Below are 115,343 nucleotides of genomic sequence, written 5' to 3'. Positions count from 1 at the left end.
GATGTTCGTATTGTAGATATTAGCACGTATGATGAGCTCAATGTAAACATTAAAAGTATAGATAGTTATGACGAGCTTAAAGTAAACCTAAAAAGTATTGAAACTAATGATAATCTTGATATCAATATTGACGAAGTAGGCGGTCAAAGTATCTATTCTGGAAATGCAATTCCAGTAAAAATTGAACAATAATAAAAATGTTGTAACAATATTATAAATTGGGCTACTAATGCCATAGCTAACATCAACAAACCTTGAATAAAGAACTCGAACATAGTTTTGTGACTCAACTTGAGGAAAACCAAAACATTGTACATAAAATTTGTCGTTTATACACAAACGACAGCGATGCGCACAATGATTTGTTTCAGGAAATCACAATTCAGTTATGGCGTGCATTTCCTAAATTTAGAGGTGACTCTAAGTTTAGTACTTGGATGTATCGTGTTGCTCTAAATACAGCAATAACGCTTTATAGAAAAAGCAAGCGACGTGTTAAAACACAGGATTTTGAAGGGGTTAGTTTTAAAATTTCGGCAGAAGCTTATGACGATACCGTTGAGGAACAACTAAAGTTAATGTACTCAGCTGTAAAAGGATTAAATGATGTAGACAAAGCACTTGTCTTTCTCTATTTAGAGGATAAAAATTACCGCGAAATTTCAGAAACATTGGGTATTAGCGAAGTAAATGCGAGAGTTAAAATGAACCGCATTAAAGGAAAATTAAGAAAAATACTTAATCCGTAATACTATGGATGAATTAGAATTATTAAAAGCTAAATGGCAAGAACGCGAACAGGAGTTCCCTGCTGTGTCATACAAGGATATTTATAAAATGATCCTTAAAAAATCGTCTTCTATTGTGAAGTGGATTTTTGTAATAAGTATTGCCGAAATATTATTTTGGATTGTACTTGGATTATTAACGCCTGAAACAAATAAAGCACTTATACAAAACATAGGACTACAAAGTATTTTGAATGTAATTTATATTTTCCACTATGTTATTATTGCCGTATTCTTAGTACTATTTTATCTGAATTGGAAAAACATTCAAGTAACAGACACTGTAAAAACATTGATGCGCAATATTTTAAAAACTAGAAAAACCGTAAAGTATTTTGTAATTTATAATGTTGCAGGAACTGCATTAGTCCTCATTTTTGTAAACCTATACTTTTATGCTAATAAGGAAGAATTATACTCACTAATCTCTAAAGGGAATGAAGGCTATGCTGCTTTACCACCAGAGAATTTTTTCCCAGTATTATTTGTGTCATTTTTAGTAGTTGGCATAGTACTTATTGCTTTTATTTTAGTTCTATATCGTATTATATATGGGATTCTATTAAAACGACTTAAATACAATTACACAGAGCTTGAAAAAATGGAAGAGTAAGCATATAAATTTTTTAAATGCTATATATGTTTTGGAAAACATTCCTACACCTTGTAATAATTATTCTGTTAACCATTGTCACACAAGTTGGTGGAATTATCTACTTAATTACAATACTTTTTATAGGTAAAAAAAAATCTAAAAAACAAATTAAAAGGCTAAGTGTTTTTACAGCGCTATATTTAACTGCTACATTTTTAATTATCCCTAATATCGCACCCTTTTTTGGACGCGAAAAAATAAAGGAAACACAACATCTAAAAGCGCATTCTTTATTTTACAAACTGGCAAATAGAAATTACGTTAAACCAGCTTTAAATAAAAGTTTAAATGAAATTTCAATTGCTTTCGAAAAACAACAAAATGGAATACAGTTAGTCTATCTTGATGCAAATTTTCCGTTTATTGACAAATTTCCACTACTCCCACATTTAAGCCATAACGATGGTAAGAAAATAGATGTATCTCTAATATACGAAAAGCAAAATGGAGAGGGTACTAATATGAAAAAATCGATTAGTGGATATGGCGTTTTTGAAACACCAAAAAAAACAGAAACAAATCAAAATAATATTTGCAAGAGCAAAGGATATTGGCAATACGATTTTCCAAAATATCTAACTCTTGGTACAGTTAATAGTACTCTTAAACTTTCAGAAAAAGGAACTAGCAAACTAGCTAGAGAAATATTAAAACATAAAAATATTGGTAAGGTATTTATAGAACCACATTTAAAAAACAGACTGCGATTAACAAATAATAAAGTGAGATTTCACGGTTGCCAAGCTGTAAGACACGATGATCACATACATTTTCAATTGAACTAACTTAATGTTAATTCTAGTACCTCCACTCTCTTTCTTTATTCAACTCCTCTTCGCTTAAAATTTCTTCTTTAGGAATTACTTTTAAGAAAGATGGATGTTGCTCAATCGCCATTTCTAATTGCTCCACTAGGTCTGCAACTGTTACGTTGTCATAATCAATATCTAATGGCTTTTTAATTTCCATAGATTGAAGAATACCACGCTTTTTAATTCGGATACCTTTACGGTCAAATGATCTTCTAAAACCATCTATAACTATAGGCACAACAATAGGCTTATTTTTTTTAATTAAATGGGCTGTCCCTCTTCTAATAGGTTTCCAAGGCCTAGTGGTTCCTTGTGGGAATGTAATAACCCAACCATCTTTTAATGCAGTAGAAATACTACTAACATCGCTCATTTTTACTTGACGTTTAACATCTTTACCTTCAGACCTCCAAGTTCTTTCAATACTAACTGATCCTGCATAAGCTAATATTTTAGGCAATAAACCTGACTGCATAGTCTCTTTTGCTGCAACAAAGTATAGGTTAAGTTTTGGTCTCCATAAATACCCAATATTTTTAATACTGTCTTCACGACCACTTAAGCTAGCATTAAAAACGTGAAACATAGAAACAACATCAGCAAAATATGTTTGATGGTTTGACACAAAAAGCACATTTGTATCAGGGAGATCACGAATAATTTCGCTACCCTCTATCTCTAATGTATTGAACCCCTTAAAACGCCTGTGTGTTAATGCTCCAAGAATACGGATTAACCAAAGCTTAAGGAAAAGTATATGCCCAAATGGATTTTTTTTGAAAAGCCCCATAGTATTTCGTTAGTTTAACCTGTTTTAAAAGTGTGAGTTTTTTCACAGGGATGGCAAATGTACAAAATATTGTGCTTTAGAGTACTTGTTTAAGCAGCTCTCGAATTTCACCAAGCATCATTGCAGTAGCACCCCAAACTACATGACCATTCAACAAGTATGCAGGCACTTCAATATCAGTAGCATAGGAAGTAGTAATCCTTTTATTCACCATAACTGCATCATCTAAAAAATGTGAAAGTGGTACTTCAATTAATGCATCAACTTCCTCCTCTTGGGCTACAAATTGAGGAGTTTTTTGTGTAATACCTATAAAAGGTTGCACAAAAAAATCGCTTGGTGGAATATAAATTTCAGTCATTTTTTTCAACACTGTAACTGTATTTCTAGGTACGCCTACTTCTTCTTCGGTTTCACGCAAAGCCGTTTCTTTAGAAGAACCATCTTCTGGCTCAGCCTTACCTCCAGGGAAACCCACTTGAGCACTGTGTACCCCTTTATAAGTATTTCTTAAAATCAATATTAGATGTGTTACACCATCATTTGAAGGATAAAACAACGCCAGCACTGCTGCTTTTCGTGCTTCGTCTTTTTCGCGAGCCATTTTAGTCAATGCTTCTAATCGCTCAATGGGCGCCATTTTATAGTGCGCATTTTCGCCGGGTAAAGGCAAATTTGCTACTTTTACAATCTGTTTCTCAAATTCTTCAAATGTCATATTTTATTAAATTTTTAAGTCTGACACTGTGCCTTTTTATTATACTCACTAGTTGTGAAGATACAAAAAAGCACGAGCAAAATACATCTATTGATGCATTAGACAAAACGAAATCTCTTGCTTCGGAAATATTAAACAATGAAAAAATAGCAGATAGTTTAACAGTTGTTAATGCTGATAAAATTTCAGAAACACTTGAAGAATTCCCACCAATTACTAAAGATAATGTGGTGGAATTTCTAACTGAATATGGAAAAAATAATCCTGAAAAGAACGTTAGATTCAACACAAGTCTTGGGACTATTGAAGTAACACTATATGACGACACTCCATTACATAGAGCCAATTTTATTTATTTAGTAAAACAGAAATATTTTAACACTACGTTTTTCCATAGAGTCGTTCCTAATTTTATAATCCAGGCAGGTACTAGTGATAATAGAGATACGCAGATTGACAGAGCCCGAATAGGGAAGAATTATCGAATTCCAAATGAAATTAAAAAAGGTAGAATACACAAAAAAGGAACCTTATCTGGAGCAAAATATTATCGCGATAACGATGATAATATGACTGAACCTTTTGAGTTTTTTATATTCTTAGGGCCACAAAAATCTACTAGACATCTAAATGGAAATTATACCATTTTTGGTGAAGTAACAAAGGGTATGGATATTGTAGAGAAGATTGCAAACGTTGAACACGATGACCAGGACTGGCCATTAATTAATGTGACCCTAACGGCCGATATAATTAAATAATATGAAACACATACTTTCTATAGCCATATTTGCTACTTCATTAATAGGAAATGCGCAAGATTTTAAAACCGAATTCAGAAAAGACCTTTGTGATTGTTTTACTGAAAGCGGAGATGACGAAATGGGCATCGATGAATGTTTTGAACTTAATACCACAAAGTATGATGAGGCGTTTGAAAAATTGATTGATCCAGAGTCAGATGTATCTCCATATGAACAAGGTATTGCTATTGGACAAGATTTATTTTACGAATCGCAAGATTATTTAGTTGCTAACTGCGACGCATATTACAAGTATTTTAATGCGTTGAGAGAAGAGTCTTTTTTAGAAATGAAAGATGCTTTTGATCAAAATATACTTTCGAATTTGACTATTGAAATTTCAGAAGAACCTTCAGCAGATTTACTTTGGAGTCGAGGTAATATGTATTTTGCAATAGAATCATACGACCGCGCGCTTGAGGATTTTGAAAATGCTATAGCATTAGACCCAAGTTATGCACAAGCTAATTTTTCTAAAGGTTGGATTTTTGAAAGACAAGGAAAATACACCGAAGCTATTCAGCTTTACGAAGAAGCTTTAGAAGAAACTGGAATTAGAGAAATGAAAGTTTTTATTGCACTCGCAAAACGAAATGCAAAAGAAAGTAAAAAGTAGCCATTTAGTGCACTGACTATTTTACAATTTCTTTCTTATAAATATTAGGCAGTGATATATTAAATGTTACTGCTAAAATTCTAATCAATACAACTGTGCCACCTGATATAGCTACTATAGCTACGTTAGGTAGCTTTGTGTAAAGCAATACAAAATACACTGCTCCTCCTAAAATACAAGCTGTAGCGTAAACGTTTTTTCTAAATATTATTGGTATTTCGGTACAAAGTATATCTCTAATTACACCACCAAAACAAGCACTCATTGTTCCTAAAGCAATACATATAAGTGGTGGGAAGTCTGCTTCAATACCTTTTTCCACCCCTATTATAGTATATAAACCAATACCTATAGTATCAAATAAAAAGAGTGATTTACGTATATAATTAAGTCGTTCTCTAAAAATTACCGCTAATAATGTAGCGACACCAATTACATAAATATACGTTAAATCTCGCATCCAAACTATAGGTGCATCAATAAGTAAATCACGAAGAGTACCTCCTCCTAATGCGGTTACAATTGCTATAATAAATATACCAAATGGATCTAACTGCTTTTTCATAGCGGTTAATGCACCAGATATTGCAAATGCTAAGGTTCCTAAAATATCTATAATAAATGTTACGTCCATTATTGTTGGGTATAGAAATTATAATCTTTAACCACTTTATTTACAAAATCAATTGGCTTTTCATCAAAAGTAACATTCATCACGCCACTAACTTTAATAGCTAATTTTAAAATAATTTTATGTCTACTATTTCTTCTAGCGTCTTGAAATACGTTTTTAATTGTTTGCATTTCTGCATCACTAAATACTGTTACTTGTGGATATTTCGGAATATAATCTGATGGTATATCTTCTAATATAGTTCGCGAAAGTTGAATAGGGTCTTTTTCAGAAATTACTGTTGTTTGAGCTGCAATATCCCCTAGTCGTTGTCCTTTACCATTTAGCAATACCGTAAACAATGCTATTGCACCACTAGAAATAGAGATATCGATTATACGCATTACCCATCTAATAATGTAGTTTGAAAAATCTGGTGTACTACCATCTAGTTTTACTACGCGCATTTTTAAGGCCGCTTTGCCGGGAGAGCGTCCGTTCCAAGCTGCTTCCCAAACTAAATGATAAAAAAAGATAGGCAAACCAATAGTTGCACCAACTACAATTTGAAACTCATCAAACATATCTAATGCTGAAAAAATGTACGATACAATTAAGGCGTACGCTACTATAATCAACATATCTATAAGGAAAGCTCCTACACGAGAACCAACTCCTGCAACTTGTTGAGAAATATTGACATTTTGCGCCGTTTCTATTTGAAAATTGTCCATTTAATCTGTTTCTTTGAAGTAAAACACCTGCTATATGCGCGAGGCCGCTTTTGCGAAACAAAATAAAGATAAATGGTTAAAATTTGAAAGCGTTCTTCGTAATAATACTGTTATGCCTCCAGATGAGCTAAGCAACCTCTATATGGAAGTCACAGATCATCTAAGTTATGCGCAAACATTTTACCCTAACAGCAACACCCTTAAGTATTTAAACAGCCTATCAGTACTTGCTCACCAAAAAATTTATAAAACTAAACGTGAGTCGAGAAAGCGTTTTATTACGTTTTTCACTAAAGAATTTCCATACTTTTTTGCTCAATATCACAAACAACTACTAATTGCCTTTCTAACTTTCCTTCTTTTTTCGATTGTTGGAGCATATTCAGCAGCAACCGATGGCAATTTTGTTCGCTTAATTTTAGGCGATGGGTATGTGAACATGACAATGGAAAATATTGAGAATGGAGATCCAATGGCGGTTTATAAAAAAATGAAACAAACTACAATGTTTGTTGGGATTACACTCAATAATATTATGGTTGCTTTATATGCATTTATATATGGTATCTTTTTAGGTTTAGGGACAATGTTTATTATGATGCGAAATGCAGTAATGCTTGGTAGTTTTCAATATTTTTTCTTTGAAAATAACTTAGGATGGGAGTCTGTACGTACAATATGGATACATGGTACTATTGAAATATCGGTAATTATAATTGCTGGTTGCGCTGGGCTTGTTCTAGGAAACAGTATTTTATTTCCCGGAACATACACTAGGCTTCAGAGCTTTATTAGAGGGGTTAAAGATGGATTAAAAATAATGCTTAGTACCATACCATTTTTTATAGTTGCAGGGTTTTTAGAAAGCTATGTAACTAGACATACCGAAATGCCAGACTGGCTAGCAATACTTATTATTGGGTCATCATTAGCTCTTATATTGTGGTACTATATATTTTACCCAATTAAACTTAATAGAGCACATAAAAACTTATTAAAAACATTGTAGACTATATTATGAAAGAAACCATCACTTTTAAAAAAGAGCGAGAATTAGGAGAAATTCTAAGTGATACTTTTAAGTTTTTACGTCTTGAAGGAAAAGAACTTTTTGGCTATATATTTAGAATTGCTGGTCCTGCGCTATTAATTATGGTAATTGCAATGAGTGTGTACACTCGCACGATGGTTACAGGAATGGACAGCTTAGGTGTACTAGGAAGTACTTCTAATTTTTCAGGATCATTTTGGATTGCTGTATTATTTCTAATACTATCTGGATTAGCTTATTACGCATTACTTTATGGTGTAATAAATCATTATATAAAATCGTATATCAACAATAACGGAATTGTGGTTAAGGAAGATGTAACTCAAGGAGTGAAAAATGATTTTTGGAGCTTAGTGGGACTAAATTTAATTTCAGCAATAATTATTGGTATTGGACTAGCCTTTTGTGGTATTCCAGGTATTTATTTTTCAATAGTACTTATTTGCACCTACTCTATTTTCATTATGGATCGTATGGATATTTCCGACACTATTAACTACAGCTTCAAATTAATAAAAGGAGAATGGTGGATGACGTTTGCAACAATGTTTGTAGTAGGATTACTTTACTATGTAATGATTATAGTTTTTCAAATACCACAATACATTTATTTCTTTTTAAAAGCTTTCGTTAATTCTGAAACTATTTCAGCAGACCCATCTGCTATGTTTGATTGGGGTTATACTATTTTTAGTGCCATTGGCATGATTGGCCAGTACTTAGGTTATACTATGATGGCGATAGCTACGGTTTTTGTGTATTTCAACTTAAACGAAAAGAAAAACCTAACCGGAACTATTGAACAAATAGAAAATTTAGGAGATACAACAGACGATACATTAACAACTAGATTCTAAGAGTACTTCTGAAATTTTCAACACTCATACTCGCGCTTTTATATGCTATTTCGTGCTTTGTCACAAATGGACAAAATAAAGACACCCTTGAAATAAAAGAACAAGTTATCGTATACGATCAAACGAGGAATCGAGTACCACTTAGTCTAGATAAAAATAGTTTAGAAAATTTTAAAAGTGATGATGCTTACGATTATACTGAATACGATGAACAATCTAACTGGTGGACAGATTTTAAAAATTGGTTAAATAGATTGTGGAATGATTTCTGGCATTGGCTTGTGGGGGATTATGATCCCGGAAGTTTTTTAGGCTTTATTATTCGTGTTCTACCTTATTTACTCATTGCCGGAGTTATTATATTTTTAGTTTGGCTATTTATTAAATTGAATCCTGGAGCTAAAATATTAGGAAGCTCGAAGTCTGCTGAAGTCTTTTTTACTGAAGAAGAAGAAATCATCAAAACAAAAAACATAAAAGAACTAATTGAAAAAGCACTACTTAACAACGACAAGAGGTTAGCGGTACGTTACTACTACCTATTAGTTTTACAGGGATTAAGCGAAAAACAACTTATCGACTACGAATTTGACAAAACAAATTCAGATTATATAAGGGAATTAAAAAGTAGCGACCTTTCTTTAGGCTTTCAAAAAGCAACCACCCTTTACGATTATATTTGGTACGGTAACTTTGATGTCACCCAAGAAAATTTCGGCAAAGCCCAACACACTTTCAACGAACTTGAACGCTTAATATCTAAACATTCATGAGTCGCTTTCAAAAAATAGTGTTTGCTGGTTTCCTACTAGCTATTTCAGCTTTAGTCTATATGGAGGCAACAAAGCCTGTGCCCATAAGCTGGTATCCAAGTTACGTTGATAGTGCCACAGTACCTTTAGGAAGCAAAGTATTGTATAAGTTACTAGACGAAAAACTTGGACAACAAATAAAGAAAGTAACAAACCCCCCGTTTGAAAATGCGAATGACTCAACATTTAATGGAACTTATTTTTTCTTAAATAATGATATAAATTTTGATGAAGCAGAATTAGATAGGTTGTTAAATTGGGTTAATCGTGGTAATCAAATATTTATTTCTGCGAACTATGTTGGCCATTTATTAAAAGACACATTAAAACTTGAAACGCAAACCGTTTGGCTTTCAGATAAAGTAACTACGGAGCCCCTACTTAATCTATCAAACAATATATTAAAACTTGATAAAGAAGTACATATTGAGCGTAACTTAAGCATCCCTTATTTTGAAGAAATTGATACACTTTCGCAAGTTGCTTTAGGGATTGTTAGTGCATTTAATGAAGACAAAATAGAAGAACCTGAAATTAATTTTATCCAACAAAATTGGGGTGATGGAGAAATTATCATCCACTTACAACCTGAAATTTTCAGTAATTACTTTCTCCTTGAAAAAGATGAAAACATAGCTTATACCGAAGCAGTACTTTCCTATATAGACACTAAAAATACTATTTATTGGGACGCACATTACAAAACAGGAAAACCTTTTAATATATCGCCACTTCATTTATTATTAGCTAATAAATATTTTAAATGGGCATATTACTTACTGCTAATTGGTGTAATACTTTTTGTGCTTTTTGAAGGTAAACGTAAACAACGTAGCATTCCAATACTTAAGACAAATACCAATAGATCTTTTGAATATACTCGAACTATCTCAGGCATGTACTACGATAAAAAACAATACAATGAAATTGCCAAAAAACAAGTGAGTATGTTCATGGAATATGTTAGAACTAGACTGCGTGTTTCTACCACAATATTAGATACAAAGTTTGTAAACGAAGTTGCTGCACGAAGTGGAAATACCGTTGAAGATACTAAAAACGTATTAAAATTACTCACACAAATTGAACAAGAAAACATCGTGACAGAAGAGCAATTAAAGTCACTTTACCATACTATTTCAGAATTTAAAAAACACACGGATGGAAAATAATATTGAAGATACTAACGACGATGTACAATTTAACAATCGTATTCCTTTAGAAGAGCTTAAAAATGCTGTACAAGAAATTAAAACGCAATTAGCTAAAATTATTATTGGCCAAGAAGAGTTTATTGAACTTTTAATTGTGAGCTTACTTGCAAATGGCCATGTACTTATTGAAGGTGTTCCAGGAATAGCTAAAACAATTACTGCTAAATTATTTGCAAGAACATTGAAAACCGATTTTAGCCGAATCCAATTTACACCAGATTTAATGCCAAGTGATGTTTTAGGAACTTCAGTTCTAAACATGAAAACTTCAGAATTTGAATTTAAAAAAGGGCCTATTTTTTCTAACATTGTTTTAATTGATGAAATAAATAGAGCTCCCGCTAAAACTCAAGCAGCCCTTTTTGAAGTAATGGAAGAACGCCAAATTACAATGGATGGTGAACGGTATATTATGGAATATCCATTTATGGTTTTAGCCACTCAAAACCCTGTGGAGCAAGAAGGAACCTATGCATTACCTGAAGCACAATTAGACCGTTTTCTATTTAAAATAAAAGTTGATTACCCAAAACTAAAAGAAGAAGTAATAATTTTACAAAGCCATCATGCACGCAAAAACGCCATGCCAAAAGATGAAATTGAAGGTGTTTTAAATGCTGAAAGTCTAAAGAAATTTAGATTGCAAGTACAAGATATATTAATTGATGAAAAGCTATTTATGTACATCGCTCAAATTGTACATAACACCCGTAATCACCCACATCTTTATTTAGGAGCCTCACCAAGAGCTTCACTAGCAATAATGAATGCTGCCAAAGCTTTCGCAGCTCTTGAAGGAAGAGATTTTGTAACGCCAGATGACGTTAAGAAAGCCTTAGCGCCTGTATTAAGACACAGAATCATTCTCTCACCAGAGCGAGAGATGGAAGGAATGACACCAGAAGCTGTTATAGATATGATTGCTCAATCTGTAGAAATCCCAAGATAATTAATGATTAATTTCTTTAAATCCTTATACCTAACGCCACGTTTCTTTTATGTGCTAGCTGTACTTATAGCGCTATTTTTAGCTTCCTATTGGTATAATAGCATCTATGGAATATTGTGGATTATTGTATTCTTTTTAAGCATTCTGGTTTTAGTAGAAATGGTAATGCTCTTTACAACTAAAGGACTTATAGCAAACCGAATAGTTCCCGATAAATTTTCAAATAGTGATTTAAATCCGGTTATTATTCAGCTACAAAACAAACACCCTTTCAACATTCACGTGGCTTTGGTGGATGAGTTACCTGTTCAATTTCAAAAGCGCGATTTCTTTCAAGAACTGCAAATAAAAGGTAACGAGCGTGCTAATTTCACCTATGATGTTAGACCAGTTGATCGTGGTGAGTATCACTTCGGAAATTTAAATTGCTATACAACTACCTTCTTAAGGTTAGTTAGAAAGCGCTATACTTTTAATAATGAACAATTAGTAAAAGTATATCCATCATTTATCCAAATGAAAGCATACGATTTTCTAGCAATTGATAACCGAAGATCTCATCTTGGCTTGAAAAAAATTAGAAGAATAGGTCACACCATGGAATTTGAACAAATAAAAGAATATATTCCTGGAGATGATGTACGTACCGTAAACTGGAAAGCAACTGCAAAGCAAGGCCAATTAATGGTTAATCAATTTCAAGATGAAAAAATGCAACCAGTTTATAGTATTATTGATACTAGCCGTGTTATGAAAATGCCTTTTGAAGGTCTAAAACTTGTTGACTACGCTATCAATAGTGCTCTAGCATTTTCTAACATTGCACTAAAGAAAAAAGATAAAGTAGGACTAATAGATTTTTCAAATAAACTAGGTAATTTTTTACCAGCACAATCTAAGAAAACCTACCTAATGACTATAATGGAGGCGCTGTATAACGTGGACAGTAAATATCTAGATGCAGACTACGGAATTTTACAATCGCTTGTAAGACGTAAAATTACACAACGTAGCTTACTGCTACTGTACACTAATTTTGAACATATATCATCATTACAAAGACAACTTCCTTATTTACAAGTTATTGCTAAAAAACACGTGCTTGTGGTTATCTTTTTTGAAAATACGGAACTTAAAACCTTAGTTCAATCAAAAGCTGAAACTACAAGTGATATTATGGATCAAACTATTGCGCAACAATTTGAGTTTGATAAAAAAGTAATTTTACGTGAGTTACAACAACGAGGCATTCAAGCCATTTTAACTTCTCCAGAAGATTTAACGGTAAATACAATTAATAAGTATTTAGAAATTAAGGCGAGAGGGATTTTGTAATGAGTATTATTAGATTATAATATAAAATCTAATTTGAAGGTAAATTTAAACTTTAAAAAAAATTACTATCTTTATGATGACTCCCCGCTAATACTTCAATACCTTTATTATGAAAAATTTTAACTTTACCCCCCCATCAATCAATATGCCTAATCTTTATTGTCGTATTTAATTTTGCTCAATCACAGAACTTTGATTATTACTATTTAGAAATAAATGAGGGTAGTGAACTAGGTATTATTCAGAAAACAATAAATGATAATCAGACTATCACTCTAAATATGAGTAACAATAATTTTGCAACTAAATTAAATTCTAAAAATTTATTTGAGTTTAAACAATTATATCCAACTGCGGAGACACCAAGACTAAAAAGAGTATACTTGATTGCTTTAGAAAAAAACAGTCCTATAAATGACGTTAGACAAAGTGTAGAAGTAAATAAATTTAACCTAATAATTGAAGATAACCAAGATGTTTTACTGAATCAAAATTTTACTGCTATACCCGATGATTACATAGATATAATTACAGGAGGTAGAAGTACTAGTTTGGATTTAATTAAAGCTCCATTAGCTTGGACAGTAACTACTGGTGATCCAAATACTCTTGTTGGGGTTGTAGATACCAATATTAATAATAATCACGAAGATTTGGGTCAAATTCATGATAATATAATTATTAATCAAAATAATGTTAATCATGGGCTAGGAGTTACAAGTGCTATTAATGCAAATACAGGTAATAATTTAGGTATGGCTAGTCTCGGTTATGATTTAAGTGTAGTATTTGCAACCGCATTTAGTGATTCAAATTCAACAATTTCTAGAGCATCATTAATTAATGGGCTACTACAACTTTCCCAATACCCCGGTGTTCGAGTGATTAATTGTAGCTGGATTTTTTCAGAAAACAGTCCATTTAAGGAAGATCTTGATGAAGTTATAGCTGAAGTCGAAGATAATGGTGTTCTTGTTGTTGCGGGAGCTGGAAATTCTAATAGTAATACTTATTATTATCCTGCATCTTATGACTCTACAATATCCGTTACATCAGTCGGTTCTAGAGTACCCATTGGTGAAGATCATAATTTAACTGATCCATACGGTACTCCATTTTGGTGGAGTTCTTGGCAAGATTGTCACGCAGGTAGGCCTGAATATGGTCAAGGTGGTCACACTAGAAATGATAAAGTTGATGTAACTGCACCTGGTATTTTAACGTTAGCTGCTACAGAAGATTATGCCGTTTATCCAATGGGTTATTCTTTAAATGTTGGCACATCTGGAGCTACACCTTATGTTACCGCTCTAGCTGGTCTTTTATTTTCAATCAATCCTAATTTTACTCCAGCCGAAGTTAAAGATATTATAAAAGACACAGCAGATGATATTTATTATATTCCTTATAATCAACAATATCTTGGATTAATTGGCACTGGCAGAATTAATGCTTTTAGAGCAGTAAAAACAGCTGATTGTATCGTTAATCCCAAGCCAGGTCTAGATTTAGCAATGCAGAATTCAGAAATTGATTTACTAATGGAACCTGACATAGAAACTGATTTTGTTTGGAGAAGTAAAGATATATTTGTCAGAAATCAAGACGATGGAGATTTAATATCAGTTCATCAAAATCCTGAATATTCTGATAATTTGCCCAATTTTGTTTATGTTAGAATCACTAACAATAGTTGTATAACATCAGATGGTACTGATAATCTTAGACTTTATTGGGCTAAGGCCAATACAGAATTAACTTGGCCTCTTCATTGGACTGGAGATTTATACATAACCGATCCAGTTACTAATCAAGATATTCTAATGGGTAATGAAGTAGGAGTAATGACAATACCAATATTAGAACCTGGTGAATCTAAATTAATAAAATTTACATGGAATGATATGCCAAATCCAGATGATTATGAAAATATAAATCCTAATAAATGGCATTTTTGTTTTTTAGGTAGAATTGATACACATAATGATCCAATGACTTTTTCTGAAGGAACATCTATTACTGAAAATGTGATGAACAATAATAATATTGCTTGGAAAAATACAACAGTTGTTGACATAGCTTCAGATGTTACATCAGATATAAGTGGAGTAATTGGTGTTGGAAATTCAACAAGTTCATCAAAAAGTTCCTATTTAGAATTTGTAACAGATACTATTTCTGGAATAAAACCACTATACGAAGCAGCAGAGATTATAGTTCAAATGGACAATTCAATTCTAGATTCTTGGGAAAATGGAGGTTCATTAAGTGTCAATTTTTCAGAAGATAAGACTCCAAATAATAAAATAGTAAACAATCAAAAAGCAAATTTAAATAATATTATTTTACCACCGAATAGCTATAGCGCTATAAACATATCTTTCAATTTTTTAACAGATAAAAAAGATGAAACACAAAACTATACTTTCCACGTAATACAAAGAGACTCTAACAATGATGAAATTATTGGTGGTGAAACATATGTTATAAATAAGTATCCTCGGCCTAATTTTCAAGCTGAGGCGGGCAATAATAAAGAAATTGATAAAGATGAATCAGTTACTATAAGTGCTGCGCAAATAAATGAGGCTGCTCAGTATAATTGGTATGATCCTGAGGGTAATTTAATTTACACTGGAGAAAACTTAACAGTATCTCCAAATGTCACAAAAACTTATACTTTAGAAATAATTTCTGATAGTGATGGTTACAAAGACTATGATGAAGTTAAAATAAAAGTGAATCCATATAAAATAGAGAGTTTAGCTCCTAATCCCTCTAATTCAACTGTTTCAATAAATTACATTGCTGATGAAGCTACTTCTGCTTATATAATGGTTGTTGGTACTAACAATAATACTTCTAATAATTATATTATTGACCCGTCATTAACGACAATAAATCTAGATGTAACAAATTATGAAAACGGCATATATGCAATTGCTCTAGTTTGTGATGGTGAGATAGTTTCTTCAAAATACCTTTATAAAAATTAAAAAAATGAGAAAAATTTTCACAATACTTTTTTTATCGATTTGTTTTGTTACTAGCAGCCAAAACCCTCAACTAACAGAAAATGAATGGTTTCTGCAAAAACTTACAATTGATAATACAGATATAGTTACTCCAGAAGAGTTACAAAACACAACTCTTTTTATGGATAACACTGTAATAAACGTAGAAACCTCAATATGTCAAGAATATTTACAGGGATTAATTGATATGTACATTTCTGACGATCAATTTACATTAATGGATGATGGCGGCACTGTATTATTAGGGATTTGCGGAGGTGATAATTTCCAATTTGTTCAAGCACATAATTCGATATATTACAACACGAATGTTTCTCCTAGTTTAGCAAAAAATGATTTTAGTTATGCTATTTTTTCTGAAAATGACATTTTGTTTTTAGAAATAAATAATGGTGAAGGAAATAGTGCGACATATAGTAATGAAATATTATCTTTAAATTCTAATAGTATTTCAAAATCTAGTTTAACACCTAACCCCGCAGTAAATTCTATAACAATTAATAGCAATAATAACATATTAAATTACGGTATCTATACAATCACTGGCAAACTCATTTCATCAAAAAATATTGATACTACCAAAACATTCTCTATAAATATCGAGCAATTACCAGGTGGTTTCTATTTTTTAAAATTAATTACCAATAATCATCAAATTGAGACTTTAAAATTTTTGAAATACTAATATTATTTTTATTAATTAAAATTGCGCAAACTACTGAATTGTTTGCGCAATTTTTTTTAAACTAACATTTCAGCAATAAAATATAACAATTCAGTTATTCCCTTTTTCTGAAACTTTAAGTTCCTTGCATCTTTGCTTCAACAAATAATACGAACCACTAAATCCTATAATTATGAAAGCAATTATCCTATCAATCGCACTTAGTCTAACATTTATTATCACAAACGCCCAATCTGTAACTACTAAAGGTCAAGACATAACAGTAACAGTTCCTTCAAATTCAACACAAGGAAAGATAATACTTGGGTTACATACTGAAACAACCTTTATGAAAGCTGAAGCCATACAAGGCCAAGTAGGAGAAATTAAAGATGGAAAAGCAGTAGTTACATTTAAAAATGTACCATCAGGAGCCTACGCTATCACCATATTTCACGATAAAAATGATAATAAGATAATGGACTTTGCTGCTAACGGTATGCCTTTAGAGGACTATGGTGCTTCTAATAACGCAATGAGTTATGGGCCTCCTAACTGGTCTGCAGCAAAATTTAACGTTACTAATAAAGCTATTTCAATGGAAATACGATTATAAGACTACATACTATATTTTAAAAATCCCGCTTAAGTTAGTACATAACTTAAGCGGGATTTTACTATAAAGAAAAACTTTTTTGCTTTGCCTAACTATCATTAATAATTATATTTGCTTTAAATTTAAACAAAATGACTATTACCCAACTTAAGTATGTTCTTGCAGTCGCTGAAGCTAAAAACTTTACCAAAGCAGCACAAAAAACTTTTGTAACGCAGCCTACATTAAGTATGCAAATACAAAAATTAGAAGAAGAACTTGAAATAGTCATTTTTGACAGAAGTACAAAACCTATTGAGTTAACCCCTATTGGCCAAAAAATTGTAACTCAAGCCAAGAGTATTGTAAATGAATCAAACCGCATGCAAGATGTTGTAGACCAAGAAAAAGGGTTTATTGGCGGAGAATTTAAAATTGGTATTATTCCCACTGTGATGCCAACTTTACTACCTATGTTCTTAAAAAACTTCACGAACAAATACCCTAAAGTTCAACTAAAAATAGAAGAACTTACCACAGACGAAATTATCTCAAAATTAAAAAGAGGTCATTTAGATGCAGCAATAGCAGCAACACCTTTAGAGCAAGAAAAAATTAAAGAACGTGTAATTTATTACGAACCATTTGTAGCATATATACCAGAAGGACATAAACTATCAGAAAAAGAAAAAATTAATGTAGATGATTTAGATCTTGATGATTTATTGTTACTTGAAGATGGACATTGTTTTAGAGATGGAATTATCAACTTATGTAAATCAAATGCTGCCATTTCTGAAGATCACTTTCAATTACAAAGTGGAAGCTTTGAAACACTTATAAAATTATCTAATGAAGGATTAGGGATGACGCTTCTACCCTATTTACACACACTTGATATTCCTGAGAGACAGTTATCAAAATTAAGGTATTTTGAAGAGCCTTCTCCAGCTAGAGAGGTAAGTCTTATTTATAGTACAAATGAATTAAAACTTCAAATAATTAATGCTATGTACGATGTTATCGCTGGTGTGGTAAGAGGAGCTATTCGTTTTCAAGATGTAAAAATTGTGAGCCCTATTAAATAGCATATACATTTATACAAATAAAAAAAAGGCACCTTATTTAAAAGATGCCTTTTTTTTATGGATTTAAATAGATCAAACATTGATCTAATTGTGGATTAGTTTTAACGAGAGAATCTACCCAGATTTTTAATTCCTCAATCTCATAAGGTAATAATCTTGAAAGTGCTTTTTGAAGCTCTTTACAAAAAAGTGTAGTGTCAAAACTAACTTTTGATAAGACTGCTTTCGTGTAGTCAAACATTGCTCTAGCCATAGTGTAACTTAATTTAATGTTAATAGAGTAGTGTTTTCTGTATAGGCTGTATGTTTTTATTTATAGACGATTAAAGATAGTAAATATTTCAATACAAACGAATATTGATTCTAAATAATAAAAAAAGTTTTCAACAATACGCTAAAAGACAACTACTTAGCCCTCAATCGTACTGTCCATTCAAAATCAAAAACGGAAACTATATCTCCCTCTTGATCAGTTCCTGTAGACTTCATCCAGAAGGTTTGACCTTCTCCAGTTTCAACAGTCGCCTTAATAGCTTCCCTTATTAGATGACCATCATTACAAGTAAAATTAATACGGCCTCTAGCCTTTTTAGTGAAAGTTGCTTTATTGTTAGCTACTAACATAGAAATTGACTTTCCGCTTTCCTCAATACCACCAATAACCATTGAACCCGTACTTAACTCTGCAGCCATACCTTGTACAGCCCAAAAAAGAGATTTGAAAGGATTTTGATTAATCCACCTATGCTTTACTGATGTTACACAGGTTTTATCTGAAAGTTCTTTTACCCTAATACCTGTTAAATAAACAGAAGGTAATTTAAACATCGTATATAGGTTAATTTTAGCAGGAGTGGGCATCATATTATTCTAAGTTTCTAGCGAAGATAGCAAATATACCCCTAAATATTGTTCAATTTTTTAATGGAATAATTTTTATGCTAATTTTAATCAAACGCTACAAAAACACACAAACAACTATAAAACAGCACTTTAATAAATTACCAAATGTTAATATTGTGTTAATTTTAGTACTATGCGTAACATAATACCTTTTTAAAGACATATATTTGTATAAGAAATTAATAGGCTATGGAACAATCAACTACTGAAAATAATAAAAATATAGGCGCTTTAATGCATGGTAGTACCTTTTTAAAGTACTGCTTTCCATTCGCTAATTTTTTTGCTCCTTTACTATTATGGACACTACATAAAGAGAAGCCATTTTTAGATTATCATGGAAAACAAGTCATAAATTTTCAATTAAGCATTTTAGTTTATGCTTTTGGAATTGGTTTATTAAGCCTTCCATTTGTTGCCATTTTTGCTTCAGATTTTATTGGACTTATTGATACAATAGATAATAGTTCATATAATGACCATAATTATGCACTAGGAAATTTAGGAGGCTATATTACTTTACTATTTGTTTTTGGAATGTTATTTTTAGGACTGTTTCTATTTGAATTGTACTACGTAATAACAGCAACAATTAAAGCTTCAAAAGGAGAATATTTCAAATACCCTTTATGCATACCTTTTATACCAACTGAAACCAATACTAACCAACCCGAAATACTAACTGACGAAATAATTTCCGAAGAGAACATTTCAGAAGAAGACTTATAACTATGGACACACTAATCAACCTCATCCTAGCTGCAGCCCTTCAATTTACAGGAGTACAAGTAGCTAATTATGATCTAAAAATAGATCAACAAGAAATAACAAGTGAAGAGAATACATGCAAAGACAACTACTTGTGTGTAACCTTAAAAAACGAACAATTTTGTAAAGAAAAAATAACACAATGAATATTGAAAACACAAAAGCACAAATGCGTAAAGGTGTGCTAGAATATTGTATTCTCTCTATCCTAAAAGATGGTGAAGCATATACAAGTGATATTCTTGATAGCCTTAAAGACGCGAAACTTCTGGTTGTAGAGGGTACTATTTATCCATTACTTACCCGCTTAAAAAACTCGGGCCTTTTATCTTATAGATGGGAAGAGTCTACAAGTGGACCACCAAGAAAATACTATGATCTCACTGAAACTGGGAATCTATTTTTAACCGAATTATCAAGCACATGGAGCGACCTACAAATGGCCGTTTCTAAAGTAACCAATACAAAAGCCAAAAAATGAAAAAGACAGTCAATATTAATCTAGCAGGAACTTTTTTCCACATCGATGAAGATGCGTTTGGAAAATTATCACGCTATCTAGATGCTATCAAACGTTCTTTGAGCGACCCTCTAGGCGGTGATGAAATAATACGAGATATCGAAGCACGAATCTCTGAACTTTTCTCTGAAAAAATAGAAAGTAACTCACAAGTTGTTTCTATTAAAGAAGTAGATGAAGTTATAGCGGTAATGGGACAACCGGAAGACTATATTATGGGTGAAGAAACCTTCACTGATGAAGCCCCTAAAAGAGACTACACAACATCTGCAAGCCATAAACAGCTTTTTAGAGATATCGACAATAAGTTTGTTGCTGGTGTTTGTTCTGGACTTGGACACTATTTAAAAATAGATGCCATATGGGTTAGACTTGGATGGATTTTTCTAACATTTTTAACTAGTGGATTTGGAATTCTAGCATACATCCTTTTTTGGATACTTGTGCCAGGTGCTGAGTCTACAAGTGAGAAACTTAAAATGACGGGCGAACCAATCAATATATCTAATATTGAAAAAAAGTTTAAAGAGGGCTATCAGTCAGTATCAGACAGCATAAAAAATGCTGATTATGATAAATACATGGAAAAATCAAAGCGAAAATCAGCTAGTTTTTTCGAAAGTATTGGTAGTGTTATCGTTGCGATACTCAAAGTATTTTTAAAATTCTTTGGCCTCTTTATCATGCTTATTGGACTTGTATCTTTTGTAGGTTTAATTGTTGGAATATTTGCCTTCGGAACTATAGGAATATCTAACGGTGGCGGTGGCGCAGAGTTTATGCACTTCTTTGAAGGTACAAACACACCAATATGGCTTGCTTCTTTATTAATAGCAATAGTTGCAGGAATTCCATTAATAATATTATTTATTTTAGGATTAAAAATTGTAGCTCCAAATATTAAAACTATTGGTAGTCCCGCTAAAATAACACTATTCATTATCTGGATTGGAGCTATTATTGGCTTATCAATTTTCGGAATTAGACAAGCAAGCGAACGTGCTTACGAGGATAACACTTTAACCGAAATAAGCCTGCCCGTAGATAAATCGCAGCCTTTTAACTTAGCTATGAACTCTAACAAATTGTTTGAATACCAAGCGTATAGAAGTGGTGGTTCTGAAATAAAAAAAGATCAAAACGGTGACCGAGTTTTATATTCGTCAGATATTAGATTGATTGTTAGAAGTACTAACGAAAATGAAGCTAGTTTAGTAATTGAACGTTCTGCTGAAGGTAAAAATTACAATGCCGCAAAGGAACGCGCAGAAGCGATAAACTACAATTATTCATATAGTAACAACACACTTGTTTTAGATGGTTTTTTCCTATCAGATGTAACCAATCGTTTTTACGATCAAGAATTAGAAATAGTACTTTACTTACCTGTAAATACTACGTTAATTGCAGACAGCAATACAAGATCGTTTCATAAAAACGACTCAAGATATAGAGACATTCTTGATGTTGGTGATGAAGGAAAACAATTGTTAATTACAGCAAATGGAACACGTTGTCTAGACTGCGGAAATACTACAGAAACAAACAACAGTAACACCATTACTACTGATGACTTTATGGATGATGACAGTTATGAAGATAACAACATTCCTGCCGAAAACTGGGAAGATGACGTTAACCAAAGTCTTGATATTAAAACCAATAAAATTAAAGAAGTGAAAGTAATTGTAAACGATTCTTTGAAGACCAAAGAAACAACAATAACTGAGCAGTTTTAATAACCACTAAAATCAAAAATTATGAAAGCAATTAAATTATTATTCATTTGCGTTCTCACCTTTACGGCGGTTTCTTGCCAGTGGGATATTAACTTAAATAAAGTAAATGGAAACGGAAATGTGGTCACTGAAGAACGAGATAACATTCGTGATTTTGACCGTGTAAAAGGAAGTGCAGGATTACAAGTATTTCTTAAAGAAGGAAAAGAACAAAAAGTTGTTGTTGAAGCAGACGACAATTTAATGGCAGTAATTGAAACCTATGTGGAAGACGGAATGTTACGTATAGGCGTAGACGGGAATATAGGTAGAGCTTCATCTAAAAAAGTATTTGTTACATACACTACGTTAAATGAAGTTCGCGCTAGCAGTGGTTCTCACGTAATTGTTGAAGATGAGATTAAAAATGAAGATATAACACTCGATGCTAGTAGTGGTGCAATGTTAGAAGCTTCGGTTTTTTCTAAAAAATTATATTTAGAAGCTAGTAGTGGCGCTAATGTAGAAGTTACAGGGAAAACTAAAGAACTCCGTTCTAAAGCTTCTAGTGGTGGACATATTAATGCTGAAAACGTATTAAGTGCTGTGTGCAACGCAAGAGCATCAAGCGGTGGTCATATTCAAGTAAATGTAAAGGACAAACTTGAAGCTAAAGCTACAAGTGGTGGACAAATTGATTACTATGGTGATCCTTCAGTAAAATCTGAAAACAAAAATTATAGTGGAGATGTAAGAAAAATGTAGTTATATAACATTGTAGAAATTAGAAAATTCCTTGAAGTTTAATAGCTTCAAGGAATTTTCTAATTCAAGTCTAAACTCTAGATTTTAATAAATTTTAAAGTAGTACTCTTTTGATTAGTGGAAACTTTTATAAAATAAATCCCTTTTAAAAGGTTTCCAATATTTATTTGCTTTAAATTTTTATTTTCCTTTAAAACTTCAACCCCTTGCAAATTATAAATAACAACATCATCTATTTCATCAGTATCTAATTCAATATTAAGAACAGTGTTTGCAGGATTTGGATAAATTTTTAAAGCGGTTGACAAAAAAACATCGTTATTTAAGATGGTATTATTTCTATACCAAGCTAATTTGCTATCTGACTGAGATACAGAAACAATATCTATATCACCATCATTATCTAAATCCCCAGCAGCTACAGCTACAACTCCTTCCACATCAGTAGTAATAATTTGTTTAGTGTCAAAAGTACCTTCACCATCTAAATTTTCAAACCAAGATACATCTACAAGAGTATTCGCTGAACCTGTAATGATATCGATATCACCATCATTGTCTAAATCAGCTGTAAATGTTGACCAAATATCGATTACATCATTTGAAATAATATTTTTCCCACCAAAAGCACCTTGACCATCAAGATTTTCATACCAAGCTAGTTGATTATCTCCTATAGAGCCAGTGATAACATCAATATCGCCATCACCGTCAATATCTGCTGAATAAAGTGCATTTACAGCTTGACCTGCGCCAGCTATTGCAATAGGGCTACTAAAATTACCCAAGCCATCATTTCTATACCAAGATGCTATTTGCGGAGATACAGATGATGAAACACAATCTATATCACCATCATTATCAATATCCACAAGATTAAAATACCTTCCTACTGTATTCATATTTGCTATAACTTGCTTGGGGCCAAAGGTATTTGTGCCATTTATATTCTCGAACCAATAAATTTGCAACTCGTTCATAGCAGATGCTACAACATCCATAAAACCATCACCATTTATATCTGCCCCTTCCACCTTAAATGCGCCATCAAAATTAATTGCTATTATTTGCCGTGAACCAAAACTACCTAGTCCATCGGTATTTTCAAACCAATATACCCTATCCTGTGAACCACTTATTGCTAATGCATCTAGATCCCCATCACTATCTATATCTGCTAAACTTGAATAGATAGTTGAATTTGCAAAACCAATAAGGTTTTTATCACTGAATGATCCCTGATTACCTAAATTTTCATACCAGGAAACGGTATTATCCCAATTAGAAGAAACAATAACATCTTTAAAACCATCATTATTAATATCACCAATGTTCACACTACGTGGCCCATTAGATTCTGTAGATATGACAATCTGCTCACTAAATTGGCTAAATGAAGTAGAAAATGAAAGCAAAGAAAATACTAAAATTTTTTCTGAAATATATCTCATAATAAATTTATTTATTTTCCTTTAAAATCACCGTTTGTTCTATCGCCCCATCATTATATATTTTTTCAACCTTATACAGTCCTTGAGGTAGATCATCTATCATGGTGTCGCTATTTATTTGTAAAGAATCTTTAGTTGTAATTGTGACATTCGTGTTAATAATATTATCATTAAACTTTGTTACAGAACCACCAGTAGGAGACAAATTAAAATTATCATAGCATTTTTGGATATTAACATACCCTAACGAAGTTTCAACTTGTTTAATTTTTATTGCTGTATGATTAGGGTGTGTAATAGAATTATAAATGTTAGTATGAAAAAGCTGCGTGGACTAACTAATCGCGTGTTTGTATGTATGTATTTCATACTATTCTGTTATAGAAAGTGTTATAAATATACAAAAAAAATACACTTAACTTATTAGTTATGAAAAGGAAAAATTTAACAGATTTTAAAAATTGAATATCTTAGCACTCTTTTGTTAAACCAAAAAAATCCGTAGCCTTAAAAAGACTACGGATTTTTATATACTTAATAAAGCTATTAAGGACTACGCCTCTACTTCATTGTGTGATTCTATTGTCGCTAAATAACGTTCTGCATCTAAGGCTGCCATACAACCTGTACCTGCAGCAGTTACTGCCTGACGGTATTCTTTATCTTGTACATCACCACTTGCAAAAACACCAGGAAGGTTTGTTTTAGTTGACTTCCCTTTAGTTATTAAATAACCGGTATCATCCATATCTAGTTGCCCCTTAAAGATATCTGTATTTGGTTTGTGACCAATTGCAATAAATAATCCAGTAATAGCGATTTCTTCTTTATCACCAGTTACATTGTTTTTCATACGCAATCCTTCAACCACCATATCACCTAAAACCTCATCGACTTCTGTGTTGTAACGTAAATCAATATTAGGTGTAGAAGTAACTCTGTGTTGCATTGCTTTAGACGCTTTCATATAATCTTTACGCACAAGCATTGTCACTTTATTACAGATATTTGCAAGGTATGTTGCTTCTTCAGCAGCTGTATCTCCAGCACCTACAATAGCAACATCTTGGCCTTTGTAAAAGAAACCATCACAAACCGCACAAGCAGAAACTCCACCTCCACGTAATTTTTGTTCACTTGGTAATCCTAAATATTTAGCTGTAGCTCCTGTAGAAATAATAACAGTTTCGGCTTCAATATGTGTTTTATTATCAACTACCGCTTTGTGTATTCCACCAACTTCAGTACTAAACTCGACTGATGTAATCATCCCAATACGCACTTCTGTACCAAAACGCTCTGCTTGTTGTTGTAATTGAACCATCATTGAAGGACCATCGATACCTTCTGGGTAACCTGGAAAATTATCAACCTCCGTTGTAGTTGTTAATTGACCTCCTGGCTCCATACCAGTGTACATAATAGGTTTCAAATCTGCACGGGCAGCATAAATTGCAGCAGTATAGCCTGCTGGTCCACTCCCTATAATTAAACATTTAATTCTTTCTATAGTATCGCTCATAGCTTTGTATTATTCTATTTTTTGGTTGCTAAAAATAGTGATTTATATTCTTTTGTGTTTAAAAAAGTTATCAAGATTAATTACGAGTTAACTATTTAATAATGTATGGCTTTCGCCAAAATTTTAATCAACTAACAATTGTATAATTCATTAATATTTCGGCTCTGCCTTTTTTTAAAATCTATTGAATTTCAATGGTAATATCAGCCTCTTTAATAGCCTTAAAACCTCCTGCGACGTCAATTCCGTTATGTATGCCGCGACTCTTTAAAATGGAAGCCGCAATCACTGAACGGTATCCTCCTGCACAGTGAATGTAAAATGGTTTATCCTTGGGAAACTCATCAAGATGTTTGTTAATAAATTCTAATGAAGTATGTTTTGCCGAAGGGATATGACTAGTTTCAAACTCACCATCTTTTCTAACATCAAAAACAGGTGCTCCATTTTCAATTTGCTCTTTTAAAGTAACGGCACTTACAGATTCCATAGTGTCTATTTCGCGACCACTTTCTTGCCAAGCTTTAAGTCCGCCATCAAGAAAACCTAAGGTATTATCAAAACCTACTCTACTTAATCTAGTTACTGTTTCCTCTTCTCTACCCTCTGGAGTAACCAATAAAATAGGTTGCTTAGTGTCTTTTACTAAAGCGCCCACCCAGGGTGCAAACCCTCCATCTATACCAATAAATATAGCGCGAGGTATATGCGATTTGAAAAAATCTTTTTGTCCGCGTACATCTAGCACTAACGCTCCCGCATCTGTAGCTAAACGTTCAAAATTTTCTGGAGATAAAGCTCTTGTTCCAGTTTCAATTACTTGCTCTAAATCCTCGTAACCTTCTCTATTCATTTTAACATTTAATGGGAAGTACGCTGGAGGAGGCAAAAGTCCATCAGTTACTTCATCAATAAATTCTTGTTTAGTCATATCTGCTCTCAAAGCATAATTCATTTTCTTTTGATTCCCTAACGAGTCAACAGTTTCTTTCATCATGTTTTTTCCACAAGCTGAACCTGCACCGTGTGCTGGGTAAACTGTAACATCATCTGCTAAAGGCATTATTTTAGTTCGTAAGCTATCAAATAATAAACCTGCAAGATCCTCTTTAGTCATCGAGTCGCCTTTTTGTGATAAATCTGGTCTTCCAACATCGCCTAAGAAAAGAGTGTCTCCACTAAATATGGCGTGATCTTTTCCATTTTCATCAATTAGCAAATAAGTAGTACTCTCCATAGTATGTCCTGGAGTGTGTAATGCTTTTATAGTAATTTTTCCTACTTTGAAAGTTTCAGAATCTGTTGCTATATGTGCTTCAAATGAAGGTTTTGCCAATGGACCAAAAACAATTGGTGCTCCTGTTGCTTTAGATAGTTCTAAATGGCCACTTACAAAATCGGCATGAAAATGAGTTTCAAAAATATATTTTATTGTTGCTTTATCTCTTTCCGCTCTGTCTAAGTAAGGACCAGTTTCGCGCAAAGGGTCTATAACTACAGCCTCTCCGTCACTTTCAATATAATAAGCCCCTTGAGATAGACATCCAGTATATAATTGTTCAATATTCATTGTTTGTATATTTTATGCAAAGATAAACATTCGCCCTTTTTTATTAGTGTATTAAAGTAGCTCTAGTTAAAGTTTTTAAAAAGGTTTCCTACAGTTTAGAATAACTGTAAGAAATTGAATATTTTGCAGATTATAAAATTATAACACTAATGAAATACATAGTCGTAACACTACTAGCTGCACTTACATTATCTTGTAATTCGTCGCAAAAAACTACAAATTCTAATCAAACTGATTCAGAAAAATTTGCAAATACCATTACCTCAGCTGAGCTGTCTGAAATGTTATATTTCTACGCAAGTGATGAAATGGAGGGGCGTATGACGGGATCTGCCGGACAAAAGAAAGCGGTAGAATACATTAAAAACTATTACAAATCACTTGGTATTAAATCTCCTTTAGGGGGTGATAATTATTTCCAAACAGTTCCTGCTAGTTTTTTAGACAGACTTAAAACTCCAGCAGATTCAGAAAACGTTGTTGCATTTATTGAAGGAAGTGAATTTCCTGACGAGATTGTTGTTCTTTCTGCACATTTAGATCACGTAGGGATGGATGATGATGGAAATGTATTTAACGGAGCTGATGATGATGGTAGCGGAACTATTGCTATGTTAGAAATGGCAGAAGCTTTTCAAGCAGCTGTAAAAGCAGGGAAAGGACCTAAGCGTTCAATTCTTTTTCTACACGTAACTGGTGAGGAAATTGGATTATATGGCTCTCGTTATTACACTGAAAACCCTATTTTCCCATTAGCAAATACTGTTTGTAACTTAAATACAGATATGATAGGTCGTATTGACCCAGACAAAGCAGATACACCTAACTACATCTATTTAATAGGAAGTGATAAACTAAGTCAAGAACTACACGAAGTAAGTGAAGAAGTTGCTAAAAAATATAGTGATCTTGAATTAGACTATACCTATAATGACGAAAACGACCCTAACCGTTTTTACTACAGAAGTGATCACTATAACTTTGCAAAAAACAATGTGCCTATTATCTTTTACTTTAATGGTGTACACGCAGATTACCATAAAATTTCAGATACTCCAGACAAAATCGAATACGATTTAATGGAAAAAAGAACAAAGCTAATTTTCCAAACTGCTTGGGAAATAGCTAACCGTTCTAAAAGAATTACTGCAGACAAAGTTGCAGGACAGTAACATATAGTATTTAATAAAAAATATAAAATCCCAATTAGAATATCTAGTTGGGATTTTTTTTGTGCTTTTATTTTAAATATTGTTCTTTCTTTAAAATCGATGTGAATCAAATTTCTCCTTACTCATTTCTTTTTTTTCCTCTATCTCCAATTTCTATAAACGAAAAAAGAGCCTTTCAGTTAAGAAAGACTCTTTAAGGGTGGAAGACCGGGTTCGAACCGGCGACTTCTGGTACCACAAACCAGCGCTCTAACCAGCTGAGCTACAACCACCATGTAGCGCTCTTTCACAAGAGTTAGCAATGTTGCTAAAGCATTAAATACTTTAGCGGGTGCAAATATAAAACATTTGCTTTCTATGAACAACAGAAATATTAAAAAAATATCACTTTAAATCAAAAATTGAATCTACCGCGGCGTAACGTTCTACTGTAAAGCCTTCTGCACTTTCTGTACCAATTAATCTTCCTAAGTTTCTAGAGCGATATACCATACTATCAGTTGCATTTTTAGAGCTTATTGGTGTTAAAGGCTCTTCACTCTCAGCATCAAAAAACTGACTTTTATATGCGTAGATAGATTTCATTTTTATATCCTCAAATCCAGTAATATCAACAACAAAATCAGGAATACTATCTTTCCATTGAATATAATGATACACTAGTTTTGGTCGCCATTCGTGTTGATGATTTCCTTCGTGTATAGTTTCAATTCTACGTAAACCACTTAAAAAACAAGCATCACTTGCAAGATTACTTCCTTTTGGATGATCTATATGCCTATCATCAACAGCGTTACATAAAACAATTTCGGGTTTATACTTTCTAATAATTTTTATAACTTCTAATTGTGCTGCTGCATTGTTCACAAAAAAGCCATCTGCAAAAGCTAGATTATGTCGCATATGCACACCAAGTATTTTTGCTGCATTTGCAGACTCTTTATCTCTTATTTCTGCACTACCTCTCGTACCTAATTCACCTCTAGTTAAATCTAAAATACCCACTTTTTTACCATTGGCAATTTCTTTTGCGATGGTACCACCGCAACTCATTTCAACATCATCGGGATGTGCGCCTATAGCTAATATATCTAGTTTCATAATTGTAATTTAACAATGTATTAATCTCAAAGACCATTTAATATTGCTAAATTGAATAAAAATAACAAGACATGAAAATATTTCATGAAAAAATAATTACATTAATTTTTAGTCTTACATTATTTACAAATAGTTTCAGTCAAGAAGTCAAATCGGTTAGTTGTAACTCTAGTTCAAGCGAAGAGTTTTAATTAAAAGACCCATTTGTAGGGAATAATCAATTAGCCATTGACATATTAAACGAAAATGGTTTTAATATTCCACAGGACTATTTGTTTAATATTAGTGATGCAGGTGATTACATTGGAGAAGGTGAAATCATTTTACCGGATCTAATAAGTAGGTCTCAAAATCGTGTTGCAGAATCTGCAATAAGAGAAATCCCAATTAAAATATGGATTTACAGAATGGATAATGGTTCTGGAAACACTAGTGTGCAAGGGGCGTTTGATTTAATCGATGATGTAAATATTCTTTTTGAAGGAACAAATATTCAATTGTATCCATTATGCGATGTTACTTTTATTGATGATACAGAAATTGCCACAAATGGTGGGTCTCAAGAAGACTTTGAAGATTATACGCTAATTAATCGTTTATCAAACGCCTTAAATATGCATTTTGTTATAAGTCACAATGAAGGCTGGGGAGGTAAAGCAAATTTCCCTGATGACAATGGTGATGGTAATACACAAGAAGGAAATTCATATTCATTTGCTCTTAGATTAAATTCCGCTAATTCTTTAAATAGACCAAATATCGTTGCTCACTAAATTGGACATTGTTTTGGACTAATGCACACACAAGAATCACGCTGTAACCAACCAAATAATTCAGACTGCGGTAATTGTTATCAAGAATCGGTAAGCAGAACGAAAACACAAGGAGCATTCTGTTTAAGCCAAGTTGGAGATTTAAAATGTGAAACTAATGGAGATAGACTTTGTGACACTCTAGGTGATCCTGACCAGACAGGAGATGTTTCTGTTCAGGATTGTATTTACAATGCAGGAGGTACTGATGATTGGGGAGATAACTGGCTACCAGACACTAATAATATTATGAGCCAATCCACAGTTTCATGTTTACTAATTTTTTCTTTATCATAAATGGGCGTTATGCATTATTACGCAAATCTGCTTAACGCTAACCATCCCAATATTGATATAACTGGAGCATCATTCATATGTCCCAATGAAACTAATGTTTATCAAGCTACTGGTTCTAATCAAAATATTTCATCTTACTCTTGGAGTACAACTGGTAGCATAAGTATAGTAGGGAGTATTGGTGCAACAGGAAGTGGTAGTTTATCAAATATATCTGTTAAAGAAACTGGAATAGACGGAGGTAGTTTAATATTAGAAACTAATTGTGGTCATAAAACGACAGTGAAAACCATAGATGGTATAGATACACTTGAGATAAATAGTCCAAATATTGTTTGCCCTGGCACTCAATATAACTTTTCTGTTCCAAACTTTAGTGGAGCAAATTACGCCTGGACAGTTGATGGTGTTATTATAATTAAAGGACAAGGTACTTCAGTACTTGAAATTCAAATTGAAGCTACTACAACAAATGAAACATATATAGAATGCCTAATAGAAAACTATTGCTCAACTAATATAACAGCACAATCTTACGTACCACATTTAGAAAATTGTGTAGACAATAGCGGTAATTATGAACAAAGCCCAATAACACCTTTTAGTTTTTCTTTTAACCAACAAGAATTTTCTATTTTTCCAAATCCAACAAGCAGTAATTTTAAAATCTACTCTAAAGATTTATCTAAAGGTCAGAGATTTCAATATATTATCTATGATATTTTTGGTAATAAAATTAGTGAAGGAAACAGTTACAACAGCAATATTATAGAAACGAAAAATATTGGAACTGGAATATATTTTGTTTCTATATTTTTAATCGCGTTTTCACCATCATCCCTTGAAAACAATATACCAAATGATGTAGCAGAAATTTTAAATAAACTAAATATATTAGAGAATGGGCAACTTGAAAACCCTACTGGTTGGGGAAAATTAGGTATTAGCGAAGGTCTTTCTAATTTTTATCCAGAAGCAGTCTATGAAGTTAAATACCCTGAAAATTCTAACTGTTTCGGTGATTATACTAATTTAGAATTTTATAGAACAAGAGAAGAATCTCCATTAGAAAATGAAACTATTAAAGAAGAATTCTATTATCTAATAAAACAGTCAATTAACACTATAGACACATTACATATTAAAGTGGTGCAGAGTTATGTACCATTTACTATTAATACAAACATAAAATTAAATGGAAATGAAATCGAACCATTTTATTTGACAATTGATGATGTAGAATATAACGAACTTTATGTGAAAGTTTTAGAATAATGATTTAAAGTAAAAGTGATCATTATTATTACCTCTCAAATAAATTATTTGAGAGGTTTTTATTTTATCACTGAAAAAGCCTGAACTAAATCTGCTTTAATATCCTTCACTTCCTCAATTCCAATAGAAAAACGCAAAAGCCCATCACTAATCCCCTGCTTCTCTCGTTCCTCAGGAGTTAATAAAAAATGAGATGTTTCGGCAGGTGAAAGGATTGTAGACTCTACACCTGCTAAACTCATGGAATATTTTACTAGTTTAAGCTTTCTCATAAACCCCACAGCGTCTAAACCTTTCACTAATTCGAAGGATAACATTCCGCCATACCCTTTCATTTGCTTTTTAGCTAAGGCATAATCTGGATGACTTTTTAAGCCTGGGTAATACACCTTAGCAACTTGTGGATGATTTTCTAACCACTTTGCAATTTTCTTAGCATTTCGGCTTTGCTGTTGTACACGGAGTGCCATCGTTTTAATACTACGCTCTAAAAGCCAAACGGTGTAATCACTTAAATGTCCGCCTAAATTTATAGACGTCGCCCATATTTTATCAATCAGCTCTTGCGAAGATGCAATTGCTCCTGCGCTAATATCACTGTGTCCACCCATATATTTAGTGGCACTATGCATAATAATATCAATGCCAAAATCTGCCGGAGTTTGATTAATGGGACTCGCAAACGTATTGTCAATCATCGATAGACATTTGTGCTTTTTAGCCAACTCAGCAATCATTGCTAAATCGGTTAACTTCATTAATGGATTACTGGGCGTTTCGGTATAAATAAGTTTTGTGTTTTGTTTTATTGCAGACTCAAAATCTTCTCTTTTAAAACCTTTTGCGAAGGTGTATTCGATGCCAAATTTTGACAACTCCTTCACTATAAAATTATAGGTCCCGCCATAAAGTGTTTCAGGAAAAACGATGTGATCTCCTTTTTTTAGTAAAGCTAAAAGCGTGTGGCTAATTGCTGCCATTCCGCTACCAAAAATCATTCCTGCTTCGCATTTTTCTAATGCTGCTATTTTTTTACTTAAAGCCTCTTGGTTAGGCGAATTGAAACTACGTGGATAACGTTTAGCATCCATACCATCGTAGGAATATGAGGTAGCCATAAATAAGGGTGATATCGCACTTTTAAACTGCTCATCGTGCACTTCGCCTATGTGTGTGCAAATTGTATTTATCCCAATATTCTTAGTTTTCATGTAGCCTATTTTTAAGGCACTAAGGTACCGATATTTTAAAATGAAAAAAAGTAAAATTATGGTCAACACCTCCGCGTTCCTTTAGTATATTTAACCTTCAAAAAAAGAAGGCTTTTAATTTTCAACGAAACGCCTTACTATTACACGACTATGAAATTACTACTCCGAAATATTAAACAACTTTTACAAGTACGAGATAACTCCATTGATAAAGTTTCTGGTGCTGAAATGAAAAGCTTACCACTAATTGAAAATGCGTGGCTTTTATTAAAAGATGGGCTTATTACAGACTATGGACCAATGAGTAATATGCCAGATTATCAAGGTTTTAAAACTATTGATTGTACAGGAAAAATGGTGCTTCCATCTTGGTGTGATAGTCACACCCACTTAGTATATGCTGGGAATAGAGAACAGGAATTTGTAGACCGCATTAATGGATTAAGCTACCAAGAAATTGCTGAAAAAGGTGGCGGAATTGTCAATAGCGCAAAAACGTTACAACAAACTAGCGAACAGGATTTATATAGTCAATCTGCCATTCGTTTAGAAGAAATTTTAAAACAAGGAACAGGTGCTATCGAAATTAAAAGTGGTTACGGTTTAACAACAGAAGCCGAATTAAAAATACTCCGAGTTGCAAAAAAATTGGGCGAAAACTACCCTATAAAAATTAAGAAAACATTCTTAGGAGCTCACGCAATCCCTACCGAATTTAAAAATAATAAAGATGGATACCTCGATCTTGTATGTGGTGAAATGATGCAGAAAATTTCAGAAGAAAAACTAGCAGACTATGTAGATATTTTCTGTGAGGAAGGTTACTTTACCGTTGCTGATACCGAACGCGTTTTAGAAGCTGGAAAAAAGCACGGACTTAGTCCAAAAATACATGTTAATCAATTTAATGCTATTGGAGGAGTTGCTGCAGGAGTAAAACATAATGCATTAAGTGTAGATCATTTAGAAATTTTAAATGATGATGATATTTCAGTATTAAAAGGTAGTAATACTATGCCAGTAGCACTTCCCTCCTGCTCTTACTTTTTAAGTATCCCTTATACACCGGGACGAAAAATTATTGATGCAGGTTTACCACTCGCACTTGCAACAGATTACAATCCTGGTTCTACACCTAGCGGAAATATGAATTTTGTAGTTGCCACTGCGTGTATTAAAATAAGGTTAACACCAGAAGAAGCAATAAACGCCGCTACAATAAATGGAGCCTATGCAATGGGATTAAGTGCCTCACATGGAAGCATAACGAAAGGAAAAGTGGCAAATGTGTTGATTACTAAAAAGATTCCTAGCTACGGATTTTTACCCTATGCTTTTGGTAGCAATAATATAGATCAAGTAATACTTAAAGGGAAAACGCTAGAATGAACCACCTAATTACATACTCACAAAAAACCCTTGCAGAATATACTAATCTGCGTGATTTAGAGTTAAAATTTGGCGAAGTGGCAGCTACTTTAGAAGCTAACACTCTACTAAAAAACACAGTACAAAAATATGTCCTTATTGGAATTCCAGAGGACATTGGAGTTCGAGCAAATCACGGTATTTCAGGATCTTCAAATGCTTGGAAATCCTGCTTAAATGTTTTATGCAATATGCAGGAAAACAGTTTTACTAATGCTAAACAATTATTAATTTTAGGCGAAGTAGATTGCAGATTAGAAATGGAGGAAGCCTCCACTTTAGATTCGAAAACCACAGATTATTTAGAAAAATTAGGAGCGCTAGTTTCCCGTATAGATATTAAAGTAAGTGAAGTGGTCGAGGCTGTAGTTTCAGCAGGAAAAATTCCTATTATTATTGGTGGAGGGCATAATAATAGCTTCGGAAATTTGAAAGGTTTATCACTTGCTAAAGGCAAAAAAGTAAACGCCCTAAATTTTGATGCACATTCCGATTTTAGACCTTTGGAACATAGACATAGCGGAAATGGTTTTAGCTACGCAAAACAAGAAGGCTACTTAAATAATTATTTTATTTACGGATTACATAAACAGTACACCTCGCAACATCAAATAGATAGAATGTCCCAAAATAGGGTTCAATATTCTTGGTTTGATGAAACGCATATTTCAGAAATTAAAACTGAAGAGTGGATAACTAATGAAATTAATGATTTTATATGCATATCCTATTTCGGACTTGAAATAGACCTCGATGCTATTTCGGCTATGGGAAGTAGTGCATTGTCTCCCGTTGGTTTTAGCGTGATTGATTGTATTAAATTTATTAAGAAATATTCAGCTAATAAAAATTGTGGATACATACATTTATGCGAAGGTGCTCCTAACAGAGAAATTCATCCTAATCAAGTAGGGAAAGTACTTTCATATTTAATTACAAGTGTTTTGACTAAATAATTATGAAATTTTAATAGTTTATTAAAACAATGTTTAAATAATAGCAGTTAGTTTTGTTCCTTACATTTTCAATATGAAACAACTATTCATTTTTATAATATTCTCTATAGCTCTTGTAAGCTGCAATAACAATGCAAATACTCAAGAAATCACTAACAGAGGAGCCTACGGTATTAACAACACCGTAAAAAGTTTTAATATTACGCCTATTTCTCACGCTTCGATGATTCTGGAATGGGATGGCGAAATTATATATATCGATCCAGTGGGAGGAGCAGCTGCCTTTGAAAACCAACCTGAACCAGATTTAGTTATTATTACCGATATACACGGCGATCATTTGAGCATTGAAACTTTAGAAGCTGTAATGCAGCCCAACACATATCTAATGACACCTCAAGCTGTAGCTGACAAAATTCCAGAAAAATTAAGTCATAAAGCTAGAATATTAGCAAATGGTGAACGTACAAACTTAAGGTACTTAGAAGACTTTTCTTTTGAAGCAATACCAATGTATAACCTTCGTGAAGAAGCTTTAAAGTTTCACGCAAAAGGAAGAGGAAATGGGTACATTATTGAGAAAGACGAAAAACGTGTTTATATCTCTGGTGATACTGAAGACATCCCAGAAATGCGTTCTCTAAAAAATATTGACGTTGCTTTTGTTTGTATGAATTTACCATACACAATGACCGTTGAAAGTGCTGCTAGTGCAGTTTTAGATTTTAAACCTAAAACTGTTTACCCATACCATTACAGAGGTACTAATGGGAAAAGCGATGTTGCAAAGTTCAAAGCATTAGTTAACGATGGAAACTCTTCAATTGAAATTATCCAACTTGATTGGTATCCAACCAAGTAACTAAAAAAATACATACATTTTAAGTAAAGTGCATTCCAAAAGGTTTGCACTTTCTTAGTAAGGTATCAATTGATAATGAGACTTAAAAATTTCAATTATCTATAAACTAAGTAATTTTCAATAACAGTTATCGCTTTATTTTATACACAAGGACTCACTCGTTATTAATCCTAAAATATTCATAAAGAGTACCTTTAGTAACATCTCACGCTGTATTTTTATCGCACGTAACAAACCAACAACCAAATGATTAAATTTTCTACTATACGAATTACAACCCCTTTTTTCGCTTTAGCATTAGTTCTATTTATAAGCGCTTGTGCCTCTTATAATCCACAAACTGCTAATGATGCTAATCAAGTATCAATTAAGGATAATGCAGTACATACATTTTTTATTGCTGGAGGTGTTGGAAACAGACCAGTATCTGAATCTACCAAAAATCTAAATGTATTAAACTCTTATTTAAACAAAGCTGACAAGAACAGTACATTGCTATTTACGGGAGATTATATTTCCGATGCATTTGAAAATAAAAAGGAGAATATTGACATTATTACTTCCCAATTAGCAATAATTGAAAATTTCAAAGGAAAAACACGTTTTATACCAGGAGACAACGAGTGGGCTAGTTTTGATTCTAAAGAAATTGAATGGGTTGAAAACTTTATAAAAGATAAAGAATTAAAAGGTATTAAAGTTGAACCAAATAACGTGTGTCCAATTGAAGTTGACGAAATTAATGACGCGTTAAATATTATATATGTAGATTCTAATTGGTATATCACAAACTGGGATCGTGTGGAAGACATCAATCGTAAATGTACTGATATCGTTACAAGACGTCGTTTTGTTGAAGAACTTGAAGGAGAAATTAAAGATGCCCGTGGTAAAAATTTGATTATAGTTATGCATCACCCTGTATACACTAATGGAATGTTTGGGATGAATTATATGGGTGGTGTTTCACCTAAAAAAATATTTTTTGAACGCTACAAAGATTTAAGAGTTCAAGTTAGCTCACTTGTTCAAGAACTTGATCGTGTAACACTAGTATCTGGTCACGAAAAAAGTTTACAATATTTAAAAGGTGGAAATACACACCAGATTATTAGTGGCTCAATGGGTGGCGCAAGCGTTACAAAACGTAAAGAAGATAATATTACAACTATAGGGGGCGAACTTAAGTTTGAAGGTAAATATACGCACGGTAAAGAAGGTTTTGCAATACTGAAATATTACAAAGATGGCTCATCGCAAGTTACATTTGTTACTAGTGAAGGCGAAAAAACTTTTAAAGTAACCGAACCTCTACCCCAAAAACCAACCCTATTTACAACACCAACAAACGCTAATGGAACTAAAACAGTTCCTGTAGTTACAGATGAGAAAAAATTAAATAAATCAGGATTTTACAACTTTATTTGGGGAAGTAGATACAGAACATATTATGGTGAGCCAGTTACTGCTGACGTAGCTATTCTAAAAAACATCTATGGTGGACTTTCTGTTCAAAAAGCAGGTGGTGGTCACCAATCATATTCAGCTAGACTTGACGGACCTAATGGAAAAGAATACGCAATGAGAGGTTTAGAAAAAAATGCTTTGAAATTTCTTCGTTTCAAAGTAAAAGGAGTCTCTTACTCACAAGAAGAATACGAAGGAACCTTCGCTGAAACTGCTGTGTACGACTTTTTTACAACTACACATCCATATATGCAGTTAGTTATAAATCCATTAGCTAAAGCTGCTGGAGTAAATCACGGTAATACGTCACTTTATTACCTGCCTAAACAAGAAGGTTTTGAAATTTTAGGTGATGCTTATGGGGACCAATTATACTTTATAGAAGAGAGACCTAATGACGCACAAAAAGATTTTGAAGGTTATAACCGTATGAATCCAGGAAATGGAGAAATAGCACAATTTGAAAGCAGTACAGATGTATTTGAAAAATTAAAGGAAGATGAAAAATATGCTATTGACCAAAAAGCAATGATTCGTGCACGTATTTTTGATATGCTAATTGGAGATTGGGATCGCCACGAAGATCAATGGAGATGGGCACAATACGAAATTACTGAAGATGATATTAGATTTTTACCTGTTCCTAGAGATCGTGATGCAGCATTCTCAAAATTTGATGGTATTGCAATCCCTGCAATACAATTATTCTTACCAGATGTTAGATTTTGGCAATCTTATGACACTAAAATTAAAGATGTAAAATGGTTTAACGGAGAGGGTAATAACCTAGATCGTGCATTACTTAATAAATTTGACAGTAGCGAATGGGAAGCACAAGCAAAAGCTATTCAATCAATGATTACAGAAGATGCGATTACTGAAGCATTTAATCGCCTACCTAAGGAAGTACAAGACGAAGCAAGTGAAGATATCAAGGAAAAATTAAGAGGACGACTTGCTAATCTTGATAAAATTGCATCCAAATATGGAGAGTATTTAAACAAAACGGTTGCAATACACGGTACAAATAAAGATGACAAAATTGAAGTTACAAGAATGCCAGAAGGCAAAACAAGAGTAGTTTTAAAAAGAAATCTTAAAGACGAAAAAGACACCGTATTTTTTGATAGAACTTTTGATAAAAAAGAAACTAAAGAAATTTGGGTTTACGGTCTAGACGATGATGATCAATTTACTGTAAGTGGAAATGGTAGTAATAAAATTATGGTTCGCTTAATAGGTGGTTACGGCAAAGATAAATTTGATATTGAAACTAGCGGAAGCATTAAAGTGTACGATTGGAAACACGAAAAAACCAAATTTGAAGATAAAACACCAGCACACCAGTTTACAAATAAGTACGAAACTAATACTTTTCACTGGAGGCAGTTTAAGGAAAACAACAATATCCTTTTACCATCTGGAGGGTTTAGAACTGATGACGGGTTATATTTAGGTTTAAAAGACACTTATACAAACTATGGATTTAATGGTAATCCGTTTAGATATCAACACCAAATAACAGCAAATTACTTCTTCGATTTTGAAGCAGTTGAATTAAGCTACAAAGGTATTTTTGCAAATATTTTCCCTAAAATGAATTTAGAAGTTGGCGCCTATTTTACAAATGAAAGTTTCTCAAACAACTTTTTTGGCTTTGGAAATGAAACAACTTACGATGCTGACACAACCGAAAGAGAATTTAACAGAGCTAGAACTGGACAAAAAATGCTCAATGTTGGATTTGCTGGAAAATATTTAACCGTTCGCGGACTTTTCGAATCTTTTGAAGTTCAAGACGATTCTGAACGTTTTTTTACAACAGGAAATCCTGAGTTAAATGATGAAGTATTTGAAAATCAAAATTACCTAGGAGCAGAAGCTGTATTTGAATATAAAAACCAAGATGCAGAAGATTTTCCAACTAAAGCACGTTACCTTGGAGTAACAACAGGTTTTAAATCTAATATAGAAGATGGCGGTAATATATTCACTTATGTTTCAGCTAAGGTGGGATGGCAAGAAAAACTTATTCCTTCAGGGAATCTAGTTTTAGCAACAACTGCTGAGGTAAAAGCTAATTTTGGTAATTATGGATCAGACTTCTACTTCTACCACGCTCCCACTATTGGTGGAAACAACGGCTTAAGAGGATTTAGAAATGAGCGTTTTGCAGGAAACACCTATTTCTACCAAAGTAGTGATTTAAAAGCAAGACTAGCTAGAATTGTTACTGCAGCAGCACCTATTACAATAGGAGCTTATGGTGGATTTGACTACGGTCGTGTATGGGAAAAAGATGATAATTCAGATATTTGGCACAATAGTTTTGGTGGTGGAGTTTGGTTAAGCACCCTTAACTCACTGGCATTCAATGCAGGATATTTTGTTTCGGATGAAGAGGCACAAATTCAAATAGGATTTGGGTTCGGATTTTAAAATTTATACCGATTTATCTTGTGACATTTAAAGAAAGTATTAATTTTGCATTCAGAATTTTCGGGGTATAGCGTAGCCCGGTTATCGCGCCTCGTTTGGGACGAGGAGGTCGCAAGTTCGAATCTTGCTACCCCGACTTAATAAACCAGTCTTTTGTTAGACTGGTTTTTTTGTGCTTTATTTTTAAGGTTATTAGTATTTCGGTTTAAAATATTTTCCTTCCACAATTATTAGTAATGTGTTTATTTAAGCCCTTTTCCGTATCTTTAAAATTAAACTTTTAGTGATGAAAATTTTAATACTTTTAGCATTAGCTATCACTCTAGCAGCTTGTCCCGCTTCACAAAAAGATAATGATATTGCTTTAAAACCTGTTGAATCTAGACCATATTCAATAGTGAAAGTTGTAGATAATCTAAGCAACCCTTGGGGAATGACTTGGTTACCTGACGGCGCTATGTTAATTACAGAAAAAAGTGGTGAGCTTATACATTTTAAAGACGGAAAAAAAACATCTATTACAAATGTACCAGAGGTATATAACAGAGGTCAAGGTGGTTTATTAGATATTAAATTACACCCTAATTATATTAATAATGGCTGGATCTACATTACACACGCATCTACTTTGGGTGAGGGTGATGGTGGAAATACACGATTAATACGTTGTAAACTTTCTTCTGAAATGTCACTCACTACAATAGAGCAATTATATAAAGCGGAACCTAATACTACAAAAGGACAGCATTTTGGATCTAGAATTGAATTTGACAATGATGGGTATATTTATTTTTCAATTGGTGAACGCGGTGAACGTGATTTAAACCCACAAGATATTACAAGAGATGGAGGTAAAATTTACAGGCTTCACGACGACGGCCGTATTCCTGAAGACAATCCATTTGTTAATGAACCAAATGCTAAACAAGCAATTTACACTTTCGGTAATCGAAATCCCCAAGGTATGGTTAAACATCCATTAACCGGAAAAATATGGATTCACGAACACGGACCAAAAGGTGGCGATGAAGTAAATATTTTAAAAGAAGGTGGAAATTACGGATGGCCATTAATAAGTTATGGAGTAAATTACAGCGGAACCAAATTCACCAATAAAACAGAAATGGATGGTATGGAACAACCAGTATATTATTGGGTTCCTTCCATTGCACCTTGCGGGATGACTTTTGTAAGTGGAGATAAATATCCAGATTGGAAAAATAATTTACTAGTAGGCTCATTAAAATTTAATTATGTTGAGCTTCTAGAATTAGATGGAGAAAAAATAATCAATAGAAATAAGATTGCTGAAGATATAGGTCGAGTTAGAAACGTTAAACAAGCACCTGATGGTTATATTTATATAGCAGTTGAAGGCGACGGGATATACAAATTAGTTCCACAGAAATAAAAAATAAAATTAATTAATGAAATCACACTTCCTACTCCTACTCTTACTCATAATTTTCGGATTTAGTTCTTGTAATAATAAAACCGAAAAAACAAAAACTGTCGCAATTGGCTCACAAAAGGAAATTATGCAAACTCCTTTAGAAATGAGTATTGAAAGAGGAGCTGATGTATATAAAAATTTCTGCAATCAATGCCACCGCCCTAAAGGCAAAGGAATAGGACGTAGTTACCCACCATTAAAAGGATCAAATTGGTTAACAGAAAAAAGACTTGAAAGTATAAAAGCCGTAAAATATGGACTGAAAGGTGAAATAACTGTAAATGGAAAAATGTACGATAATATTATGCAACCTATGGGGTTAAGCAATGAAGAAGTTGCTGATGTAATGAACTATATAATGAATAGTTGGGGAAATACTCAAGAAAACATAGTAACTGTAGAAGAGGTTGCAAGTGTTGAAAAGTAATCCTCACTAGGCTTTTGCTACATAGTTAAAACTGTATTTTTGTAAAAAACTCATTATGCTAATTATTGGTATCGCAGGCGGAACCGGAAGTGGAAAAACAACAGTAGTAAATCAAATAATTGAACAATTACCTGTTGACGAAGTTTGTGTAATTTCACAAGACTCATATTATAAAGATACTAGTCATCTAAGTTATGAGGAGCGTGTTGCCATTAATTTTGATCACCCCATTTCGATTGATTTCGACTTGCTAGTTGAACACTTAAAACTCCTTAAAGAAGGAAAATCATTTGAACAACCTAGCTACTCTTTTGTTGAACATAATCGCACAAAAGAAACTACGACTACACATCCTAAAAAGGTAGTAATCGTAGAAGGTATTTTAATCCTGACTCACCCAGACATTCGTGAAATGTTTGACTTAACAGTGTACGTTCACGCAGACAGTGACGAACGATTAATACGTCGTTTAAAACGTGATATAGCAGAAAGAGGAAGAGATCTCGATGAAGTATTGAGTCGTTACCAAACAACATTAAAACCTATGCACCAGCAATTTATTGAGCCTACTAAGGAATTTGCTGATATTATAATTCCAACAAATAGGTACAATACCGTAGCGGTAGATGTTCTTAGAACAATTATAGCCAACAGATTATAATTTATGAAAATTTCAGAAGTCAAACAACAATGGTGGATTAAATGGCTGGGCAATAAATATGCGCTCATTCTCGTACTATTTGTCATTTGGATGTTTTTCTTCGATGCGAACAATTGGTTTTTTCATAACGAATTAAATGAAGACATTGAAGCTCTTGAAGAAAGTAAAGAGTTTCATAAAGCCGAAATATTAAAAGACAAAGCCTTCATAGAAAAAATGAAAGATAGTACTGAGATGGAAAAATTTGCTCGAGAAAAATACTATTTAAAGAAGGAAAATGAAGATATTTATATCATTGAAAACGAAGACAGTTTAAAGTAATACTTCGGGAAAATGTAAAACATTAAACCACATGATCAATACCCTATTTTCAGAATTTGACGCTGTTTCTGCTAAAGCCTGGAAACAACAAATACAAGTAGATTTAAAAGGTGCAGATTATAACGACACACTTATTTATAAAAGTCTAGAAGGAATTCACGTAAAACCATTTTACCACAACGACGAAACACCTATAGTAAAACCTATTACGGGTCACCCAACCGAATGGTTTATTGGACAAGAAGTATTTATTGACAATGAAGAAATTGCTTCATCAATCGCTATAGATTCACTTAAAAGAGGCGCTCAAACATTAGTTTTTAAAGCTGACAGTCCTTTTGATATTGACTTATTTTTTGGAAATATTGAAATTGAAAACAATTACTTTTACGCTAATTTTTCATTTTTAGACACTGACTTCACTAACAAATTACTCTATTATTTCGCAGAGAGAAATAGCACTTTATTTTGTAATGTTGACCCATTAGGTAAATTAGCTGCAACAGGTAATTGGTTTACAAATCAACATAAAGATCACGAAGCGCTAAATTCACTACTTAAAGAGCATCCCGAAAATCATATTATTAGTGTAGATACAACGCTACTTCAAAATAGTGGTGCCACAATGGTACAGCAATTAGCCTACAGCCTTTCGCAAGCAAATGAATATTTAAATCATTTCTTCGGAAATTATAAAGGTGGAAAAACAGTTCCATTTCATATAACATTTAAAGTAGCGCAAGGAAGTAATTACTTCTTTGAAATTGCGAAAATAAGAGCACTTCGATTATTATATGCAGCTTTAGCTAAAGAATACAGTGTAATAGAAAATTGCCATATTTTAGCAACGCCTTCTACAAGAAACAAAACACTTTACGATTATAATGTAAATATGCTCCGAAGTACAACTGAGTGTATGAGCGCCGCACTTGGTGGGGCAAATACAATTGTAAACACCCCTTATGACGCTTTGTATCACAAACGAAATGAGTTTGGCGATCGCATTTCAAGAAACCAATTATTAATCCTTAAAGCCGAAAGCTATTTTGGCGAAGTTTCAAATGCAGCAGATGGTAGTTATTACATTGAAAGTTTGACTAATGAAATGGCTGAAAAAGCATTAATTCTCTTTAAAGAATTAGAAACAAAAGGAGGTTTCTTAGAAGGACTAAAAGAAGGCACTATCTTGAAAAAAATTAAAGAAAGTGCTGCGAAAGAACAAGCCCTTTTTGATAATGGTAGTTTAGTATTATTAGGAACTAATAAACATATCAATAAACAGGATATGATGAAAGACTCTATAGAACTCTATCCGTTTCTTAAACAGAAATCAGGAAAAACACTCCTCGCTCCTATCGTAACAAAAAGATTATCTGAAAATATTGAACAAGAAAGACTGAGCCATGAATAGAAAAGATGTAACAAAATTATCGCTTCAGTCTTCAGAAAAAAATAGCTCTGAAGCAAAAAAGTCAACAGCAACATTTTTAACTGCCGAGGACATTTCGGTTAAAAAAAATTACACAAAAGCAGATGTTAAGGACTTAAATCATTTAGATTTTGTTGCAGGAATAGCACCACACTTACGTGGTCCATATTCTACAATGTATGTTAGACGTCCTTGGACTATTAGACAATATGCAGGATTTTCGACTGCTGAAGAAAGTAACGCATTTTACCGTCGTAATCTTGCGGCAGGACAAAAAGGGCTCTCTGTTGCTTTTGACCTTGCTACCCATCGTGGGTATGACAGTGATCACGAACGGGTGGTTGGAGATGTAGGAAAAGCAGGTGTTGCCATTGACAGTGTTGAGGACATGAAGATTTTATTTGATCAGATTCCGCTAGACAAAATGAGCGTTTCAATGACAATGAATGGAGCTGTTTTACCTATTATGGCATTTTACGTAGTTGCTGCAGAAGAGCAAGGAGTATCTCCTGAGCTTTTAGCAGGAACAATTCAAAATGACATTTTAAAGGAGTTTATGGTACGTAATACTTACATATACCCTCCTACTCCTTCTATGAAAATTATTAGTGACATATTTGAATATACATCTAAAAACATGCCTAAGTTTAATAGTATTTCGATTTCGGGATACCATATGCAAGAAGCAGGTGCAACTTGCGATATTGAACTAGCATATACACTTGCTGACGGATTAGAATATATTAGAAAAGGACTGGATGCAGGTATGGATATCGATACATTTGCTCCTCGCCTCTCTTTTTTCTGGGCAATAGGAATGAATCATTTTATGGAGATTGCAAAAATGCGAGCTGCTAGAATGTTATGGGCTAAAATGGTAAAACAGTTTAATCCAAAAAACAAAAAATCACTTGCGTTACGCACACATTGTCAAACTAGTGGATGGAGTTTAACAGAGCAAGATCCATTTAATAATGTTGCACGAACTTGTATAGAAGCATCGGCAGCTGCCTTTGGCGGAACACAGTCGCTACACACAAATGCATTAGATGAAGCCATTGCTTTACCTACAGATTTTTCTGCGAGAATAGCAAGAAACACACAAATATTTCTTCAAGAAGAAACACATATTACTAAAACCGTCGACCCATGGGGTGGTAGTTTTTATGTAGAGAATTTAACGAATGATATTGCTGAGAAAGCTTGGAAATTAATACAAGAAGTTGAAGAATTAGGAGGAATGACTAAAGCTATTGAAGCAGGAATTCCTAAACTACGCATTGAAGAAGCTGCTGCTAGAAAACAAGCTCGCATAGATAGCGGACAAGATATAATTGTTGGTGTAAATAAATTTCGCTTAAAAAAAGAAGACCCACTACAAATTTTAGATGTTGACAATCAAAAGGTTAGACAGTCTCAATTAAATAGATTAGCAACATTAAAGAAGAATAGAAATGATGCTGAAGTAAAAGTTAATTTAGAAAAATTGACCGCTGCCGCTAAAGAAGGTTCTGGAAATTTATTAGCTTTAGCAATAACTGCAGCAAGAGCAAGAGCAACACTTGGAGAAATTAGTGATGCACTTGAAGAAGCTTTTGGTAGATACAAAGCAACCATTAAATCATTTAGCGGCGTGTATAGTAAAGAAATTAAACAAGATCCATCATTTGCGAAAGCGAGAGAAATGGCAGACAAGTTTGCAAAACTTGACGGTCGTCGTCCGCGTATAATGATTGCAAAAATGGGGCAAGATGGTCACGATAGAGGTGCAAAAGTTGTTGCAACAGGTTATGCAGATGTTGGTTTTGATGTTGATATCGGCCCACTGTTCCAAACGCCTAAAGAAGCTGCAAAACAAGCTGTTGAAAATGATGTTCATATTTTAGGGATCTCATCTTTAGCTGCAGGACACAAAACACTTGTACCGCAAGTAATTGCTGAAATGAATGCCCTAGGCAGAGATGACATTATGGTAATTGTTGGCGGAGTTATTCCAGCGCAAGATTATCAATTTCTATTTGATGCTGGAGCAGTAGCAGTATATGGTCCAGGTACTCGCATTAGCGACGCTGCTATAGAAATGCTTGAAATACTTACAGACTCCATAGCTTAGAATACTATATTTAGAACTTTCGTTATGGGTGATTACATACTTAAAACTGAAAGATTAGGTTTACGACTTTGGAAAGCTAGTGATTATTTTCCCTTTGCGGAAATGTGCGCTGATCTAGAAGTAATGAAGCACTTCCCTAACGTATTAAAAAAAGAAGAAGCTTTTAGTTTAATTACTAGGTTTAACTTGCATTATGAGAAAGAAGGTTACACCTATTTCGCAGTTGATATTTTAGAAACAAAAAGTAATCTTCCTGTTTTTATAGGTTTTACAGGAATAATGAAGCAAACTTACGAAAGCCCTTTCACTCCCAATGTAGACATAGGTTGGCGACTAGCTATAAATGCTTGGGGAAATGGCTATGCAACTGAAGCAGCAAAAGCTTGTTTGGACTATGCGATTAAAAATTTAGAGATTAAAACCATCATCTCAGTAGCTTCTAATATAAATACTCCATCAATTAATGTAATGAAAAAGATTGGAATGCATTATTCTGGAGAATTTAATCACCCCAAACTTGTTGAATCATCAAATTTGAACCCTTGCATAGTTTACAGCTACAATAGTCCTAAAAAGCAGTAATAGAGCTGTTTCCGAAATTTTAAGTGTTTAAATTTCATGTACTATTAACAAAGTTTTCATATTTCGGAACAATAGCTAACATAAACCTTAATTATTGTTCACTCTCTGTTAACAAAAGGGGTTTCTAAATCGGTTAAATAATTGTAATTTTATCGCTTATATTTTCAATTTTCATGGGCAAAATTATTGCGATTGCAAACCAAAAAGGTGGCGTAGGTAAAACCACGACATCTGTAAATTTAGCAGCCTCTTTAGGGGTGTTAGAAAAAAAAGTACTATTAATTGATGCAGATCCACAAGCTAACGCCACATCAGGACTAGGTATTGATGTAGAAGCTGTTACAAATGGAACATATCAACTATTAGAACATTCAACCACGGCTAAAAATGCGATTTTACAAACATCTTCGCCTAATTTAGATATTATTCCAGCACATATTGACTTAGTTGCAATTGAAATTGAACTAGTTGATAAAGAGAATCGTGAATACATGCTTAAAGAAGTCATTAGAGGCTTAAAGGACTCGTACGACTATATATTAATAGATTGTGCTCCATCGTTAGGGTTACTAACTCTTAACGCGCTAACAGCGGCAGATTCTGTAATAATACCTATTCAGTGTGAATATTTCGCACTAGAAGGGCTTGGAAAATTACTGAACACTATAAAAAGTGTCCAGAAAATTCACAATCCAGAATTAGATATTGAAGGATTACTTTTAACAATGTATGATTCTCGTTTACGACTTTCAAATCAAGTGGTTGAAGAAGTTAAAAAACATTTTGATGCAATGGTATTTAAAACAATCATTCAACGAAATGTACGTTTAAGTGAAGCACCTAGTTACGGAGAAAGTATTATTAGCTATGATGCAAGCAGTAAAGGAGCAAATAATTACTTAAGTTTAGCTGAAGAATTAATTGCTAAAAATGAAGCTTAATATATTGGATTTCTAGTATTTAGAATTCAAATAAATGTTACCACGATTGTAAAATTACAAAATGGCAAAAGCAACTAAAAAACAAGCATTGGGTCGCGGTTTATCTGCACTATTAAAAGATCCTGCAAACGATATACAATCTGCACAAGATAAAAATGCAGACAAAGTAGTAGGTAGCATTGTAGAGCTAGACCTCACTAGTATTGAAATGAACCCGTACCAACCACGTACGAGTTTTAATGAAGAAGCCCTTAGAGAATTAGCATCATCCATCAAAGAACTTGGTGTTATTCAACCTATAACTGTTAGAAAATTAGAATTTAACAAATACCAACTTGTAAGTGGTGAGCGTCGTTATAGAGCATCATCATTAATTGGTTTAAAAACAATACCTGCATATATTCGTATCGCTAATGACCAAGAGTCGTTAGAAATGGCACTTGTTGAAAACATTCAAAGAGAAGATTTAGATCCTATTGAAATTGCATTATCCTACCAGCGTTTAATAGAAGAAATTGATTTAACGCAAGAGGAAATGAGTGATCGTGTTGGGAAAAACAGATCGACTATAGCAAACTACTTAAGACTTCTAAAATTAGACCCTATAGTACAAACAGGTATGCGGGATGGTTTTATTTCAATGGGTCACGGTAGAGCATTAATAAATGTAGAGGATACAGACGAGCAGCTTGATATTTACGAAAAAATATTGAGTGATAAACTTTCGGTTAGAGAAACCGAAAGCCTTGTAAGAGGTAAAAAATCTGCTTCAAATACGACTAAAAAGGCAAAACCAACTCTTCCTACTTACGCTAAAGAAGCTATAAGCGAACTATCTGAACAATTAAATAGTTCTGTTTCTGTAAAGATTAATCCTAAAGGAAAAGGACAATTTACAGTTCCATTTAAAAACAAAGAAGATTTTGAGAGAATAGTTAAACTTCTAAATGGTGAAAAATAATCTGCTCTATATCGTATTTTTAATTACTATTAGTTTATTCGCTCAAAAGGATTCGCTAGTAATTAATAGGGAAATAAAGGTAGTTATTAAAGATACTATTAAAGCTAACGCATATGACCCATTAGCCCCTTCTCGTGCAGCATTTTATTCAGCTGCATTACCTGGTTTAGGACAAGCTTACAACAAAAAATACTGGAAAATACCTGTTATTTATGCTGGTATGGCTGCTGGAGTTTATTTTTACATTAAAAATGACAAAGAGTACACCCGTTTTAGAAATGCTTACAAACGTAGACTCGCAGGCTTTACAGATGATGAGTTTTTTGGTGATGGAACAACAGCTTTAATATCGAACGATCGTTTAATCGATGCACAAAAAACTTCACAAACTAATAAGGATGTAAGTATTATCGTATCACTAGCCTTTTATCTACTAAATGTTATTGATGCAAATGTTGATGCGCATTTACGTCAATATGATGTTGACGACAACCTTTCCCTTTCCCCGCAATTCAATTTAGACGAAATTAATAGTCAAGCACAATATGGTCTTTCCTTTAAATATATAATAAAATGAAAATAGCACTTTTAGGATATGGTAAAATGGGGAAAACCATTGAAAATCTTGCCATAGAAGCTGGACATAAAATTGTTTATAAAAGCGGAACTACTTCTGAAATTGGAAAACTTGAAGATGCAGAAGTTGCAATAGAATTTTCTACACCAGAAGCTGCTGTTTCAAATATATTAAAATGTTTCGAATTACAGATTCCTGTAGTTTGCGGTACAACTGGGTGGTTAGAAAACTACAGTTCAGTCATAAACTCTTGTAAAGAATGTAACGGAAGTTTTATCTATGCGTCAAACTTTAGTGTAGGAGTAAATCTATTCTTTAGTATAAATGAGAAGTTGGCTAAATTAATGGCTCCTTGGAAAGAATATTCGGTTTCAATTGAGGAGATTCATCACACTGAAAAAAAAGATGCACCAAGTGGAACGGCCATCACTATCGCAGATTCTATTATTGCTCAATCTGATAATCTAGAACGATGGTCATTAGAAAGCAAAAAGGATCATAGTTTGCGTATTTCGGCTAAGCGAATTGCAGATGTCAAAGGAACGCACACAGTAACTTATGAGTCTGATGTTGATGAAATATCAATTACACATAAAGCAAAAAGCAGGATTGGTTTTGCTAAAGGAGCAATACTTGCTGCAGTATTTTTAAAAGATAAAAAAGGACTATTTACTATGCAGGACGTTTTAGATTTGTAATGCATTAATAGAAAATAAGAAAATAATATCCCGTATTAAAACGGAATTAAATAGAAGAATATGAGTTGGTCAGGATGGTTATTATTTATTGTCATCATACAAGTAATTCACTTTTTAGGTACTTGGAAATTATATGTAGCAGCAGGACGAAAAGCTTGGGAAGCAGCAATACCAATATACAATGCGGTAGTGTTAATGAAAATAATTAACAGACCTTGGTGGTGGACACTATTATTGTTTATTCCAATTGTAAACCTAATGATGTTCCCAATTGTTTGGGTAGAAACTATTCGAAGCTTTGGAAAACACAGCTCAAAAGACACTTGGCTTGTACTCTTAACTTTAGGACTTTATATTTTCTATATTAATTATACTGAGGATTTAACACATATAAAAGAACGTAGTTTAACACCTAGAACTGGTCTTGGAGAATGGGTTAGTTCTATATTATTTGCCGTAATCGCAGCAACTGTAATACACACCTATGTAATGCAGCCATTTACAATACCAACATCATCTTTAGAAAAAACATTACTAGTTGGTGATTTTCTATTCGTGAGTAAATTCCATTATGGCGCTAGAACCCCTATGACACCTATTGCATTACCAATGATGCACGATGCAATACCAACAACCAAAGTAAAAAGTTATGCTCCTAATCCACAACTTCCTTACTTTAGAATGCCTGGTTTTGAAGAAATAGAACGTAACGACATTGTTGTATTCAACTGGCCTATTGATGAGTTTCAAGATATTGGCCCACCTCCTTCCGGTTATATGTATAAGCCTATTGATAAGAAAAGTAATTACGTAAAACGTTGTGTAGGTATTCCTGGAGATTCTCTAGAAGTAAGAAACGGTTTCGTTTTTATTAACGGAAAACAGAACGAATTACCAGAACGTGGTAGGCTTCAATTTGCTTACAAAATACAATCTAAAAAAGTTCTTACTAAAGTTGATGCACAAGGAAGATTAGCAAATCAACCTAGTCAATTTTTCTCAGATCGTTATGGAGTAAGTGATATGTACCCTATTTCAGTAGATCAAGAAACTGGGGTCTACACATTTGTTGCACATTTAACTGATGAAGCCTACCAACAGATCAAAGATCATCCAGATGTAATATCAGTAACTTCTGCTAAATCTACCGCAGATGAGGTTGGGTCAGGAATTTTCCCTAATGATCCTCAATATGGCTTCAACAATGATTTCTTTGGACCAATATACATTCCTGAAGCAGGAAAAACTGTCGATATTACAGCTGAAAGCATACCTTTCTACAAACGCATTATTGAAGTTTACGAAGGAAGTGAAATAGGTATTGAAAATAAAATTACTCAAAACGGCACTCAAGTGTTGCTTAACGGAAATGTGCTTACGTCTTATACATTTAAAATGGACTACTACTGGATGATGGGTGATAACCGTAACAACTCTCAGGATGCACGTTCTTGGGGTTATGTACCATTTAATCATGTTGTTGGAAAACCTGTTTTTGTTTGGATGAGTTGGGATAGCAATGCTAAAGGATTAGATAAAATTAGATGGGAACGTTTATTCACAACTGTTTCTGGAAGTGGAAAACCAGTTTCTTATTTCATGTATTTCTTGATTGCTGTTGCTGGATATATTGTATTTAATACATTCAGAAAACGTAAAAAAGCAAAAGCGTAATTGAAAACTGTTTTATTATACCCAACATTTTTCCCCTCGATTGCTACAATGGTTGCAATTAGTCAGGCAGATGCTGTAGTATTTGAAGTTCAAGATAATTATCAAAAGCAAACCTATAGAAATAGAGCTTACATCTCGCACAGTGGTGGTAAAATGCTTTTAGGTGTCCCTATTATACATCTCAAGGATAACAAAAGAAAGAAGACTTCTGAAATTTGTGTTGAAAATGAAGTTCCTTGGTTATACAATCATTGGAAATCACTACAGACTGCTTATAGAACATCACCATTTTTTGAATATTACGAAGAAGACTTAGCTCCGCTTTTTAAAAAAGAGGTCACTTCCCTACTCGATTTTAATATGGAAATTATTGAAGTATTGTTAGATTTAATTGGGATAGATGTATCTATTTCAAAAACAACAGAGTTTCATAAAAACCCAGAACAATTAGACGGTCGTTTTTTAGCTGATGCAAAAAAAGAAAAAGATCATGGTTTTGAAACCTATCATCAAGTTTTTGAAAATGTAATTGGTTTTATCCCTAATCTTTCGGTGCTGGATTTATTGTTTAATGAAGGTCCAAATACAATCTCTTATTTAGAATCTCAGAAATTGGATTTAGAGTAAAACATTACCATCCTATGGTAGCTTTTATAGGATGATGATCTGAAAATGTCTGTTCAAATGTTTCGAAATCTACAACATCCAAACCTTCCGAAGTCATAATATAATCTATACGCATAGGATAAGAATCAAATCTGAAGGTAGTTCCAAGTCCGTTTCCTTGCTCTAAAAATGCATCTTTATTACCTTCTCGAAGTTTTCTGTATACATAAGAGAAAGCTGTGTTATTAAAATCACCTGCATAAATAAATGGATGCTTTGCTTTTTTACTGTGAGCTATAATACTATGTACTTGCTCCTCCTGTTTAGTAAACGCATTACCTAATCGCTCCAGCAACATTGCTTTATCAGCATCCTGTAATGAATTTACAGAAGGCTTTATACTCATAGATTTAAGATGAAGGTTATACAACCTCACAGTATCTCCTTTTACTACAACATCAACATAAAGTGTATTGTTTTGAGTTCCCGCAAAATCAAAAGCGCCTTTGTTAATTAAAGGGTACTTAGAATAGATTGCCTGACCCATTTTAAACTTATCTCTTCTGTAATGAATATACACATATGGGTAGCCTGGTAATTCGACATTAAAATCTCTGAAATATTCTTGAATACAAATCACATCAGCATCACTATTTATAATGCTTTCGGTAAATTTCTTAATATTCTCTTCGTTGTCCGTTCCTTGTTCATAGGCATTAAACAAACGAACATTATAACTCATTACTGAAAGTTTATTTGAATAATCATTCTCATTTTTAGGTGATGAAAATTCATAGATTGGATTGAAAAAAACAAAAGCCAATACTAATACAAATGCCGAAAGTAAGAACTGACGTTTAAGTTGAACTAGCCAATATAATCCAAATAAAAAGGTGAGCATTATCAAAGGAGAAACCGCTAAACTCAAAAGTGAAATATATGGAAATGTCTTTGGGGGAAAATAAGGCAACGCAAATGATAACACCAACAAAAAAGCGACTACGCTATTGATGAGAAATAATAATTTTCCAAAAAGACTCAATCCTTTCATAGATGTCTTTAATTAATCATTTCCTGATTTGAATAAAAAATCCTTCTCAGCTTTAGATAAGCTTTCATAACCACTTTTCCCTATTTTATCAAGTATAGCATCTACTTTTTTCTGATTATCTAATGTAGTTTCTGATTTTTTCTTCACCTCAGAAACATTGTTATTTTTATGAACTTTTCGAAAAGGAGTCTTTTTCTTTTTTGCTTTTTTAGTAGTAAAATACTCTAGAAAATTTTCAAACCAAGCACCAATGTCATTTCCTTTTAAAAGTTGAGTAGCGTATAAATAGCCAAACATCGCTCCTCCTAAATGTGCAATCAAACCACCAGCATTTCCTGAAGTTGGTAATTGAATTAAATCTAATACTACTAACACTGCGGCAATATGCCATAATTTAATATCCCAGATAAATAATCGCAATCTAGTATTAGGAGAGTATGCTGCTATAAAAACTACAATAGCACGTATTGCTGCTGAAGCTCCCAATAAATACCCTCTACTACCTGCAAATACTGGGAATAAATTATATGCTAAAACATACAATAACCCTCCACTAATTGCACCCAATAAGTAAATAGTGATAAATCGCTTTGTACTGAAAAGGTTTAACACAAATGGTCCAAACCAAAACAACCATAACATATTAAAAAACAAATGAAATGCGCCAAAATGAACAAATGCATACGTTATAAAAGACCAAGGCTGAAATATAAATTCGTTAAACCCATCAGGCAAAACAAACCAAGAAGCTAAATCATATTGTTGCATTCCAAAAAGGAATGATCCCAAATACGTACAGAAAAAAACTATCACATTGATAACTATAAGCTGTATTACAATCCCTGAAGACTTAAATTTATATGTAATATTGTTCCAATTCATTAGTCCCACCTAGTGTTATTTAAATCATTTTTCTTCCAGTAGTACGCCATAATAAAACCAAAAGCAGCTCCACCTATATGCGCCCAATTCGCAATATTTTGCCCAAAAACAGAAAAACCTGTTAGTCCTGAAAATAAATCTAATAGAATTAAACCTGGTACAAAATACTTAGCCTTTATAGGGATTGGTATAAACATCATCATCAATTCTACATTAGGATATAGCAAAGCAAAACCTACTAATAATCCATAAATAGCACCAGACGCTCCCACTGCAGGAGTGTTATACTCGCGGTAAACACTTTCAATAGTTTCTATAGGTATTGACTGTAAAATACTTGAGCGGTATTGTCCCGTTTGTAACATTTCAGTTATTTCAACAGGCGTCATTCCTGCTCCAGCTAATAAGTCTAAACCTTGTGAAACTTGAAAATAAGTAACTAAACTGTGTATTAAAGCTGCTCCTATACCTGCTGAAAAATAGAAAAATAGAAACTTTTTCTGTCCCCAACGTGCTTCTAAAGGTGGTCCAAAAAAATACAAGCCTAACATATTGAAAAGTATGTGCATAAAACTGTGTTGGTCATGCATAAACATATGCGTAACCGGCTGCCAATATTGAAAATTAGGATTCTCAAAATAGTACAACGACAGTAGTCTGTAGGCGGTATCGCCTAGCAACATAGAACCAGCATAAACGATAACGTTTATAATAATTAGTATTTTAACTGTTTCGGTTATTCTTCCCATAAATGGTATTTCTAAGTACTTTTAAATATAGTACTGTATTAGTTCAATTTACTATTAAGACGTACAATTAAAGTAATTATTACTACTGAAATTTTTTATCTAAATCTGTTGAATCTAAAGTAATAATCACTGGTTTATTTGATGGTGAGACACTTGGCTCTTTACATAAAAACAGTTGATTTACTAAATGCTCTTGTTCCTGCTTAGATAGTTTAGTTCCGGTTTTTATCGCCATACTTTTAGCCATAGACCTTACTAACATATCGTTTTGACTAAAGCCAGCATCTGGCACTTCAGCTAAAATATCCTGTATAATTTGCTCTAACACAATACCAGCTTGGCTCTCTACTAGTGCCACAGGAAGTCCTGTAATCTCAACACTATCATCCTTAAAAGAAGCAAAAACAAAACCTGTATGTTCTAATTGCTGTCGTACTTTTAAAAGCGCTTCAATATCTGGTTTAGAAAAATGCAACTCTAATGGAAATAATAATTGCTGACTTACCGCTTGATTTAATGTGATATTTTTTAACAACTCTTCATACAACACACGTTGATGCGCTAAATGTTGATGTATTACTAACATCCCACTTTTAATGGGACTAATAATGTATTTATTTTGAAGCTGAAATGTTATAGAACTAGTCTCTTGTGCATCATCATCAAACATTTTACTTGTCACCTCTTCTGTTTCGTAAGTAAATTGACCTGGGTTTAAATCACTTTTAGAAGAAAACTCATTGTCTTTCAAACCTACATAAAGCGAATCCCAATTTTCGGTTGCTTTTTCTTTTCTAAACGAAGTACCTGCTAATGATCTTCCACTAGACTTTGTCTCAGTCTTAAAAGGATTAAAATGTCTATCAACTTCTATGGTAGGTGCCACAGCTCTTTTACCTGCATATTCATAGGGAGTATCTAAACTAGATTCTCTATTAAAATCTAATACTGGCGCAATACTAAACTGTCCTAAACTATGTTTAACAGTAGCACGTAATAAGGCATAAAGCGCGTGCTCATCATCAAACTTAATTTCTGTCTTTGTGGGATGAATATTGATATCAATTGATTTAGGGTCCACCTCTAGCATTAAAAAATACCCTGGTTTACTTCCATCTTTCAATAATCCTTCAAAAGCTGATGACACTGCGTGATTTAAATAAGGGCTTTTTATAAAACGATTATTTACAAAGAAAAACTGTTCACCTTTTCCCTTTTTAGCAAAATCAGGTTTTATCACAAAACCATTGATTTTTAATATTTCGGTTTCCTCATCAACAGGAACTAACTTTTCATTGGTCTTGTTTCCAAAAATATTTACAATTCGTTGTCTTAAATTACTAACAGGTAAATTAAAAACCGAAGTACCATTATGCACCATACTAAATGCAATTTGTGGATGCGCTAATGCAACGCGATGAAACTCATCAATGATGTGACGTGTTTCCACTGGATCACTCTTTAAAAAGTTGCGTCGTGCTGGTATATTATAAAATAAGTTTTTAACCGAAATCGTCGTACCCGTTGGCACTACGGCTGCTTCCTGAGAAGTAACCTGACTGCCTTCAATACAAATATGGGTTCCTATTTCTGAAACATCTTGCTTGGTCTTTAATTCTACGTGAGCAATTGCAGCGATAGAAGCTAATGCTTCTCCACGAAAACCTTTAGTATGTAAATTAAACAGATCTTCAGCTACTTTTATTTTTGAGGTGGCGTGACGTTCAAAACTTAATCGCGCATCGGTTGTACTCATCCCGCAACCGTTATCAGTTACTTGAACAAGGGTTTTTCCTGCATCTTTAATTAAAAGTGTGATTGATGTTGCTCCCGCGTCAATTGCATTCTCTAGCAACTCCTTAACTACTGAGGCTGGTCGCTGAACAACTTCTCCCGCAGCAATTTGATTTGCAACGTGATCTGGTAAAAGTGAAATTACATCTGCCATTAGATTCCAAATATTGACAAATCGAAATCTATAAAGACTAAAAAGAGTAGAATTAAAACAGCAACAATTATTAACACAGTACTATTCCAGTCAACATTATTTCTATTTCTAGTTGATATGCGAGCATTTTGCCAATGTCCGGCATAGTCATTATCGTTATACGTATCTGCATACGCATCAAATTTAGTGGGATGTTTTTGATCCTCTGCTCCTTCCTTACCCTTATAGTAACGAGGTGTATAGTTGAACCGATTGTTCGATTTCAACTTTTTTATAACTGTGAATTTTATTGGGCCCATAGACTAGAGTATTCTCCTCAAAAATACGGATTTTACCATACTTTAAGGAATATTAGTAGCCCTTAGTTTTTAACAAAAAGTATTCCGCAAATAAAATGAATACAGTTGCCAAAATCGAAAATCAAGCATTTGTTTCTTTTAGCAAACTGAAACTTTAGCAAAGCAGAAATAATTAAAATTTAGCGTCAACTCTTAGTTGCGCCATTTTAATAGCTGCAATAGCTGCCTCAGTACCTTTGTTACCGTGCTTTCCACCACTGCGATCAATAGATTGTTGTCTGTTATTATCAGTAAGTACACAAAATATAACAGGAATATCGCCTTGAACATTTAAATCCTTAATTCCTTGTGCTACACCTTCGCACACATAATCAAAATGCTTTGTTTCTCCTTGTATAACGTTTCCTATTACAATAACAGCATCAAGCATATCATACGCTTGTGTCATTTTTTTTGCTCCGTAAATAAGCTCAAAACTTCCTGGAACATTCCAGCGTACAATGTTTTCTTTAATACCTCCGCAATCTAAAATTGCGTCAAATGCTCCTTGAAACATTCCGTTTGTGATTTCTGGATTCCATTCTGAAACAACAATCCCAAACCGAAAATTTTTCGCGTTTGGGATTGTTGTTTTATCATAGGCAGAAAGGTGATTACCAACTGTTGCCATAATTTTTTTTATTTTAAGTAGTATTCCACCCTTTAAAATTTCGGCTTTGCCTTGTTTTACAGAATAGTATACTAGTACTAGTTCATTGCTTCAGCCTGCGCTAAATAAACTTTAGCCTTAGCTGCTTGCTCAGAATCAGCGTAGTTTTCAACTAGATTGTTTAAGTGCTTTTTTGCTACATCAGCTTTTCCTAATTGTAAAGCAGTAATCCCTGCTTTTAACAGAAAACGTGGTGCAGTAAAATCGTTATTTTGCATTGTAGCTGCTGTTTCGTAATACCCTAAGGCTTTATCTGCTTGATCGATCTGTACAAACGCATCACCTATTGCCCCTTTAGCTATAGGGCCTAACATTGCATCATCGCTAGAAAACTCATCTAAATGACTAATTGCATTTTTATAATCATTAGTGTTTAAATAAGACATACCTGCGTAATATTGTGCAAGGTTAGCCGCTTTAGTACCACCATAGTTATCAATAATATCAAGGAAACCATATTTACCTTTACCACCATTTAAGGCCATATTGTAAATTGAATCACTAGCTGTTGTTGCTGCTGTTGCTTCGTCAAAGAACGTTTGCGCTTGGAACATTTCAGCCATAGCCTCATCTTCTTTAGGTGCTTGTACAAAGTTTACATACGCTAAGTATGCAAGTACTGCAAGTGCAATAACTCCAACAAGAGTTAAAATTATTTTTTGGTTTTTCTCAACCCAAGCTTCGGTTTTATTTGCTCCTTCATCTAGCGTGTTGAACACTTCAGCAGTAGCGCTGTCGTCTTCAAATTCTTCGATTTTCTCTACCTTAGTTTTTGGTTTACCGCCTCGTTTCTTGTAGGTTGCCATAGTTTTAATTTAATGTGGGGCAAAAATAAAATTTTTATCATAATATAAAAGGGAAAAGATTTCTTATTTTTCAATAATTTGCATCTTGAAAACTAAAAAAAAATAGTTTTCATTTTTTCTTCGGAAATTTTACACAATCACCTCATTTTAATGCAATTAGAACAACTCTCTTTATTAAATTACAAAAACTTTGAATCGGAAACTTTTAAGTTTGACCCAAAGATTAACTGTTTTGTAGGTCATAATGGCGTAGGAAAGACAAATGTGCTCGATGCAATCTATCATTTATCCTTCGGAAAAAGCTATTTCAACCCTATTACGGGGCAAAATATAAAACACGACACAGATTTTTTTGTAATTGATGGTATGTATGAAAAATTAGACCGTCCAGAAAAGATCATTGTAAGTGCAAAACGAGGTGCTAAAAAAATAATAAAGCGCAACGGAAAACCTTATGAAAAGTTTAGCGAGCACATAGGTTTCCTGCCTTTAGTAATTATTTCGCCTGCAGACAGGGACCTTATAACTGAAGGTAGTGATACAAGACGTAAATTTATTGACGGTGTAATTTCGCAAGGCGATTCAGATTATTTAAATCAACTTATTAATTATAATAAAGTGCTTTCTCAACGAAACGCTTTACTAAAATATTTTGCTGCGAATAACACACACAACCAAGATACTTTAGATATTTATGATGAACAATTAACACAATATGGCACTGCTATTTTTGAGAAGAGAAAAACATTTCTAGAAAGCTTTTTGCCTATTTTTTTAGAACGTCACAAATCAATTAGTGCTGGAGCTGAAGTTGTTAGTTTAGGTTACAAAAGCCAATTAGAAGATGCCACACTTCTTAGCTTATTAAAAAATAATATTAATAAGGATAAGCAATACCAATACACCAATTTTGGGATTCACAAAGACGATTTACTTTTTGAAATTGATGGTCACCCTATAAAGAAATTTGGAAGTCAAGGGCAACAAAAATCGTATCTCATTGCTTTAAAGTTAGCGCAGTTCGATTTTATTAAAAAGCAAAGTGGTGTAACTCCACTCCTGTTATTAGATGATATTTTTGACAAATTAGATGCCAAGCGTGTTGGTCAAATTATCGCTTTAGTTAATGACGAGAATTTTGGACAACTTTTTATAAGCGACACCCACGCAGATAGAACCGAGGCTGTTGTGAAAGAGATTCACCAGACGTATAAAATGTTTAAATTATAACACCATTATTCTTTAACAAATTGCTCTACAAGCTCTCCCTTTGCAGTTTCTGCTTTCAGAAAATAAACACCCGATTTTAAATTATGTACTGGTATTGTTGTTAGATCTTTTTCTTGGCGCAACACTACTTTACCTTGTACATTGAAAATCGTAATTTTTTCTATTACAGTATCTTTTGCATTAATATTAAGAAACCCATCTGTTGGATTAGGATATATTTTTAAGGTAGCTAGGGCTTGATCTTCTATATTTAAAATGGTGAAGTTCTCATACCAAGCAATTTTATCATCAATAAACGTAGAAGAAATAGGATCTATATCTCCATCATTATCTAAATCTGCAGCTGAAACTGTAGCAACACTACCATTTTCCAAATTAAAAATTTCTTGTTTATTACTAAAACTTCCTAGCCCATCAAGATTTTCATACCAATGAACCCTAGTATTAAAGTTTTTTCCAGCAGTTAGAACATCATTATCCCCATCATTGTCTAGATCTGCGACAAAAGTCCATCTAACTTCAAAGTCATTTGTTGCAATACTTTTTTTAGGACCAAATGCGCCTTGACCGTCCGTATTTTCATACCAAGCTACTTCATCATCTCCTGACGAAGGTGTTACAATATCAATATCCCCATCTCCATCTAGATCTGCTGAAAATAAAGATAGTACAGCTTGTCCTGATGGGGCTATTATATTAGGTGCACCAAAATTTCCTAGTCCATCTAGATTTTCATACCAAGTAAGCACTTCAGATCCAGATGAAGAAGCTACTACGTCTAAATCATTGTCATTATCAATATCCACTAAATTAAAGTAACGTCCGTGATTTGCTTGATTTGAAATTAATTGTTTTGTTGAAAATGTACCCGTATTACTATTATTTTCAAACCAATAGATGGCACTTTCACTACCTGCGGAAGCAACAATATCTATAAAACCATCACCATTTAGATCAGCACCAGCTACAGCAAAAGCACCAATAGTATTTGAGGAAACTATTTTTATAGGACTAAAATTACCAAGCCCATCAATATTTTCAAACCACACTACTAAATTTTGTGATCCCGATACAGCAAGCACATCTTGATCACCATCCCCATCTAAATCGGCAGAATTAACAAAACTAGTAAATTCTGCATCCCCAATAATATTAACTTCGCTAAAAGAACCTGTACCTCCCAAATTCTCAATCCAACCAACATTTCCATCAAATTGTGAACTATACAAAATATCAAAAAAACCATCTCCGTTTATATCAACAGGAATTATATTTCGAACTGCATTTGCCGCTGTTGTAATAGTTTGTTGGTCTCCAAATTGTGCTTGTAAAATAGTTGAAGAAAAGAGCACAATATAACTTGCTAAAAATTTTAAATGATTATTCATTTTCTTTAAATAATATTTCTTGTTCAACACTACCGTCTAAATAATTCTTATCAATTGCGTATAAGCCTGGAGCTAAATTACTTTTTAAGTGTTCGTTGTTTATTTCTAAAGAATCTTTCTCTTGTATAGATACATTATTATTAAAAACGCCGTCGTTAAACCTAACAACCCTACCAGAAGCTGGGCCTTTGTTATTATTATCATAACATTTTCTAATATTATAATATTCAAGTGTATTGTTAACTTGTTGTATACTTATTGCACTATGATTAGGATGAATAATATCGTCATAATTACTTTCATCAAAAGTATTAGAAGAAATAATACTGGTTGAATTAAAACTAAAACTAGTATCATAATAATCTGATGGTTGTGGATAATTTCCATCACACTCTATGAATTCATAATCAAAACCTGGCTGAAACAATGGGGGTACATCATCGTCAGGACCTGATAAATAATAGCCCCCTTTATAAGGTTCATAAAGTACTTCAAAGTCTGTACGCGCATTTATTAAACTTTGGTACTGTGGATCTTCTAAAGTTTCTAACATTCGTACAACTTGTCCATTTGTAAACTGCGCTCTGCAAACTGGTCGAGTATATGACATAATATTTTGTGCATCTTTTGGAAAAATCTCATATTCAGTTCCTTGACAATCTTCACCTCCAACCATATACAAACAGGTATTTTCATCTATATATGCGTATGGGTTGTATGAATCATTTTGGCATTCAACTAAATTATCCTCTTGAAATCTATAACAATACTCTTTTGAAAAGTCTGGCACAGCAGCAGTATCTACAATTTGATCTGCTCTTATACGTGCATTAAAGTCTGGATTTAGAGCACCATCAGGAAGAAACTCAATTCTTGTAACATGTTCGCAAACATCTGGAAACAATGGGTTATTATGTCCTAAATGCGTATGTGCCAACCCTAAATTATGACCTATTTCATGTGCTAAGCCAGCATTTAATAAATTATTATAATTTATTACTAATCTATTTTGACCCTTACTACCAATCCCTCCTCTTTCAAAAGCATATGGCACATAGATATTTATAGCATTTTCATTGTTATAATCACCATCATAGCCACCGTAATCACCAAAAATTGATGGGTCATATATAAAATTATTAAAACAATTTGCCAACTCGTTTAATTGCATCCAACCAAAGCCATGTGTTTGGTTACTATCCTGATAACAATTTACGTTTGCTGGTGGTGGACTATTAATTTCAGCAAAACCTGTGTACTTAAAAAAAATATTATATTGATTATATATAATATTTAAGTTCGCAACTGATTCTAAGACTAGATTTTCAGTTAAAGGAGCAAGACTTTCACCATTTGTATCATTTACTTGCCAATAAAACAAGTTTAATACTACTGGTTCAAAGCTGTCTATTGTCTCCTGATCAATAGCAAAGCTATAATTTTCAGGGTTTGTAATAGGCTCATCAATAGTACCACAATTAAATATTTCTTGACCCAATAAATTTGGATAAAAATTAGTGATAAAAATTAGTGATAAAAAAATACTTTTAAAATTAATAGCATTTGAGTTATTAATAAATGTTTTCATAATTTTACTGACTATTTATAAGATAAAGATAGCAACAATACTAATTCTACCCAAATTGAAAAACACATTATTCAACTTAATACTTGTCAGTTTACTAATACTAGCAACATCTTGCTCACAAAATAAAGAAGAAATGCTAAAAAATATCCCCGGTTATTGGGAAATTGAAAGTGTAAAAAACGAAGACGGAGCACTTAAAGAATTTAAAATTAGTACTACCATTGATTTTATAGAATTAAATGGCAATAAAGGGCTTAGAACAAAAGTAAATCCGCAGTTAGATGGAACTTTTAAAAACAATGGAACAACCGAAAATTTTAGCATTGATAAAAGTGGAGAAAAACTTGTTTTAAATTATGACAACACTCTTGACCAATGGAGTGAAGAGGTAATTGAAGTAACAAAAACGAGTTTAATTGTAACCAACGCAGCGGGTAAAGAATACCGTTATAAACGTTTTGAAAAATTTGATTTTAACCTAGAGTAGTTTATTGAAAGTAACTCACATTGATAATAGCATAATGGCAAAAAAAAGAAGAGCAGAAAACATCACTATTGGAGATGCCTTAAAACAGTACATAGGTAACGGTAAACTTGCTCAAGGACTAGACCAAGTAAATGTAAAAGATGCGTGGTTTAAAGTAATGGGCTCTGGAGTAGCTGGCTATACTACTAATGTTATTTTAGAAAGAGATGTTTTATTTGTAAGTCTTTCATCCTCTGTGTTACGTGAAGAGTTAAGCTATGGTAAATCTAAAATTGTAAAAATGATTAATGAAGAGTTAGGAAAGGCATTAGTTGATAAAGTAGTGCTTAGATAAAGATATATTTAATAGTCAAAATTATAACAGACTTAAATAGATAAAAAAAAGCCGCAACATTTATAGTTGCGGCTTTTCTATATTCTATAGTTTATGTTCTTAGAACATCTCTCTTCCTGCAAAATGGAAAGCTCCTTCAATAGCAGCATTCTCATCACTATCACTTCCGTGTACAGCATTTTCTCCAATAGAAGCAGCATATAATTTACGGATAGTACCTTCAGCAGCATCAGCTGGATTAGTAGCACCAATTAACGTACGGAAATCATCAACAGCATTTTCTTTTTCAAGAATAGCAGCTACAATAGGTCCACGTGTCATATACTCAACAAGCTCTCCGTAAAAAGGACGCTCACTGTGTACTGCGTAAAACTCTTGTGCATCTTGAGTAGTCATATGCGTTAATTTCATTGCTACGATTCTAAATCCTGAAGCATTGATTTTTTCTAAAATTGCACCTATGTGTCCTTTTTCAACACTATCAGGCTTTAACATTGTAAACGTTCTATCTGTTCTCATTTTTTTTAAAATTTGTGCAAAAATAATCGTTTTTAGTGGAACAACAAGTTTGTTTACAATTGTTTAATATACAAAGTGCATTAAACAATTGATTTACAACTACAACTATGAGGATTACGCTTACTAAAAAAGTAAAAATCTACCTTACTTTTTAATTATTTGCGACTTATCATTTAAGCCTTCAACTTTAATATCTGGGTTACCATATACATAGATAAAACTCTTTCCTTGTGCGTAAAGTTGTAGCTCCTTACTAGCATATACATATAAGTCTGCTTTACCACTAGCAATAATATTAGCGTACTCGCTTTCTAAATCTTCCGCTCTTACATCACTTGTTCCTGTAGCAGTAAGTTTCATTTTAGAAACATCACCTTTTAAACTTACATCAGATCGCTTATTGATTTCTAATTCAAGCTCTTGAACATTTAAATCGCCTTTTAGATATGCGTTTTCATTAAAAATCATTTTTTGAGTTCCACCCTTTAGTTTTAAATCACCTTTAGAATTATTATTTAATATAAAAACTCCTTCAGTAATACTCATATCTAAATCATAATCAACATTATCTAATGCTTTAAAAACCAAGTTTGACACATCAACTTTATTTAACGACTTTAGTTTCACATTATCACGTAGCGTAATTTCATCTAAATTTTTATACGTAATGTCAAGTTCCATTTTTTTGCTTGATTGAATAATTTGTGAAGGCACTACTTTTAAAATACCCTCAATAATTGAAATATCTAAAACCTCCACAAGGTTTCCATCTATTTTTAAATGGTATTCATTTGTCTCGCCTCTTTTTATAGTCACCTCAACATCACCGCGAATATCAAGTCCGTTAAAATCTTCAAGTGATTTATAAATATCTGTCACTTCTCTATTACCTTTTACTTTAGGCGTTTTTTGTGCCGCACAACTTGATAAAAGAATAACTGAAAGACAAAGTGTAATTATATGTTTCATAGTAAATTGGCTGATAATACTCAGCAGGTTATATTGTTTAATTTAGAACAAATGTATGCATTAGCAATAAATACTTATAGCAATTATAGCCAAATATTTATTAATACTAATCGTATTATTTCATTAACTAACAAGGTAATAAGGCCTTAAAATTTCGGCTAAAAGAGCTTCGGAAATATTATAGATTTGAAACCTTAGCCATTATAATTTACTATTAGAAATCGTATCTTTGTTACCTATGGAAAAGGCACTAAGCACAGAACTAAAGCAACTTTTAACTAAAGAACAACGTATTGTAATTATAGGGCATAAAAATCCTGATGGTGATGCTGTAGGATCAACACTTGGTCTTCACTTGTTTTTTGAAAAATTAGGGCTTAATAGCTCAGTAGTATTGCCCAACGATTTTCCAGATTTCCTAAAGTGGATGCCACAAGCTGATGCCGTATTAAATTTTGAAAAACAAAATCAGCAAGCAATTCGTAAACTTGAAGAAGCAACTTTAATCTTCACTTTAGATTTTAACTCTTTTGCTCGCGTAGGTGATGTACAATCATATTTAGAAAAGAGTGAAGCTACGTTTGTAATGATTGATCATCACCAACAACCAGATGATTATGCAACGGTTACTTACACTGACGCTACAATTGGTTCCACTTGCGAAATGGTCTTTAATGTTATTGAAGCACTTGATGGCTTAGAGCACATTTCAGCAGATATTGCTACCTTATTATACACAGGAATAATGACTGATACTGGAAGTTTTAGATTTCCATCAACTACAGCACGCACACATAGAGTTGTTGCTTCATTATTAGATTGCGGTGCAAACAATGCTGAAATACATCAGAACGTTTACGACACAAATTTTACATCAAGAATGAAGTTATTAGGTGTTGCACTTGATAACCTTGTTGTTCTTGAAGAATATAATACTGCCTATATAACTATCTCTCAAAAAGAACTTGATGACAATCATTTTAAAAAGGGAGATACAGAAGGATTTGTCAACTATGCTTTATCAGTTTCAGGCATAAAATTTGCATTAATTTTTATTGAAAACAAGCAAGAGAATATTGTAAAAATTAGCTTAAGAAGTGTGGGAGATTTTTCAGTTAACGAATTCTCTCGTGCATACTATAATGGTGGCGGGCATAATAATGCTGCCGGTGGCAGGAGCTTGCTTTCACTAGACGAAACTGTAAAACAATTTATTAGTATATTGCCAGAATATAAAGAAGCCCTTTCATAATGAATAAAGTAGCTGCACTATTTTTAATGTTTTCAATGTTCATTTTAGGTTGTACAACACCTGAAGCGAGAAAGCCTGTGAAACAGAATTCAGGTAGCTTTATTTCAGCATCTGCTGAACGCAACAAAAAGTTATTTGAAGAAGAAAAAGAAATTATTGAAGCTATAATTAAAGCAGATTCTAACGCTACTTATATTACTTCTGAAAGTGGATTTTGGTACAATTACCAAGTAAAAGATACAACAGCACTTAGTCAAAAACCTTCGCATGGAGATTTAATTACGTTTACTTATAACGTAAAAGATCTCGAAGGAAACACCATACTTTCAAAAGAAGAAAATGGACTCATTAATTACCGCGTAGATTTATCAAATCAAGAATTAATTTCAGGAATTAGAGATGGAATTAAATTATTAGAAGTGGGTGAAACAGCTACATTTCTATTTCCATCATATAAAGCATACGGATACTACGGTATCGAAAAAAAGTTAGGAACGAATGTTCCAATTGCAAGTACAGTAACCTTATTATCAATAACTCAAACAGAAGAAAATTAGATTATGAAAAAATTATCAATCTTATTATTACTAACTATCGCTTTTGCATCTTGTCAAAACAAATACCCAGATTTAGAGAATGGTGTTTATGCTGAAGTTGTAACGACTAAAGGAACATTTGTAGCTAAATTATTTAATGATGCTACACCTTTAACGGTATCTAACTTTGTTTCGTTAGCTGAAGGTACAAATGGAATGGTAGATGAAAAATACAAAGGAAAGCGTTTTTACGATAGTATTATTTTTCACCGTGTTATTAAAGATTTTATGATTCAAGGTGGTGATCCACTAGGAACAGGCTCTGGAAACCCAGGATATAAATTTCCTGATGAGTTTGTAGATTCATTAAAGCACGACAAAAAAGGTATGTTATCTATGGCTAACAGTGGCCCTGCTACTAACGGAAGTCAGTTTTTTGTAACGTTGAAAGAAACTCCTTGGTTGAACGGAAAGCATACTGTTTTTGGGGAAGTTGTAAAAGGAATGGAAGTTGTTGACGCTATTGGAGCTACTGAAACTTCTAAGCCTGGAGACAGGCCAGTAGAAACGATAATGATTGAAACAATCAACATTATCAATAAAGGAGGTCAAAAAGTACCATACTTTACTGAAGCAATGGAAAAGATTGAAACTGAGAAAAAAGTAAAGCAAGAGCGTATTGCTAAAGTTGGTAGTGATAACTTAAAAGCTTTAAATGCCCTTAAAAAAGATGCTGAAAAATTAGACTCTGGTATTATGATCCATTGGGATAAACGTAGCAAAGGGCAAAAACCTGCAGAAGGTTCAAGAATTTATATGAACTATGCTGGTTACTATGCAAAAGATGGAACGATGTTCGATACTAACCGTCTTGACGTTGCAGAACGTTTTGAAGCAGTAAATGAAGCACGTAAAGCTGCAAACCAATACATTCCTAGTGTATCAGACTACGGGAAAGATGCTCGATTAATCCCAGGATTTAGAGAAGCACTTTTACAAATGAGTGTTGGTGACAAAATTACAGCATTCATTCCTTCACACTTAGGATATGGTGAAAGAGGAAATGGATCTATAGGACCAAATGAAGATTTAATTTTCGAATTAGAACTTACAGGGATTGTAGGACAACAATAGTCTACTATCTCTTATATAACAAAAGCCAGCTAAATTTTAGCTGGCTTTTTTGTTTTGTGTAATAACTTTAAAAACAGTATTCATTATTTGCCCTATCATACTCAGTACTGTTATATATATTTATTAAAATAGGTAATAATTTATTTTTTTCCTTATTCCAATTTTGTTTAGAACGGAGTATTTGTTTTGTGCTTTTTTCAATTTCTGAAATATCAATTATTACATTATTATCTGTAGTCTTTATTTCTCTAATAGTTAAAGCCCCACATATAGGAATCTCAATAAACACTGAATTATTTTTTGGCACAGTTAAACAGAATATTCCATATGAATCTGTGATAACAGCTCGTTTTAAACCTACATAAGGAACCAAAATTCCGTCTTTTGGTATATCATACCCTTTAACAATTCCAGAAACTTTCCTGAATTCATTTTCGACTTCCATACTCTGTGAAAAAATAAGATTTGTCAAGAATACTATCAATATGATAATGTGTTTCACTTGGTTTTAATTTATTATAAATCTTAGAGAAATAAATCTAAAATTCTAACATAAAAAAAGGAGACCATAACGGTCTCCTTTTTAAGTAATTTATAACCTAGTGTTAGTTAGTCTAAATTAGGAATACGTAATACTTGTCCTGGATAAATTTTATCAGGGTGTTCTAGCATTGGCTTATTAGCTTCAAAGATTACAGGGTACTTCATAGCATCACCATAAACTTTCTTTGCAATTTTACTTAATGAATCTCCACTTACAACTGTGTGAAATACTGCAACTGGAACTTCTTCTTCTACAGTTATTTCATCAGAAACCTCAGCAATACCTGCTGTGTTACCCACAATTAAAATTGCTTTCTCAGCAGCTTCTTGAGTTTTAGCAGTACCATTAATAGTTGCTCTTTCTCCATCAATAGATACAAATAAATCTTCTATACCTAAATCTAAATCGTTAATATGGTTGATTAAGCGTTGTCCTGCTCTTTGGTCATTAGCTTTTGCTACTTCAGCAGCTTCCATTTTTGCTTCAGCAGCTTCTTCTTCAGTTGTTTTTCCGATTCCAAATACTTTTGCTCCGGCGTTTTTAATAAATGAAAATAATCCCATGTTTGTTTTTTGTTTTAATGTTAATGATTAAGTTATTGTGCCCTAAAGGTACATATTATTAAAACTATTTAAAATAGTTTCTAACTAGAATACAAGAACTATGCCTTAGGTATATTTTTTAGTATTTCTAAAACAAATACCCAATACTTTTGTGCACTTGAAATACTAGCTCGCTCATCTGGAGAGTGCGCGCCTTTAATTGTGGGTCCAAAACTAATCATATCCATTTTAGGGTAATTCTGTCCTAAAATTCCACATTCTAATCCTGCATGGCAAGCTGCTACGTGAGCTTTCTCACCATTCATTTTTTCATAAAGACCGCTTAATACTTCTAAAATAGCACTGTCCATTTTAGGTTCCCATCCAGGATATTCTCCAGAGAAAGAAACTTTAAAACCAGCTAATTCAAATTGCGATTGCAATGTATTTGCTAAATCTTCTTTAGATGACTCAACTGATGAGCGTGTTAAACAAGCGACTCTAATAGCACCATCAGCTACTGTTATTTTTGCAATATTATTAGATGTTTCCACTAAATCTTCAATAGATGGACTCATTCTATAAACACCATTGACAGCACTATAAATTGCTCTAATAAATGCTAACTGAGAATCCTTATCCATTACTTTAGGCTCTGGACGATCTCTCTTTTCTACTAAAATTTCAAGATCTGGCTCTAACTGGTGATATTCGTTAATTATTTCGTCTGCACATTTTTTAAGTTCTGAAGTAAAAGCACTTTCACGACCTTGAGGCAAAACTACAATCGCAACACTTTCTCTTGGAATTGCATTTCTAAGACTTCCTCCTTTTAATGATGCAATGTGCATTTCTCCACGTACTGCGTATAGAAGACGGTTCATCATTTTATTAGCATTCCCTAACCCTTTAATGATATCCATACCACTATGGCCACCTTGAAGACCTTTAACGGTAATTTGATAACCTAAATCTTCATCATCAACCGCTATTTCTTTGTATTCTCTAGTTGCAGTAATATCAATACCTCCTGCACAACCTACACCTATTTCATCGTCCTCTTCTGTATCAAGATTTAAAAGTATAGTACCTTCAAGCAGCCCACCTTTTAGCCCCATTGCACCAGTCATTCCTGTCTCTTCGTCAATTGTAAAAAGCGCTTCAATTGCTGGGTGTTCTATTTTATCACTTTCTAAAATAGCCATTATTGTGGCTACCCCTAACCCATTATCTGCTCCTAGAGTTGTTCCATTAGCCCTAACCCAGTCACCATCTACGTACATTTCAATTCCTTGTAAATCGAAATTAAAATCTGTATCGTTATTTTTTTGATGCACCATATCAAGGTGCGATTGCATGACTATTGTCTGTCTATCTTCAAAACCTTTTGTTGCAGGTTTTTTAATAATTACATTCCCAACACTATCCTTAATAGTCTCTAATTTTAATTTATTCCCAAAATCCATCATAAACGCAATTACACGCTCTTCCTTTTTAGAAGGTCTTGGTACAGCATTTAGGTCTGCAAATTTATTCCATAATTCTTTGGGTTCTAGGCTTCGAATACTCTCGTTCATAAAAGGTAGTGATTTATTGGTTGTTGTTTGTTGTTGTTTTTGTTGCCATTTAATAATTATAATGGCAAGTTTATTCCAAAGGCAAAGTTATCATCATTTGTTATCTTTACAGTACATTTAAAAAAACTATAACATTTTTTTATCTAACGTGAATTTTATCATTATAATATCTACTTGAAGTAACTAAAATGTTTAGAAAAAAATCTACCCTTCTTTTAGCATTATTATTTCCGTTACAAATTGTTTTAATGCAAGTGTTAAAACAATTCCCAGCATTTGTTGAGCGCTACTATAGTCAGGGTTTATATCCTCTCATAAGTAAAATTTCACGTATGCTCTTTGGTTGGGTTCCTTTTTCGGTGGGAGATTTTTTCTACTTAATAATTATAGTTTTAGCAATTAGATGGTGTTATAAAAATTTCAGAAAATTTAAAACCCAGGCTGTTGATTTAATTTTAGAAATTGTTGCTGCAACTTCTATAGTTTATTTTATGTTTCATTTTCTATGGGGATTCAATTATTACAGAGAACCGCTTCACACTACATTAAATATCAATGCAACATATACCACAGAACAACTAGTTTCAATTACTAAAAAACTGATTGCTAAGAGTCATAAAATGCATCGGGAATTAGGTTTTGCAGATAGCACAAAAATAGACCTACCTTATTCTCAAGCCGAAATGTTCAAAAGCACAAAAAATGGCTTTACTAATTTAAAAAAGGAATTCCCTTCATTAGAACTAAGTCCACAAAGTCTTAAAAAAAGTAATTGGAGTCTTGGTTTAACTTATATGGGCTATAGTGGATATCTAAATCCATTTTCTGGAGAAGCACAAGTAAATGCACTTATCAAAACGTACAAATTCCCTGTTGTAAGTAGCCACGAGCAAGCTCATCAATTAGGTTTTGCTAAAGAAAATGAAGCTAATTTTATTGCAACTTTAGCTTCTATCTATAACGATGACCCATACATTCAATATGCAGGTTATATTTTTGCATTGCGTTATTGCGTTAATGAAATTTCAAGAAGAGATTCAGATAAATATCAAGAATTACTCACCACTATTAATCCTGGGATATTAGAGAGTTATCGTGAAATGCGTGAATTCTGGAATAGCTATGATAACCCATTCGAAGAATTCTCAAAAGGGTTTTACAATTTATTCTTAAAAGCTAATAATCAACCTAAAGGGATTAAAACATATAGCTATATGGTTGCTTTAGTAGTTAACCATTTTGAAGACAAACCGCTCTAAGTTTCAGTAATCACCATCTTTCAAGTTCTTTTATTAAGAAATGTTTAACATGTTGATTAACTTTTTGCAGGAAGTGAATATGCTATCTTTAGGCATATTTTATTAAAAACCAACCCTCCAGAAATGACTGGATTCTTTCTATGAAAAAAATTAAACTACTGTTATTCGCTATTTCTATTGCGAGTACCGCCGTTGCTCAGGACTATTTTCCTAAAAATGATGGCGTAAAAGAAACAAACTCACATTATACAGCGTTTACAAATGCAACAATTCATGTAAACCCCACGCAAACCATTAATAATGGAGTATTACTAATTAAAGATGGTAAAATTGTATCAAGTGGGAAAAGTATAAATATTCCTGAAAACACCATCACTATTGATTTAGAAGGAAAGCATATTTACGCTTCCTTTATTGATAGCTATACTAATTTTGGTATTGAAAAACCTAAAAGAGCTCAAGGTGGTCGTCGCTCTCCACAATACAGTGCAACAAGAGAAGGTTTTTACTGGAACGACCATATAATGCCAGAAAAGAATGCCATCGACCATTTTAAGTACGACAAGAAAACCGCTGAAAAAATGCGTAAAGAAGGTTTTGGTGTTGTAAGTACTCATAGTATGGATGGTATTGCAAGAGGTACTGGAATGCTTGTAGCCCTTAACGATAACGACAAAGAGGCAACTCGCGTTATTGATGATGTTAATGGTCAATTCTATTCATTCTCTAAAAGTGTTACAAGTAGGCAATCATACCCAGGATCACTTATGGGATCTATGGCATTATTACGTCAAGTATATATAGATGCAGATTGGTACGATAAAGGAAATGTTCCTACAAAAGATCGGTCATTAGAAGCACTTATTAAAAATAGAGGTGAAATCTCCATTTTTGAGGCTGGTGATAAGACAAATAATTTAAGAGCAGATAAAATTGGAGATCAATTTGGAATCAATTACCTCATCGTAGGTGGTGGAGACGAATATGAAATGTTAGATCAAATTAAAGCTTCTAACGCAAACTATATTATTCCTATTAACTTCCCAGAAGCCTATGATGTAACTGATCCTTATATGGCTAATTACATTTCATTAGAAGATATGCGTGCTTGGAACCAAGCCCCAACTAATCCTAAAATGCTTCAAGACAAGGGAGTTCCTTTTTCTTTGACAACATTTAAACTTGACAAAACATCAGAGTTTACTACAAACCTACGCAAGGCAATTGCTTATGGGCTTTCTGAAACTAAAGCACTAGAGGCGCTTACAACAGCACCGGCTAGATTTCTTAATATTTCAGATAAAGTAGGTAGTCTTGATAAAGGAAAATATGCTAACTTTTTAATTACTTCAGGTCCTGTATTTGATAAAGAAACTGTGCTTTACGAAAATTGGGTTCAAGGTAGTAAACACATTGTAAATAGCAAAGATCAAACAGATATTGATGGTGATTACACTATTAATGCAGGAGGTAAAACGTACGAACTTAATATTTCGGGGAGCGCTTCAAAGCCAAAATCTAAAGTAACTATTGGTGAAACTGAATACAAGTCTAAATTAAATTATGCAGATAACTGGGTTACACTTTCGTTTACTGATGAAGAAACAAAGGAAACGTTCCGTACAACAGGAATCATCCCTAAAGCCGGAGGTTCTTTCTCAGGAAAAATCGTGATGCCTAATGGTGCAGAAAATAACTTTACAGCTGCTAAAAAAGTAGCAACTACTAGTGATGAGAAAGACGAGGATAAAGATAAATCTCCTTCTGTACTTCCCGTAAAGCCCCTTACCTACCCTAATGTAGGTTACGGAAATGTTACGCAACCACAGCAGCAAAATATGTTGTTTAAAAACGCAACCGTTTGGACTAGTGAAGCAGCGGGAGTTTTAGAAAATACCGACGTATTAGTTAAAAACGGAAAAATTTCAAAAATAGGTAAAAACTTAAGTGCAGGTGGTGCTATTGAAATTGACGCTACTGGAAAACACTTAACTGCAGGTGTTATTGATGAGCACTCTCACATTGCAGCATTATCCATAAACGAAGGAGGTCAAAACTCTTCTGCCGAAGTTACAATTGAAGATGTAGTAGACCCAGAAGATGTAAATATCTACCGTAACCTTGCTGGTGGTGTTACTTCTATCCAGATTCTACACGGATCTGCAAACCCTATTGGTGGCCGCTCTGCCATCATTAAACTTAAATGGGGAGAAGATGCAGATGGACTAATTTATGACAACAGTCCTAAGTTCATAAAGTTTGCTTTAGGTGAAAACGTAAAACAATCTAATTGGGAAAGTTACAGCCGTTTCCCTCAAACTAGAATGGGTGTTGAGCAACTATTTGTAAACTACTTTAATCGTGCAAAAGAATATGACGAAGCTAAAAAAAGTGGAAAACCATATAGAAAAGATGCAGAGCTAGAAACGTTAGCCGAAATTTTAAATGGGGAACGTTTTATCAGTTGCCATAGTTATGTGCAAAGCGAAATAAATATGCTAATGAAGGTTGCTGAAAAATTCAACTTTAGAGTAAACACATTCACACACATTCTTGAAGGATATAAAGTTGCAGACAAAATGGTGGAACACGGAGTAGGTGGAAGTACATTTAGCGACTGGTGGGCATACAAGTATGAAGTAAACGATGCTATCCCTTACAATGCTGCAATTATGGCTAGTCAAGGTGTTACAGTTGCAATAAATAGTGATGATGGCGAAATGTCACGTAGATTAAACCAAGAAGCTGGTAAAACTATTAAATACGGAGGGATGACTGAAGAAGAAGCTTGGAAAACAGTCACTATTAATCCAGCTAAACTTTTACATATTGATAACCGTGTAGGTTCAATAAAAGAAGGAAAAGATGCCGATTTAGTTTTATGGTCAGATCACCCAATGTCAGTTTACGCAAAAGCAGAAAAAACAATCATTGAAGGTAAAACTTATTTTGATTTAGCGACAGACAAACAAAAAAGACAGGCCATAAATAATGAGCGTAACGAGTTAATGACAATGATGCTTAATGAGAAAAACGGCGGAGGAAAAACAAAACCTCCAAGACAAAAGGAAAATAAATTATTCCATTGCGATACAGAACGTTAATCAATAAGATAACATTAAAAAACAAACGATATGAAATTATCACATACAATATATAGTTTACTGTTGCTAGTATCATTTACAATGGTTGCACAGCAAACACCTGCTCCGAAACAACAGGGTAAAATCACCATTAAAAATGCCACTGCCCATGTAGGTAATGGTACGGTTATTAATAACGCTACCATTGTAATTAACAACGGAAAAATAGAATCTATTGGACAAATGGACGCTACTGCCGGAATTGTTATTGACGCAACAGGTAAACACGTATATCCTGGTTTTATAGCACCAGCAAAATCATTAGGATTAATTGAAGTTGAAGCCGTAAGAGCGAGTGACGACCAAGACGAAATAGGCGATATGCTTCCTAATATTAGAAGTTTAATCGCCTACAATGCAGAAAGTAAAGTCGTTGAATCTATGCGTCCTAATGGGGTTTTAATTGGACAAATTGCACCACAAGGAGGAACTATTTCAGGAACCTCATCAATTGTTCAGTTTGATGCTTGGAACTGGGAAGATGCGGCTATTAAAGTTGATGATGGTATTCATTTACATTGGCCAAATACTTTTAGAAGAGGTAGATGGTGGGCTGGAGAACCACGTGGTTTTCAACCTAACAAAAAGTACACTGAAAATGTAAGCGATATTACATCATACATTGCAACTGCTAAAGCTTTTGGTTCAGGTAAAAACCTAGCCACTAATGAAGCTATGAAAGCAATGCAAGGTGTTTTTAACGGTTCTAAAAAAGTATATGTTTATGCTGATGGTGAAAAAGAAATTACCGATGCTATCACACAATTAAAAGAATCTGGAATTAAAGAAATAGTATTAGTTGGTGGTTATGAAGCATATAAGGTTACTCCTTTTTTAAAGAGAAACAACATTATGGTTTTAGTACAACACACGCACAACCTACCTAACAAACACGATGACGATTACGACCTACCTTACAAACTTCCAAAACTCCTTGTAGATGCTGGTTTAACTGTTGCATTACAAAACAGTGACGCTTCAAACTTCCAAACTAGAAATTTACCTTTCTATGCTGGGCAACTAGTAGGACAAGGAATGGACAAAGAAGTAGCTTTACAATTGATCACTGGTAACAGTGCCAAAATCCTTGGGATTGACAATATGTATGGAACTTTAGAAGCAGGTAAAAGTGCTACACTTTTTATTAGTGAAGGGGATGCACTTGATATGCGTGGAAACATCCTTTCGAAAGCTTTTATTGACGGTAGAGACGTTTCATTAGAAACACATCAAACCGAATTATGGAAACGATATATGGATAAATACGAAGGAGATAAAAAATAGTCTATCAACTATTTCAGCAACCAAAAAAAAGCCTCTAATTTCAATAATTAGAGGCTTTTTAATATTATAAATTATAGATTATTTAGCGCCTTCTGGCTTTGCAAAAACACTATCGTCTATTATTGTTTCTGTCAATGTAACTTTCTTGAAAACAAGATCGTTACGCTTATCTTTTGGCTCGTTATTCTCTACATTGTACCACGTTAAAGTTTCAGGTAACTGAAGTCCGTTTACATTTTGCCACTCACCATATTTAATATAACTAAACTTATCACTCTTTGTTTTAGATGCTCCTGTTGCAGTATATGCTAACCAAGACATTTGATTTGTCTTAGGATCAGAAAAAAGTATATAATCATCTGTTGAAGAATACCCCACTCCATCGTTAAAACTAATTTTAGTAGCATTGTACATTTTACCTTCTAATTCTTTTTGTGGCATATCTGTATATACAATTCCGTCATCAGATAACACGAAAGGCATAGAATAGAAATAGAACATTAAGTTATTATAAAATGCTGCATTCCCTTTATAACTTCCTTCCTCATTTTCTAATACCCAAATAGTTTCACCATCGCTTCCAATAGTCCAATTATCAGTTTCAATTTTAGATTTTCTATTTTTTAAAGAAACCGTATGAACTTCCTCTCCTCCTTTACCGTCAAATGCAAAACAGATATTATTCATAGTGTTCCATTTCTCTAGTCCACCGTGTGCATTCATTACTGCTAAAACACTTGCAGGATATTCTCTTTTCTCTACCGCTTCAACTTCAGTTTTTGATATTGTTAAGTTTTCTGAAGTAGTTTTTGTGTCATTTTTACAAGAGACAAAGGCAATTGCTAAACCTAATACTAGTAGTTGTTTTTTCATGTTATCTAATTTGATTTGTTTGTAAATATAAAAAGCTCTCGATGTAGTCGAAAGCTTTTTAGATACCTTAAAGTTTTATGAAAATATTATTGCTTCACTATTCTTTTTACTACTTCGTTATTTCCTGCTTTTATCTTCACAAAATAAATACCGTTAGTTAAAGCCGAAATATTTAATGAAATGTCATCTCCATTTTCTAAAACCGAATCAATAAACATTTGTTTTCCTTCTATCGTAAAAAGTTCAATCGATGTAAAAGTAGAATTTGATATATTAGAAATAGTTACAAGTCCTGTAGTTGGGTTAGGATAGATTGTTATATCTAAAAAAGTATTATCTCCTAAGCCCAACTCTTCTTCTACAATAACATCAAAACTCTCACAAATAAAACAGCCAGTAATTAAATCCTGAAATTGAACATAAACTGTTTGCGGATTGCTTGTATTATTAAAAGCTGTTGGGTTTACTATAGGGTTTGTATTGTTAAAACAATCAGCTTCAGTTAGAAAATAAGTAAAATCAAAACCTGCTGGGTTTTGCCCACCTAACATTAAAGATTCGTTTGAAGTCAAATCGAATGTAGCAAAATCATCTGTATCAAAAACAATAAGATTTTCTGGAGTGTTTACCACTTCTGGAGCTAAATTTACAATTAAATTAAATGACGAAATTGTAAAACAACCTGTAGTTAAACTTCCTAAACGTACCCAAATCACAGCTGAAGGACTCGTATAGTTTATTGGAATTGTAATTTCGTTTTCGTCAGCCGTAGCATCGTTTAAAGTTTCAAAATACGTTACTATTACATCTGGTTGCCCGTTTAAAATTTCTGAATCTTTATTAGTCAAGTTAAAAATAGCTAAACCATCTCCATCCATATCACAAACTAGATAATCAGATATAGGATTAATTACGGGAATAGGTTCAAATATCACTTGTGTATCAGTAAATGACGTAGCATTAACATCAGTTATTGCTAAAGTATATTCTCCCGCAACAGTAACTGCTAAAGTTCCAGTTGTAGCTCCATTAATTAAAAGTCCATCTCTAAACCATTGATATTGGATTGCATTGGCACAAGTAGCACTTAATACTATTTCATCACCTTCACACCCCACATAAGTAGGATCTAACATAACATTATCACAAAGTGCCGAATTAGGCACTATAGATACATTTACATCTAAAAAATCTGGAATTGAATTTAAATTTACATCATCATCTAATGGATTTCCATTTAAATTATAATCTTCTTCAGCAGTTACTATTCCGTCACCATCATCATCATTGTCTAAATAATTTTCAATAGCATCATTATCAGTATCTATATACACATATACGCTTGGCAAAATTCCAGCACCAGTACCTGTAGTCTCTATTAATGTACTTACCATATCACCGTCATCATCTGCATCTAAATAATTGGGAATACCATCATTATCAGTGTCGTCATTATTTAAAATTCCGTCACCATTTAAATCTTCTTGAGAGTTTGTTACACCATCATCATCACTATCATCTAACAAACATGTTACTACTTGTAATGTAACATCAGAAGTTTCAAAAAGACCATTTGTATTTTCAACACGAGCATAGAGTGTTTGAGGATTAATAGTATTTAAATATAAATTAGATACAATTGGATTTGTATTATTATTGGCATCTAGAAAAGTTTCAAAAAACGAAACAGTAACATCGTTTTGATTTCCTATTACATCATTTACTATTAAAGACAAATCAAATAAACCAAAACCATCTCCATCATCATCACAAATAGTAAAGTTTACATTATTTGCTATTACTTCATTTCCATCAAAAAAACCAAATCTCCAAGCTTCATTATAAGCCTCCCAAGGAGAATCACTTGTGTTTCTTCCAGGAGCTGCAATACCTTGAGTACCGTCCTCGTTCATAATTCCAAGCAATGCATTACCATTATTCCAGGGAAAACAAACTGGCTTATCTTTTACATAAACATCTATATTATTAGTTGTTTCATACAATACTATTTGTGTTGTTGTAGCAATATCATTACAAGTAAAATGATTAATTTCATAAAAGTTAACTACAAACCTTCTGTTTGGCGCTGTACCATAATAGGCGTAATTTATTTCACTAATTGTTGAAATACTTGGGTCCAAATCGTGATAAACACCGTAAATAGCATTTTTTATTTCAAGATCTATACTTGGAATATCTTCACTAAAAGTCCAAATACAATAAGAGTTTGCCTCACTAGCATTAAAGTTTATAACCCCATTTCCACCTATAATTAGTTGGCTATATAAGTTTCCATAGAACTCAAAATCAAAACCAATTGGAAGCACACCAGAATATCCATCATCTATATTAATATCTGAATTTGTTTGAACATAAGAGTGAGGCGGGGTAAAACCAATTGATTGTACCGTATAATCTTGTGCGTTTAATACACCTGTAAAGAATATTAAAACAAGTAATAATTTTTTCATGAGACTTTTTTTTATCAATATAGCGCTATTAAACTTTATAAAACAATTCGGTTTATATTCATATCATTCTAGACAAACACAACTATCATAAATATATAACAGCTATCTCTTTAAAAAACTACTTGCCACTCTCAAGTTATCCTTTTGAATAGCAACAAAATACATTCCTTTATCTAATGCTGAAATGTTAATACGTTGCATATTGTTATTACCCTCTAAACGTATTATCACTCGCCCCTGAACATCACTAATTATTATTTCGGCAGAAGCCAAATCGTTAGAATTAAGTGTTATAAAATCCTGAGCAGGATTAGGGAATAACTTTAAAGAATCTAATTTAGTGGTCTCAAATCCCAAAATTCCATCACTTGAAATTTCGAAATTGTAACAAGTTCCACAAGGTGCATTAAATGGCTCCATACGCACATAAATATCTTGCGGATTGACTGTGTTTTCGTAAGCTGATGGATTTGGCAATGGGTTGGTTTGCGCATCACAATCTGCCGCACTTAAATAATACGTAAAAACAAAATCAACTGCAAATTGACCACCAAGCATCTCAGTTTCATTTTCAGTTAAGTCAAAAATAGCTTGCCCGTTTGTATCTCCTTCATCAATAAAAATATTTTCTGGTAATGAAGCTGCAACTGCATATTGTACTACTTCAATATCCATTGTAGTAATATCAAAATTATTACTACCCTGTACTCTAATAAATATTTGTTGAGGATTTGAGCTATTCGTATAATTTTCAGGATTCATTATAAATCCACCATTGCCCAAAGCGTCACCACTCGTTAAATGGTAGGAAACAGTTACATTATCTTGTCCATTTATTATTTCAGCCTCTCTACTTGTGAGATCAAACACTTCAATTTCATCACCAGGATTAGTATCATCACATAAAATAATAGGCGACGGAGTATTAGCTACAACTTGTCCGTAACTTATACTTGAGCAAAACAAAAACACTAATAACGCTAACTTTTTCATAACTTAAATTTTCATAAAAATACAAGAAAAAGATGGAGCAGTTATTATAAAAAGATATAGCAGAATCAATGTGCTTAATCAACTGTCGCAAAAAAATATCCTAATACCCTATTTTCAGTTTAAAGAGTACTCGCTAAGTTAGTATCTTTGCGCTATGCACAAGCACATTTCAAGCGTTCAAAATTCGCAAATAAAATACGTAATAAAGTTATCAAGCACTGCAAGAGAGCGCAAAAAAACTGGCCTCTTTATTATTGAAGGGCTTCGAGAAATTACACTGGCACTCACTGGAAACTACGAAATTGAAACGCTTTTTTATTGTTCGGAAATTTTAAACATCGAAGATCGCGAATCACTTTCTGAAAAGTTGAGCGCTACTACTCAATGGATTGAAGTTACCTCTGAAGTTTATGGCAAAATAGCTTATCGGGCAACAACAGAAGGAATAGTTGCTATTGCTAAAACAAAAGAACTTAGTCTAAATGCCTTGAAAATTTCGGCTAAAAACCCATTAATTTTAGTAGCAGAAGCTCCTGAAAAACCTGGGAATATTGGCGCACTTTTACGCACTGCTGATGCAGCTAATGTTGATGCGTTTATTATTGCAAACCCTAAAACCGATGTTTTTAATGCTAACATTATTAGAAGTAGTGTTGGCTGTGTTTTTACAATCCCAATTGCAACAGGAACTACAGAAGAAGTTATTGCATTTTTAAAAGAAAACAACATCGCTTTTTACAGTGCCATTTTACAAGAATCAGTTTCATATCACACCTGCGACTACACGCCACCAAGCGCCATTGTTGTTGGTACAGAAGCAACAGGACTTAGTGATATTTGGCGAAAAGAATCTACAAAAAACATTAGTATCCCAATGCAAGGAGCAATAGATTCAATGAATGTATCAGTTGCAGCAGGTATAGTAATATTTGAAGCTAAAAGGCAACGCGGTTTTTAATGATATCTATTACATTTCAGTAAACTTCTAAAAGCGAAACTCGTACCTTTGTTTTATATGAGACACTACGCTGAAAATCCTCCTAAAAAAGACTCAAAAAGTAAACCCAAAGTTACGATGCTTACGGCTTTTAAAACTATAATTTGGCCTAGGCGAAATCTTGTTTTTATTGGTTTATTACTAATTGTATTAAGCAGACTTGCGAGTTTAGTTTTACCTTGGAAGTCTAAAGAGTTACTTGACCAAATTATTCCAAATAAGGATACCGCTGCCCTTTTCAATCTATTATGGTTAGTAGGCTTTGCGATATTGGTTCAAGCTATAACTTCGTTTTTATTAACTAGAATATTAAGTGTTCAAGCACAGTATTTAATCTCCGAACTACGTGCTCAAGTTCAGAAAAAAGTACTCTCCTTACCTATTAGTTTTTTTGACAACACAAAATCTGGAGCGCTTGTTTCAAGAATAATGAGAGATGTGGAAGGAGTTCGAAATTTAATTGGAACTGGTTTAGTGCAATTAGTTGGCGGTACAATTACCGCAGTAATATCGTTGGTTTTATTGATAAACATCAACCCTTTAATGACCTTATTTGTATTACTTCCAGTCGCGATATTTGGATTTGTTGCGTTGAAAGCATTTAAATACATACGCCCTATTTTTAGAGATCGCGGAAAAATTAGCGCTGAAGTTCAAGGACGTTTAACCGAAACTTTAGCTGGTGTTAGAGTTATTAAAGGATTTAATGCTGAAGCACAAGAAAATAAAATTTTTGAAGAAGGCGTTGATAGATTATTTCAGAATGTAAAAAAGAGCTTGACTGCTACTGCAGCAATGACGAGTTCAAGTACCTTTCTATTAGGTATAGCTTCTTTAGGTATTATGGGAATTGGTGGTTATTTTATGATAGAAGGCGAAATGACTACGGGAGATTTCTTATCATTCACGCTATTATTAGGTTTTATGATTGCCCCTATTGTACAAATGAGTAATATAGGAAGTCAATTGACCGAAGCCCTTGCTGGTTTAGACAGAACCGAAGAGTTAATGAATATGACTACAGAGGAAGAACTCTTAGATCGTACCAACACACTTACAACTATAAAGGGACATTTAGAATTTAATAACGTTTCTTTTTCATATGAAGAAGGAAAGCAAGTTTTACACGATATCAACTTTGAGCTAAAAGCAGGATCCGTAGTTGCACTTGTAGGAAGTTCAGGGTCTGGAAAATCTACAATTGCAGGATTAGCGGCATCATTTTTAAGTCCTAAAAAAGGACAAGTTTTAATTGATGGTCAGGATTTATCGACTATCAAATTAAGTAGTTACCGTCAGTTTTTAGGTGTGGTGTTACAAGACGAATTTTTATTTGAAGGAACAATTAGAGAGAATATATTATTCCCAAGACCAAATGCTTCGGAAACCGAATTACAAAGTGCCGTTAAAGCAGGTTATGTAAACGAATTTACAGATAGGTTTGAAGATGGCTTAGACACCTTGATTGGTGAGCGTGGTGTTAAACTTTCAGGAGGGCAACGTCAACGAATATCTATCGCTAGAGCAATTTTAGCAAACCCAAGAATTATTATTCTTGACGAAGCAACATCTAATTTAGATACTGAAAGTGAAGCATTGATACAAAAATCACTAAACGAATTAGTTAAAGACAGAACTACCATTGTAATTGCACACAGACTAAGTACCATAAAAAAAGCTGATCAAATATTAGTGATTGAAAATGGTAAAATTGCAGAACGTGGAAATCACGACGATTTGATCAAAAAAGAAGGAAGATATTTTGATCTATATACCTATCAAGCGAAAATTTAAACCATAATGTTAAAATTTTCTAAAAATTAATTTGATAAATTATTAGTTATTTTTAAATAGAATTGTAACTTTAATCTATGACAGAAGCAGCAATAGAAGAAGAAAATAAAGCTATCGCAAAAGAGTATAAAAACCTTTTGAAGATAAGCTATCGTATTCTATCAGATGATGATAAAAAATTAATTCGTTCTGCATTCGATGTTGCAGTAGACGCCCACAAAGAACAACGCCGTAAAAGTGGTGAAGCGTACATATTTCACCCAATCGCAGTCGCTAAAATTGTAGCTTCTGAAATTGGCCTTGATGCCACTTCCATTGCTGCAGCGTTACTTCATGATGTTGTTGAAGATACTAGTTATACTCTTGCAGACATTGAGCAAATGTTTGGCGAAACTGTTGCTCGTATTGTTGATGGATTAACAAAAATATCTAACATGCCTTATGAAGGCGATGTATCACTACAAGCTGAAAATTTCAGAAAAATGCTCCTCACACTTAATGAGGACATTAGAGTAATTATTATAAAAATTGCAGACAGACTCCATAATATGCAAACAATGGAATCCATGCCTGCTCACAAACAAGTAAAGATTGCTAGTGAAACCCTATACATCTACGCGCCCATGGCACATAGAATAGGACTCTATAATATTAAAACCGAACTTGAAGACTTAAGCTTAAAATATACAGAACCTGAAATTTACAATGATATTCATAGTAAAATAAAGGAAAGTAAAGAGGAACAAGATGCATATATCAAAGCCTTTTCTAAAACTATTGAAGACTCCCTAAATTCTGAAAAGTTAAACTACGAAATTAAAGGACGACCTAAATCGATTTATTCTATTCGCAGAAAAATGAATGCGCAAAATGTGACTTTTGATGAAGTCTACGATAAATTTGCTGTTCGAATTATTTACAAAAGTGATAAAGAAAATGAGAAATTTCTTGCTTGGAAAATTTACTCAATCGTTACAGATCACTTTAGACCAAACCCAGTTAGATTACGTGACTGGATATCATCACCAAAATCCACAGGATACGAAGCATTACACATTACTGTAATGGGACCTAAAGGCAAATGGGTTGAAGTACAAATACGTAGTGAACGAATGAACGAAATTGCAGAGAAAGGGTTCGCTGCACACTATAAATACAAAAACAAAGATTCTGACGATGGTGGTCTTGATGTTTGGTTAAATAAACTTCAAGAAACACTAGAAAATCAAGATATAAGTGCCATTGATTTTGTAGAAGAATTTAAACTCAATCTTTATGCAAAAGAAATTTTTGTCTTTACTCCTAAAGGGGATTTATATTCATTACCAAAAGGAGCATCAGCTTTAGACTTTGCATTTCATGTGCATACTGAAGTTGGAATGCACACTCGAGGCACAAAAGTTAATGGGAAATTAGTTCCTCTAAGTCACAGACTAAATAGTGGAGATCAAGTTGAAATATTAACTTCTAATAATGCCAAGCCTACAAATAACTGGTTAGATTATGCACAAACTGGAAGAGCTAGATCAAAAATTAAATCTTCTTTAAAAGAAGAACGCAAGGAAATTGCTAATGATGGAAAGGAAATCCTCAAAAGAAAATTAAAATCGCAAAAAATTAATTTTGATGATAAAACCATTCACGAACTTATCGTTTATTTCAAACTTAAAACGAGTTTAGATTTATTCTATCGTGTTGGTTCTGGTATAATTGACAACAAGCAACTGAAAGAGTTTGCTACTTCTAGAAGTAATGCATTTGTTTCTTTTTTCAAAAACAAGATGCGCAAGCCATCGAATCCTGAAGAAGTAAACAAAGATGAAATAACTGAAAAATATGACCAATTAGTTTTCGGGAAAGATGAGCAAAAGCTAGATTATAAAATGGCAATTTGTTGTAATCCTATTCCTGGAGATGATGTTTTTGGATTCTTAACCGTTAACGACGGTATTAAAGTACATAAACAAAATTGTCCTAATGCAGTACAATTGCACGGTAATTACAACTACCGCATTATGCCAGCAAAGTGGGTTGATAGTACTCAACGCGACTTTAAAGCAGAGCTTATAATTACAGGAATCGACACTATAGGGTTAGTAAACGAGGTTACTAGAGAAATTTCGAGTAATCTCAACATCAATATGAGAGGTGTTCACTTCGACAGTAATGACGGTGTATTTACGGGAAAAATAGTGGTTGTTGTTAAAAACAAAAACATTCTTGATAACTTGGTTCAAAACATTAAGAAAATAAACGGAATTGATAAAGTTTCACGCGTCTAATTTGAGTATTTTTGAAGCTTAAATTTGAGTCTTTTTTCTGAAATATCACAGAATAGAAAATTGTTATATTTCAGAAAAATTTAAACTTAAGATGGCGTTTCAATAACTATGAACACAAAAACTGCAGCTAGTAATCAGGCTATTGTTAAAAATGTTTTTACAACATTTTTAGAAGAGAAAGGACACCGTAAAACACCTGAACGATACGCTATACTTCAAGAAATCTACGATCAACACGAACATTTTGATATTGAATCTCTCTATATCAACATGAAAAATAAAAACTACCGTGTTAGTCGTGCAACACTCTATAACACTATTGAGTTATTACTAGAGTGTGCACTTGTGCGCAAACATCAATTTGGTCAAAATCAAGCACATTACGAGAAATCGTATTTTGATAAACAACACGACCACGTTATCCTTAACGATGGCGAAGTAATTGAATTTTGTGATCCAAGAATTCAACAAATAAAAAAAACAATAGAAGAAGTTTTTGATATAGAAATCACAAAACATTCGCTCTATTTCTACGGAAATAAAAAAACAACAAAAACAACTACAGAAGAAAAACAATAACGTTATGGCAGTAGACTTACTACTTGGATTACAATGGGGTGATGAAGGAAAAGGAAAAATCGTGGATGTACTTACCGCAGATTATGATATAATTGCGCGTTTTCAAGGTGGACCAAATGCAGGTCACACTTTAGAATTTGATGGTATTAAACACGTTCTAAGAACTATTCCTTCTGGAATATTTCATGAAAAAGCAATGAATGTTATTGGTAACGGTGTTGTAATAGACCCAGTTGTTTTTGTAAAAGAACTTGAAGGTCTAGATCAATTTGATATTGATTATAAAGCTAAACTTATCATTTCTAGAAAAGCTCACTTAATTTTACCAACTCACAGATTACTTGATGCAGCGAGTGAAGCTTCTAAAGGGAAAGCTAAAATAGGCTCTACGCTTAAAGGTATTGGGCCAACTTATATGGACAAAACTGGACGTAATGGAATTCGTGTAGGTGATCTTGAACTAGCTGACTGGAAATCAAAATACAGAGCATTAGCGGACAAACATGAAGCGATGATTGAATTTTACAATGTAGATATTCAATACGATCTTGATGAAATGGAAGATGAATTTTTTGCTGCTGTTAAAACATTAAAAACACTAACATTTATTGATAGTGAAGAATATTTAAACCAAGCAATGAAAGCAGGAAAAACAATTCTTGCTGAAGGAGCTCAAGGTTCATTATTAGATATCGATTTTGGAACTTATCCATTTGTAACATCATCTAACACTACAGCCGCTGGAGCTTGTACAGGATTAGGGATAGCCCCTAACAAAGTAAAAGATGTTTACGGTATATTTAAAGCATACACAACTCGTGTTGGTTCTGGTCCCTTCCCTACTGAATTGTTTGATGAAGTAGGTGCTGAAATGGCAAAAATAGGAAGAGAATTTGGTGCTGTAACTGGTCGCCCTCGTCGTTGTGGATGGTTAGATTTAGTAGCCTTAAAATATACTTGCGAAGTAAATGGTGTTACACAATTAATGATGATGAAAGGCGATGTGCTTTCTGGTTTCGAAAACTTAAAAGTTTGTACTGCTTACAAATACAAAGGCGAAACTATTAAGCATTTACCTTACAACATAGAACCAGAAAATGTAGAACCAATCTATTCAACTTTCGATTGCTGGAAAGAAGACTTAACTAAAATGACTAGTCCAGATCAGTTTCCAAAAGCATTGAATGAATACATCGCATTTTTAGAAACAGAACTAGAAATTCCTATTAAAGTTGTGTCTGTTGGACCAGATAGAACTCAAACTATACATAGATAGATTCAAGAAAACACTTCTTATAAACATATCATATTCCCCTTTTCGAAGGGGATTTTGAAATTTATTAGAAAAAGCTGCGTCTTTCAAAAAACGAATATTTCGGCTAAAAAATTATAACCGAAATATTCAAAACTAGAACATTAGCTATTTGAAAAAGCACCATTACATATTACTTCTTTTCTTAGTTCTTTTTCAGAACTTGTCCATGGCACAAGAAGAAAAAGAGAAAGGAAAAATTGATATCCAATCTGGATATTTAGAAAAAAGACCTGAACTTCCCGAGGCTGTTATTTACACAAAAGATCAAGACGGCCAAGTGTATATTGTACACGAAGGAATTGAAATGTGGTGCAACCAAGCATTTGTTTACCTAAAAGATAATTTTGTAAAAGCTTATGGCGAAGTAAAAATTATACAAGCGGATACTATTACAATGAAAAGTAATTATGCCGAGTATAATGGAAATACTCAGTTTGCTTTTGCTAGTGGCGAAGTAGTTTTTAAAGAACCAAAAACTACACTAAAAACAGACACTTTATATTTTGACCGCATAAAGCAACAAGCTTTTTACCGAAGCGGAGGTACCGTAATTGATACTGCTAGCACACTAACTAGTCGCATAGGAAGGTATTATGCTAAATCAAAAAAGTATCAATTTATTAGCAACGTAAAAATTGTCAACCCAAAATACACCGTAAATTCTCCGCAACTTGATTTCTACTCAGAGTCTGGTGCTGCTTACCTTTATGGAGAATCTACAATAGTAAGTGACGCAAGTACCGTTTATTGTGAACGTGGTTATTATGACACCCGAGGAGATACTGGCTATTTTGTAAAAAACTCTAAAATAGATTACGAAAATAGAACCCTCTATGGAGACAGTATTTATTTTGACCGAAATAAAGGTTTTGCCTCAGCGACCAACAATATTAAAGTATTAGACACCATAAACAAAAGCTTAATTAGAGGTCATTATGCTGAAGTTTTTAGAAAAAAAGATTCTGTATATATTACAAAAAGAGCTGTAGCTGTAACACTAAGAGACAATGACTCAATTTATGTTCACGCAGATACATTGCAAGTAACAGGAAAACCAGAAAACAGAATTTTAAAAGGCTTCTATAAAGCAAGGATTTTTAAAAAAGGACTCGAAGGAGAAGAATCGTTAAGTGGAAAAGCAGATTCCATTTTTGTTAATCAGAAAAAGGGAATCACTAAATTATTAAGAAACCCAATATTATGGAATGGTGAGAGCCAAATGACAGGAGATACCATTCACCTAATCAATAACCTAAAAACCGAAAAACTAGATTCATTAAAGGTTTTTAAAAATGCCTTTAATATTCAAAAGGATTCTATAGGTTATAACCAAGTAAAAGGTGAAATACTCATTGGACTTTTTACTAACAACGAGCTAGACACTATTTACATCAACAAAAATGCAGAAGTGATGTATTACGCTCGTAACGATAAAAAAGAACTTATCGGAATTAACAATACCGTATCTAGTTCTATTGAAATGTACGTTGACAAACAAACGATAAATGGAATTAAATTTGTAAAAAAAGGAAAAGGAAAAATATATCCACTCTCTAAACTCCCCGAAGAAGCACGTATTTTATCAGGTTTCAATTGGCGTGGTGAAGAAAGGTTACTTACAAAAGCAGATTTATTTAGAGGAAAACCAACTCCAATTTTACCGAAAATTAAAGGTATTCCACTTCCTATAGATGAAGGCGAATTTTTTGAAGAACAAACAGAAGAAGAACTTGATCTCCCTGAATCTTCAAAACTTAGCCCTAAAGATTTTACAAATAGACCTGAAGATGAAGCTCCGGAAAAAGGTATAAAAAAAGCTGAATCTGATGGTATTAAGGAAAATGAAGATTAATTAATAGCTACATTGAAAGAAGCATTCTATAAACATCAAGCACAAACAACTCCGCATCCGTTGGGTGTAGAGATCTCGCATGCAAAAGGTTCATATATTTATGACACAGGTGGAAATGCGCATTTAGATTTTGTTGCAGGAGTTTCGGCTTGTAGCTTAGGTCATTCTCACCCTCGTGTCGTCGACGCAATAAAACAACAAGCAGACAAGTACCTTCATGTAATGGTTTATGGAGAATATATACAAAAACCTGCTGTAGAATTAACCCAACTATTAGCAGCCCATACTCCTGCTCCACTAGAAACTACATATCTAGTAAATAGTGGCACAGAGGCTATTGAAGGCGCACTAAAATTAGCGAGAAGAGTAACTGGCAGAGCCGAAATATTATACGCTCACAAAGCCTACCACGGAAACACCATGGGTGCTTTAAGTGTCATGGGATTTGAAGAACGAAAAGAAATTTTCAAACCACTTATTCCTGAATGCAGACCAATACACTTCAATCTTGATTCGTCCATAAACGAAATCTCTAAAAAAACAGCAGCTGTCATTCTTGAAACCATTCAAGGAGGCGCTGGGTTTATTGAACCTTCAGAAAATTTTTTAGCTAAAATTAAAAGCAGATGCCAAGAAATGGGTGCCTTATTAATTTTAGATGAAATTCAACCTGGTTTTGGAAGAACCGGAAAACTTTGGGGATTTGAGAACTACAATGTAGTACCAGATATTCTTGTAATGGGAAAAGGTATGGGTGGTGGAGTACCAATAGGAGCATTTATGGCTTCAAGAGAACATATGACTTCATTACAAGATAATCCAAAATTAGGTCACATCACAACCTTTGGCGGAAATCCATTAATTGCGGCAGCTGCATTAGCTACACTACAAGAAATTACAGAAACTTCCTTAATAGAAGATACTCTCAAAAAAGAAATACTTTTTAGATCTTTACTAATACATCCAGCAATAAAAGAAATAAGAGGTCGTGGATTAATGCTCGCAATAATTCTTGAATCTGGTGATATCGCTACAGAGTTAATCCTTCGGTGTAAAGAACTAAATTTAATTTTATTTTGGCTTTTATTTGAACCAAAAGCAGTTCGCATTACACCACCACTTACTATTTCAGAAGAAGAGATAAAACAAGGTTGTACTATAATACTTACAGAACTAAACAAGCTCAATTCTTAACAAAATAACACAAACACCTGTTTAACAGTTGTTTAAAACCGCTTCTTTCTGTTGATAAGACGTTAACAATAATAACCACTTTTCAACATTTCACTCTCTTTCATTATTATCTTTAAATTAATCGAACCGTTAAATAGCTGCGTATGAAATTGCCACCTCCTAACGAGCACAATAATATATCACTTACCCGTTTTGAATCTATGTTGAAGACGAATAATGTGCTTTTCTTTGACTCAGAAGAGTTTGAAGAAATTATCCATTATTATCTTGAAAATGGTAAAATGGCGCTTGCAAAAAAAGCAACTAAACTAGGTCTCGAACAACACCCTACTTCAATTAATCTAAAATTGTTTCAAGTTGAAATGTTCATTTTTGAAAATGAGCTAGATATTGCTGACCAATTATTAGATCAATTATACCTTATAGAGCAATCTAATGAGGAAATTTATATCCAAAAAGCAAACATTCTTTCTCGCCGTGATATGCATAGAGAAGCGATTGTTCTTTTAGAAAAAGCTTTTAAATTTACAATGGATGAGGCAGATGTCCTTTCTTTAATAGGAATGGAATATTTGTTTCTTGAAGATTATGAAAATGCAAAAGTGAATTTCATGCGATGTCTTGAAGAAGACGAAACAGACTACTCTGCGCTTTATAATATAATTTATTGTTTCGAATACCTTGAAGAAACAAATGAAGCTATTGATTACCTTAATATTTTTTTAGACAAAAATCCTTATTCTGAAGTTGCTTGGCATCAATTAGGGAAACAATATATGCTTATTAAAGAACACAAAAAAGCGCTTGCTGCTTATGAGTTTGCTATCATTAGTGACGATAGATTTATAGGAGCATACCTTGAAAAAGGAAAGGTTTTAGAAAAACTGAAACGTTACGAGGAAGCTATAGAGTGCTACAGCATAACCCTTGGACTAGATGACCCTACCTCTTTTGCATTATTACGAATGGGCAAGTGTTATGAAAAACTAGGTAATGAAGTTTTAGCGTTAGAATACTTTACTAAATGTGTAGAAGAAGATGGTTTACTAGACAAAGGCTGGATAGCAATTACAGATTTCTACTATAGGAAAAAAGATTTTGAAAAAGCCCTTTATTTTATTGACAAGGCAATCAATATTGACAGTGAGAATGTTCAATATTGGAAACGTTATGCTAAAATAAATAGAAAACTAAAGTGGTTTGAAGAAGCTGAAGTTGGTTTTAGAAAAACATTAGAACTTGGAAATTACGAACTTGAAACATGGTTAACACGTTGCGACATTTTAATTAAATTAGGGGAATACGAAGCAGCAATTAATAATGTAAATCAGGCTGCAGAATTTTATCCTGAGAGCGCTGAAATTGAGTTTAGACTAGCTGGCCTTCACTACTATAGAGCTGAAGCTACAGACGGTGCATTTCATTTAAAAAACGCCCTCGATATTGAGTCGGAATTCTTGATTATTATAGAAGAGATTTTTCCTGAAATTCTTAAACTAGAATCGGTCAAAGAAATTATTAAAAACCACAAAAAAGCTTCGCTATAAATTGTATTTTTGATTGCATAACACACTAACCATGCCTTCACGTACATTTTTACAATCCCTTATAATTACTGCAAAAGGACTCGCCATGGGAGCTGCAGATGTTGTTCCCGGAGTTAGCGGCGGAACTATTGCTTTCATTTCAGGAATCTACGAAGAGTTAATTGAAACCATTCATAAATTAGACCTTGGGTTTTTCAAAATTTGGAAAAAAGGTGGATTTAAAGCTGCTTGGTCTGCCTATAACTTAGGCTTTTTACTAGCATTATTTTCTGGTGTAGCAATAAGCATTTTATCACTAGCTAAAATAATAACATATCTTCTTAAAACCCAACCTATTTTTGTTTGGTCTTTTTTCTTTGGACTTGTAATAGCTAGTATAGTTTATGTAGGAAGGCAAATAACAAAATTTGATTTAAAAGTAATATTAGCGATAATTATTGCTGGTTCACTTTCATTTTATATCACATTAGCAGAACCTATAACAGCTACAGATAGTACTTGGTTTCTATTTCTTGCTGGTTTTATTGCTATTATTGCTATGATATTACCAGGATTAAGTGGTGCTTTTATATTATTACTTTTAGGCGCATACACTTCTGTCATTGGTACTATCACACAATTTGGGGATGGAATTACAAAGTTAGATTGGGAGCTTTTTAGTACAGCTTTCTTAAAATTACTAACGTTTGCAATTGGTGCAATTGTAGGATTAAAAGTGTTTTCTGGTGTATTAAACTGGATGTTTAAAAATCATAAAAATCTAACCCTCGCAGTACTTACCGGTTTTATGATTGGAGCTTTAAACAAAATATGGCCTTGGAAAGAAGTCCTAAGCTACCGAACTAATCATAATGGAGAATCAGTTCCATTTCTAGATAGAAGCATCCTACCTTCCACTTATGATGGTGATCCACAAATAATATATGCAATACTATTTATGATATTAGGGTTCGGATTAATATTTTTATTAGAATTTTTCGCAAAAACTAAAACAGCTACGGAATAGCATGCAACCAACAGAAACCTTTACAGATAAGCTTTGGCTCATTTTAAAAGGGCTCTTTATGGGTGCTGCTAACAAAGTACCTGGAGTATCAGGAGGAGTTGTTGCCTTTGTTGGGGGATTTTATGAAGAATTTATCTACTCACTTCAGAAGATAAACAAAAAGGCTTTTGCGCTATTAATTAATGGGCGTTTTAAAAGTTTCTATAAGTATGTAAATGGTAGATTTTTAAGTCTTCTAATTTTAGGAATGATAGTTAGTTATTTTAGTGTTTCTAAAATTCTCGACTATTTAATTGTGCATTATGAACTGTTTGTTTGGAGTACTTTTTTTGGTATGATAATAGGTTCCATCTACTATATTGCAAAGGACTTTGGTGATTGGAATCGTAAATACATAGGTTATTTATTGTGCGGTATCGCTGCAGGAATAGCAATCAGTTTTTTAGAACCTGCAAGAGAAAATGACAACCTCTTTTTTGTATTTATATGTGGTATCATAGGAGTTTCCGGAATGACATTACCAGGGCTTTCTGGCTCTTTTATATTAATCCTATTAGGGAATTATGTTTTACTATTAGTCGACTCAGTAAACGCTTTATTTGATACTTTTTCAGAAATAATTGTAGCTGACTTCTCTTTTATAAATGATCCATTAAGAGTACGTTTACTTAAAGTACTTACTGTTTTTTCTCTTGGTTCATTAACTGGATTAATTTCCCTCTCACACTTACTAGCTTATGTTTTAAAAAAATATAAAAAAGCAACTTATGCTGTAATTATTGGTTTCATTGCAGGCTCATTGGGTGTAGTTTGGCCTTGGAAAACAAAGGTTTTTAGCACTAATTCTATAGGGGAAATTTTAACCGATGTTAATGGTCGAAAAATAATTGCAGATTATAATAGATTTATTCCTTCGGAATTTACAACAAATACACTGATTGCCATTTTATTTATTATTTTTGGTGTCCTAATAGTATTCAGTTTAGACTGGTATCATAAAATTAAAAAGAAAACGAATGGCTAAATACGGCCTTATTGGTACTAACATCAATTACTCCTTCTCAAAAACATTCTTCAGTATTAAGTTTGATTTAGAAAAGCTAGAGAACACCTATGAAAATTTTGACATAGATAATGTCTCTAAATTTGCTGATATTATTAAAAACAATTCTAATCTAAAAGGATTAAACGTAACTATTCCTTTTAAAGAAAAAATTATCCCATTTTTAGATAAAGTGGATAAAGAAGCTAAAGCAATTGGAGCTGTTAATACTATAAAATTCTCAAAAGATGGACGACTTGTAGGCTACAATACAGACCATTATGGTTTTGCAAAAGCATTAGCAGAATTTCCTCCAATAAATGACAAAACAGCTTTAATTTTAGGTAATGGCGGGGCTTCTAAAGCAATTAAATATGTTTTAGATGCTATGGGGTTCGATTACAAAATTGTATCTCGAACACCTTCAGAATCCACAATTACATATACTGATTTAACGAAGGAAATTATTGAGAATCATAAACTAATTATCAATACAACCCCTTTAGGTGTAAGCCCTAATACCTGGGAATGCCCAGATATACCTTATCAACACATAACCAAAAAACATTTTCTCTTTGATCTAATATACAACCCTAGAGAAACTGAATTTCTAAAACGAGGTTTTGGTAAAGGTGCTACAATTGCAAACGGAATGAAAATGCTTGAATATCAGGCTAAAAAATCTTGGAGTATTTGGAGGTCTTAAGGACGTTTTTATCTTCAAAAACAATCGCTTCCCTTTGTATTCTTAACCGTTGTTAGTATCTTGACGAACTTAAATTAATAAGAACTTTAACATTGAAATAAATGTCTGACGAGAACAAGAATATCGAAGAGCAAGAAGAAAATATTTTAAACCCTCAAAATGAGGAAGTTTTTAAAAACGAAGAAACTGAGAAAACTCCTGCTGCTGAGAATATAGTTGAAGAAGCTACCAAAGCTACTGAAGAAGAAAATGAGGATGATAATGGTACTGATGAAGAAGAAGTAACATCGTCTGACGAAGAAGAGCAAGAAGAAGGAGTTACGTCAAATGAAAAAGTTGACTATACTACCCTAAATAAAACACAATTAATTGAAGCACTATCAAATTTAATTGAATCATCTCCAGTTCAAAAAATTAAGGATGATGTAGAGGAAATTAAAAATGAATTCAATTCAATTTTCCAAGAAGAATTAGCAGCGCAAAAAGAAACTTTTATTGCAGAAGGCGGAAATGTTATTGATTTTTACTACGAATCTAAAGATAAAAAAGAGTTTAACACAGTTTACAACGCGTACAGAGACAAAAAGAATGCTTATTACAAGAAATTAAAAAATGATCTTGAAGCAAACTTAGCAAATAGAACAAACTTAATAGAAGAACTTAAAGCGTTATTGGACAATGAAAAAAGTGTTCATAACAATTATAAAGATTTAAAGAATATTCAAGACAGGTGGAAAGAAGCTGGACCTATTCCTAGAGACAAATACAACACAGTATGGAATAACTACCACCACCACATAGAAACATATTACGATGCTTTACATAGAGATCGTGAATTTAGAGATTTAGATTTTCAGAAAAATTTAGAGAAAAAACAAAAATTAATAAAACGCACAGAAGAGCTTGCTGAAGAAAGTAATGTTGAAAAAGCTTTTAAAGAATTACAACTTATCCATAGAAAATGGAAAGAAGAAATAGGGCCTGTTGCAAGAGAATTTAGAGATGAAGTCTGGGATAAGTTTAGTGCTGCAACTAAAATAATTCACGATAAAAAACAAGAAGCTGAAGCTGCTTTAGAAGAAAAGTTCAACGAAAACTTTTCTATTAAAAAAGAACTTATTGGTTTAATAGATAAAGTTAAAGAAGAAACTAAAGATAGTCACGGAGCTTGGCAAAAAGCAATGGATCAAGTTCAAGAAATACGTGATGTATTTTTTAGCGCAGGACGCGTTCCAAAGGAGAAGAATAAAGAAATTTGGGCTAGTTTTAAAGAAACAACTAAAAATTTCAATCAAGCAAAAAATGATTTCTATAAAAGTCAAAAAAATCAACAATTTGAAAATTTAGAAAAAAAGAAGGCTTTAATTGAAATTGCAGAAGCGAACAAGGACAGTGAAGATTTCGAAAATGCTACGAACCTATTTAAAAAAATCCAAAGCGATTGGAAAAATATAGGGCACGTTCCAAGAAAAGATAGTGACAAAATTTGGAAGCAATTTAAAGCTGCTTGTAATCATTACTTTGACCGCCTATCTTCCATTAAAGAAGACGCTCAAAAAGGGGAAATGGAAAATTTCGAAAAGAAAGAAGCCTTCCTTAAAGTATTAGACAATCTTGAACTAAGTGGAGATCATAAAGAAGATATTTCTACTATAAAATCTAAAATCACAGAATGGAAAACACTTGGTCGTGTTCCATTCAAAAAGAAAAATATTGAACAACAGTTTAATAAAAAACTTGATGAGTTATTTGGCAAATTAGATCTTGGGAAGAAAGAAACTGAACTTATTAAGTTTGAAAACAAATTGAACGCCATGGCTTCCATGAATGATTCAAGACAATTACAAAATGAAGAATTTTTCATTCGTAAAAAAATTGATGAAACTCGTGCAGAAATAAATCAACTTGAAAACAATTTAGGATTCTTTCAACATGTACCAGATGATAACCCTATGGTAAAAGATGTTTACAAAAACATCGAAAGACATAAAGAACAATTGAGCTTATGGCAAGAGAAACTAAATAAAATTAAAACGCTTAAAAGACAACAAGCTAAAGCCGAAGAAGAATAAAAATGAAACCGTGTTTACTTTGTAATAAAACGGATACTATTTTATTTTATAAACATAAAGACCGCACGTTTAGCAAATGCTTAACCTGCGGTTCTGTGTTTTTAGACCCTTTATTACTCCCTTCTATAAAAGATGAGCAAAATCGCTACCTACTGCATGAAAACCATGTAGAAGACCAGGGATATATTCTGTTCGTAACCCCATTAATTGAAGAAATAACGTCGAAAATAGTTAGAAATACAACCGGATTAGATTTTGGATCTGGCCCCACTCCTATTATTGCTTTATTACTAAGTGAACTAGGTTATGAAATCAAAAAATACGATCCGTTTTTCTGCAACAAACCCGAAGTTTTTAATCTGAAATATGACTTTATTGTAAGTTGCGAAGTTATTGAACACTTACACTCTCCATTAAAAGAATTTAAAAAACTCTATGCTTCTCTTAAGCCTGGAGCTATTTTATTCTGCATGACAGATCTTTTACCTTCAAAATCTAAATTTGGAAATTGGTATTATAAAAATGATTTCACACATGTCATATTTTATTCTCAAGAAAACTTAGAGTGGATAAAAGATACTTGTGGATTTAAGTCACTGGAAATAACTAATAGAGTTATCAAACTTATAAAATAGTAAAAATTAACCTAGCGTTTAACGCTTAATTAATGGCCTAATCAAATCCTCTAACCCATTTAGTTTTATTTCATACATTTCCTGTAGAAGATTGCCTAAAGCACCTTGAGGAAATCCCTTTTGCTTAAACCATACGTAATATGGTTCAGGAATATTGACAAGGTAACTACCCTTATACTTACCAAAAGGCATCTTATAATTTGCTAGTCTTTTTAAATGTTCCTTTGGATCTGGAAATGCATTTGTAGTATTTTTATTTCCAGTCATCGTAAAGTTTTAGTTGTTCTTCAATGTAATTTTCCCAATAAATTTCTGCGATCTCTATTCTAGAATGATTTGTTTCGCGATCAAATCTATCTTGCATTTTCACTCGTTCTTCTTCATTAGTCTTATAAGTATTCCGTGCAACTTCTTTAAAGTTGTTATCTCTAGTAATTGCATAAAATTTTGCTCTTAACTTACGAGCAAATAATTCGGAAATATCAAAGTGAGTTTGCTCGTGGGCTAAAATTGCAGCGTTCACTTTATCTTTATTATACCAAGAATTATAAGGGTAAAAATAACTTTTTACATCATAATCAACTTTAGTTTTTCCCTCTATAGTTCGTATCCCAAAGGACAATGAAATTCCTGAATTTGTACTAGCAACAAAGTTCCCTACGTTTTCAGGGTTACCTTTAAACATTTCCCAAGTTAACTTTTCGTCTTCGCGCCATGGTATTTTTTCATCTTCAACTACTGGAGTTGAAATGGTTGTAATAAATATAATGAGTATGAGAAATAATTTCATATAATAGTAACGTAGTAACCTCTTATTTATTGAGTACTTTTTTAAAGCAAACGCTGTCTACTACATCTGTATATTGACCGTAATTTTCAATTTGACAATACCCTCTTTTAATATATAAGCTTACAGCTTCAACTTGTCGCACGCCAGTTTCGAGAATACACGAAGTATAATTTAATGATTGCGCCCAAGTTTCTAATGCTTGTAAAATTTCAGAAGCAATACCATTTCCGCGAAAATTTGACTTAGTGAACATTCGCTTAATTTCCATTGTGGTTGCATCATATTCTTTAATGGCACCACAGCCAACTGCGATACTACCTTCATAGGCAATTATAACATGCTTGATAGAATTTAATTGATTAAACTGGTCATAAAACTCGTGATCGTCACCGTCTGTTATAGCTAAAAAAGAATCTAATTCCTTTACTAAGTTTACAAAATCTGGATTTGACGTGTCTGTTTTTATTAAATCAATCATCCCCAATTAAATGTTACAACTTTCTCGACATCTGGATGTAAGCTATAATGAACAGGGCAAGTGTTTGCTGTATGTTCAAGTATTTTTTGAGTTTTTAAATCTATTCCACTTGGCAAAGTAAAAATCACTTCAATTTTTGAAATTCTACGTGGGCTAACTGCCATTGTTTTAGTCACATCTGCTGTAGTTCCATCAATAGAAATATTCTCTAAAGTATTAGCTTTAATCCCCATCATAGTTAGCATGCAGTTTGCTAAACCAGTTGCTACGGTATCTGTAGGCGAAAAAGCTTCACCTTTACCATTATTATCAACAGGAGCGTCTGTGGTGAAAGAATTTCCAGATTTTAAGTGTGTATTATTACATCTTAAATTTCCTAAATATGTAACTTGAGATGTATTCATAAATACAAGCTTTAATTTATCTAATTACTTCAAATTGTAAATCCTCTTTGTACTTGATTATGTAAAAAGCATTATTTACATAACCAGACATAAATTTTTTAGAATATCTAAATTTATTTTCAATGTATTCAGTTTCAAAATCTGAATCTGATGCTTGATAAATATCTTTACTTGATGCTAAACGCAATAAAATATCGTAAGTGATGTCAAAACCTCTAACTGCATATTTATTGGGAAGAACGCCATATTTATTTTTATAACTTATCAAAAATGGTTCGCGATCTTTATAATTGTAGTTCTTATTTACTGACGGAAATGTGAAGTTAAGTTTTGCTAAATGCATATTTGAAACATCGTGATAATCATATGCTTCATTTTTATCTAAACTAAAAAGACGTAATTTATGTTCTATTGGTAAACCGTTTAAAACTCCCACCACATTACTTACTAAAATGGGATCACTAGATTCTAATATTACCCAATTCTCCTTGTTTACAACAATTTGATCTAAGATATCTTGTACGTATAAAAAACCTTCTTTTCTAGGTTTAGCCATTTTAGCACCTGGAAGTGCTGCCATTAATTTAGCTTTTTGAGCAGCATGATTTCCGTCTGTAATAACAATAATATTTTTTCCAGTAGATTGTTCTTTCAAATATTCAATCATTGCATCTTCTAACATTGAATCATCTGGTAATGTTTGAAACAAATTTCTTGAAATTTTAACTTCTTTATTACTTAATGGAGAAAAAACAGGAACACTACCTCCTTTTAATAATCCTGCAGCTTTCTCAACTTGCTTTTGACCTAAAGGCCCGATTACAGCATCAAAATTTTCAAAATCATTTTGTCTTAAAATTTGTTCAACTTTAGCACTGCTATATTCTGTATCGTGAACATCAAGTATTATTGATATTCCTTTGTCTTTAGCAAACTCTGTTGCCATTAAAACTCCACTGTAGAAATCTAAAGACAATGCCATAAGTTTGTCTTTTTTAATTACATCGCTAGATGTATTAGATGTGTCTGTAACTGCTTTGTTTAACCTAAAAGGTAACAATACAGCAACTCGTTTTGTTGATGGATTAACAATACTGTTTTCAAGGTTTACAACTTCAGTACTATCTGCTACGACTGCTGTTGCAGTTTTAGGAATTTTCAAAATCATCCCTTCCTTTAATCCTTCACTTGCATAAGGATTTAATGCTACAATTTCTTCTTCCGTTAAACCTGTTTTTACTTTCAGTCTAAAAAAACCTTCTTTAGGTTGAACCTCGTAAAACATAAATCCCTCTTCTGTCACTGCGGTTTCCATAACTGTTTCCGCAGGCACATTAATGATTGCTCCTTTAGTCAAACCTGGCCCTAATTGTGGATTAATTTTTTCTAAATCGGCAATAGTTATACCGTACATTCTTGCAATACCATAGCGAGTCTCTTTAGGCTGTACGGTGTGGCTAGTTAATTTGCCAAGATCAGTTGTTACAGGAGTTGGACCAATTTTCGGAACAATTACAGGTTTATCGTTTTCTGAGGTTACCACTTGGATAACTCTTGGCTTTGCATAAACAGGAATTTGTATACGTTCTCCTTTTTTTAATTCACGAGCGTATAATTCTTTATTATAACGTTTAATTTCTTCAACTGAAACCTCATATTTTTTAGCAATACCAAATAACGTTTCTTTACGTCTAACTTTATGCTTTTTAAAATCAATAGGATCTGAAGATATCCCTAATACCTTTGCAGATTTAGGTAAAACTAACACCGTATTTTCAGCTGGTTTATCTGATACATTAGGATTTAACTTTACAATATCTGCTTTTGTTAGGCCGTATTGTTCTGCTATTTTCCATATAGATTCGTTTTTCTGAACTACATGTGTACGATAATCATTTTGAGAAATAGCATCGCTATTCATTAAAATCATTGCCGCAAATACGAGATAAACTACATATTTCATATCTATTGTTTTCTTTAATACTTCGGAAATTTTAAATCTAGAAAATTTCCGAAGTATTTATTAGTTTCTATTGGTTTGCAAAGTATGCTTTGCAATAATTATTCCCACTCAATTGTTGCTGGCGGCTTACTACTTATATCATACACTACTCTATTAACGCCTTTAACACGGTTTATTATATGGTTACTTGTTTCCTGTAAAAATTCGTAAGGCAAGTTTACCCAGTCAGCAGTCATACCATCTGTACTTTCTACCGCTCTTAAAGCTACCACCTTTTCATATGTACGTTCATCTCCCATAACCCCAACGCTATTTACTGGTAATAAAATTGCTCCTGCTTGCCATACTTTATCATACAAATCCCACTTACGTAGTCCTTCTATAAATATAGCATCTACTTCTTGAAGAATCTGTACTTTTTCAGCAGTGATATCTCCTAGTATTCTTATTGCTAAACCTGGTCCAGGAAATGGATGACGACCTAATAATAATGGATCAATTCCCATTTGCTTTCCTACACGACGTACTTCATCTTTAAATAACATACGTAGTGGCTCCACAATTTTCAACTTCATAAAATCTGGAAGTCCACCTACATTGTGATGCGATTTAATTGTTACTGATGGTCCATTAACACTTACACTTTCAATTACATCTGGGTAAATTGTACCTTGTGCTAAATATGTTACATCTGTAATTGACGTTGCTTCATCATCAAAAACTTCAATAAAAGCATTACCTATTGCTTTACGTTTTTCTTCAGGATCAGACAGTCCTTTAAGCGCATCCAAAAAGCGTGCCGATGAATCAACACCTTTAACATTTAGGCCCATTCCTTTGTACTGTTCTAAAACACTACTAAATTCGTCTTTACGTAATAAACCGTTGTTTACAAATATGCAATACAGATTTTTCCCTATTGCCTTATGTAATAAAATTGCAGCTACGGTAGAGTCAACTCCACCACTCAATCCTAATACTACTTTATCATCTCCTATTTTTTTCTGTAATTCAGCAACTGTAGTATCTACAAATGCTGCTGGCGTCCAACTTTGTTCAACACCTGCCATATGTACTAGAAAGTTTTCTAATAATTGTTTTCCATCAGTTGTATGATACACTTCTGGATGAAACTGTATAGCATATGTTTGTTCCCCATCAATTCTGTACGCAGCGTTTGAAACATCTGGAGTACTTGCTAGTCTTACACCTCCTGTTGGAAGTGCTGCAATTGTATCACTATGGCTCATCCACACTTGAGTATCTTGAGCGATATTAGCGAATAGCGCTTCACCATCTTTAATCATAGCTAACTTAGCACGACCATATTCACGTATATTAGACGGAGCAACTTCTCCACCAAAATTATGTGCCATATACTGTGCACCATAGCAGACACCTAACAAAGGAAGTTTTCCTTTAATATTAGATAAATCTGGTGCTGGAGCATCATCTGCTCTCACAGAAGACGGACTACCCGAAAGGATTACGGCTTTAAATGAAGATAAATCTTCTGGAACTTTATTGTATGGGTGGATCTCGCAGTAGATATTTAACTCGCGTACACGTCTAGCAATTAGCTGTGTATATTGTGATCCAAAATCTAGAATTAGGACGTTGTTTTGCATAGGCAAAAATAGGCTAAAAATTATTTTTGAATAAGCTACTCTCAATAAAAATATAGCGAAGTAATTAACAGTATTTCAACTATTATTTTTTGAAAGAATTCAAAGCCGAAATTTTAACTATTAATTATAATGCTATTGCGGTGAACTCAGGTAAAAGTGGATCTAGCTCGCGCTTTAAAGTAGTTAACAAAACATCTCCAAATAATAAATAGAATTCAGAAAAATTAGCTTGGCGTTCTTGAAGTGAATTATTAGGAAAAATTTCACTTTGTATTTCTATAAGTCTTGTTAGTTGATCTTGATATTTTCTTTTTTGTGCTTTCAGTAATCGTTTTTCTAAATGTGCTAATCCATTAGTTTGCTTTTTTTCTTGCGCAGCGACAGCTCCTAAAAATGAAGCATCTGTTTTTTTAGCAATTTCATACAAGTCTTTAAATTGAGATGCCAACAGTTTCTTTTGCTCAGAAAAATCTATCGAAATATCTGAAAGTGACTTAGTAAAATACGTTTTTAAGTCGTTCTGTTTTTTAAACAACTCTTTAATAGTCAAATCTAGTTTTTCAATTTTTTGATTATTTCGTTCCTCATAAATTAAAGCTGAATTTCTAAGTAACAACATAGGAAAAGGTACAGCTACACATTTAAAATAATCTTTCAACTGTAACCAGTATGCTAATTCGCCACCTCCACCTGTATAACATAAATTAGGCAATATCACCTCTTGATATAAAGGACGTAATAATGCATTGGGTGAAAAACGCTCTGGATGCTTTTCTAACGTTTCTAATATTTCGGTTTCGGTTAATGAAATGTTAGTATCATTTACGTGAAAGACATCCTCTTTTTTAATAATGCGCTCGCGGATTCCTTCTATTATATAAAAGAGGTTTACCTCTCTTGGATGTACTTGCTCATTATAGCCAGCATCGATTAATCGCTTAGTGGTGGTTGTAATTTCTTTATGACTTATTTGGTCTAAAAGCTCCTTTTTAACAAATGGAGCAAACAACGTTTTTAAACCAACATCGTTACCATCCACTATCACTAAACCATCTTCTTTAAAAAGTTCATTCCCAAGAAAACGAGTAGCATCAGCAAGGTTTGAATGTTTTACATATGCTTCTTCAAAAAGTGTTACTAACTTTTTAGCATTATCAGTTTTTCCTAATTTATGTTTAAAAATTGACAAAACTTGATCGATTCCTTCTGTAGAAAACTCACCAACAGCCCCACCATCTTCTCTATTCCATTGAATTTTATTTCCTTTAAAATTGAAATAATTAATTTCATCAAAATCGTGATCCTCAGTTGCCATCCAATACACTGGAATAAAAGTATATTCAGGATGTGCTTTTTTTAATTGTTTAGCTAAATTAATTACTGATACTATTTTGAAAAGGAAATATAAGGGACCCGTAAATAAATTAAGTTGATGCCCTGTTGTAACAGTAAATGTTTTATCCGTTTTTAATGCTAAAATATTACTTTGTGTAGCTTCTGAAATATTAAAACCATCATATTGTTGTTGTAATTGCTTCGCTAAAACTTGGCGTGTATCAAGAGTGAAACTAGCACTTTTCTCTTTTAATTGAGCTTTAAAATTTTCAAGTTTTGGGAACCTATTGTAAAAAGGCTTTAACGATTGCGCTTCTGCGAGGTAATCGCACATTGTTTGAGAAAAATAGCCTGTGTCCTTATAAGGAATCGTAGTTTTTACCATAAGTCGTTCTGGTGGTTTATTCAAAAATACATACTTAATAATAATTGATAATTGCTAAGACACAATTTTATCAAAACTTTAAGTCGGTTTTATTTATTTAAAATTTCCGAAGCCATCATTTTTCTACTATAATTTCCTATTTATTATTTTATCTTTATCATAAAAATACACACGAGCTATGTTAAAAAAAATCTCATTATTGCTACTTTTAATAAGTATTACAGCCACGGCACAATTACAATCTCCTGCCGAATTTTTAGGCTATGAAGTTGGAACTCAATTTACACGACACGCTACGGTTGTTGATTATTTTGAGCACGTTGCCAAAAATAGCAAGATGGTTACTTTTACGGAATACGGTAAAACAAACGAGCGAAGACCTTTAACATATGCTGTAGTTTCAAGCCCTTCAAATATTTCGAACATTGATAATATTAGAACTGCAAATTTAGCAAGCACAGGTATTATTGAAGGTTCTGGAAACGCAGATAAAGCAATAGTTTGGCTTAGTTATAATGTACACGGTAATGAGGCTTCAAGTACTGAAGCAGCAATGACTACGATCTATGAACTTGTAACTAAAAGGCAATCTTGGCTAGAAAACACCGTGGTAATTATTGATCCTTGTGTAAATCCTGATGGTCGCGATAGATATGCAAACTGGTACAACCAAGTTAAATCAACCCCTTTTAACGCTAACCAAGTAGCTGCTGAACATAATGAACCCTGGCCAGGAGGAAGACCAAATCACTATCTATTTGATTTAAATAGAGATTGGGCTTGGGCTACACAAGTTGAAACTCAACAAAGACTTAAAGTTTACAATACCTGGATGCCACACATTCATGTTGATTTCCATGAACAAGGTATTAATGAACCATATTATTTTGCTCCAGCAGCTGAACCATTCCACGAAATTATCACGCCTTTCCAACGTAGTTTTCAAACTGAAATAGGAAAAAATCACGCACGGTATTTTGATAAAGAAGGTTGGTTATTTTTTACAAGAGAACGTTTCGACTTACTTTACCCAAGTTATGGTGATACCTACCCTACTTTTATGGGAGCGATTGGGATGACTTATGAACAAGCTGGTCACGGTCGTGCAGGTTTAGGAATCAACACAGATGAAGGTTACGAGTTAACCCTTGTAGATCGTGTTGCGCACCATACAACAACTGGACTTTCTACAGTTGAAATGGGGTCAAAAAACGCATCACAACTAATTAGTGAGTTTAAAAAATTCTTTAAAAATGACAACCTAAAATACAAGAGTTATGTATTAAAAGGACACCCTGATAAAATTGCTGCTGTAAGCCAATTATTAGACAAACACGAAATTAAATATGGCTATTCTTCTAACGGAAATATTAATGGGTATAATTATAATGAAGCAAAAAAAGGGTCACTAAATGGTGCAGGAGCTTTAGTTGTAAGTACTAACCAGCCTAAAGGTAAAATGGTTAAAGTATTGTTTGAACCTGAAGCAGTACTAACAGAGCCACTTACTTATGATATTACTGCTTGGAGTATTCCTTATGCTTATGGACTTGATGCAATTGCTTCAGAAAATAGCGTGCAAGCCAACGGAAAAACCCCTGTAACAATTATTAACAATACAAACGTAAATGCTGCTGGTTACATTTTAGAGTGGAATAGCATGGCAGATGCAGCTTTCTTATCAGACCTTTTACAAAACAATATCAATGTTAGGTTTAGTGAAAAAGCACTTCGTTTTGCAGGAAAGGATTTCGACCGCGGAAGTTTAGTTATTACAAAAAGTGATAACCGCACTAATCCAGATTTCAACACAACACTAAATCAAATTGCAAACAAACATAACCGTTCGTTATTTGCTTCAAGTACAAGTTTTGGAGATACCCGAACAGATTTAGGATCACCAGATGTTAAAATGATAAATGCTCCTAAAATAGCTATGCTTAGAGGTAATGGAGTTTCGTCATTAAGTTATGGTGCAACGTGGCATTTCTTTGAAACGCAATTAAAGTACCCTGTTACTCATATTGACACAGACAACTTTAACACAAAAACATTAGCGCAATTTAATGTACTTGTCATGCCAGAAGGATGGTATAATAAATTGCTAAGTGAAAGCAATATGACTGGATTAAAACAATGGATTCGTAACGGAGGAAAAGTCATCGCTTTAGGCCGTGCTTCAGCTAACTTTGCAGATAAAGATGGTTTTGGTTTAAAGAAAAACAAAGCAGATGACGCTGATAACAATGAAGATGAAACTACTGGAAACTTAACACCGTACGACCAAAGAGAACGCTCAAATGTAAAAGACCTTATTACTGGTAGTATATACAAAGTGAAATTAGATCCATCACACCCAATGGCCTTTGGGTATGGTGACACCTACTACAGTTTAAAACAAGGTGCTGCTTCATATAAGTTTTTAGACAATGGATATAATGTTGGTTATATTGATGGAGATGCAATAAGTGTTTCTGGTTTTTCAGGAGATGATGCTAAAATGAAATTGAAAAATTCAATGATTTTTGGAGAAGCGAGAATGGGGGCTGGTAGTGTAGTTTATTTGGTGGATGATGTATTATTTAGATCATTCTGGGAAAACGGAAAGCTGTTTTTCGCGAACGCTTTATTCTTTGTAAACAACAATAAATTTACACTATAATTCAACAATAATTATTTAAAAAATGCCGCTCAATTTGAGCGGCATTTTTTTTTGTTTAAGATGTTATGGCTTAATTTCAACCATATACCTAATCTTTAATTTCATCAATTAATACTTCTGCTCTCGCTATAATTCTAGTATATTTCTTATACCCCAAGATACTAACAGCAATAACTAAAACTAAGGTGACAGAAATAGTTCCAAGTAAATAAGCATCCATTCTCTCGAAAAAATCACCATTATCAAAAACTCCTGAGAATACTGGCAATGCAGTTACAAAAGCTATAACAGTAAACGGAATAGATAATTTCTGAACCAGTATTAATTGCTTTTTTTCTTTCGCAAATGCTTTTGCAATCTCTCCTACACCTTTGTTATAATCAATAACACCTTTAGTTCTCTGTAAAGTAGTTAACACAAATAGTGGCATTGCTATTAATAAAAATAACAATACTCCTCCTCCTACATATTCATACCAAATATCAAATTTATGAAAGTTCAATAATATCACTATCGCCATAATAAAACAAACAATCGCTCCAGCTCCTTCATAACGCTGTACACAACTAAACTTACTTTTATATTTCTCCTTTGTAATTTCCATAACTTGGCTTTTATTAATTAATTCTAAGGTATCAACTCGTTGAGACAATTCGCTCCATTGGTTTTTTATTTCATCTAAATCCATAACCATTCTTTTACATTAATTGCTTTAACTTTTCTCTAATTCGCCCCATCCGTGTACCTACATTATTTTCAGTATACCCCATAATTTCTCCTATTTGCTTGTAACTATTTCCTTCAAGAAACAATAAAGTAACTCCTCTATCAATAACATTTAAACGCTTAATTGCCTTGTACAAAGCGTCAATATTTTCTTGCACTTGAGTACTATTATCATCAATTACATCAGGTATCTCAATAGGAGTAATTGTAGAGACAGCGCGTTTTTTCTTATTCAAACTAGCTATGGCAGTATTCATTCCTACGCGGTACATCCAGGTTGTTATTTTGGCTTCACCTTTAAAACTGGAATAAGATTTCCATAGTTGAAATACTATTTCCTGAAACAAGTCCTGCTCATCTTCAAGAGTATTAGTGTATAACTTACTAACCTTATAGATTAAAGCTTTGTGTTGTACTATTAAATCTGCAAATTCTTCTTTCAAAATGGATGGTGGTCTTTTACAAACTATTAGTGTAGTATATATTAAAAATAGCACATAAATAACTAGTTAAAAAAATCACAAAAACAAATTTATCTTATAACCCTAGTAATGATAGCACCTTAGAATACTATTTGTTTTTTTGCTCAATCCACTTACTCAAGTATTTTGTAGCTTGTAGTGATTGATGTAGTAGAATTTGACCAATAAAATTCTCTTGTCTGTGGCCACCTAAGTTATCAAATACTAATGTGATTTTAGTTGTCAATTCTTCAGAAATTTTCTTGGTTGAAAATTTATTCTTTAAAACTTTAAAACCCGATTGCTGACCATCTAGCCAATCACTTTTTTCTGAATAGAGTATTACAGACAAGTTTACAATCTCATCAACAGAATTTCCTATATTACTAGCTTTATCTAAATCTGTGTACATTCCTTCAGCACCAACAGAAGTAGTAACTGCAGGAGTACCATAAATTAATGAATCTAATAATTTACCTTTTAACCCAGCTCCAAAACGCAAAGGAGCTAAACAAACTTTAGCTTTTATAAAAGCAGAAGCTACATCTGGAGCCCAACCTTTTATTAAGAATCCTTCTTTTTCGTTATGCAACTCACTAATTTGTTGCGGTGCATAATTACCATAAACAGAAAGTGTAGCTTTTGGGAGTTGCTCACGAATTTTAGGCCAAATATCTTTTTTTAAAAATAAAACGCTATCGACGTTGGGTGCATGAAAAAAGTTTCCAATCGTCATAAAACCTTCGCGTTCGCTAAAAGATGGAAGATTCAAATCTAATACCTGCTCATCAACCATAAACGGAACATAGCACAATAGTTCTTCTGAAATATTAAAGGTATTTACAAGAAGTTCCACTTCAACTTCAGAAATTATTAGTGAAATATCACAACGCAAAATACTAGCTATTTCACGTTTTGCGGTTTCTGAAAACAGATTTACATTAGCTAAATTTCCTTCCTTTTTAAATGCATCTTGCCGAGCTTTTCTTAAAAAATGTAAGTCTTCCGTATCAAGAATTCTCATCGCTTTTGGGCATTGTTCTGCTACTCGCCAACCAAATTGTTCTTCCGTAATAAAACGGTCAAACAACACAATATCTGGATGGAATGAAGCTATATAATCATCAAAAGAAGAATCGTTAAGCTGTAATATTTCCGAAGTAATTCCTTTTGAATATAAATCTGCACTATGTGTTGAAACACTCGCAGTACTTCCAAATTCAATTAAAAAACCTTTATTTAAAAAGACATCAATTAATTGTAACATACGCTGTCCTGCAGCTGTAGTAGATGGCTCAGGGAATGTATGACCTATAATTAAAAGCTTTTTTTGCACTAAGATTGTATTTTTTTAAATTTTATAAATCTTCTATATTAACAGACACCGTTTTGATAGTTGAAGGCTTATCTTTTGAGGTAATTGTCATAGCTGCAAAAATTTTATTTTCAAATAGTTCAATTTGAGGAAAACCACTCGCTCGCTCTGCACTAGTATTAGAGAGAGTAATAACTTCACCTTTCGAACCATTACTATTAACTTTCATAAGCTGTATTAACGTTTCATCATCTACTTGTTCCATCCAACTTACAACAGCTTCATTTTTACTGAGCATAACCACATCTACTCTACCTAAAGTTAAATTTGTATCAATTCGAATAGGTAGTCCAAAAGTTTCACCACCATCTTCTGAAAAAATTAACTGAACTTTATTCTTTTCATTTACTCCAGTAAACCAAGCTACCGCAAGACTTTCTTCAAATGCAGAGACCGTTGGACCATTTACTGGGCAGCCAGAAATTTTCCAATTATCCTTATAAATTGATTGTGGCTGCGTCCAAACACCATTAATATTTCTGCTAATAGAAATATCCCTTATTTCATCCTCACTACGATCGCGATAAACTACCACTGGACCGCTGCTTAATGTTGCCATACTTGTTCCGCAACAGTCACAAACTCGTGAGTCAACCTCATGTTCATTAGATATTATCCCCTTTGCAGAAATATGTGCAGTTCTCAAAGTCATTGCACCATCTGTACTGTGTCCTTCATTGTGATGTCCTCCACCAGCAGTATTACGACCATCTAGCCAACTTACAAAAAAACCACCTTTTTCATCTGAAGATGTCGACACAAATCCATGTTCACTTTTAGTTCCATCAGTATGTAATAGAATATTTTTCTTCCATTTTTTTAAAGAGTCATCATAAACATTTACTTTAATATCATAAGTATACGTATCTGCTGCAGATTTTTGCAAATAGGTAGTTAGAATATTTTTATTACTTTCAGTAATTGTAGGGAAATCTGCCCAATTATTAAACCAATCTTTTCCTTTTGAAACTATAAATGGGGAATTCCACATCTTACCATCAAATGCGGCAAATTCAAGATGAGCAACCTCTTCCATTTTGAACACCCAAGACATAAATAACTTAGAATCAGAACTAAACAAACGTGGAGTAGCACTATTTTCCTTTATAGGATTAACTAAAGGGTAAACAACTTGAACAATATCGTTAACTGCATTTGTAGAGATTTCGGTTTGTTTTTCTTTACACGAAACACTTGCTATCAATATAAACAGGACAAGGGATAGAATGTTTTTCAAAAGGTATATTTTAATATAAAAATACTAAAATAGCATGGCATTAGTAGCTCAGTTCTATAAAAGCTTTAGAATTTGTAATTTTAACAAATGGAAACTTATGAATTTTTTTTGACCAAATGCACATGTTACCAATTGTACAAAAAAGTATGTTTGGAGTTAAATCATATTACTTGGGTCAAAAAATTATTCTCGCTGTAAGTACAAGTGAAAAATGGCCAGAGGATAAAGGTATTTGGGTTGTTGCACCATTGGAGCATCAGGATAAACTATTACCTCTTTTGAAAGAATACAAAGCTATTAAAAGGATTGGTACAAAAAAATGGTTTCTGATTCCTGAAGATAGTGACACTTTTGAAATAGATGCATCTACTATTGCAGAATTAATAAATAAAAATAGTCCTTGGATAGGAACCATTCCTAAACCTAAAAAGAAAAATATCAAGAGTCGTAAATAAAATAAAAAATCCCAAGTTGTTTTTAAAACTACTTGGGATTTTTATATTAAACAAAGATTTTAAAAATCTAATTACTTCACTACTTCAGCATATAAATCAAAATCTTCTGCTGCTGTAATCTTCACATTAAAGAACTCACCAGTTCTCAAATATCCATCTTCAGCATTGATAAGAACTTCATTATCTACGTCTGGGCTATCGAATTCAGTTCTACCAACATAGTAAGTTCCTTCCTTACGATCAATAATCACATTAAATTCTTTTCCTATTTTTTGTTGGTTTAATTCCCATGATATCTGAGATTGAATTTCCATAATTTCATTAGCACGTTCCATTTTCACTTCTTCTGGAACATCATCTTCTAAATTGAAAGCGTGTGTATTTTCTTCATGAGAATAGGTAAAACAGCCCAAACGTTCAAAGCGCATTTCGCGAACCCATTCACGTAGTGTTTCAAAATCCTCTTGTGTTTCACCAGGATATCCAACAATTAATGTTGTTCTAATTGCCATATCTGGGACAGCTGCTCTAAAGTCTTGCAATAACTTTGTAGTTTTTGCCTTAGTAGTACCACGGCGCATTGACTTTAATATAGGATCTGCAATATGCTGTAAAGGAATATCAATATAATTACATATTTTAGGCTCCTTGTTCATTAAATCTAAAACATCCATTGGGAAACCTGTTGGAAAAGCATAATGAAGGCGAATCCACTCGATGCCCTCAACCTTAATTAGTTTCTCTAATAATTCAGCTAGGTTACGCTTTTTATACAAATCAAGGCCGTAATATGTTAAATCTTGAGCTATAAGAATTAACTCCTTAACACCATTTAAAGCTAACTTTTCAGCTTCTATAACAAGATCTTCCATTGGTGTTGATTTGTGTTTTCCCCTCATAATTGGGATTGCACAAAAAGAACAAGGTCGATCACAACCTTCCGCAATTTTTAAATATGCATAGTTTTTAGGTGTAGTTGTAAGACGCTCACCAATAAGTTCGTGCTTATAATCTGCTCCTAAAGCTTTTAAAAGACCTGGTAATTCAGTTGTTCCAAAATACTGGTCAACATCAGGAATTTCTTTTTGAAGATCCGGCTTATATCTTTCAGAAAGACATCCTGTAACAAAAACCTTATCCACTAAACCTTCTTGTTTTTTTTGAACAAACTCAAGTATAGTATTTACACTTTCTTCTTTCGCATTTGCAATAAAACCACAGGTATTTATAACGACTACGTTACCTTCTTCCTCGTGAACAACTTCTTTATTATTAGCACGAAGTTGCCCCATCAACACTTCACTATCATAAACATTCTTTGAACATCCAAGAGTAACAACGTTGATTTTATTTTTTTTAAGTGTTTTGGTACGCATATTTAGAATTATCGGTATTAAATTGGGATTGGGGACTTAGAAAAAGTAATGCTCTAAGTTATTATTTAAAGAAAGAATCAACAAATTCAAATTTGTTGAACACTTGTAAATCGTCGATACCTTCACCAACGCCTATATATTTCACTGGAATTTGAAATTGATCACTAATTCCAATAACGACACCACCTTTTGCAGTACCATCTAATTTTGTAACAGCTAACGAAGTTACTTCAGTAGCAGCGGTGAATTGTTTTGCTTGTTCAAATGCGTTTTGACCTGTTGAACCATCTAGTACTAACAGTACATCGTGGGGCGCATCAGTTATCACTTTCTGCATAACACGTTTTACTTTGGTTAGTTCATTCATTAAGTTTACTTTGTTATGTAATCTTCCTGCTGTATCAATAATAATAACATCAGCGTTTTGATTTAAACCACTTTGAAGAGTATCAAAAGCAACACTTGCGGGATCGCTACCCATTTCTTGTTTTACTATAGGAACTCCTGTGCGATCAGCCCAAACTTGAAGTTGATCTATTGCTGCTGCTCTAAAAGTATCAGCTGCACCAAGAACTACATTTAGTCCTTGACTTTTAAATTGATGTGCTAATTTACCAATAGTTGTAGTTTTACCTACACCATTAACACCAACAACCATAATTACATGAGGACCTGTAGTATGCTTAGGAACAACAAAATCGGTTGCATTACCTGAATCTATTTCGCTAAGTAAGCCTGCAATTTCTTCACGAAGAATTTTATTCAACTCTCCTGTCCCTACATATTTATCTTGTGCAACACGTGCTTCAATACGGTCTATAATTTTTAACGTTGTCGTAACGCCAACGTCACTAGATACAAGAATTTCTTCTAGATTATCTAGCACACTATCATCTACTTTACTCTTCCCTGCAACTGCTTTGTTCAGTTTATCAAAGAAGGTTGTTTTAGATTTTTCAAGACCTTTATCTAAGGTCTCTTTTTTTTCTTTATTGAATATTTTTTTGAAGAAGCTCATATTATTTTTTCGGAAATACGCCGGAATATTTTAATTATATAAAAATACGAAAAGCCACTCTCGTAAAAAAGTGGCTTTCATTGTTATGTATATAACGCTCGTTATTTTTTGTTCATCCAGTCGTTTACTTCATCAGGAGACATGATTGCCTCTGTGAAAATATACGCTCCTGTTTTAGGCGACTTTACCATTTTAATAGCTTTTGTAAGACGCTTAGACCCTGTTTGTAACGATGCTACTGATTTCTTTGCCATTGTAAATTTATTTACAATTCCCTAAAATAGGAAATTAGTTTAATTACTTAATCTCTTTGTGAACCGTCATTCTTTTCAAAACAGAATTAAATTTCTTCAATTCCATACGGTCTGGTGTATTCTTTTTATTCTTCGTAGTTATGTAACGAGAAGTTCCTGGTTGTCCAGACTCTTTGTGCTCTGTACATTCTAATATAACCTGTACTCTATTTCCTTTTCTAGCCATTGTAATTGACGTTAATCGTTAATTATTTGTTTAAAAACCCTTTAAGACGAGCTTCTTTCACTACCGCTTCAATACCTTTTTTATTGATATTTTTTAAAGCAGAAGTTGAAACTTTAAGAGTTATCCACTTATCCTCTTCAGGTAAATAGAAACGCTTTTTCTTTAAGTTTACA

At 33.1% G+C, this 115,343-nt stretch carries 110 protein-coding genes and 2 tRNA genes (2 of these 112 cut by a window edge); 67 read left to right on the top strand and 45 right to left on the bottom strand.

The genetic code is table 11. The features are described from left to right. The 4 genes from GBH57_RS05805 to GBH57_RS05790 all read left to right on the top strand — a co-directional run. Positions 1 to 192: the final stretch of a hypothetical protein gene (locus GBH57_RS05805; RefSeq protein ID WP_151673136.1), read on the top strand. 204 nt of this gene lie to the left of the window's left edge; only the last 192 of its 396 coding nucleotides appear in the window; the start codon falls outside the window, past its left edge; the stop codon is at positions 190 to 192. A 62-nt stretch (positions 193 to 254) separates the two neighbouring features. Next, complete coding sequence (locus GBH57_RS05800) at positions 255 to 749, top strand: RNA polymerase sigma factor (RefSeq protein WP_151673135.1); 495 nt, start codon at positions 255 to 257, stop codon at positions 747 to 749. Between the two features lie 4 nt (positions 750 to 753). Further along, a complete protein-coding gene (locus GBH57_RS05795; RefSeq protein ID WP_151673134.1) occupies positions 754 to 1,401 on the top strand; it encodes a DUF8845 family protein in 648 nt (215 codons plus the stop codon). 26 nt (positions 1,402 to 1,427) lie between these two features. After that, complete coding sequence (locus GBH57_RS05790) at positions 1,428 to 2,228, top strand: hypothetical protein (protein WP_151673133.1); 801 nt, start codon at positions 1,428 to 1,430, stop codon at positions 2,226 to 2,228. A 13-nt stretch (positions 2,229 to 2,241) separates the two neighbouring features. On the opposite strand, the gene GBH57_RS05785 is transcribed toward GBH57_RS05790, so the two are convergent. Both GBH57_RS05785 and GBH57_RS05780 read right to left on the bottom strand, forming a co-directional pair. Continuing rightward, positions 2,242 to 3,045 (bottom strand): lysophospholipid acyltransferase family protein, encoded by an 804-nt coding sequence (locus GBH57_RS05785; RefSeq protein ID WP_151673132.1) that lies wholly within the window; start codon positions 3,043 to 3,045, stop codon positions 2,242 to 2,244. Between the two features lie 76 nt (positions 3,046 to 3,121). Next, positions 3,122 to 3,763: an NUDIX hydrolase gene (locus GBH57_RS05780; RefSeq protein ID WP_151673131.1), complete on the bottom strand. Its 642-nt coding sequence runs from the start codon at positions 3,761 to 3,763 to the stop codon at positions 3,122 to 3,124. Here GBH57_RS05780 and GBH57_RS05775 point away from each other — a divergent pair. Together GBH57_RS05775 and GBH57_RS05770 are read left to right on the top strand one after the other, a co-directional pair. Then, complete coding sequence (locus GBH57_RS05775; RefSeq protein WP_151673130.1) at positions 3,757 to 4,524, top strand: peptidylprolyl isomerase; 768 nt, start codon at positions 3,757 to 3,759, stop codon at positions 4,522 to 4,524. The genes GBH57_RS05780 and GBH57_RS05775 overlap by 7 nt on opposite strands. A gap of 1 nt (position 4,525) precedes the next feature. Beyond that, entirely contained in the window at positions 4,526 to 5,182 is a 657-nt protein-coding gene (locus GBH57_RS05770) for a tetratricopeptide repeat protein (protein WP_151673129.1), read from the top strand. A gap of 16 nt (positions 5,183 to 5,198) precedes the next feature. Here GBH57_RS05770 and GBH57_RS05765 read toward each other — a convergent pair whose 3' ends face one another. Together GBH57_RS05765 and GBH57_RS05760 are read right to left on the bottom strand one after the other, a co-directional pair. Further along, positions 5,199 to 5,816 carry a trimeric intracellular cation channel family protein gene (locus GBH57_RS05765; protein ID WP_151673128.1) on the bottom strand — a complete coding sequence of 206 codons (618 nt, stop codon included), beginning with the start codon at positions 5,814 to 5,816 and terminating at the stop codon, positions 5,199 to 5,201. After that, a complete protein-coding gene (locus tag GBH57_RS05760; RefSeq protein WP_151673127.1) occupies positions 5,816 to 6,529 on the bottom strand; it encodes an RDD family protein in 714 nt (237 codons plus the stop codon). The genes GBH57_RS05765 and GBH57_RS05760 overlap by 1 nt, the downstream gene beginning before the upstream one ends. A gap of 34 nt (positions 6,530 to 6,563) precedes the next feature. Between GBH57_RS05760 and GBH57_RS05755 the strand changes: the two genes are divergently transcribed. The 10 genes from GBH57_RS05755 (at position 6,564) to GBH57_RS05710 (ending at position 18,129) form a co-directional block, all read left to right on the top strand. Continuing rightward, complete coding sequence (locus tag GBH57_RS05755; protein ID WP_151673126.1) at positions 6,564 to 7,538, top strand: stage II sporulation protein M; 975 nt, start codon at positions 6,564 to 6,566, stop codon at positions 7,536 to 7,538. 8 nt (positions 7,539 to 7,546) lie between these two features. Then, a complete protein-coding gene (locus tag GBH57_RS05750) occupies positions 7,547 to 8,437 on the top strand; it encodes a hypothetical protein (RefSeq protein WP_151673125.1) in 891 nt (296 codons plus the stop codon). Positions 8,438 to 8,691: 254 nt separating this feature from the next. Beyond that, a complete protein-coding gene (locus tag GBH57_RS05745; protein ID WP_161596069.1) occupies positions 8,692 to 9,210 on the top strand; it encodes a DUF4129 domain-containing protein in 519 nt (172 codons plus the stop codon). Continuing rightward, on the top strand, positions 9,207 to 10,421 hold the full coding sequence (locus GBH57_RS05740; RefSeq protein ID WP_151673123.1) for a DUF4350 domain-containing protein: 1,215 nt from the start codon (positions 9,207 to 9,209) through the stop codon (positions 10,419 to 10,421). The genes GBH57_RS05745 and GBH57_RS05740 overlap by 4 nt, the downstream gene beginning before the upstream one ends. Further along, a complete protein-coding gene (locus GBH57_RS05735) occupies positions 10,411 to 11,412 on the top strand; it encodes an AAA family ATPase (protein WP_151673122.1) in 1,002 nt (333 codons plus the stop codon). The genes GBH57_RS05740 and GBH57_RS05735 overlap by 11 nt, the downstream gene beginning before the upstream one ends. Positions 11,413 to 11,415: 3 nt before the next feature. Next, a complete protein-coding gene (locus GBH57_RS05730) occupies positions 11,416 to 12,747 on the top strand; it encodes a DUF58 domain-containing protein (protein ID WP_151673121.1) in 1,332 nt (443 codons plus the stop codon). Between the two features lie 281 nt (positions 12,748 to 13,028). Continuing rightward, a complete protein-coding gene (locus tag GBH57_RS05725) occupies positions 13,029 to 15,743 on the top strand; it encodes a S8 family serine peptidase (RefSeq protein WP_151673120.1) in 2,715 nt (904 codons plus the stop codon). A 4-nt stretch (positions 15,744 to 15,747) separates the two neighbouring features. Then, a complete protein-coding gene (locus GBH57_RS05720) occupies positions 15,748 to 16,467 on the top strand; it encodes a T9SS type A sorting domain-containing protein (protein ID WP_151673119.1) in 720 nt (239 codons plus the stop codon). A gap of 172 nt (positions 16,468 to 16,639) precedes the next feature. Continuing rightward, the gene (locus GBH57_RS05715) at positions 16,640 to 17,062 is read left to right on the top strand and encodes a DUF2141 domain-containing protein (protein WP_151673118.1); all 423 of its coding nucleotides are present in this window, start codon (positions 16,640 to 16,642) and stop codon (positions 17,060 to 17,062) included. Positions 17,063 to 17,193: 131 nt separating this feature from the next. Beyond that, positions 17,194 to 18,129, top strand: a complete 936-nt coding sequence (locus GBH57_RS05710) for a LysR family transcriptional regulator (RefSeq protein WP_151673117.1) — start codon at positions 17,194 to 17,196, stop codon at positions 18,127 to 18,129. A gap of 55 nt (positions 18,130 to 18,184) precedes the next feature. Here GBH57_RS05710 and GBH57_RS05705 read toward each other — a convergent pair whose 3' ends face one another. After that, positions 18,185 to 18,382 (bottom strand): hypothetical protein, encoded by a 198-nt coding sequence (locus tag GBH57_RS05705; protein ID WP_151673116.1) that lies wholly within the window; start codon positions 18,380 to 18,382, stop codon positions 18,185 to 18,187. A 152-nt stretch (positions 18,383 to 18,534) separates the two neighbouring features. Next, positions 18,535 to 18,993 (bottom strand): DUF4442 domain-containing protein, encoded by a 459-nt coding sequence (locus GBH57_RS05700; protein WP_151673115.1) that lies wholly within the window; start codon positions 18,991 to 18,993, stop codon positions 18,535 to 18,537. A gap of 228 nt (positions 18,994 to 19,221) precedes the next feature. Between GBH57_RS05700 and GBH57_RS05695 the strand changes: the two genes are divergently transcribed. The 5 genes from GBH57_RS05695 to GBH57_RS05675 are packed head-to-tail and all read left to right on the top strand — an operon-like array spanning position 19,222 to position 22,803. Then, positions 19,222 to 19,761 carry a DUF4870 domain-containing protein gene (locus GBH57_RS05695; RefSeq protein WP_151673114.1) on the top strand — a complete coding sequence of 180 codons (540 nt, stop codon included), beginning with the start codon at positions 19,222 to 19,224 and terminating at the stop codon, positions 19,759 to 19,761. 2 nt (positions 19,762 to 19,763) lie between these two features. Further along, on the top strand, positions 19,764 to 19,946 hold the full coding sequence (locus tag GBH57_RS05690; protein WP_151673113.1) for a hypothetical protein: 183 nt from the start codon (positions 19,764 to 19,766) through the stop codon (positions 19,944 to 19,946). Next, on the top strand, positions 19,943 to 20,281 hold the full coding sequence (locus tag GBH57_RS05685) for a PadR family transcriptional regulator (RefSeq protein WP_151673112.1): 339 nt from the start codon (positions 19,943 to 19,945) through the stop codon (positions 20,279 to 20,281). Before GBH57_RS05690 ends, GBH57_RS05685 begins: the two co-directional genes overlap by 4 nt. After that, a complete protein-coding gene (locus GBH57_RS05680) occupies positions 20,278 to 22,059 on the top strand; it encodes a PspC domain-containing protein (protein ID WP_151673111.1) in 1,782 nt (593 codons plus the stop codon). The genes GBH57_RS05685 and GBH57_RS05680 overlap by 4 nt, the downstream gene beginning before the upstream one ends. 21 nt (positions 22,060 to 22,080) lie before the next feature. After that, positions 22,081 to 22,803, top strand: coding sequence for a head GIN domain-containing protein (locus GBH57_RS05675; RefSeq protein WP_151673110.1), 723 nt, complete (start codon positions 22,081 to 22,083; stop codon positions 22,801 to 22,803). 77 nt (positions 22,804 to 22,880) lie between these two features. Here GBH57_RS05675 and GBH57_RS05670 read toward each other — a convergent pair whose 3' ends face one another. The 3 genes from GBH57_RS05670 to GBH57_RS05660 form a co-directional block, all read right to left on the bottom strand. Beyond that, on the bottom strand, positions 22,881 to 24,254 hold the full coding sequence (locus GBH57_RS05670; RefSeq protein ID WP_151673109.1) for a T9SS type A sorting domain-containing protein: 1,374 nt from the start codon (positions 24,252 to 24,254) through the stop codon (positions 22,881 to 22,883). A gap of 553 nt (positions 24,255 to 24,807) precedes the next feature. After that, a complete protein-coding gene (gene trxB / locus GBH57_RS05665) occupies positions 24,808 to 25,776 on the bottom strand; it encodes a thioredoxin-disulfide reductase (RefSeq protein WP_151673108.1) in 969 nt (322 codons plus the stop codon). Positions 25,777 to 25,957: 181 nt separating this feature from the next. Then, positions 25,958 to 27,346: an MBL fold metallo-hydrolase gene (locus tag GBH57_RS05660; protein ID WP_151673107.1), complete on the bottom strand. Its 1,389-nt coding sequence runs from the start codon at positions 27,344 to 27,346 to the stop codon at positions 25,958 to 25,960. A gap of 149 nt (positions 27,347 to 27,495) precedes the next feature. Here GBH57_RS05660 and GBH57_RS05655 point away from each other — a divergent pair, with 149 nt between their 5' ends. Continuing rightward, positions 27,496 to 28,518, top strand: coding sequence for a M28 family metallopeptidase (locus GBH57_RS05655; RefSeq protein WP_151673106.1), 1,023 nt, complete (start codon positions 27,496 to 27,498; stop codon positions 28,516 to 28,518). Positions 28,519 to 28,715: 197 nt separating this feature from the next. On the opposite strand, the gene GBH57_RS05650 is transcribed toward GBH57_RS05655, so the two are convergent. Next, positions 28,716 to 28,791: transfer RNA gene (locus GBH57_RS05650), tRNA-His, on the bottom strand. 111 nt (positions 28,792 to 28,902) lie between these two features. After that, positions 28,903 to 29,619 (bottom strand): bacillithiol biosynthesis deacetylase BshB1, encoded by a 717-nt coding sequence (bshB1, locus tag GBH57_RS05645; RefSeq protein ID WP_151673105.1) that lies wholly within the window; start codon positions 29,617 to 29,619, stop codon positions 28,903 to 28,905. A gap of 272 nt (positions 29,620 to 29,891) precedes the next feature. On the opposite strand from bshB1, the gene GBH57_RS05640 reads away from it, so the two are divergent. Genes GBH57_RS05640 through GBH57_RS05630 form a run of 3 tightly spaced genes read left to right on the top strand, consistent with a single transcriptional unit; the run spans position 29,892 to position 32,003 of the window. Further along, a complete protein-coding gene (locus GBH57_RS05640) occupies positions 29,892 to 30,392 on the top strand; it encodes a hypothetical protein (RefSeq protein ID WP_151673104.1) in 501 nt (166 codons plus the stop codon). A gap of 21 nt (positions 30,393 to 30,413) precedes the next feature. Then, the gene (locus tag GBH57_RS05635) at positions 30,414 to 30,728 is read left to right on the top strand and encodes a hypothetical protein (RefSeq protein WP_151673103.1); all 315 of its coding nucleotides are present in this window, start codon (positions 30,414 to 30,416) and stop codon (positions 30,726 to 30,728) included. Positions 30,729 to 30,737: 9 nt separating this feature from the next. Beyond that, positions 30,738 to 32,003, top strand: a complete 1,266-nt coding sequence (locus tag GBH57_RS05630; protein ID WP_161596068.1) for a T9SS type A sorting domain-containing protein — start codon at positions 30,738 to 30,740, stop codon at positions 32,001 to 32,003. 59 nt (positions 32,004 to 32,062) lie between these two features. Here the strand turns inward: GBH57_RS05630 and GBH57_RS05625 are convergent, their stop codons facing one another. Continuing rightward, on the bottom strand, positions 32,063 to 33,214 hold the full coding sequence (locus GBH57_RS05625) for a trans-sulfuration enzyme family protein (protein ID WP_151673101.1): 1,152 nt from the start codon (positions 33,212 to 33,214) through the stop codon (positions 32,063 to 32,065). 150 nt (positions 33,215 to 33,364) lie between these two features. Here GBH57_RS05625 and hutI point away from each other — a divergent pair, with 150 nt between their 5' ends. From hutI to GBH57_RS05535, 18 genes are all read left to right on the top strand, one after another. Continuing rightward, positions 33,365 to 34,603: an imidazolonepropionase gene (gene hutI, locus GBH57_RS05620; RefSeq protein WP_151673100.1), complete on the top strand. Its 1,239-nt coding sequence runs from the start codon at positions 33,365 to 33,367 to the stop codon at positions 34,601 to 34,603. After that, a complete protein-coding gene (locus GBH57_RS05615; RefSeq protein ID WP_151673099.1) occupies positions 34,600 to 35,598 on the top strand; it encodes a formimidoylglutamase in 999 nt (332 codons plus the stop codon). The genes hutI and GBH57_RS05615 overlap by 4 nt, the downstream gene beginning before the upstream one ends. A 73-nt stretch (positions 35,599 to 35,671) precedes the next feature. Further along, positions 35,672 to 36,460: an MBL fold metallo-hydrolase gene (locus GBH57_RS05610; RefSeq protein ID WP_151673098.1), complete on the top strand. Its 789-nt coding sequence runs from the start codon at positions 35,672 to 35,674 to the stop codon at positions 36,458 to 36,460. A 246-nt stretch (positions 36,461 to 36,706) separates the two neighbouring features. Next, positions 36,707 to 40,366, top strand: coding sequence for a ShlB/FhaC/HecB family hemolysin secretion/activation protein (locus GBH57_RS05605; RefSeq protein ID WP_151673097.1), 3,660 nt, complete (start codon positions 36,707 to 36,709; stop codon positions 40,364 to 40,366). 61 nt (positions 40,367 to 40,427) lie between these two features. Further along, positions 40,428 to 40,502: transfer RNA gene (locus GBH57_RS05600), tRNA-Pro, on the top strand. A 150-nt stretch (positions 40,503 to 40,652) separates the two neighbouring features. Further along, the gene (locus GBH57_RS05595; RefSeq protein ID WP_151673096.1) at positions 40,653 to 41,777 is read left to right on the top strand and encodes a PQQ-dependent sugar dehydrogenase; all 1,125 of its coding nucleotides are present in this window, start codon (positions 40,653 to 40,655) and stop codon (positions 41,775 to 41,777) included. Positions 41,778 to 41,793: 16 nt separating this feature from the next. Next, positions 41,794 to 42,246, top strand: a complete 453-nt coding sequence (locus tag GBH57_RS05590; RefSeq protein ID WP_151673095.1) for a c-type cytochrome — start codon at positions 41,794 to 41,796, stop codon at positions 42,244 to 42,246. A gap of 55 nt (positions 42,247 to 42,301) precedes the next feature. Continuing rightward, positions 42,302 to 42,907, top strand: coding sequence for a uridine kinase (gene udk / locus GBH57_RS05585; RefSeq protein ID WP_151673094.1), 606 nt, complete (start codon positions 42,302 to 42,304; stop codon positions 42,905 to 42,907). 3 nt (positions 42,908 to 42,910) lie between these two features. Then, positions 42,911 to 43,228: an FtsB family cell division protein gene (locus tag GBH57_RS05580; protein WP_151673093.1), complete on the top strand. Its 318-nt coding sequence runs from the start codon at positions 42,911 to 42,913 to the stop codon at positions 43,226 to 43,228. Positions 43,229 to 43,259: 31 nt separating this feature from the next. Continuing rightward, complete coding sequence (locus GBH57_RS05575; RefSeq protein ID WP_151673092.1) at positions 43,260 to 44,639, top strand: methylmalonyl-CoA mutase subunit beta; 1,380 nt, start codon at positions 43,260 to 43,262, stop codon at positions 44,637 to 44,639. Continuing rightward, positions 44,632 to 46,770 carry a methylmalonyl-CoA mutase gene (scpA, locus tag GBH57_RS05570; protein ID WP_151673091.1) on the top strand — a complete coding sequence of 713 codons (2,139 nt, stop codon included), beginning with the start codon at positions 44,632 to 44,634 and terminating at the stop codon, positions 46,768 to 46,770. Before GBH57_RS05575 ends, scpA begins: the two co-directional genes overlap by 8 nt. Before the next feature lie 24 nt (positions 46,771 to 46,794). Further along, positions 46,795 to 47,352 (top strand): GNAT family N-acetyltransferase, encoded by a 558-nt coding sequence (locus GBH57_RS05565; protein WP_151673090.1) that lies wholly within the window; start codon positions 46,795 to 46,797, stop codon positions 47,350 to 47,352. Between the two features lie 173 nt (positions 47,353 to 47,525). Next, entirely contained in the window at positions 47,526 to 48,293 is a 768-nt protein-coding gene (locus GBH57_RS05560) for a ParA family protein (protein ID WP_151673089.1), read from the top strand. Between the two features lie 61 nt (positions 48,294 to 48,354). After that, positions 48,355 to 49,254, top strand: a complete 900-nt coding sequence (locus GBH57_RS05555; protein ID WP_151673088.1) for a ParB/RepB/Spo0J family partition protein — start codon at positions 48,355 to 48,357, stop codon at positions 49,252 to 49,254. Beyond that, a complete protein-coding gene (locus tag GBH57_RS05550; protein WP_151673087.1) occupies positions 49,241 to 49,831 on the top strand; it encodes a DUF5683 domain-containing protein in 591 nt (196 codons plus the stop codon). The genes GBH57_RS05555 and GBH57_RS05550 overlap by 14 nt, the downstream gene beginning before the upstream one ends. Further along, positions 49,828 to 50,529: a 4-hydroxy-tetrahydrodipicolinate reductase gene (gene dapB / locus GBH57_RS05545; protein WP_151673086.1), complete on the top strand. Its 702-nt coding sequence runs from the start codon at positions 49,828 to 49,830 to the stop codon at positions 50,527 to 50,529. Before GBH57_RS05550 ends, dapB begins: the two co-directional genes overlap by 4 nt. Positions 50,530 to 50,589: 60 nt before the next feature. Continuing rightward, positions 50,590 to 52,203 (top strand): signal peptidase I, encoded by a 1,614-nt coding sequence (lepB, locus tag GBH57_RS05540; RefSeq protein ID WP_151673085.1) that lies wholly within the window; start codon positions 50,590 to 50,592, stop codon positions 52,201 to 52,203. Continuing rightward, positions 52,204 to 52,830, top strand: coding sequence for a WbqC family protein (locus tag GBH57_RS05535; RefSeq protein ID WP_151673084.1), 627 nt, complete (start codon positions 52,204 to 52,206; stop codon positions 52,828 to 52,830). A 4-nt stretch (positions 52,831 to 52,834) separates the two neighbouring features. Here GBH57_RS05535 and GBH57_RS05530 read toward each other — a convergent pair whose 3' ends face one another. The 7 genes from GBH57_RS05530 to GBH57_RS05500 all read right to left on the bottom strand — a co-directional run bounded on the left by GBH57_RS05530 (position 52,835) and on the right by GBH57_RS05500 (position 59,253). Continuing rightward, positions 52,835 to 53,860, bottom strand: a complete 1,026-nt coding sequence (locus GBH57_RS05530) for an endonuclease/exonuclease/phosphatase family protein (RefSeq protein ID WP_151673083.1) — start codon at positions 53,858 to 53,860, stop codon at positions 52,835 to 52,837. A 12-nt stretch (positions 53,861 to 53,872) separates the two neighbouring features. Continuing rightward, positions 53,873 to 54,742, bottom strand: a complete 870-nt coding sequence (locus GBH57_RS05525) for a rhomboid family protein (protein ID WP_151673082.1) — start codon at positions 54,740 to 54,742, stop codon at positions 53,873 to 53,875. Next, the gene (locus GBH57_RS05520) at positions 54,742 to 55,491 is read right to left on the bottom strand and encodes a rhomboid family intramembrane serine protease (protein ID WP_151673081.1); all 750 of its coding nucleotides are present in this window, start codon (positions 55,489 to 55,491) and stop codon (positions 54,742 to 54,744) included. Before GBH57_RS05520 ends, GBH57_RS05525 begins: the two co-directional genes overlap by 1 nt. An 82-nt stretch (positions 55,492 to 55,573) precedes the next feature. Beyond that, positions 55,574 to 57,439, bottom strand: a complete 1,866-nt coding sequence (gene mutL / locus GBH57_RS05515; protein ID WP_151673080.1) for a DNA mismatch repair endonuclease MutL — start codon at positions 57,437 to 57,439, stop codon at positions 55,574 to 55,576. Beyond that, complete coding sequence (locus GBH57_RS05510) at positions 57,439 to 57,705, bottom strand: hypothetical protein (protein ID WP_235904650.1); 267 nt, start codon at positions 57,703 to 57,705, stop codon at positions 57,439 to 57,441. Before GBH57_RS05510 ends, mutL begins: the two co-directional genes overlap by 1 nt. Before the next feature lie 205 nt (positions 57,706 to 57,910). Beyond that, positions 57,911 to 58,408, bottom strand: a complete 498-nt coding sequence (gene ribH / locus GBH57_RS05505; RefSeq protein ID WP_151673078.1) for a 6,7-dimethyl-8-ribityllumazine synthase — start codon at positions 58,406 to 58,408, stop codon at positions 57,911 to 57,913. 77 nt (positions 58,409 to 58,485) lie between these two features. After that, positions 58,486 to 59,253: a tetratricopeptide repeat protein gene (locus tag GBH57_RS05500; protein WP_151673077.1), complete on the bottom strand. Its 768-nt coding sequence runs from the start codon at positions 59,251 to 59,253 to the stop codon at positions 58,486 to 58,488. Positions 59,254 to 59,403: 150 nt separating this feature from the next. Between GBH57_RS05500 and recF the strand changes: the two genes are divergently transcribed. Continuing rightward, entirely contained in the window at positions 59,404 to 60,483 is a 1,080-nt protein-coding gene (gene recF / locus GBH57_RS05495; protein ID WP_151673076.1) for a DNA replication/repair protein RecF, read from the top strand. 5 nt (positions 60,484 to 60,488) lie between these two features. On the opposite strand, the gene GBH57_RS05490 is transcribed toward recF, so the two are convergent. Together GBH57_RS05490 and GBH57_RS05485 are read right to left on the bottom strand one after the other, a co-directional pair. Then, positions 60,489 to 61,871 carry a T9SS type A sorting domain-containing protein gene (locus tag GBH57_RS05490; protein ID WP_151673075.1) on the bottom strand — a complete coding sequence of 461 codons (1,383 nt, stop codon included), beginning with the start codon at positions 61,869 to 61,871 and terminating at the stop codon, positions 60,489 to 60,491. Next, complete coding sequence (locus tag GBH57_RS05485) at positions 61,864 to 63,459, bottom strand: zinc metalloprotease (protein ID WP_151673074.1); 1,596 nt, start codon at positions 63,457 to 63,459, stop codon at positions 61,864 to 61,866. Before GBH57_RS05485 ends, GBH57_RS05490 begins: the two co-directional genes overlap by 8 nt. A gap of 133 nt (positions 63,460 to 63,592) precedes the next feature. Here GBH57_RS05485 and GBH57_RS05480 point away from each other — a divergent pair, with 133 nt between their 5' ends. Together GBH57_RS05480 and GBH57_RS05475 are read left to right on the top strand one after the other, a co-directional pair. Next, the gene (locus tag GBH57_RS05480; protein WP_151673073.1) at positions 63,593 to 63,946 is read left to right on the top strand and encodes a lipocalin family protein; all 354 of its coding nucleotides are present in this window, start codon (positions 63,593 to 63,595) and stop codon (positions 63,944 to 63,946) included. 34 nt (positions 63,947 to 63,980) lie between these two features. Continuing rightward, complete coding sequence (locus GBH57_RS05475; RefSeq protein ID WP_151673072.1) at positions 63,981 to 64,280, top strand: DciA family protein; 300 nt, start codon at positions 63,981 to 63,983, stop codon at positions 64,278 to 64,280. A gap of 99 nt (positions 64,281 to 64,379) precedes the next feature. Here the strand turns inward: GBH57_RS05475 and GBH57_RS05470 are convergent, their stop codons facing one another. Further along, a complete protein-coding gene (locus GBH57_RS05470) occupies positions 64,380 to 64,799 on the bottom strand; it encodes a nucleoside-diphosphate kinase (protein WP_151673071.1) in 420 nt (139 codons plus the stop codon). Between the two features lie 144 nt (positions 64,800 to 64,943). Further along, entirely contained in the window at positions 64,944 to 65,768 is an 825-nt protein-coding gene (locus GBH57_RS05465; protein WP_151673070.1) for a GIN domain-containing protein, read from the bottom strand. Between the two features lie 238 nt (positions 65,769 to 66,006). Here GBH57_RS05465 and GBH57_RS05460 point away from each other — a divergent pair, with 238 nt between their 5' ends. The 3 genes from GBH57_RS05460 to GBH57_RS05450 are packed head-to-tail and all read left to right on the top strand — an operon-like array spanning position 66,007 to position 68,690. Further along, entirely contained in the window at positions 66,007 to 67,020 is a 1,014-nt protein-coding gene (locus GBH57_RS05460; RefSeq protein WP_151673069.1) for a DHH family phosphoesterase, read from the top strand. Further along, positions 67,020 to 67,577 (top strand): gliding motility-associated peptidyl-prolyl isomerase GldI, encoded by a 558-nt coding sequence (gene gldI, locus GBH57_RS05455; protein ID WP_151673068.1) that lies wholly within the window; start codon positions 67,020 to 67,022, stop codon positions 67,575 to 67,577. The genes GBH57_RS05460 and gldI overlap by 1 nt, the downstream gene beginning before the upstream one ends. 3 nt (positions 67,578 to 67,580) lie before the next feature. Beyond that, complete coding sequence (locus tag GBH57_RS05450; protein WP_151673067.1) at positions 67,581 to 68,690, top strand: peptidylprolyl isomerase; 1,110 nt, start codon at positions 67,581 to 67,583, stop codon at positions 68,688 to 68,690. 67 nt (positions 68,691 to 68,757) lie between these two features. Here GBH57_RS05450 and GBH57_RS05445 read toward each other — a convergent pair whose 3' ends face one another. The 3 genes from GBH57_RS05445 to GBH57_RS05435 all read right to left on the bottom strand — a co-directional run bounded on the left by GBH57_RS05445 (position 68,758) and on the right by GBH57_RS05435 (position 71,353). Further along, entirely contained in the window at positions 68,758 to 69,192 is a 435-nt protein-coding gene (locus tag GBH57_RS05445) for a hypothetical protein (RefSeq protein ID WP_151673066.1), read from the bottom strand. A gap of 107 nt (positions 69,193 to 69,299) precedes the next feature. Beyond that, positions 69,300 to 69,797: a peptidoglycan-binding protein LysM gene (gene lysM / locus GBH57_RS05440; protein ID WP_151673065.1), complete on the bottom strand. Its 498-nt coding sequence runs from the start codon at positions 69,795 to 69,797 to the stop codon at positions 69,300 to 69,302. A 98-nt stretch (positions 69,798 to 69,895) separates the two neighbouring features. After that, a complete protein-coding gene (locus GBH57_RS05435; RefSeq protein ID WP_151673064.1) occupies positions 69,896 to 71,353 on the bottom strand; it encodes an aminoacyl-histidine dipeptidase in 1,458 nt (485 codons plus the stop codon). 188 nt (positions 71,354 to 71,541) lie between these two features. Here GBH57_RS05435 and GBH57_RS05430 point away from each other — a divergent pair, with 188 nt between their 5' ends. From GBH57_RS05430 to GBH57_RS05420, 3 genes are all read left to right on the top strand, one after another. Then, entirely contained in the window at positions 71,542 to 72,612 is a 1,071-nt protein-coding gene (locus tag GBH57_RS05430) for a DUF3810 domain-containing protein (protein WP_151673063.1), read from the top strand. Positions 72,613 to 72,752: 140 nt separating this feature from the next. After that, positions 72,753 to 75,716, top strand: a complete 2,964-nt coding sequence (locus GBH57_RS05425; RefSeq protein ID WP_151673062.1) for an amidohydrolase family protein — start codon at positions 72,753 to 72,755, stop codon at positions 75,714 to 75,716. Between the two features lie 30 nt (positions 75,717 to 75,746). Further along, on the top strand, positions 75,747 to 77,039 hold the full coding sequence (locus GBH57_RS05420) for an amidohydrolase family protein (protein WP_151673061.1): 1,293 nt from the start codon (positions 75,747 to 75,749) through the stop codon (positions 77,037 to 77,039). 78 nt (positions 77,040 to 77,117) lie between these two features. Here GBH57_RS05420 and GBH57_RS05415 read toward each other — a convergent pair whose 3' ends face one another. The 3 genes from GBH57_RS05415 to GBH57_RS05405 form a co-directional block, all read right to left on the bottom strand. Next, positions 77,118 to 77,912, bottom strand: a complete 795-nt coding sequence (locus GBH57_RS05415) for a DUF6503 family protein (RefSeq protein WP_151673060.1) — start codon at positions 77,910 to 77,912, stop codon at positions 77,118 to 77,120. 86 nt (positions 77,913 to 77,998) lie between these two features. Next, positions 77,999 to 80,383 (bottom strand): T9SS type A sorting domain-containing protein, encoded by a 2,385-nt coding sequence (locus GBH57_RS05410; protein WP_151673059.1) that lies wholly within the window; start codon positions 80,381 to 80,383, stop codon positions 77,999 to 78,001. 102 nt (positions 80,384 to 80,485) lie between these two features. Continuing rightward, the gene (locus tag GBH57_RS05405) at positions 80,486 to 81,376 is read right to left on the bottom strand and encodes a T9SS type A sorting domain-containing protein (RefSeq protein ID WP_151673058.1); all 891 of its coding nucleotides are present in this window, start codon (positions 81,374 to 81,376) and stop codon (positions 80,486 to 80,488) included. Positions 81,377 to 81,530: 154 nt separating this feature from the next. Here GBH57_RS05405 and GBH57_RS05400 point away from each other — a divergent pair, with 154 nt between their 5' ends. From GBH57_RS05400 to GBH57_RS05340, 13 genes are all read left to right on the top strand, one after another. Continuing rightward, positions 81,531 to 82,334: a TrmH family RNA methyltransferase gene (locus tag GBH57_RS05400; RefSeq protein WP_151673057.1), complete on the top strand. Its 804-nt coding sequence runs from the start codon at positions 81,531 to 81,533 to the stop codon at positions 82,332 to 82,334. Positions 82,335 to 82,391: 57 nt separating this feature from the next. Beyond that, a complete protein-coding gene (locus tag GBH57_RS05395; protein ID WP_151673056.1) occupies positions 82,392 to 84,167 on the top strand; it encodes an ABC transporter ATP-binding protein in 1,776 nt (591 codons plus the stop codon). Between the two features lie 77 nt (positions 84,168 to 84,244). After that, on the top strand, positions 84,245 to 86,449 hold the full coding sequence (locus GBH57_RS05390; RefSeq protein WP_151673055.1) for a RelA/SpoT family protein: 2,205 nt from the start codon (positions 84,245 to 84,247) through the stop codon (positions 86,447 to 86,449). Between the two features lie 108 nt (positions 86,450 to 86,557). Continuing rightward, the gene (locus tag GBH57_RS05385) at positions 86,558 to 87,028 is read left to right on the top strand and encodes a Fur family transcriptional regulator (RefSeq protein WP_151673054.1); all 471 of its coding nucleotides are present in this window, start codon (positions 86,558 to 86,560) and stop codon (positions 87,026 to 87,028) included. A gap of 4 nt (positions 87,029 to 87,032) precedes the next feature. Further along, complete coding sequence (locus GBH57_RS05380) at positions 87,033 to 88,304, top strand: adenylosuccinate synthase (RefSeq protein WP_151673053.1); 1,272 nt, start codon at positions 87,033 to 87,035, stop codon at positions 88,302 to 88,304. A gap of 205 nt (positions 88,305 to 88,509) precedes the next feature. Then, positions 88,510 to 90,195, top strand: a complete 1,686-nt coding sequence (locus GBH57_RS05375) for an OstA-like protein (RefSeq protein ID WP_151673052.1) — start codon at positions 88,510 to 88,512, stop codon at positions 90,193 to 90,195. 12 nt (positions 90,196 to 90,207) lie between these two features. After that, positions 90,208 to 91,389 carry an aspartate aminotransferase family protein gene (locus tag GBH57_RS05370; protein ID WP_151673051.1) on the top strand — a complete coding sequence of 394 codons (1,182 nt, stop codon included), beginning with the start codon at positions 90,208 to 90,210 and terminating at the stop codon, positions 91,387 to 91,389. Positions 91,390 to 91,532: 143 nt separating this feature from the next. After that, entirely contained in the window at positions 91,533 to 92,936 is a 1,404-nt protein-coding gene (locus tag GBH57_RS05365) for a tetratricopeptide repeat protein (RefSeq protein WP_151673050.1), read from the top strand. Between the two features lie 31 nt (positions 92,937 to 92,967). Continuing rightward, positions 92,968 to 93,942 (top strand): DUF368 domain-containing protein, encoded by a 975-nt coding sequence (locus GBH57_RS05360; RefSeq protein WP_151673049.1) that lies wholly within the window; start codon positions 92,968 to 92,970, stop codon positions 93,940 to 93,942. A gap of 1 nt (position 93,943) precedes the next feature. Further along, positions 93,944 to 94,966 (top strand): DUF368 domain-containing protein, encoded by a 1,023-nt coding sequence (locus GBH57_RS05355; protein ID WP_151673048.1) that lies wholly within the window; start codon positions 93,944 to 93,946, stop codon positions 94,964 to 94,966. Next, positions 94,959 to 95,690: a shikimate dehydrogenase family protein gene (locus tag GBH57_RS05350; RefSeq protein WP_174844028.1), complete on the top strand. Its 732-nt coding sequence runs from the start codon at positions 94,959 to 94,961 to the stop codon at positions 95,688 to 95,690. Before GBH57_RS05355 ends, GBH57_RS05350 begins: the two co-directional genes overlap by 8 nt. Positions 95,691 to 95,791: 101 nt before the next feature. Then, the gene (locus GBH57_RS05345; protein WP_151673046.1) at positions 95,792 to 97,762 is read left to right on the top strand and encodes a DUF349 domain-containing protein; all 1,971 of its coding nucleotides are present in this window, start codon (positions 95,792 to 95,794) and stop codon (positions 97,760 to 97,762) included. A gap of 2 nt (positions 97,763 to 97,764) precedes the next feature. Then, the gene (locus GBH57_RS05340; protein ID WP_151673045.1) at positions 97,765 to 98,397 is read left to right on the top strand and encodes a class I SAM-dependent methyltransferase; all 633 of its coding nucleotides are present in this window, start codon (positions 97,765 to 97,767) and stop codon (positions 98,395 to 98,397) included. Positions 98,398 to 98,415: 18 nt separating this feature from the next. Here GBH57_RS05340 and GBH57_RS05335 read toward each other — a convergent pair whose 3' ends face one another. From GBH57_RS05335 to bshC, 7 genes are all read right to left on the bottom strand, one after another. After that, entirely contained in the window at positions 98,416 to 98,664 is a 249-nt protein-coding gene (locus GBH57_RS05335) for a DUF3820 family protein (protein ID WP_151673044.1), read from the bottom strand. After that, positions 98,651 to 99,187 carry a DUF922 domain-containing protein gene (locus tag GBH57_RS05330; RefSeq protein WP_151673043.1) on the bottom strand — a complete coding sequence of 179 codons (537 nt, stop codon included), beginning with the start codon at positions 99,185 to 99,187 and terminating at the stop codon, positions 98,651 to 98,653. The genes GBH57_RS05335 and GBH57_RS05330 overlap by 14 nt, the downstream gene beginning before the upstream one ends. A gap of 22 nt (positions 99,188 to 99,209) precedes the next feature. Further along, on the bottom strand, positions 99,210 to 99,665 hold the full coding sequence (locus GBH57_RS05325) for a GNAT family N-acetyltransferase (protein WP_151673042.1): 456 nt from the start codon (positions 99,663 to 99,665) through the stop codon (positions 99,210 to 99,212). Beyond that, entirely contained in the window at positions 99,662 to 100,069 is a 408-nt protein-coding gene (locus tag GBH57_RS05320; RefSeq protein WP_151673041.1) for an OsmC family protein, read from the bottom strand. Before GBH57_RS05320 ends, GBH57_RS05325 begins: the two co-directional genes overlap by 4 nt. A 16-nt stretch (positions 100,070 to 100,085) precedes the next feature. After that, positions 100,086 to 102,032, bottom strand: a complete 1,947-nt coding sequence (locus GBH57_RS05315; protein WP_151673040.1) for a LysM peptidoglycan-binding domain-containing protein — start codon at positions 102,030 to 102,032, stop codon at positions 100,086 to 100,088. A gap of 98 nt (positions 102,033 to 102,130) precedes the next feature. After that, entirely contained in the window at positions 102,131 to 103,660 is a 1,530-nt protein-coding gene (gene guaA / locus GBH57_RS05310) for a glutamine-hydrolyzing GMP synthase (RefSeq protein WP_151673039.1), read from the bottom strand. A gap of 124 nt (positions 103,661 to 103,784) precedes the next feature. Further along, positions 103,785 to 105,380, bottom strand: a complete 1,596-nt coding sequence (gene bshC / locus GBH57_RS05305; RefSeq protein WP_151673038.1) for a bacillithiol biosynthesis cysteine-adding enzyme BshC — start codon at positions 105,378 to 105,380, stop codon at positions 103,785 to 103,787. A gap of 178 nt (positions 105,381 to 105,558) precedes the next feature. Between bshC and GBH57_RS05300 the strand changes: the two genes are divergently transcribed. Continuing rightward, on the top strand, positions 105,559 to 108,042 hold the full coding sequence (locus GBH57_RS05300; protein WP_151673037.1) for a M14 family metallopeptidase: 2,484 nt from the start codon (positions 105,559 to 105,561) through the stop codon (positions 108,040 to 108,042). Positions 108,043 to 108,130: 88 nt separating this feature from the next. Here GBH57_RS05300 and GBH57_RS05295 read toward each other — a convergent pair whose 3' ends face one another. From GBH57_RS05295 to GBH57_RS05280, 4 genes are all read right to left on the bottom strand, one after another. Next, positions 108,131 to 108,730: a hypothetical protein gene (locus tag GBH57_RS05295; RefSeq protein WP_151673036.1), complete on the bottom strand. Its 600-nt coding sequence runs from the start codon at positions 108,728 to 108,730 to the stop codon at positions 108,131 to 108,133. 10 nt (positions 108,731 to 108,740) lie between these two features. Continuing rightward, positions 108,741 to 109,211 carry an RNA polymerase sigma factor gene (locus GBH57_RS05290; protein WP_208997615.1) on the bottom strand — a complete coding sequence of 157 codons (471 nt, stop codon included), beginning with the start codon at positions 109,209 to 109,211 and terminating at the stop codon, positions 108,741 to 108,743. Positions 109,212 to 109,338: 127 nt separating this feature from the next. Continuing rightward, the gene (locus GBH57_RS05285) at positions 109,339 to 110,565 is read right to left on the bottom strand and encodes a glycosyltransferase (protein WP_235904649.1); all 1,227 of its coding nucleotides are present in this window, start codon (positions 110,563 to 110,565) and stop codon (positions 109,339 to 109,341) included. Positions 110,566 to 110,587: 22 nt separating this feature from the next. Further along, positions 110,588 to 111,841 (bottom strand): hypothetical protein, encoded by a 1,254-nt coding sequence (locus tag GBH57_RS05280; RefSeq protein WP_151673035.1) that lies wholly within the window; start codon positions 111,839 to 111,841, stop codon positions 110,588 to 110,590. Positions 111,842 to 111,957: 116 nt separating this feature from the next. On the opposite strand from GBH57_RS05280, the gene GBH57_RS05275 reads away from it, so the two are divergent. Continuing rightward, the gene (locus GBH57_RS05275) at positions 111,958 to 112,296 is read left to right on the top strand and encodes a hypothetical protein (RefSeq protein WP_151673034.1); all 339 of its coding nucleotides are present in this window, start codon (positions 111,958 to 111,960) and stop codon (positions 112,294 to 112,296) included. A gap of 71 nt (positions 112,297 to 112,367) precedes the next feature. Here the strand turns inward: GBH57_RS05275 and rimO are convergent, their stop codons facing one another. The 5 genes from rimO to rpmB form a co-directional block, all read right to left on the bottom strand. Next, positions 112,368 to 113,672: a 30S ribosomal protein S12 methylthiotransferase RimO gene (gene rimO / locus GBH57_RS05270; protein ID WP_151673033.1), complete on the bottom strand. Its 1,305-nt coding sequence runs from the start codon at positions 113,670 to 113,672 to the stop codon at positions 112,368 to 112,370. A 61-nt stretch (positions 113,673 to 113,733) separates the two neighbouring features. Beyond that, positions 113,734 to 114,690: a signal recognition particle-docking protein FtsY gene (gene ftsY, locus GBH57_RS05265; RefSeq protein ID WP_151673032.1), complete on the bottom strand. Its 957-nt coding sequence runs from the start codon at positions 114,688 to 114,690 to the stop codon at positions 113,734 to 113,736. Between the two features lie 101 nt (positions 114,691 to 114,791). Beyond that, positions 114,792 to 114,944, bottom strand: a complete 153-nt coding sequence (locus GBH57_RS05260; protein WP_151673031.1) for a DUF4295 domain-containing protein — start codon at positions 114,942 to 114,944, stop codon at positions 114,792 to 114,794. A gap of 43 nt (positions 114,945 to 114,987) precedes the next feature. Next, complete coding sequence (gene rpmG / locus GBH57_RS05255; protein WP_151673030.1) at positions 114,988 to 115,170, bottom strand: 50S ribosomal protein L33; 183 nt, start codon at positions 115,168 to 115,170, stop codon at positions 114,988 to 114,990. A 22-nt stretch (positions 115,171 to 115,192) separates the two neighbouring features. Beyond that, positions 115,193 to 115,343, bottom strand: partial view of a 50S ribosomal protein L28 gene (gene rpmB, locus GBH57_RS05250; RefSeq protein ID WP_151673029.1) — the 3' portion only. It continues 89 nt past the right edge of the window; only the last 151 of its 240 coding nucleotides appear in the window; its start codon lies off the right edge, out of view; the stop codon is at positions 115,193 to 115,195.

It is taken from the genome of Patiriisocius marinus, assembly GCF_008974325.1.
GTDB classification, from domain to species: Bacteria; Bacteroidota; Bacteroidia; order Flavobacteriales; family Flavobacteriaceae; genus Patiriisocius; species Patiriisocius marinus.
The sequence above is the reverse complement of the archived record's forward strand: the minus strand, read 5'-3'. Positions and strand labels throughout refer to the sequence as shown.

Bases quoted from the DNA above. Each gene is read 5' to 3' on its own strand.
- GBH57_RS05795 (WP_151673134.1), top strand. From the start codon at position 754: ATGGATGAATTAGAATTATTAAAAGCTAAATGGCAAGAACGCGAACAG.
- GBH57_RS05790 (WP_151673133.1), top strand. From the start codon at position 1,428: ATGTTTTGGAAAACATTCCTACACCTTGTAATAATTATTCTGTTAACC.
- GBH57_RS05785 (WP_151673132.1), bottom strand. From the start codon at position 3,045: ATGGGGCTTTTCAAAAAAAATCCATTTGGGCATATACTTTTCCTTAAG.
- GBH57_RS05775 (WP_151673130.1), top strand. From the start codon at position 3,757: ATGTCATATTTTATTAAATTTTTAAGTCTGACACTGTGCCTTTTTATT.
- GBH57_RS05780 (WP_151673131.1), bottom strand. From the start codon at position 3,763: ATGACATTTGAAGAATTTGAGAAACAGATTGTAAAAGTAGCAAATTTG.
- GBH57_RS05770 (WP_151673129.1), top strand. From the start codon at position 4,526: ATGAAACACATACTTTCTATAGCCATATTTGCTACTTCATTAATAGGA.
- GBH57_RS05765 (WP_151673128.1), bottom strand. From the start codon at position 5,816: ATGGACGTAACATTTATTATAGATATTTTAGGAACCTTAGCATTTGCA.
- GBH57_RS05760 (WP_151673127.1), bottom strand. From the start codon at position 6,529: ATGGACAATTTTCAAATAGAAACGGCGCAAAATGTCAATATTTCTCAA.
- GBH57_RS05755 (WP_151673126.1), top strand. From the start codon at position 6,564: ATGCGCGAGGCCGCTTTTGCGAAACAAAATAAAGATAAATGGTTAAAA.
- GBH57_RS05750 (WP_151673125.1), top strand. From the start codon at position 7,547: ATGAAAGAAACCATCACTTTTAAAAAAGAGCGAGAATTAGGAGAAATT.
- GBH57_RS05740 (WP_151673123.1), top strand. From the start codon at position 9,207: ATGAGTCGCTTTCAAAAAATAGTGTTTGCTGGTTTCCTACTAGCTATT.
- GBH57_RS05735 (WP_151673122.1), top strand. From the start codon at position 10,411: ATGGAAAATAATATTGAAGATACTAACGACGATGTACAATTTAACAAT.
- GBH57_RS05730 (WP_151673121.1), top strand. From the start codon at position 11,416: ATGATTAATTTCTTTAAATCCTTATACCTAACGCCACGTTTCTTTTAT.
- GBH57_RS05725 (WP_151673120.1), top strand. From the start codon at position 13,029: ATGAGTAACAATAATTTTGCAACTAAATTAAATTCTAAAAATTTATTT.
- GBH57_RS05720 (WP_151673119.1), top strand. From the start codon at position 15,748: ATGAGAAAAATTTTCACAATACTTTTTTTATCGATTTGTTTTGTTACT.
- GBH57_RS05715 (WP_151673118.1), top strand. From the start codon at position 16,640: ATGAAAGCAATTATCCTATCAATCGCACTTAGTCTAACATTTATTATC.
- GBH57_RS05710 (WP_151673117.1), top strand. From the start codon at position 17,194: ATGACTATTACCCAACTTAAGTATGTTCTTGCAGTCGCTGAAGCTAAA.
- GBH57_RS05705 (WP_151673116.1), bottom strand. From the start codon at position 18,382: ATGGCTAGAGCAATGTTTGACTACACGAAAGCAGTCTTATCAAAAGTT.
- GBH57_RS05700 (WP_151673115.1), bottom strand. From the start codon at position 18,993: ATGATGCCCACTCCTGCTAAAATTAACCTATATACGATGTTTAAATTA.
- GBH57_RS05695 (WP_151673114.1), top strand. From the start codon at position 19,222: ATGGAACAATCAACTACTGAAAATAATAAAAATATAGGCGCTTTAATG.
- GBH57_RS05690 (WP_151673113.1), top strand. From the start codon at position 19,764: ATGGACACACTAATCAACCTCATCCTAGCTGCAGCCCTTCAATTTACA.
- GBH57_RS05685 (WP_151673112.1), top strand. From the start codon at position 19,943: ATGAATATTGAAAACACAAAAGCACAAATGCGTAAAGGTGTGCTAGAA.
- GBH57_RS05680 (WP_151673111.1), top strand. From the start codon at position 20,278: ATGAAAAAGACAGTCAATATTAATCTAGCAGGAACTTTTTTCCACATC.
- GBH57_RS05675 (WP_151673110.1), top strand. From the start codon at position 22,081: ATGAAAGCAATTAAATTATTATTCATTTGCGTTCTCACCTTTACGGCG.
- GBH57_RS05670 (WP_151673109.1), bottom strand. From the start codon at position 24,254: ATGAGATATATTTCAGAAAAAATTTTAGTATTTTCTTTGCTTTCATTT.
- trxB (WP_151673108.1), bottom strand. From the start codon at position 25,776: ATGAGCGATACTATAGAAAGAATTAAATGTTTAATTATAGGGAGTGGA.
- GBH57_RS05660 (WP_151673107.1), bottom strand. From the start codon at position 27,346: ATGAATATTGAACAATTATATACTGGATGTCTATCTCAAGGGGCTTAT.
- GBH57_RS05655 (WP_151673106.1), top strand. From the start codon at position 27,496: ATGAAATACATAGTCGTAACACTACTAGCTGCACTTACATTATCTTGT.
- bshB1 (WP_151673105.1), bottom strand. From the start codon at position 29,619: ATGAAACTAGATATATTAGCTATAGGCGCACATCCCGATGATGTTGAA.
- GBH57_RS05635 (WP_151673103.1), top strand. From the start codon at position 30,414: ATGCACACACAAGAATCACGCTGTAACCAACCAAATAATTCAGACTGC.
- GBH57_RS05630 (WP_161596068.1), top strand. From the start codon at position 30,738: ATGCATTATTACGCAAATCTGCTTAACGCTAACCATCCCAATATTGAT.
- GBH57_RS05625 (WP_151673101.1), bottom strand. From the start codon at position 33,214: ATGAAAACTAAGAATATTGGGATAAATACAATTTGCACACACATAGGC.
- hutI (WP_151673100.1), top strand. From the start codon at position 33,365: ATGAAATTACTACTCCGAAATATTAAACAACTTTTACAAGTACGAGAT.
- GBH57_RS05615 (WP_151673099.1), top strand. From the start codon at position 34,600: ATGAACCACCTAATTACATACTCACAAAAAACCCTTGCAGAATATACT.
- GBH57_RS05610 (WP_151673098.1), top strand. From the start codon at position 35,672: ATGAAACAACTATTCATTTTTATAATATTCTCTATAGCTCTTGTAAGC.
- GBH57_RS05605 (WP_151673097.1), top strand. From the start codon at position 36,707: ATGATTAAATTTTCTACTATACGAATTACAACCCCTTTTTTCGCTTTA.
- GBH57_RS05595 (WP_151673096.1), top strand. From the start codon at position 40,653: ATGAAAATTTTAATACTTTTAGCATTAGCTATCACTCTAGCAGCTTGT.
- GBH57_RS05590 (WP_151673095.1), top strand. From the start codon at position 41,794: ATGAAATCACACTTCCTACTCCTACTCTTACTCATAATTTTCGGATTT.
- udk (WP_151673094.1), top strand. From the start codon at position 42,302: ATGCTAATTATTGGTATCGCAGGCGGAACCGGAAGTGGAAAAACAACA.
- GBH57_RS05580 (WP_151673093.1), top strand. From the start codon at position 42,911: ATGAAAATTTCAGAAGTCAAACAACAATGGTGGATTAAATGGCTGGGC.
- GBH57_RS05575 (WP_151673092.1), top strand. From the start codon at position 43,260: ATGATCAATACCCTATTTTCAGAATTTGACGCTGTTTCTGCTAAAGCC.
- scpA (WP_151673091.1), top strand. From the start codon at position 44,632: ATGAATAGAAAAGATGTAACAAAATTATCGCTTCAGTCTTCAGAAAAA.
- GBH57_RS05565 (WP_151673090.1), top strand. From the start codon at position 46,795: ATGGGTGATTACATACTTAAAACTGAAAGATTAGGTTTACGACTTTGG.
- GBH57_RS05560 (WP_151673089.1), top strand. From the start codon at position 47,526: ATGGGCAAAATTATTGCGATTGCAAACCAAAAAGGTGGCGTAGGTAAA.
- GBH57_RS05555 (WP_151673088.1), top strand. From the start codon at position 48,355: ATGGCAAAAGCAACTAAAAAACAAGCATTGGGTCGCGGTTTATCTGCA.
- GBH57_RS05550 (WP_151673087.1), top strand. From the start codon at position 49,241: ATGGTGAAAAATAATCTGCTCTATATCGTATTTTTAATTACTATTAGT.
- dapB (WP_151673086.1), top strand. From the start codon at position 49,828: ATGAAAATAGCACTTTTAGGATATGGTAAAATGGGGAAAACCATTGAA.
- lepB (WP_151673085.1), top strand. From the start codon at position 50,590: ATGAGTTGGTCAGGATGGTTATTATTTATTGTCATCATACAAGTAATT.
- GBH57_RS05530 (WP_151673083.1), bottom strand. From the start codon at position 53,860: ATGAAAGGATTGAGTCTTTTTGGAAAATTATTATTTCTCATCAATAGC.
- GBH57_RS05525 (WP_151673082.1), bottom strand. From the start codon at position 54,742: ATGAATTGGAACAATATTACATATAAATTTAAGTCTTCAGGGATTGTA.
- GBH57_RS05520 (WP_151673081.1), bottom strand. From the start codon at position 55,491: ATGGGAAGAATAACCGAAACAGTTAAAATACTAATTATTATAAACGTT.
- mutL (WP_151673080.1), bottom strand. From the start codon at position 57,439: ATGGCAGATGTAATTTCACTTTTACCAGATCACGTTGCAAATCAAATT.
- ribH (WP_151673078.1), bottom strand. From the start codon at position 58,408: ATGGCAACAGTTGGTAATCACCTTTCTGCCTATGATAAAACAACAATC.
- GBH57_RS05500 (WP_151673077.1), bottom strand. From the start codon at position 59,253: ATGGCAACCTACAAGAAACGAGGCGGTAAACCAAAAACTAAGGTAGAG.
- recF (WP_151673076.1), top strand. From the start codon at position 59,404: ATGCAATTAGAACAACTCTCTTTATTAAATTACAAAAACTTTGAATCG.
- GBH57_RS05490 (WP_151673075.1), bottom strand. From the start codon at position 61,871: ATGAATAATCATTTAAAATTTTTAGCAAGTTATATTGTGCTCTTTTCT.
- GBH57_RS05485 (WP_151673074.1), bottom strand. From the start codon at position 63,459: ATGAAAACATTTATTAATAACTCAAATGCTATTAATTTTAAAAGTATT.
- GBH57_RS05480 (WP_151673073.1), top strand. From the start codon at position 63,593: ATGCTAAAAAATATCCCCGGTTATTGGGAAATTGAAAGTGTAAAAAAC.
- GBH57_RS05475 (WP_151673072.1), top strand. From the start codon at position 63,981: ATGGCAAAAAAAAGAAGAGCAGAAAACATCACTATTGGAGATGCCTTA.
- GBH57_RS05470 (WP_151673071.1), bottom strand. From the start codon at position 64,799: ATGAGAACAGATAGAACGTTTACAATGTTAAAGCCTGATAGTGTTGAA.
- GBH57_RS05465 (WP_151673070.1), bottom strand. From the start codon at position 65,768: ATGAAACATATAATTACACTTTGTCTTTCAGTTATTCTTTTATCAAGT.
- GBH57_RS05460 (WP_151673069.1), top strand. From the start codon at position 66,007: ATGGAAAAGGCACTAAGCACAGAACTAAAGCAACTTTTAACTAAAGAA.
- gldI (WP_151673068.1), top strand. From the start codon at position 67,020: ATGAATAAAGTAGCTGCACTATTTTTAATGTTTTCAATGTTCATTTTA.
- GBH57_RS05450 (WP_151673067.1), top strand. From the start codon at position 67,581: ATGAAAAAATTATCAATCTTATTATTACTAACTATCGCTTTTGCATCT.
- lysM (WP_151673065.1), bottom strand. From the start codon at position 69,797: ATGGGATTATTTTCATTTATTAAAAACGCCGGAGCAAAAGTATTTGGA.
- GBH57_RS05435 (WP_151673064.1), bottom strand. From the start codon at position 71,353: ATGAACGAGAGTATTCGAAGCCTAGAACCCAAAGAATTATGGAATAAA.
- GBH57_RS05430 (WP_151673063.1), top strand. From the start codon at position 71,542: ATGTTTAGAAAAAAATCTACCCTTCTTTTAGCATTATTATTTCCGTTA.
- GBH57_RS05425 (WP_151673062.1), top strand. From the start codon at position 72,753: ATGAAAAAAATTAAACTACTGTTATTCGCTATTTCTATTGCGAGTACC.
- GBH57_RS05420 (WP_151673061.1), top strand. From the start codon at position 75,747: ATGAAATTATCACATACAATATATAGTTTACTGTTGCTAGTATCATTT.
- GBH57_RS05415 (WP_151673060.1), bottom strand. From the start codon at position 77,912: ATGAAAAAACAACTACTAGTATTAGGTTTAGCAATTGCCTTTGTCTCT.
- GBH57_RS05410 (WP_151673059.1), bottom strand. From the start codon at position 80,383: ATGAAAAAATTATTACTTGTTTTAATATTCTTTACAGGTGTATTAAAC.
- GBH57_RS05405 (WP_151673058.1), bottom strand. From the start codon at position 81,376: ATGAAAAAGTTAGCGTTATTAGTGTTTTTGTTTTGCTCAAGTATAAGT.
- GBH57_RS05400 (WP_151673057.1), top strand. From the start codon at position 81,531: ATGCACAAGCACATTTCAAGCGTTCAAAATTCGCAAATAAAATACGTA.
- GBH57_RS05395 (WP_151673056.1), top strand. From the start codon at position 82,392: ATGAGACACTACGCTGAAAATCCTCCTAAAAAAGACTCAAAAAGTAAA.
- GBH57_RS05390 (WP_151673055.1), top strand. From the start codon at position 84,245: ATGACAGAAGCAGCAATAGAAGAAGAAAATAAAGCTATCGCAAAAGAG.
- GBH57_RS05385 (WP_151673054.1), top strand. From the start codon at position 86,558: ATGAACACAAAAACTGCAGCTAGTAATCAGGCTATTGTTAAAAATGTT.
- GBH57_RS05380 (WP_151673053.1), top strand. From the start codon at position 87,033: ATGGCAGTAGACTTACTACTTGGATTACAATGGGGTGATGAAGGAAAA.
- GBH57_RS05375 (WP_151673052.1), top strand. From the start codon at position 88,510: ATGGCACAAGAAGAAAAAGAGAAAGGAAAAATTGATATCCAATCTGGA.
- GBH57_RS05365 (WP_151673050.1), top strand. From the start codon at position 91,533: ATGAAATTGCCACCTCCTAACGAGCACAATAATATATCACTTACCCGT.
- GBH57_RS05360 (WP_151673049.1), top strand. From the start codon at position 92,968: ATGCCTTCACGTACATTTTTACAATCCCTTATAATTACTGCAAAAGGA.
- GBH57_RS05355 (WP_151673048.1), top strand. From the start codon at position 93,944: ATGCAACCAACAGAAACCTTTACAGATAAGCTTTGGCTCATTTTAAAA.
- GBH57_RS05350 (WP_174844028.1), top strand. From the start codon at position 94,959: ATGGCTAAATACGGCCTTATTGGTACTAACATCAATTACTCCTTCTCA.
- GBH57_RS05345 (WP_151673046.1), top strand. From the start codon at position 95,792: ATGTCTGACGAGAACAAGAATATCGAAGAGCAAGAAGAAAATATTTTA.
- GBH57_RS05340 (WP_151673045.1), top strand. From the start codon at position 97,765: ATGAAACCGTGTTTACTTTGTAATAAAACGGATACTATTTTATTTTAT.
- GBH57_RS05335 (WP_151673044.1), bottom strand. From the start codon at position 98,664: ATGACTGGAAATAAAAATACTACAAATGCATTTCCAGATCCAAAGGAA.
- GBH57_RS05330 (WP_151673043.1), bottom strand. From the start codon at position 99,187: ATGAAATTATTTCTCATACTCATTATATTTATTACAACCATTTCAACT.
- GBH57_RS05325 (WP_151673042.1), bottom strand. From the start codon at position 99,665: ATGATTGATTTAATAAAAACAGACACGTCAAATCCAGATTTTGTAAAC.
- GBH57_RS05320 (WP_151673041.1), bottom strand. From the start codon at position 100,069: ATGAATACATCTCAAGTTACATATTTAGGAAATTTAAGATGTAATAAT.
- GBH57_RS05315 (WP_151673040.1), bottom strand. From the start codon at position 102,032: ATGAAATATGTAGTTTATCTCGTATTTGCGGCAATGATTTTAATGAAT.
- guaA (WP_151673039.1), bottom strand. From the start codon at position 103,660: ATGCAAAACAACGTCCTAATTCTAGATTTTGGATCACAATATACACAG.
- bshC (WP_151673038.1), bottom strand. From the start codon at position 105,380: ATGGTAAAAACTACGATTCCTTATAAGGACACAGGCTATTTTTCTCAA.
- GBH57_RS05300 (WP_151673037.1), top strand. From the start codon at position 105,559: ATGTTAAAAAAAATCTCATTATTGCTACTTTTAATAAGTATTACAGCC.
- GBH57_RS05295 (WP_151673036.1), bottom strand. From the start codon at position 108,730: ATGGATTTAGATGAAATAAAAAACCAATGGAGCGAATTGTCTCAACGA.
- GBH57_RS05275 (WP_151673034.1), top strand. From the start codon at position 111,958: ATGCACATGTTACCAATTGTACAAAAAAGTATGTTTGGAGTTAAATCA.
- rimO (WP_151673033.1), bottom strand. From the start codon at position 113,672: ATGCGTACCAAAACACTTAAAAAAAATAAAATCAACGTTGTTACTCTT.
- ftsY (WP_151673032.1), bottom strand. From the start codon at position 114,690: ATGAGCTTCTTCAAAAAAATATTCAATAAAGAAAAAAAAGAGACCTTA.
- GBH57_RS05260 (WP_151673031.1), bottom strand. From the start codon at position 114,944: ATGGCAAAGAAATCAGTAGCATCGTTACAAACAGGGTCTAAGCGTCTT.
- rpmG (WP_151673030.1), bottom strand. From the start codon at position 115,170: ATGGCTAGAAAAGGAAATAGAGTACAGGTTATATTAGAATGTACAGAG.